General features: G+C 66.7%; 108 protein-coding genes (1 of these 108 running past the window's edge). 81 read left to right on the top strand and 27 right to left on the bottom strand.

The genetic code is table 11. The features are described 5' to 3' along the window. Positions 1-302 carry the start of a DNA repair protein RecN gene (gene recN / locus G582_RS0101490; protein ID WP_028838324.1) on the bottom strand. The gene continues 1,357 nt to the left of window position 1, outside the view, so only the first 302 of its 1,659 coding nucleotides appear in the window; the start codon lies at positions 300-302; its stop codon lies beyond the left edge, outside the window. 76 nt (positions 303-378) lie between these two features. Here recN and hrcA point away from each other — a divergent pair, with 76 nt between their 5' ends. The 12 genes from hrcA (at position 379) to recJ (ending at position 17,254) form a co-directional block, all read left to right on the top strand. Beyond that, positions 379-1,428, top strand: coding sequence for a heat-inducible transcriptional repressor HrcA (hrcA, locus tag G582_RS0101485; protein ID WP_028838323.1), 1,050 nt, complete (start codon positions 379-381; stop codon positions 1,426-1,428). A gap of 81 nt (positions 1,429-1,509) precedes the next feature. After that, positions 1,510-2,013, top strand: coding sequence for a nucleotide exchange factor GrpE (gene grpE, locus G582_RS0101480; RefSeq protein ID WP_028838322.1), 504 nt, complete (start codon positions 1,510-1,512; stop codon positions 2,011-2,013). Between the two features lie 111 nt (positions 2,014-2,124). Then, on the top strand, positions 2,125-4,044 hold the full coding sequence (dnaK, locus tag G582_RS0101475; protein ID WP_028838321.1) for a molecular chaperone DnaK: 1,920 nt from the start codon (positions 2,125-2,127) through the stop codon (positions 4,042-4,044). A gap of 71 nt (positions 4,045-4,115) precedes the next feature. Further along, on the top strand, positions 4,116-5,258 hold the full coding sequence (gene dnaJ / locus G582_RS0101470) for a molecular chaperone DnaJ (RefSeq protein WP_028838320.1): 1,143 nt from the start codon (positions 4,116-4,118) through the stop codon (positions 5,256-5,258). Positions 5,259-5,388: 130 nt separating this feature from the next. Next, a complete protein-coding gene (locus tag G582_RS0101465) occupies positions 5,389-6,510 on the top strand; it encodes a prephenate dehydrogenase (RefSeq protein WP_028838319.1) in 1,122 nt (373 codons plus the stop codon). Positions 6,511-6,606: 96 nt separating this feature from the next. Then, complete coding sequence (locus tag G582_RS17030; RefSeq protein ID WP_083960889.1) at positions 6,607-8,805, top strand: DUF1631 family protein; 2,199 nt, start codon at positions 6,607-6,609, stop codon at positions 8,803-8,805. 68 nt (positions 8,806-8,873) lie between these two features. Continuing rightward, positions 8,874-9,587 carry a 4-hydroxy-tetrahydrodipicolinate reductase gene (locus G582_RS0101455; RefSeq protein WP_028838317.1) on the top strand — a complete coding sequence of 238 codons (714 nt, stop codon included), beginning with the start codon at positions 8,874-8,876 and terminating at the stop codon, positions 9,585-9,587. A 183-nt stretch (positions 9,588-9,770) separates the two neighbouring features. Next, a complete protein-coding gene (gene carA / locus G582_RS0101450; RefSeq protein ID WP_156880184.1) occupies positions 9,771-10,916 on the top strand; it encodes a glutamine-hydrolyzing carbamoyl-phosphate synthase small subunit in 1,146 nt (381 codons plus the stop codon). After that, complete coding sequence (gene carB, locus G582_RS0101445) at positions 10,909-14,157, top strand: carbamoyl-phosphate synthase large subunit (RefSeq protein ID WP_028838315.1); 3,249 nt, start codon at positions 10,909-10,911, stop codon at positions 14,155-14,157. Before carA ends, carB begins: the two co-directional genes overlap by 8 nt. 11 nt (positions 14,158-14,168) lie before the next feature. Next, entirely contained in the window at positions 14,169-14,633 is a 465-nt protein-coding gene (greA, locus tag G582_RS0101440) for a transcription elongation factor GreA (protein WP_028838314.1), read from the top strand. 3 nt (positions 14,634-14,636) lie between these two features. After that, positions 14,637-15,560, top strand: coding sequence for a hypothetical protein (locus G582_RS0101435; protein ID WP_028838313.1), 924 nt, complete (start codon positions 14,637-14,639; stop codon positions 15,558-15,560). Next, on the top strand, positions 15,557-17,254 hold the full coding sequence (recJ, locus tag G582_RS0101430; RefSeq protein WP_028838312.1) for a single-stranded-DNA-specific exonuclease RecJ: 1,698 nt from the start codon (positions 15,557-15,559) through the stop codon (positions 17,252-17,254). The genes G582_RS0101435 and recJ overlap by 4 nt, the downstream gene beginning before the upstream one ends. Here the strand turns inward: recJ and G582_RS0101425 are convergent. Then, positions 17,199-18,398 carry an acyltransferase family protein gene (locus tag G582_RS0101425; protein ID WP_028838311.1) on the bottom strand — a complete coding sequence of 400 codons (1,200 nt, stop codon included), beginning with the start codon at positions 18,396-18,398 and terminating at the stop codon, positions 17,199-17,201. The genes recJ and G582_RS0101425 overlap by 56 nt on opposite strands. A 152-nt stretch (positions 18,399-18,550) precedes the next feature. Here G582_RS0101425 and G582_RS0101420 point away from each other — a divergent pair, with 152 nt between their 5' ends. Then, a complete protein-coding gene (locus tag G582_RS0101420; RefSeq protein ID WP_028838310.1) occupies positions 18,551-19,429 on the top strand; it encodes a LytTR family DNA-binding domain-containing protein in 879 nt (292 codons plus the stop codon). Positions 19,430-19,620: 191 nt separating this feature from the next. Next, positions 19,621-20,749 (top strand): peptide chain release factor 2 gene (gene prfB / locus G582_RS0101415; RefSeq protein WP_156880182.1). Its coding sequence is split into 2 segments (ribosomal slippage): positions 19,621-19,695 and positions 19,697-20,749, totalling 1,128 coding nucleotides; the frame shifts between segments, so codons are not numbered across the junction. 7 nt (positions 20,750-20,756) lie between these two features. Here the strand turns inward: prfB and G582_RS0101410 are convergent. Further along, positions 20,757-21,839: a GGDEF domain-containing protein gene (locus G582_RS0101410; protein ID WP_028838308.1), complete on the bottom strand. Its 1,083-nt coding sequence runs from the start codon at positions 21,837-21,839 to the stop codon at positions 20,757-20,759. A 116-nt stretch (positions 21,840-21,955) separates the two neighbouring features. Between G582_RS0101410 and lysS the strand changes: the two genes are divergently transcribed. Together lysS and G582_RS14995 are read left to right on the top strand one after the other, a co-directional pair. Beyond that, complete coding sequence (gene lysS, locus G582_RS0101405) at positions 21,956-23,470, top strand: lysine--tRNA ligase (protein WP_028838307.1); 1,515 nt, start codon at positions 21,956-21,958, stop codon at positions 23,468-23,470. Positions 23,471-23,594: 124 nt separating this feature from the next. Beyond that, complete coding sequence (locus tag G582_RS14995) at positions 23,595-24,710, top strand: MraY family glycosyltransferase (RefSeq protein WP_051246423.1); 1,116 nt, start codon at positions 23,595-23,597, stop codon at positions 24,708-24,710. Positions 24,711-24,733: 23 nt separating this feature from the next. Here the strand turns inward: G582_RS14995 and G582_RS0101395 are convergent, their stop codons facing one another. Then, positions 24,734-25,981 carry a TIGR03862 family flavoprotein gene (locus G582_RS0101395; protein WP_028838306.1) on the bottom strand — a complete coding sequence of 416 codons (1,248 nt, stop codon included), beginning with the start codon at positions 25,979-25,981 and terminating at the stop codon, positions 24,734-24,736. Positions 25,982-26,050: 69 nt separating this feature from the next. Here G582_RS0101395 and G582_RS0101390 point away from each other — a divergent pair, with 69 nt between their 5' ends. Both G582_RS0101390 and G582_RS17765 read left to right on the top strand, forming a co-directional pair. Then, positions 26,051-26,803: a sulfurtransferase gene (locus G582_RS0101390; RefSeq protein WP_028838305.1), complete on the top strand. Its 753-nt coding sequence runs from the start codon at positions 26,051-26,053 to the stop codon at positions 26,801-26,803. Next, entirely contained in the window at positions 26,800-26,958 is a 159-nt protein-coding gene (locus G582_RS17765) for a DUF4175 domain-containing protein (protein WP_138348588.1), read from the top strand. Before G582_RS0101390 ends, G582_RS17765 begins: the two co-directional genes overlap by 4 nt. Positions 26,959-26,980: 22 nt before the next feature. Here G582_RS17765 and G582_RS0101380 read toward each other — a convergent pair whose 3' ends face one another. The 3 genes from G582_RS0101380 to G582_RS14985 all read right to left on the bottom strand — a co-directional run bounded on the left by G582_RS0101380 (position 26,981) and on the right by G582_RS14985 (position 30,844). Next, entirely contained in the window at positions 26,981-28,177 is a 1,197-nt protein-coding gene (locus G582_RS0101380) for a BaiN/RdsA family NAD(P)/FAD-dependent oxidoreductase (RefSeq protein WP_028838304.1), read from the bottom strand. Further along, complete coding sequence (locus G582_RS14990) at positions 28,168-28,923, bottom strand: type 1 glutamine amidotransferase (RefSeq protein ID WP_051246419.1); 756 nt, start codon at positions 28,921-28,923, stop codon at positions 28,168-28,170. The genes G582_RS0101380 and G582_RS14990 overlap by 10 nt, the downstream gene beginning before the upstream one ends. Positions 28,924-29,032: 109 nt before the next feature. Next, a complete protein-coding gene (locus G582_RS14985; protein ID WP_038052377.1) occupies positions 29,033-30,844 on the bottom strand; it encodes a DEAD/DEAH box helicase in 1,812 nt (603 codons plus the stop codon). A 334-nt stretch (positions 30,845-31,178) separates the two neighbouring features. Here G582_RS14985 and G582_RS0101365 point away from each other — a divergent pair, with 334 nt between their 5' ends. Genes G582_RS0101365 through nuoN form a run of 14 tightly spaced genes read left to right on the top strand, consistent with a single transcriptional unit; the run spans position 31,179 to position 45,984 of the window. Next, on the top strand, positions 31,179-31,535 hold the full coding sequence (locus tag G582_RS0101365; RefSeq protein ID WP_028838303.1) for an NADH-quinone oxidoreductase subunit A: 357 nt from the start codon (positions 31,179-31,181) through the stop codon (positions 31,533-31,535). Further along, complete coding sequence (locus tag G582_RS14980) at positions 31,532-32,122, top strand: NuoB/complex I 20 kDa subunit family protein (RefSeq protein ID WP_051246416.1); 591 nt, start codon at positions 31,532-31,534, stop codon at positions 32,120-32,122. The genes G582_RS0101365 and G582_RS14980 overlap by 4 nt, the downstream gene beginning before the upstream one ends. After that, complete coding sequence (locus G582_RS0101355; RefSeq protein WP_028838302.1) at positions 32,119-32,874, top strand: NADH-quinone oxidoreductase subunit C; 756 nt, start codon at positions 32,119-32,121, stop codon at positions 32,872-32,874. Before G582_RS14980 ends, G582_RS0101355 begins: the two co-directional genes overlap by 4 nt. Beyond that, positions 32,871-34,181, top strand: coding sequence for an NADH-quinone oxidoreductase subunit D (locus G582_RS0101350; protein WP_028838301.1), 1,311 nt, complete (start codon positions 32,871-32,873; stop codon positions 34,179-34,181). The genes G582_RS0101355 and G582_RS0101350 overlap by 4 nt, the downstream gene beginning before the upstream one ends. Next, positions 34,178-34,705 carry an NADH-quinone oxidoreductase subunit NuoE gene (gene nuoE / locus G582_RS0101345; RefSeq protein WP_028838300.1) on the top strand — a complete coding sequence of 176 codons (528 nt, stop codon included), beginning with the start codon at positions 34,178-34,180 and terminating at the stop codon, positions 34,703-34,705. Before G582_RS0101350 ends, nuoE begins: the two co-directional genes overlap by 4 nt. After that, a complete protein-coding gene (nuoF, locus tag G582_RS0101340) occupies positions 34,705-36,072 on the top strand; it encodes an NADH-quinone oxidoreductase subunit NuoF (RefSeq protein ID WP_028838299.1) in 1,368 nt (455 codons plus the stop codon). Before nuoE ends, nuoF begins: the two co-directional genes overlap by 1 nt. Then, positions 36,069-38,318, top strand: a complete 2,250-nt coding sequence (nuoG, locus tag G582_RS0101335) for an NADH-quinone oxidoreductase subunit NuoG (RefSeq protein WP_028838298.1) — start codon at positions 36,069-36,071, stop codon at positions 38,316-38,318. The genes nuoF and nuoG overlap by 4 nt, the downstream gene beginning before the upstream one ends. Continuing rightward, the gene (gene nuoH / locus G582_RS0101330; RefSeq protein ID WP_038052374.1) at positions 38,315-39,433 is read left to right on the top strand and encodes an NADH-quinone oxidoreductase subunit NuoH; all 1,119 of its coding nucleotides are present in this window, start codon (positions 38,315-38,317) and stop codon (positions 39,431-39,433) included. The genes nuoG and nuoH overlap by 4 nt, the downstream gene beginning before the upstream one ends. Beyond that, on the top strand, positions 39,430-39,921 hold the full coding sequence (gene nuoI, locus G582_RS0101325; RefSeq protein ID WP_028838296.1) for an NADH-quinone oxidoreductase subunit NuoI: 492 nt from the start codon (positions 39,430-39,432) through the stop codon (positions 39,919-39,921). The genes nuoH and nuoI overlap by 4 nt, the downstream gene beginning before the upstream one ends. Next, positions 39,905-40,576 carry an NADH-quinone oxidoreductase subunit J gene (locus tag G582_RS0101320; protein WP_083960888.1) on the top strand — a complete coding sequence of 224 codons (672 nt, stop codon included), beginning with the start codon at positions 39,905-39,907 and terminating at the stop codon, positions 40,574-40,576. Before nuoI ends, G582_RS0101320 begins: the two co-directional genes overlap by 17 nt. Before the next feature lie 8 nt (positions 40,577-40,584). Beyond that, positions 40,585-40,896 (top strand): NADH-quinone oxidoreductase subunit NuoK, encoded by a 312-nt coding sequence (nuoK, locus tag G582_RS0101315; RefSeq protein WP_028838294.1) that lies wholly within the window; start codon positions 40,585-40,587, stop codon positions 40,894-40,896. A 4-nt stretch (positions 40,897-40,900) separates the two neighbouring features. After that, positions 40,901-42,973, top strand: coding sequence for an NADH-quinone oxidoreductase subunit L (nuoL, locus tag G582_RS0101310; RefSeq protein ID WP_038052368.1), 2,073 nt, complete (start codon positions 40,901-40,903; stop codon positions 42,971-42,973). A 31-nt stretch (positions 42,974-43,004) separates the two neighbouring features. Continuing rightward, entirely contained in the window at positions 43,005-44,516 is a 1,512-nt protein-coding gene (locus G582_RS0101305; RefSeq protein ID WP_028838292.1) for an NADH-quinone oxidoreductase subunit M, read from the top strand. 4 nt (positions 44,517-44,520) lie between these two features. Next, positions 44,521-45,984, top strand: a complete 1,464-nt coding sequence (gene nuoN, locus G582_RS0101300; protein ID WP_028838291.1) for an NADH-quinone oxidoreductase subunit NuoN — start codon at positions 44,521-44,523, stop codon at positions 45,982-45,984. Between the two features lie 120 nt (positions 45,985-46,104). Here the strand turns inward: nuoN and G582_RS0101295 are convergent, their stop codons facing one another. From G582_RS0101295 to G582_RS0101285, 3 genes are all read right to left on the bottom strand, one after another. Further along, positions 46,105-46,368: a DUF6522 family protein gene (locus tag G582_RS0101295; RefSeq protein ID WP_051246413.1), complete on the bottom strand. Its 264-nt coding sequence runs from the start codon at positions 46,366-46,368 to the stop codon at positions 46,105-46,107. 130 nt (positions 46,369-46,498) lie between these two features. Next, a complete protein-coding gene (locus G582_RS0101290; RefSeq protein WP_028838289.1) occupies positions 46,499-46,930 on the bottom strand; it encodes a c-type cytochrome in 432 nt (143 codons plus the stop codon). Between the two features lie 8 nt (positions 46,931-46,938). Beyond that, complete coding sequence (locus G582_RS0101285) at positions 46,939-47,355, bottom strand: c-type cytochrome (RefSeq protein WP_028838288.1); 417 nt, start codon at positions 47,353-47,355, stop codon at positions 46,939-46,941. Between the two features lie 241 nt (positions 47,356-47,596). Here G582_RS0101285 and G582_RS0101280 point away from each other — a divergent pair, with 241 nt between their 5' ends. The 4 genes from G582_RS0101280 to G582_RS0101265 all read left to right on the top strand — a co-directional run bounded on the left by G582_RS0101280 (position 47,597) and on the right by G582_RS0101265 (position 58,123). Beyond that, the gene (locus G582_RS0101280) at positions 47,597-48,742 is read left to right on the top strand and encodes an efflux RND transporter periplasmic adaptor subunit (protein WP_083960887.1); all 1,146 of its coding nucleotides are present in this window, start codon (positions 47,597-47,599) and stop codon (positions 48,740-48,742) included. Further along, positions 48,739-52,236 carry an efflux RND transporter permease subunit gene (locus tag G582_RS0101275; protein WP_028838286.1) on the top strand — a complete coding sequence of 1,166 codons (3,498 nt, stop codon included), beginning with the start codon at positions 48,739-48,741 and terminating at the stop codon, positions 52,234-52,236. The genes G582_RS0101280 and G582_RS0101275 overlap by 4 nt, the downstream gene beginning before the upstream one ends. Positions 52,237-52,240: 4 nt before the next feature. Continuing rightward, a complete protein-coding gene (locus G582_RS0101270; protein WP_028838285.1) occupies positions 52,241-55,312 on the top strand; it encodes an efflux RND transporter permease subunit in 3,072 nt (1,023 codons plus the stop codon). 105 nt (positions 55,313-55,417) lie between these two features. Next, complete coding sequence (locus G582_RS0101265) at positions 55,418-58,123, top strand: bifunctional acetate--CoA ligase family protein/GNAT family N-acetyltransferase (RefSeq protein ID WP_028838284.1); 2,706 nt, start codon at positions 55,418-55,420, stop codon at positions 58,121-58,123. 6 nt (positions 58,124-58,129) lie between these two features. Here G582_RS0101265 and G582_RS0101260 read toward each other — a convergent pair whose 3' ends face one another. The 5 genes from G582_RS0101260 to ykgO all read right to left on the bottom strand — a co-directional run bounded on the left by G582_RS0101260 (position 58,130) and on the right by ykgO (position 61,890). Further along, on the bottom strand, positions 58,130-59,344 hold the full coding sequence (locus G582_RS0101260) for a TraB/GumN family protein (RefSeq protein WP_028838283.1): 1,215 nt from the start codon (positions 59,342-59,344) through the stop codon (positions 58,130-58,132). Continuing rightward, complete coding sequence (locus tag G582_RS0101255; RefSeq protein ID WP_028838282.1) at positions 59,337-60,224, bottom strand: carbon-nitrogen hydrolase; 888 nt, start codon at positions 60,222-60,224, stop codon at positions 59,337-59,339. The genes G582_RS0101260 and G582_RS0101255 overlap by 8 nt, the downstream gene beginning before the upstream one ends. Next, positions 60,224-61,270, bottom strand: a complete 1,047-nt coding sequence (locus G582_RS0101250; protein WP_028838281.1) for an agmatine deiminase family protein — start codon at positions 61,268-61,270, stop codon at positions 60,224-60,226. Before G582_RS0101250 ends, G582_RS0101255 begins: the two co-directional genes overlap by 1 nt. A gap of 50 nt (positions 61,271-61,320) precedes the next feature. Beyond that, positions 61,321-61,650 (bottom strand): hypothetical protein, encoded by a 330-nt coding sequence (locus tag G582_RS0101245; protein WP_028838280.1) that lies wholly within the window; start codon positions 61,648-61,650, stop codon positions 61,321-61,323. Positions 61,651-61,764: 114 nt separating this feature from the next. Next, entirely contained in the window at positions 61,765-61,890 is a 126-nt protein-coding gene (gene ykgO, locus G582_RS0101240; protein WP_010342887.1) for a type B 50S ribosomal protein L36, read from the bottom strand. A gap of 136 nt (positions 61,891-62,026) precedes the next feature. On the opposite strand from ykgO, the gene cmk reads away from it, so the two are divergent. The 8 genes from cmk (at position 62,027) to galU (ending at position 70,288) form a co-directional block, all read left to right on the top strand. Further along, complete coding sequence (cmk, locus tag G582_RS0101235) at positions 62,027-62,707, top strand: (d)CMP kinase (RefSeq protein WP_028838279.1); 681 nt, start codon at positions 62,027-62,029, stop codon at positions 62,705-62,707. A gap of 166 nt (positions 62,708-62,873) precedes the next feature. Further along, positions 62,874-64,574 carry a 30S ribosomal protein S1 gene (gene rpsA, locus G582_RS0101230; protein WP_038052365.1) on the top strand — a complete coding sequence of 567 codons (1,701 nt, stop codon included), beginning with the start codon at positions 62,874-62,876 and terminating at the stop codon, positions 64,572-64,574. Positions 64,575-64,651: 77 nt separating this feature from the next. Then, the gene (locus tag G582_RS0101225; RefSeq protein ID WP_028838277.1) at positions 64,652-64,954 is read left to right on the top strand and encodes an integration host factor subunit beta; all 303 of its coding nucleotides are present in this window, start codon (positions 64,652-64,654) and stop codon (positions 64,952-64,954) included. 74 nt (positions 64,955-65,028) lie between these two features. Next, on the top strand, positions 65,029-65,292 hold the full coding sequence (locus G582_RS14975) for a lipopolysaccharide assembly protein LapA domain-containing protein (protein ID WP_051246408.1): 264 nt from the start codon (positions 65,029-65,031) through the stop codon (positions 65,290-65,292). A gap of 2 nt (positions 65,293-65,294) precedes the next feature. Continuing rightward, positions 65,295-66,473 carry a lipopolysaccharide assembly protein LapB gene (lapB, locus tag G582_RS0101215; protein WP_028838276.1) on the top strand — a complete coding sequence of 393 codons (1,179 nt, stop codon included), beginning with the start codon at positions 65,295-65,297 and terminating at the stop codon, positions 66,471-66,473. Continuing rightward, positions 66,460-67,446, top strand: a complete 987-nt coding sequence (locus tag G582_RS0101210; RefSeq protein WP_051246405.1) for an MraY family glycosyltransferase — start codon at positions 66,460-66,462, stop codon at positions 67,444-67,446. The genes lapB and G582_RS0101210 overlap by 14 nt, the downstream gene beginning before the upstream one ends. Continuing rightward, positions 67,446-69,353 carry a polysaccharide biosynthesis protein gene (locus tag G582_RS0101205; RefSeq protein ID WP_028838274.1) on the top strand — a complete coding sequence of 636 codons (1,908 nt, stop codon included), beginning with the start codon at positions 67,446-67,448 and terminating at the stop codon, positions 69,351-69,353. Before G582_RS0101210 ends, G582_RS0101205 begins: the two co-directional genes overlap by 1 nt. A 23-nt stretch (positions 69,354-69,376) precedes the next feature. After that, positions 69,377-70,288, top strand: coding sequence for a UTP--glucose-1-phosphate uridylyltransferase GalU (gene galU / locus G582_RS0101200; protein WP_028838273.1), 912 nt, complete (start codon positions 69,377-69,379; stop codon positions 70,286-70,288). Between the two features lie 72 nt (positions 70,289-70,360). Here galU and G582_RS0101195 read toward each other — a convergent pair whose 3' ends face one another. From G582_RS0101195 to G582_RS0101185, 3 genes are all read right to left on the bottom strand, one after another. Beyond that, positions 70,361-71,569, bottom strand: a complete 1,209-nt coding sequence (locus tag G582_RS0101195) for an acetyl-CoA C-acyltransferase (protein WP_028838272.1) — start codon at positions 71,567-71,569, stop codon at positions 70,361-70,363. Positions 71,570-71,645: 76 nt separating this feature from the next. After that, the gene (locus tag G582_RS0101190) at positions 71,646-74,018 is read right to left on the bottom strand and encodes a 3-hydroxyacyl-CoA dehydrogenase/enoyl-CoA hydratase family protein (RefSeq protein WP_028838271.1); all 2,373 of its coding nucleotides are present in this window, start codon (positions 74,016-74,018) and stop codon (positions 71,646-71,648) included. A 21-nt stretch (positions 74,019-74,039) separates the two neighbouring features. Then, complete coding sequence (locus G582_RS0101185) at positions 74,040-74,666, bottom strand: TetR/AcrR family transcriptional regulator (RefSeq protein WP_028838270.1); 627 nt, start codon at positions 74,664-74,666, stop codon at positions 74,040-74,042. 216 nt (positions 74,667-74,882) lie between these two features. On the opposite strand from G582_RS0101185, the gene ndk reads away from it, so the two are divergent. The 17 genes from ndk (at position 74,883) to G582_RS0101110 (ending at position 91,056) form a co-directional block, all read left to right on the top strand. Beyond that, a complete protein-coding gene (gene ndk, locus G582_RS0101180; RefSeq protein WP_028838269.1) occupies positions 74,883-75,308 on the top strand; it encodes a nucleoside-diphosphate kinase in 426 nt (141 codons plus the stop codon). Between the two features lie 9 nt (positions 75,309-75,317). Continuing rightward, entirely contained in the window at positions 75,318-76,580 is a 1,263-nt protein-coding gene (rlmN, locus tag G582_RS0101175) for a dual-specificity RNA methyltransferase RlmN (protein ID WP_083960886.1), read from the top strand. Beyond that, positions 76,570-77,379: a tetratricopeptide repeat protein gene (locus G582_RS0101170; protein ID WP_028838267.1), complete on the top strand. Its 810-nt coding sequence runs from the start codon at positions 76,570-76,572 to the stop codon at positions 77,377-77,379. Before rlmN ends, G582_RS0101170 begins: the two co-directional genes overlap by 11 nt. Further along, a complete protein-coding gene (locus tag G582_RS0101165) occupies positions 77,376-78,203 on the top strand; it encodes a helix-turn-helix domain-containing protein (protein WP_028838266.1) in 828 nt (275 codons plus the stop codon). The genes G582_RS0101170 and G582_RS0101165 overlap by 4 nt, the downstream gene beginning before the upstream one ends. A 72-nt stretch (positions 78,204-78,275) precedes the next feature. Continuing rightward, positions 78,276-78,920 (top strand): YfgM family protein, encoded by a 645-nt coding sequence (locus G582_RS0101160; RefSeq protein WP_028838265.1) that lies wholly within the window; start codon positions 78,276-78,278, stop codon positions 78,918-78,920. Then, the gene (gene bamB, locus G582_RS0101155) at positions 78,920-80,098 is read left to right on the top strand and encodes an outer membrane protein assembly factor BamB (RefSeq protein WP_028838264.1); all 1,179 of its coding nucleotides are present in this window, start codon (positions 78,920-78,922) and stop codon (positions 80,096-80,098) included. Before G582_RS0101160 ends, bamB begins: the two co-directional genes overlap by 1 nt. Positions 80,099-80,234: 136 nt before the next feature. After that, entirely contained in the window at positions 80,235-81,635 is a 1,401-nt protein-coding gene (gene der / locus G582_RS0101150; protein ID WP_028838263.1) for a ribosome biogenesis GTPase Der, read from the top strand. Further along, the gene (mobA, locus tag G582_RS0101145; protein ID WP_038052361.1) at positions 81,635-82,207 is read left to right on the top strand and encodes a molybdenum cofactor guanylyltransferase; all 573 of its coding nucleotides are present in this window, start codon (positions 81,635-81,637) and stop codon (positions 82,205-82,207) included. The genes der and mobA overlap by 1 nt, the downstream gene beginning before the upstream one ends. 46 nt (positions 82,208-82,253) lie before the next feature. After that, positions 82,254-83,387 carry a molybdopterin-synthase adenylyltransferase MoeB gene (moeB, locus tag G582_RS0101140; protein WP_028838262.1) on the top strand — a complete coding sequence of 378 codons (1,134 nt, stop codon included), beginning with the start codon at positions 82,254-82,256 and terminating at the stop codon, positions 83,385-83,387. Continuing rightward, positions 83,384-84,430, top strand: a complete 1,047-nt coding sequence (locus tag G582_RS14970; RefSeq protein ID WP_051246402.1) for a DUF2272 domain-containing protein — start codon at positions 83,384-83,386, stop codon at positions 84,428-84,430. Before moeB ends, G582_RS14970 begins: the two co-directional genes overlap by 4 nt. Positions 84,431-84,486: 56 nt before the next feature. Further along, a complete protein-coding gene (gene folD, locus G582_RS0101130) occupies positions 84,487-85,353 on the top strand; it encodes a bifunctional methylenetetrahydrofolate dehydrogenase/methenyltetrahydrofolate cyclohydrolase FolD (RefSeq protein WP_051246398.1) in 867 nt (288 codons plus the stop codon). A 178-nt stretch (positions 85,354-85,531) separates the two neighbouring features. Continuing rightward, entirely contained in the window at positions 85,532-86,992 is a 1,461-nt protein-coding gene (gene guaB, locus G582_RS0101125) for an IMP dehydrogenase (protein ID WP_028838260.1), read from the top strand. 66 nt (positions 86,993-87,058) lie between these two features. Then, positions 87,059-88,633: a glutamine-hydrolyzing GMP synthase gene (gene guaA, locus G582_RS0101120; RefSeq protein ID WP_028838259.1), complete on the top strand. Its 1,575-nt coding sequence runs from the start codon at positions 87,059-87,061 to the stop codon at positions 88,631-88,633. Between the two features lie 87 nt (positions 88,634-88,720). After that, positions 88,721-88,891: a hypothetical protein gene (locus G582_RS18135; protein ID WP_168989682.1), complete on the top strand. Its 171-nt coding sequence runs from the start codon at positions 88,721-88,723 to the stop codon at positions 88,889-88,891. A 43-nt stretch (positions 88,892-88,934) separates the two neighbouring features. Continuing rightward, positions 88,935-90,191, top strand: coding sequence for a tyrosine-type recombinase/integrase (locus G582_RS0101115; RefSeq protein ID WP_028838258.1), 1,257 nt, complete (start codon positions 88,935-88,937; stop codon positions 90,189-90,191). A 60-nt stretch (positions 90,192-90,251) separates the two neighbouring features. After that, positions 90,252-90,527 carry a hypothetical protein gene (locus tag G582_RS17395; protein WP_083881241.1) on the top strand — a complete coding sequence of 92 codons (276 nt, stop codon included), beginning with the start codon at positions 90,252-90,254 and terminating at the stop codon, positions 90,525-90,527. A gap of 4 nt (positions 90,528-90,531) precedes the next feature. Then, entirely contained in the window at positions 90,532-91,056 is a 525-nt protein-coding gene (locus G582_RS0101110; protein WP_028838257.1) for a helix-turn-helix transcriptional regulator, read from the top strand. A gap of 14 nt (positions 91,057-91,070) precedes the next feature. Here G582_RS0101110 and G582_RS0101105 read toward each other — a convergent pair whose 3' ends face one another. Beyond that, complete coding sequence (locus G582_RS0101105) at positions 91,071-91,454, bottom strand: helix-turn-helix transcriptional regulator (protein WP_028838256.1); 384 nt, start codon at positions 91,452-91,454, stop codon at positions 91,071-91,073. A gap of 268 nt (positions 91,455-91,722) precedes the next feature. Here G582_RS0101105 and G582_RS0101100 point away from each other — a divergent pair, with 268 nt between their 5' ends. Genes G582_RS0101100 through G582_RS17380 form a run of 4 tightly spaced genes read left to right on the top strand, consistent with a single transcriptional unit; the run spans position 91,723 to position 94,627 of the window. Then, entirely contained in the window at positions 91,723-92,190 is a 468-nt protein-coding gene (locus G582_RS0101100) for a TIR domain-containing protein (protein WP_028838255.1), read from the top strand. After that, complete coding sequence (locus G582_RS17390) at positions 92,190-92,816, top strand: Nmad2 family putative nucleotide modification protein (RefSeq protein WP_083960885.1); 627 nt, start codon at positions 92,190-92,192, stop codon at positions 92,814-92,816. Before G582_RS0101100 ends, G582_RS17390 begins: the two co-directional genes overlap by 1 nt. A gap of 3 nt (positions 92,817-92,819) precedes the next feature. After that, positions 92,820-93,956, top strand: coding sequence for a nucleoside triphosphate pyrophosphohydrolase family protein (locus tag G582_RS17385; RefSeq protein ID WP_028838254.1), 1,137 nt, complete (start codon positions 92,820-92,822; stop codon positions 93,954-93,956). Further along, positions 93,953-94,627 (top strand): uracil-DNA glycosylase, encoded by a 675-nt coding sequence (locus tag G582_RS17380; protein WP_083960884.1) that lies wholly within the window; start codon positions 93,953-93,955, stop codon positions 94,625-94,627. Before G582_RS17385 ends, G582_RS17380 begins: the two co-directional genes overlap by 4 nt. Positions 94,628-94,630: 3 nt before the next feature. Here G582_RS17380 and G582_RS17375 read toward each other — a convergent pair whose 3' ends face one another. Genes G582_RS17375 through G582_RS17370 form a run of 3 tightly spaced genes read right to left on the bottom strand, consistent with a single transcriptional unit; the run spans position 94,631 to position 96,895 of the window. Further along, positions 94,631-95,116, bottom strand: a complete 486-nt coding sequence (locus G582_RS17375) for a TIR domain-containing protein (protein WP_083960883.1) — start codon at positions 95,114-95,116, stop codon at positions 94,631-94,633. 46 nt (positions 95,117-95,162) lie between these two features. Continuing rightward, positions 95,163-95,750, bottom strand: coding sequence for a Thoeris type III anti-phage system protein ThcA (locus tag G582_RS0101085; RefSeq protein WP_028838252.1), 588 nt, complete (start codon positions 95,748-95,750; stop codon positions 95,163-95,165). Positions 95,751-95,752: 2 nt separating this feature from the next. Continuing rightward, complete coding sequence (locus G582_RS17370) at positions 95,753-96,895, bottom strand: Thoeris type III anti-phage system protein ThcB4 (protein WP_083960882.1); 1,143 nt, start codon at positions 96,893-96,895, stop codon at positions 95,753-95,755. A 396-nt stretch (positions 96,896-97,291) separates the two neighbouring features. Between G582_RS17370 and radC the strand changes: the two genes are divergently transcribed. The 6 genes from radC to G582_RS0101050 all read left to right on the top strand — a co-directional run bounded on the left by radC (position 97,292) and on the right by G582_RS0101050 (position 102,734). Next, complete coding sequence (gene radC / locus G582_RS0101075; protein ID WP_028838250.1) at positions 97,292-97,798, top strand: RadC family protein; 507 nt, start codon at positions 97,292-97,294, stop codon at positions 97,796-97,798. 281 nt (positions 97,799-98,079) lie between these two features. After that, positions 98,080-98,430: a DUF2958 domain-containing protein gene (locus tag G582_RS0101070; protein WP_028838249.1), complete on the top strand. Its 351-nt coding sequence runs from the start codon at positions 98,080-98,082 to the stop codon at positions 98,428-98,430. 65 nt (positions 98,431-98,495) lie between these two features. Continuing rightward, positions 98,496-98,774 (top strand): hypothetical protein, encoded by a 279-nt coding sequence (locus G582_RS0101065; RefSeq protein ID WP_028838248.1) that lies wholly within the window; start codon positions 98,496-98,498, stop codon positions 98,772-98,774. Between the two features lie 724 nt (positions 98,775-99,498). After that, positions 99,499-100,326, top strand: a complete 828-nt coding sequence (locus G582_RS0101060; RefSeq protein WP_028838247.1) for a DUF932 domain-containing protein — start codon at positions 99,499-99,501, stop codon at positions 100,324-100,326. A 64-nt stretch (positions 100,327-100,390) separates the two neighbouring features. Next, positions 100,391-102,466 (top strand): ParB/RepB/Spo0J family partition protein, encoded by a 2,076-nt coding sequence (locus G582_RS0101055; protein ID WP_028838246.1) that lies wholly within the window; start codon positions 100,391-100,393, stop codon positions 102,464-102,466. Positions 102,467-102,554: 88 nt separating this feature from the next. Further along, entirely contained in the window at positions 102,555-102,734 is a 180-nt protein-coding gene (locus G582_RS0101050; RefSeq protein ID WP_004355972.1) for a hypothetical protein, read from the top strand. A gap of 174 nt (positions 102,735-102,908) precedes the next feature. Here G582_RS0101050 and G582_RS0101045 read toward each other — a convergent pair whose 3' ends face one another. After that, complete coding sequence (locus G582_RS0101045; RefSeq protein WP_248642632.1) at positions 102,909-103,397, bottom strand: hypothetical protein; 489 nt, start codon at positions 103,395-103,397, stop codon at positions 102,909-102,911. 1,069 nt (positions 103,398-104,466) lie between these two features. On the opposite strand from G582_RS0101045, the gene G582_RS0101040 reads away from it, so the two are divergent. Further along, positions 104,467-104,781, top strand: a complete 315-nt coding sequence (locus tag G582_RS0101040) for a DUF736 domain-containing protein (protein ID WP_028838245.1) — start codon at positions 104,467-104,469, stop codon at positions 104,779-104,781. Between the two features lie 105 nt (positions 104,782-104,886). Here G582_RS0101040 and G582_RS0101035 read toward each other — a convergent pair whose 3' ends face one another. Genes G582_RS0101035 through G582_RS0101025 form a run of 3 tightly spaced genes read right to left on the bottom strand, consistent with a single transcriptional unit; the run spans position 104,887 to position 106,619 of the window. Further along, positions 104,887-105,723, bottom strand: a complete 837-nt coding sequence (locus tag G582_RS0101035; protein WP_004355978.1) for a macro domain-containing protein — start codon at positions 105,721-105,723, stop codon at positions 104,887-104,889. A 33-nt stretch (positions 105,724-105,756) separates the two neighbouring features. Continuing rightward, positions 105,757-106,320: a TIR domain-containing protein gene (locus tag G582_RS0101030; RefSeq protein ID WP_004355979.1), complete on the bottom strand. Its 564-nt coding sequence runs from the start codon at positions 106,318-106,320 to the stop codon at positions 105,757-105,759. A gap of 8 nt (positions 106,321-106,328) precedes the next feature. Next, a complete protein-coding gene (locus G582_RS0101025) occupies positions 106,329-106,619 on the bottom strand; it encodes a helix-turn-helix domain-containing protein (RefSeq protein WP_004355982.1) in 291 nt (96 codons plus the stop codon). A 243-nt stretch (positions 106,620-106,862) separates the two neighbouring features. On the opposite strand from G582_RS0101025, the gene G582_RS0101020 reads away from it, so the two are divergent. The 9 genes from G582_RS0101020 (at position 106,863) to G582_RS14965 (ending at position 113,354) form a co-directional block, all read left to right on the top strand. Then, positions 106,863-107,213 (top strand): DUF2958 domain-containing protein, encoded by a 351-nt coding sequence (locus G582_RS0101020; RefSeq protein WP_004355984.1) that lies wholly within the window; start codon positions 106,863-106,865, stop codon positions 107,211-107,213. A gap of 324 nt (positions 107,214-107,537) precedes the next feature. Then, the gene (locus tag G582_RS0101015) at positions 107,538-108,311 is read left to right on the top strand and encodes a DUF2285 domain-containing protein (RefSeq protein ID WP_004355986.1); all 774 of its coding nucleotides are present in this window, start codon (positions 107,538-107,540) and stop codon (positions 108,309-108,311) included. A gap of 83 nt (positions 108,312-108,394) precedes the next feature. After that, the gene (locus G582_RS0101010) at positions 108,395-108,688 is read left to right on the top strand and encodes a helix-turn-helix domain-containing protein (RefSeq protein ID WP_028838244.1); all 294 of its coding nucleotides are present in this window, start codon (positions 108,395-108,397) and stop codon (positions 108,686-108,688) included. Positions 108,689-108,714: 26 nt separating this feature from the next. After that, the gene (locus G582_RS0101005) at positions 108,715-109,572 is read left to right on the top strand and encodes a replication initiator protein A (protein ID WP_004355988.1); all 858 of its coding nucleotides are present in this window, start codon (positions 108,715-108,717) and stop codon (positions 109,570-109,572) included. Between the two features lie 253 nt (positions 109,573-109,825). Further along, positions 109,826-110,464 (top strand): ParA family partition ATPase, encoded by a 639-nt coding sequence (parA, locus tag G582_RS0101000; RefSeq protein ID WP_028838243.1) that lies wholly within the window; start codon positions 109,826-109,828, stop codon positions 110,462-110,464. Next, entirely contained in the window at positions 110,461-110,733 is a 273-nt protein-coding gene (locus G582_RS0100995) for a hypothetical protein (protein WP_004355990.1), read from the top strand. Before parA ends, G582_RS0100995 begins: the two co-directional genes overlap by 4 nt. After that, the gene (locus G582_RS0100990) at positions 110,730-111,275 is read left to right on the top strand and encodes a DUF2840 domain-containing protein (protein WP_004355991.1); all 546 of its coding nucleotides are present in this window, start codon (positions 110,730-110,732) and stop codon (positions 111,273-111,275) included. The genes G582_RS0100995 and G582_RS0100990 overlap by 4 nt, the downstream gene beginning before the upstream one ends. Then, positions 111,272-111,871, top strand: coding sequence for a S26 family signal peptidase (locus G582_RS0100985; protein WP_004355992.1), 600 nt, complete (start codon positions 111,272-111,274; stop codon positions 111,869-111,871). Before G582_RS0100990 ends, G582_RS0100985 begins: the two co-directional genes overlap by 4 nt. 436 nt (positions 111,872-112,307) lie before the next feature. After that, positions 112,308-113,354, top strand: coding sequence for a DUF3363 domain-containing protein (locus tag G582_RS14965; RefSeq protein ID WP_425476528.1), 1,047 nt, complete (start codon positions 112,308-112,310; stop codon positions 113,352-113,354). Positions 113,355-113,367: 13 nt separating this feature from the next. Here the strand turns inward: G582_RS14965 and G582_RS0100975 are convergent. Beyond that, positions 113,368-113,636: ATP-binding protein (locus G582_RS0100975; RefSeq protein ID WP_028838242.1), on the bottom strand; the 269-nt coding region annotated here is incomplete at its 5' end.

The raw sequence follows: 113,636 nt of genomic DNA, 5'->3' as shown, positions 1-113,636 counted from the left end.
CCGTCGGCGCGCAGTGTGCGGCGCAGCTGGCAGGCGCCGTCGTCGTCCAGTTCGGCGTCTTGAAGCCAGGCGAGGGCGGCGGCGCAGTCGTCCAGCGCGAACTCGGCCGACAGCTCGGCGCGCTGCGCGCCGTGGCGAACCGCACCGGCATCGCCGCGGGCGCCGGACAGGAAGCCCAGCGCATCCACCAGCAGCGACTTGCCGGTGCCGGTTTCACCGGACACGACGGTCAGGCCCGTGCCGAAGTCCAGCTCGGCATGGGCCACGACGGCGAAATCACGGATCGAAAGACGGGTCAGCATGGCTGCGCATTGTGCCTGCGCACGTCGACGGCCGGTAGCGGTTGCATGTGCGCCGGCCTGCGCTTACAACCTGTGCATGGAACGCCGCCGGCCCGACATCGCCCTTGACCCGCGCGCGCGCCAGCTGCTGCGCACGCTGGTATCCCGGCATATCCGCGATGGCGAGCCGGTTGGTTCGCAGACGCTGGCGAAGCATTCGGGGTTGGACGTCAGCCCGGCCACCATCCGCAACATCCTGGCCTCGCTGGAAGATGCCGGCCTGCTGGCGGCGCCGCACAGTTCGGCCGGGCGGGTCCCCACGGCCCAGGGCTATCGCCTGTTCGTGGATGCGCTGCTGCAGGTCAAGCCGCTGGCGGCGGCGGACATCGACCGCCTGCGCAACGGGCTGCCCGCCGGCGCCGGCACGCAGGCACTGCTGGGCAGCACCTCCGAGCTGCTGGCGGCGATGACCCACTTCGCCGGCATGGTCAGCGTGCCCAGCCGCGAGAGCTTCGCCTTTCGCCAGATCGATTTCGTGATGCTGGACCCGCAGCGGGTGCTGGCGATCCTGGTGTTCGCCGATGGCGAGGTGCAGAACCGGGTGGTGCAGGTGCGCCGGGCGTTCTCGCCGTCGGAACTGGAGCAGGCGGCGAACTACCTGAACGCCCATTTTGCCGGGCAGTCGCTGACCGTGATCCGCGCCGCGCTGTTGCGCGATTTGCGCGATGCGCGCAGCGAGATGGAGCGGCTGCTGGCCAGTTCGCTGGCGCTGGCCGGGCAGGCGTTCGCGCCGGCGCGCGAGGACGACATGCTGGTGGCCGGGCAGACCCGCCTGCTGGGACTGCAGGAACTGGGTGACCTGGACCGGCTGCGGGCGCTGTTCGAGGCCTTCGCCGAAAAGCGCGAGCTGCTGCAGCTGCTGGAACGCACCGCGAAAGCGCCGGGCATGCGTGTGTTCATCGGCGAGGAAACCGGGCTGGCGCCGCTGGAAGGCATGTCTCTGGTGAGTGCGCCCTATGGCCGCGACGGCCAGGTGCTGGGGGTGCTGGGCGTCATCGGTCCCAGCCGGATGGCCTACGAGCGCGTCATCCCGGTGGTGGAGGCCACCGCGGCGGCGTTGGGGGCGGCGCTGGACCCCGCCCCCTGAACGCCGTGTCTTGAATCGCGGGGGCCGCGGCCCCATAGCCGGAGTCGGAAGCGGCATCCCGTCGCAGATCGATTCGTGGACATGAGCAACGACCCGACGCAGGAAGTGAACGAAGGCGCCGACGAGATGGCGCAACACGACGAGCTGGAGGCGCTGCGCGCCGAAGTGGAGCAACTTCGGGCGCAATCGCTGCTGGAACGCGCCGACCTGGAGAACCAGCGCAAGCGGCTGGCCCGGGACATCGACAGCGCCCGCAAGTTCGCCAACGAGCGCCTGCTGTCAGACCTGCTGCCGGTGTTCGACAGCCTGGACGCGGGCCTGGCTGCAGCCGGCGCGGACGCCGGCGCGCTGCGCCAGGGCCTGGAGCTGACTTACAAGCAGCTCCTCAAGGTCGCGGGCGAGAACGGCATGGAAGTGCTGGACCCCGATGGGCAGGCCTTCAACCCCGAACACCACCAGGCGATCAGCCAGGGCGAATCCGCGGGCGTGGCCCCGGGCCACGTCATCACCGTGTTCCAGAAGGGTTACCTGCTCAACGGGCGGCTGCTGCGCCCGGCGCTGGTGATCGTGGCCAAGCACGACTGAAACGGCGTGGGTTCGCCCCGCTGCGCGGCTCTTGAAGGCCGGCGCGGCATCCCCAGATAGCAATCATCGGCGCACGCCGCCACCAGACATCGGATTCAAGAGGAAATCGTCATGGGCAAGATCATCGGCATCGACCTGGGCACCACCAATTCCTGCGTCGCCATCATGGAAGGCGGCAAGGCCCGCGTCATCGAAAACAGCGAGGGCGATCGCACCACCCCCTCCATCGTCGCCTGGACCAAGGACGGCGAAGTGCTGGTGGGCGCCTCGGCCAAGCGCCAGGCCGTCACCAACCCGAAGAACACCTTCTACGCGGTGAAGCGCCTGATCGGCCGCAAGTTCACCGACGCCGAGGTGCAGAAGGACATCGGCCTGGTGTCGTACTCGATCATCCAGCACGACAACGGCGATGCCTGGGTGTCGCTGGTGGACGGCAAGAAGCTGGCCCCGCAGGAAGTCTCCGCCAAGGTGCTGGAGAAGATGAAGAAGACCGCCGAAGCCTTCCTGGGCGAAACGGTCACCGAGGCGGTCATCACCGTGCCGGCCTACTTCAACGACAGCCAGCGCCAGGCCACCAAGGACGCCGGCCGCATCGCCGGCCTCGACGTCAAGCGCATCATCAACGAGCCGACCGCGGCCGCGCTGGCCTACGGCCTCGACAAGGGCGACGCCAAGGACCGCAAGATCGCCGTGTACGACCTCGGCGGCGGCACCTTCGACGTGTCGATCATCGAGATCGCCAACGTCGACGGCGAGAAGCAGTTCGAGGTGCTGGCCACCAACGGCGACACCTTCCTGGGCGGCGAGGACTTCGACAACCGCGTGATCGACTATCTGGTGGAAGAGTTCCAGAAGTCCGACGGCGTCGACCTCCGCAAGGACCCGTTGGCCCTGCAGCGCCTCAAGGACGCCGCCGAGCGCGCCAAGATCGAGCTGTCGTCCAACCAGCAGACCGACGTCAACCTGCCGTACGTGACCGCCGATGCGTCGGGCCCGAAGCACCTGAACATCAAGCTGACCCGGGCCAAGCTCGAAGCGCTGGTCGATGACCTGGTCAAGCGCACCATCGAGCCTTGCCGCGTGGCACTGAACGACGCCGGCCTGCGCGCCTCCGACATCACCGAGGTGATCCTGGTCGGCGGCCAGACCCGCATGCCGAAGGTGCAGGCGGCGGTGGCCGAGTTCTTCGGCAAGGAGCCGCGCAAGGACGTCAACCCGGACGAAGCGGTGGCCATCGGCGCGGCGGTGCAGGGCGGCGTGCTGGCCGGCGACGTCAAGGACGTGCTGCTGCTCGATGTCACTCCGCTGTCGCTGGGCATCGAAACCCTGGGCGGCGTGTTCACCAAGATCATCGAGAAGAACACCACCATCCCGACCAAGGCTTCGCAGGTGTTCAGCACCGCCGAGGACAACCAGTCGGCCGTGACCGTGCACGTGCTGCAGGGCGAGCGCGAGCAGGCCCGCTACAACAAGTCGCTGGCCAAGTTCGACCTCACCGGCATCGACGCGGCGCCGCGCGGCATGCCGCAGGTGGAAGTGAGCTTCGACATCGACGCCAACGGCATCGTCCACGTCACCGCCAAGGACAAGAAGACCGGCAAGGAACAGAAGGTCGAGATCAAGGCCGGTTCGGGCCTGTCGGACGACGAGATCCAGCGGATGGTGCAGGACGCCGAAGCCAACCGCGACGAGGACAGGAAGTTCCACGAGCTGGTCACCGCGCGCAACCAGGCCGACGCCCTGATCCATGCTACCCGCAGCACCATCAAGGACAATGGCGACAAGCTGCCGGGCGATGCGATCGGCCGCGCCGAGGGTGCCATCGCCGAGCTGGAAACGGCGATGAAGGGCGACGACAAGGGCCAGATCGAAGCCAAGGCCAAGGCGCTGGAGGAAGCCAGCCAGGCGCTGTTCGCAGCCGCAGCGGCGGCCGGCCAGCCACAGGGCGACGCCGGTGATGCCGGCAAGCCGGCCGACGACGTGGTGGACGCCGAGTTCACCGAGGTCAAGGACGACGACAAGAAGGCCTGATCGCCAGGCAGGCAATGCGACGGGCAGGCCGGTGGTCTGCCCGTCGCCGTGAAGGGAACAGGTTCAGCCCGATGAGCAAGCGCGATTACTACGAAGTCCTGGGCGTGGCCCGCAACGCCAGCGAGGAGGACCTGAAGAAGGCCTACCGCCGCTGCGCGATGAAGCACCACCCGGACCGCAACCCCGGCGACAAGGATGCCGAGGCCGCCTTCAAGGAGTGCAAGGAAGCCTACGAAGTGCTGAGCGACGGCGGCAAGCGCCGCATGTACGACCAGCACGGCCATGCCGCGTTCGAACACGGCATGGGCGGCGGCAACGCCGGCCCCGGTTTCGGCGGCTTCGGTGGCGCCGATATGGGCGACATCTTCGGCGACATCTTCGGCAACATCTTCGGGGGCGGCGCGCGCCAGCAGGGTCCGCGCCGCGGCGCCGACGTCGGCTACGTGATGGAGCTCGACCTGGAGGAGGCGGTGGCCGGGGTCGAGAAGACCATCCACATCCCCTCCATGGCCAACTGCGAGCCGTGCAAGGGCAGCGGCTCGGAAGACGGCAAGGTCGAAACCTGCGGCACCTGTCAAGGCCGCGGCCAGGTCCGCATGCAGCGCGGCCCGTTCATGATGCAGGCGCCGTGCCCGCACTGCGACGGCGCCGGCAAGACCATCGCCAATCCCTGCAAGCACTGCAACGGCAATGGCCGGATCGAACAGGAAAAAAACCTGTCGGTGAAGATCCCGGCCGGCGTCGACAGTGGCGACCGCATCCGCCTGGCCGGCGAGGGCGAAGCCGGCCCCGCGGGGACGCCGCCGGGCGACCTGTACGTGGAAGTGCGGGTGCGCCCGCACGAGATCTTCGAACGCGACGGCGACGACCTGCACTGCGAAGTGCCCATCCGCATCTCGCAGGCGGCGCTGGGCGATACCGTGCGCGTGCCCACGCTGGGTGGCGAACTGGAGCTGCGCATTCCCGCCGAAACCCAGAGTGGCAAGGTGTTCCGCCTGCGCGACCGCGGGGTGAAATCCGTCCGCAGCCGCCAGCCGGGCGACCTGTATTGCCGGGTCGCGGTGGAAACGCCGGTCAACCTCACGCCCGAGCAGCGCCAACTGCTGGAGCAGTTCGAAGCTACCTTCGTGGGCGATGGCGCGCGCCGTCATTCGCCGAAGTCGAGCACCTTCCTCGACAGCGTCAAGGGATTCTGGGACCGCATGGTGTCCTGAGCCCGGCGCAGGCCGGACCGCGACACGGGATTCGCCGCAGCCCGGCTGCGGTGATGGTGTCGCCGGCAACCAACGCCCTGCGCCGGCAGGCGCTTGCGTAGAATCCGGGCTCCCTCGCGGAGCCCGTTCCTTGTCCGAACCCACGCAGCGTCCACGCATCGGCATCGTCGGCAGCGCAGGCGCCTACGGGCGTTGGCTGCGCGCGTTCTTCGAAACCCGGATGGGCCTGGAAGTGATCGGCAACGATCCCGCCGATCCGGCCGCCACTGGTGAAGATGCCCTGCTGGAACAGGCCGACGTGCTGCTGTTCTCGGCGCCGATCCGGCGCACGCCGGAACTTATCGAACGTTACGCGCGGTTGTCCGCCGGCCGCGAGGCGGGCCGGCTGTGGTTGGACGTCACCTCGGTCAAGGCCGCGCCGGTCGCGGCGATGCTGCGCTCGCAGGCCGAGGTGGCCGGGCTGCACCCGATGACCGCGCCGCCCAAATCGCCGACCCTCAAGGGCCGGGTGCTGGTCGTCTGCGAAGCGCGGCTGTCTTCGTGGCGGCCGTGGCTGGAATCGCTGCTGGCGGCGCTGGAAGCCGAGTGCGTGCGCGCCACGCCCGAGCGCCACGACCGCGCGATGGCGCTGGTGCAGGCGATGGTGCATGCCTCGCACCTGGCCCAGGCCGGCGTGCTGCGCGAACAGGCCGGCCTGGTCGGCCCGCTGGCCGCACTGATGCCGCTACGCTCGGCTTCGTTCGAAATGGACGCCGCCGTTGCCGCGCGCATCCTGTCGCTGAACCCGGCGATCTACGAGGACATCCAGTTCGGCAATCCGCACGCCCCGGAGGCGCTGCGCGCGCTGGCGGCGCAGCTGGCGCGGATGGCGACGCTGGTCGGGCAGGGTGACGATGTCGCCCGCACCGGGTTTCGCGCCGAGTTTCTGGATGCCAACCGCGACGCCTGGGGCGAGCAGGCGCTGGCGCTGGGCAACTACACCTACGAACGCATCGGCTACCTGCTGGCCGACCTGTCCGACACGCACACCCTCGGCGTCCACCTGCCCGAGGACCGGCCCGGTTCGCTGCGCGGCCTGCTGCACGTGTTCGAACGGCACGGGGTCAACATCGCCTCGCTGCATTCCTCGCGCACCCAAGCCGGCGAGCTGCACTTCCGGCTCGGCTTCAGCGCCGGCACCCCGGCCGGGCAGCTGGCGGATGCGGTGGCCGAGCTGGCGCAGACCGGGATCGGCCGGGTCCTGCCGGACTGAACGTCGAAACGCTGCATGGTTCCATGACGACCGTCACTCATCACGTTCCTGAATCGGCGTAATGTTGCGGTTGGGTCACTCCCGGCAGGGCAAGCCATGACGTTCCGTTCCCCCGCGGAATCCCCAACTCCGACGCTTTCGCGTGCCAACGGCCCGTTGCTCGACGCGCTGCAGAAGCACGTGCTCGACCGCGCCGTGCCGGCGCTCGACCGCGCCTTGGCCGATCTCGACGACTACCTGTTCGACCGCAGCCAGTCGGGCGAGGAGTCTCTGGGCCTGATGGCGCTGCGCGACATGCGCCGCGCGCGCAGCGACCTGTCCCAGGGTTTCCGGGGTGTTGTCCACGACCGCTTCCGCGCCCTGCACGGCAACCATGTCGCCGCGGGCGAAGGCGAGGACGGCGGCAGCCTCAGCCTCGTCGCCGAAGAAGACCTGGAAGAGCAGCTGGCGATCGAGCAGCTTTCGGCGTCGGTGCTGCGCACCCACGCATCGGCTTTCGATGCCGTGCGCAAGCGTTTCCTCGTCGTGGTCGGGTTGACCGAGCTGCGGCCGCAGGAGAATCCGCTGGATCCGGTGTTCCTGGCCGGCGCGCTGGGCAAGGCCATGGGCCAGCTGGACATCAGCGCCGAGCTGCGGATCGTGGTGTTCAAGTTCTTCGAGCGCGAGCTGACCGGCGCCCTCGGCGAGATCTACGACCGCTGCAATACCGTGATGGCAACCGCGGGCATCCTGCCCGAACTGCACGTCAATCGCGCCCCCACGCGCCTGCAGAAGCCGGTTTCGCCGGGTCACGCCGACCCGCGTGACAGCGAGGTCGCGCAGCGGCAAGGCGCACCCGATGAGGGCGCCGCGGCGCAGATCAGCCCCGCCGACCAGGCTGCCTTTGCCAACATGCTCGGCATGCTGCAGGGCTGGCGCTCGGCGACCGGACTGGCCGCCCCCGGTGGACAGCAGGGCATGGGGCCGGCGCTGCCCACCAACGATCTGCTGTCGATCCTGTCGCTGATGCAACATGACGGCAGTGCACACTTCACTCCCGCCGGCGAGGCCGAACAATCCCTGGCCGGTCAGCTGCGCCAGCAGATGACGCAGAGCGCGCGCAAGCTGGGCGTGCGCGGCGACAACATCAATCTGGACGGGCTGGACGGCGATGCCGTCGATCTGGTCGCGCTGCTGTTCGACGTGCTGCTGGACGGCCCGCAGTACGATACCCAGATCCGCCAGAAGATCGGCCGCATGCTGGTGCCGTACGTGAAGGTGGCGGTGAAGGACCGGCGGATGTTCATGTTCAAGGAGCATCCCGCACGCAAGCTGCTGAACACCGTGGCCGAGGCCTGCGAAGGCAATCGCGGCGAGGCCCCGCAGGAGCGCGAGCTGCTGACCCGCGTCGACCACACCATCGACCGGCTGGTGGCTGAATTCAACGAAGATGTGGCGATTTTCGAAACGCTGGAGCAGGAGTTGCGCGGGTACATGGCGCAGCACCGCAAGCGCTTCGAACTGGCCGAAAAGCGCACTGCCGAAGCGCAGCGCGGGCGCGAACGCCTGGAGCACGCGCGCAAGGTGGTGGCTGAAGACCTGGACCGGCTGCGTGGCGAACGGCTGCTGCCGCCGGTCATCGGCGAGTTCCTGGCCCGCCACGCCAACCATCACCTCACCCAGGTGGCGTTGCGTGATGGTCGCGGCGCGCCCCGCTACGAGGATGGGTTGCACGCGGTGGGGCAGCTGCTGATCGCGTTCGATCACGCGGCGGCCGGCGTTGCATCTGATTCGGCGGCGTTGCAGCCGGACGATGGCCTGCGCGCCATCCTTGCCAGTGCCGGCTGCACCGGCGAAGCCGCCCAGGCGGCCGTGGCTGCGCTGCGCGATTCGCTGTCGCGGCTGCTGGCCGGGCAGGCGGCGCTGGAAGACGACGCGCGCATGCCGCTGCAGGTGGCGGTGGCCGAGGCGGCGTCCGAACAGGAGCCGCAGCTGGAAGTCGTGGTCGGCAGCGCCGGCCTGGATTATGACGCAGCCATGCTCGAGCGCATCCGCAGCCTGCAGATCGGCGACTGGATCCAGCTCGCCGCTGCCGACGGTCATTTCGCTCCGGCCAAGGTGTCGTGGATCAGCCCGATCTCGGCGCGGCTGCTGCTGGTGAACCGCCGCGGCATCCGCGTGCTGGTCGCATCGGTGGAAGAACTGGCGGTCATGGCCAAGCTCGACCGGGTGATCGTGCGCGATGGCGAAACCGCCTTCGAGGATGCCATGCACCAGGTCGTCGGCCGCCTGCAGAGCGTTTCCGGCCGGGCCTGATCGGCACGCGGCGGCGCCACGATTGCTTCCGGCTTGCCGCTGGCATCCGCGCCGGCTAGCCTGCGCGGATGACGACGACGCCGGTTCGACTGTTGATCCACGGGGCCACGGGCAGGATGGGGCAGGCGCTGTTGCGCCTGTGCCGCGAGCGGGATTCCGGCTGCGAGGTCGTGGCGGCGGTCGCGCGCCGGGTCGATGCGCGGGTGATCGACGGCGTACCGCAATTCGCCGCGGCGGAGCTGGCCGGCGTGCCGGCGTTCGATGTCGCGATCGATTTCAGCCTGCCGGAAGGCTTCGACGGGATCCTCTCGCTGTGCGTTGCCCGCGGCGCGGCGCTGGTGTCCGGCACCACCGGCCTGTCCAACGCGCAGAAGGCGCAGCTGGATGCCGCGTCGGCCACCATTCCGCTGGCGTGGGCCAGCAATTTCAGCCTCGGCGTGGCGGTGCTGCACGAACTGGTGGCGCGCGCCGCCACGCTGCTGCCGGGCTGGGACTGCGACATCGTCGAGGCCCACCACACCCGCAAGCTGGACGCCCCTTCGGGCACCGCGCTGACGCTGGGTGCGGCGTCGCAGGCGGGTGGCGCCCAGCCGCATTACGCCTCGATCCGCGCCGGCGACATCGTCGGCGAACACCTGGTGCAATTCGCTGCCGCCGGTGAGCGCATCGAGCTGGTGCATCGGGCCAGCAACCGCGACATTTTTGCCCGCGGTGCGCTGCATGTCGCGACGCGCCTGCGTGGGCGCACCCCGGGAAGCTATCGGGTGGCGGAACTGCTGTAGCAGGCGGCCTGCGCCGGTGCTGCGCGCACCGCGATTTCCTGCATCGGGGCTGACGCGGCCGGCACGGCGATGCTGGCGTCCGTCGGGCTGCATCGGTACAATTCTCGCTCGCCTAACCCCCTCAGCTCCGAACCGGCAGCCCCGCTTCGGCGCTTTCTTGCAACCTGACGCAAGGCGATGCACTTGAATAATCCCGCCATTCTCGCGCTTGAAGACGGAACAGTCTTCGAGGGCATTTCCGTGGGCGCCCCCGGCCTGTCCGTGGGCGAAGCCGTGTTCAACACCGCGATGACCGGCTACCAGGAGATCCTCACCGATCCTTCGTACGCGCGGCAGCTGGTCATGCTGACGTATCCGCATATCGGCAACACCGGCTGCACCGACCAGGACGACGAGGCCGCCCAGGCCTGGGCGGCCGGGTTGATCGTGCGCGACGTGCCGCGCCGGCCCAGCAACTGGCGCAGCCAGGTGGCGCTGCCGGAATGGCTGCAGGCCCGCGGCATCCGCGCGATCGCCGGCATCGACACCCGCAGGCTGACCCGCATCCTGCGCGAGCGCGGTGCGCAGAACGCGGCGCTGCTGGCGGCGGCCAGCCACGACGAGGCGCTGGACGTCGAACATGCCATCGAGGCGGCGCGCAAGTTCCCCGGCCTGAAGGACATGGACCTGGCCAAGGTGGTCAGCACGGCCGAACCCTATCGCTGGAGCGAAGGCCAGCTGGACCTCGACAGCAATACGTTCGTGAGCGCCGAGCCGAAGTTCAAGGTCGTCGCCTACGACTTCGGCGCCAAGCGCAACATCCTGCGCATGCTGGCCGAGCGCGGCTGCGACGTGCACATGGTGCCGGCGCAGACGCCTGCATCCGAGGTGCTGGCGATGCAGCCGGACGGGGTGTTCCTGTCCAACGGCCCCGGCGATCCCGCGCCCTGCGACTACGCGATCGCCGCGATCCGCGAATTCCTCAAGGCGAAGATCCCGCTGTACGGCATCTGCCTCGGCCACCAGCTGCTGGGCCTGGCGGTCGGCGCTCGCACCATGAAGATGCCGCACGGCCACCACGGCGCCAACCACCCGGTGCAGGACCTCGACAGCGGCCGGGTGCTGATCACTTCGCAGAACCACGGCTTCTGCATCGACGAGGCCAGCCTGCCGGCGAACGCGCGGGTCACCCACCGCTCACTGTTCGACGGCACCAACCAGGGCATCGAGTTGACTGATGCACCAGCCTTCAGTTTCCAGGGACACCCGGAAGCCAGCCCCGGCCCGCAGGACGTGTCGCCGCTGTTCGATCGTTTCGTTGCGTCGATGGAGAAGCACAGCAATGCCTAAGCGCACCGACCTCAAGACCATCCTCATCATCGGCGCCGGTCCGATCGTCATCGGCCAGGCCTGCGAGTTCGACTACTCCGGTGCGCAGGCGTGCAAGGCGCTGCGCGAGGAGGGCTACCGGGTGGTGCTGGTGAACAGCAACCCGGCCACGATCATGACCGACCCGGACATGGCCGATGCGGTCTACATCGAGCCGATCAACTGGCAGACGGTCGAGAAGATCATCGCCAAGGAAAAGCCCGACGCGATCCTGCCCACCATGGGCGGGCAGACCGCGCTGAACTGCGCGCTGGACCTGGCCGACAACGGCGTGCTGGAGAAGTACGACGTCGAGCTGATCGGCGCCAAGCGCGACGCCATCCGCATGGCCGAGGACCGCGAGCTGTTCAAGCAGGCGATGACCGAGATCGGGCTGGACAGCCCGCGCTCGGAAGTGGCCAAGACCTACGAACAGGCGGTGGAGATCCAGGCCAGCGTCGGTTTTCCCACCATCATCAGGCCTTCGTTCACGCTGGGCGGGACCGGCGGCGGCATCGCCTACAACCGCGAAGAGTTCGAGGACATCGTCAAGCGCGGCCTCGAGCTGTCGCCGACCAGCGAAGTGTTGGTGGAAGAATCGGTGCTGGGCTGGAAGGAATTCGAGATGGAGGTGGTCCGCGACACCGCGGACAACTGCATCATCGTGTGCAGCATCGAGAACTTCGATGCGATGGGCGTGCATACCGGCGACAGCATCACCGTCGCGCCGGCGCAGACCCTGACCGACAAGGAGTACCAGCGCCTGCGCGATGCCTCCATCGCGGTGCTGCGCAAGATCGGCGTCGATACCGGCGGCAGCAACGTGCAGTTCGGCATCAATGCGAAGGACGGCCGCGTGGTCGTCATCGAGATGAACCCGCGCGTGTCGCGTTCGTCGGCGCTGGCGTCGAAGGCGACCGGTTTCCCGATCGCCAAGGTCGCGGCCAAGCTGGCGGTCGGTTACACCCTGGACGAGCTGAAGAACGAAATTACCGGCGGGCTTACGCCGGCCAGCTTCGAGCCGTCGATCGACTACGTGGTCACCAAGATCCCGCGCTTCGCGTTCGAGAAGTTCCCGGCTGCCGACGCGCGCCTGACCACCCAGATGAAGTCGGTGGGCGAGGTGATGGCGATCGGCCGCAGCTTCCAGGAGTCGCTGCAGAAGGCGCTGCGCGGGCTGGAGACCGGCAAGATCGGGCTCGACCCGACCGGCCTGGACCTGGCCAGCGAAGACGGCCTGCTGGCGCTGCGCCGCGAGATGAAGGAGCCCGGCCCCGAGCGCATCTTCCACATCGCCGATGCCTTCCGCGCCGGCATGAGCGTGGAGGACGTGCACGCGCTGTCGTTCGTCGATCCGTGGTTCCTCGACCAGATCGAGGAGCTGATCGACGCCGAGATGGACGTGATCCATCGCGGCCTCGATGGCCTGGATGCCAAGCGCCTGCGGGCGCTCAAGCGCATGGGCTTTTCCGATGCCCGCGTCGCCCAGTTGGCCGGCACCAACGAAACCGCGGTGCGCGCGCTGCGCAAGGCGTTCGGCGTGCGCCCGGTGTACAAGCGCGTGGACAGCTGCGCCGGCGAATTCGCCACCGGCACCGCCTACCTGTACTCGACCTACGAGGACGAGTGCGAGGCCGCGCCCAGCGACCGCAAGAAGATCATGGTGCTGGGCGGCGGCCCCAACCGCATCGGCCAGGGCATCGAGTTCGACTATTGCTGCGTGCACGCGGCGCTCGCCCTGCGCGAGGACGGGTACGAGACCATCATGGTCAACTGCAACCCGGAAACCGTTTCCACCGACTACGACACCTCCGACCGCCTGTACTTCGAGCCGCTGACGCTGGAAGACGTGCTGGAGATCGTGGAGCTGGAGAAGCCCTGGGGCGTGATCGTGCAGTACGGCGGGCAGACCCCGCTGAAACTGGCGAAGGCGCTGGAGGCCAACGGCGTGCCGATCATCGGCACCTCGCCGGACTCCATCGACCTGGCCGAGGACCGCGAGCGCTTCCAGAAGCTGGTCGAGGACCTCGGCCTGAAGCAGCCGCCGAACCGCACCGTGCGCAGCGCCGAGGAGGCGCTGGTGCAGGCGCGGGAGATCGGCTACCCGCTGGTGGTTCGCCCCAGCTATGTGCTGGGTGGCCGCGCCATGGAAGTGGTGCATGCCGATGCCGACCTCGCCCGTTACATGCGCGAGGCGGTGAAGGTCAGCCACGATTCGCCGGTGCTGCTGGATCGTTTTCTCGACAACGCGGTGGAAGTGGACATCGACGTGATCGCCGACCGCGACGGCAACGTGCTGGTGGGCGGCGTGATGGAGCACATCGAGGAGGCCGGCGTGCATTCCGGCGACTCGTCCTGCTCGCTGCCGCCGTACTCGCTGTCGGCGCGCACGCAGGAGCGCCTGCGCGAGCAGGTGGTGGCGCTGGCCAAGGCGCTGCACGTGATCGGGCTGATGAACACCCAATTCGCGGTGCAGGTCGGCGTGGCAGAAGGTGACGAAGCCGACACCATCTTCCTGCTGGAAGTGAATCCGCGCGCCAGCCGCACCGTGCCGTTCGTGTCCAAGGCGATCGGCCGCCCGCTGGCCAAGATCTCCGCGCGCTGCATGGCCGGGATGACGCTGGCCGAGCAGGGCGCGACCGAAGAGATCGTGCCGTCGTACTACTCGGTCAAGGAAGCGGTGTTCCCGTTCGCCAAGTTTCAGAACGTCGATCCGATCCTCGGCCCGGAAATGCGCTCCACCGGCGAGGTGATGGGCGTGGGCCGCAGCTTCGAGGCGGCGTTCGCGCGCGCCGAGGAAGCAGCCAACATCCGTGCGCCGCAGCCGGGCAAGGCCTTCATCTCGGTGCGCGACCCGGACAAGGCGCGCGTGCTGGACGTGGCCCGCATCATGCTGGAACGCGGCTTCAATCTGGTCGCCACCAGCGGCACCGCCGACCACCTGAACGCGCACGGCGTCGCATGCGAGCGCGTCAACAAGGTGGCGGAAGGCCGTCCGCACATCGTTGACCTGATCAAGAACGGCGAGATCAGCTACATCGTCAACACCACCGAAGGGCGGCAGGCCATCGCCGACTCATTCTCGATCCGCCGCGAGGCGCTGCAGGCGCGCGTCACCTATTCCACCACGGTGGCCGGTGCGCGGGCGCTGCTGCACTCGCTGGACCACCGCGGCAAGGGCGACGTGCTCTCGCTGCAGGAACTGCACAAGGAGCTGGCATGAGCCGTGCACCCATCACCGCCAAGGGCGCGCAGCGCCTGCGCGCGGAACTGGAAGAACTGAAGTCGGTCAAGCGTCCTGCCGTGATCGAGGCGATCGCCGAGGCGCGCGCCCACGGCGATCTCAAGGAGAACGCCGAATACCACGCCGCGCGCGAGCAGCAGGGCTTCATCGAAGGCCGCATCAAGCACCTGGAAGCGGAGCTGTCGCACGCCCAGGTCATCGACGTGTCCCAGCTCGCCGCCGGCGACAAGGTGGTGTTCGGCGCCACCGTGGTGCTGGTGGATTGCGATACCGACGAGGAGAAGACCTACCAGATCGTCGGCGACCTCGAGGCCGACATCAAGCAGGGCCTGATCGCGATTTCCTCGCCGGTGGCGCGCGCCATGATCGGCAAGAACGAAGGGGACGCCATCACCATCGAGGCGCCGGGCGGTACCCGCGAGTACGAGATCATTTCGGTCGCGTACAAGGGCTGAACCGTGGCGCGGCTGACGCTGCTGTTGCCGGCGGCATCGCGGTTTGCCGGCGTCGCCCTGCCGCCCGCATTGGCGCAGGCGCTGGGGCGCGCCGACCGCGCACGTGCCGTTCCCGGCGAGCCGGAGTTGCTGGCCCGCCATTTCGACCTGCGGCCGCGCGGCTGGCCGGCGGCGGCGCTGACACGGCTGCTGGACGCGGGCGAAAACGAAGCGCGCGGCGCGACCTGGCTGCGCGCCGATCCCGCGCATATCCGCCCCGACATCAACGGTGCACGCCTGCTCGGGGTGGGCGCGAACCTGGGCATGGACCAAGCCGACGTGGACGCGTTGCTGCCCGTGCTGCGGCCGCTGTTCGATGATGCCGGTTTCGTGCTGGACGCCCCACATCCGGCCCGCTGGTACCTGCGCCTGCCGGCCGTCACGCCGCTGCCGGCGTTCGCCCCGCCCGAGCAGGCGCTGGGCGATGACGTTTTCGAACACGCGCAGCGCGATGACGCGGCGCGGCGCTGGCGCGTGCTGGAAAGCGAACTGCAGATCACCTTGCACAACCATCCGCACAACGCGGCACGGCTGGCCTCGGGCCGGGTGCCGGTGAACGCGCTGTGGTTCTGGGGCGGCGGGGACTTGCCCGACGCGGTATCGGCCGACGCAGCCACCGTGTATTCCGACGATCCCGCGGTGCTGGGCGCGGCCCGATTGGGCAAGCTGCAGGGCATGCCGCTGCCCGCATTCGATCAGGTGCAAGGTGCTGCGCTGGTCGACCTGCGCGGTCAGCGCGATCCGCGCGCGCTGCTTGAGCACTGGCTGGTGCCAGCGGCTGCGCGCGGCGAAGCGATTTTCGATTTTGCCGATGGCCTGTCGTTCGCGCTGCACCGCGGTCAACGCTGGCGCTTGTGGCGCAGGCCGATGACGGCGATTTCCGGGTGAGCGCGGTGCGTCGCATCGTCCGCTGGCCACCCGCCGAGCCGGTGGGTGACTGGCCCGAGCATTGGCCTGACCTGCTGCGTCGCGTGCATGCCGCGCGCGGCAGCGATGCGCGCGCGGCGATGCCGCGGCTGGCCGACCTGCTGCCACCCTCGGAGCTGCTGGGCATCGACGCGGCGGTGCAGCTGCTGCGCGCGGCGATCGACGCGGATGCGCACATCCTTGTTGTCGGCGATTTCGACTGCGACGGCGCCACCGCCTGTGCGGTGGGCGTGCGCGGCCTGCGCCTGCTGGGCGCGCGCCGGGTTTCCCACGCGGTGCCCAACCGCATCGTCCACGGTTACGGGCTGACCCCCGGACTGGTGGAGGAACTGGCGGCGCTGCAGCCCGATCTGGTGGTCACGGTGGACCACGGCATCGCCTGCCATGCCGGCATCCAGGCGGCGAAGGCACTCGGCTGGCAGGTGCTGGTCACCGACCACCACCTGCCGGGACCGGCGCTGCCACCGGCCGATGCCATCGTCAACCCCAACCAGCCCGGCTGCGGCTTCGCCAGCAAGGCGTTGGCCGGGGTGGGGGTGATGTTCTACGTGCTGCTGGCGCTGCGCGCCGCGATGGCATCGAAGGCCGACCTCTCCGTTCTGCTGGATCTGGTCGCGGTGGGCACGGTGGCCGACATGGTGCCGCTGGACGCCAACAACCGCGCGCTGGTCGGGGCCGGGCTGCGGCGACTGCGGGCCGGGCAGGGCAGCGCCGGGCTGCGCGCGTTGATTGAAGTCGCGGGCCGGCGCGATGCCACCCTGTCCACCGCCGATGTGGGATTCGCCATCGGCCCGCGCATCAACGCCGCGGGTCGGCTGGAAGACATGGGCATCGGCATCGAATGCCTGCTCACCGACGATGCGATGCAGGCGCGCGAGCTGGCCGCCATCCTGCACGGCATCAACGACGAGCGCCGCGCGCTGCAGGCCGACATGCAGGACGTGGCGGAGACAAAGCTGGACGGCATCGATGCCAGCCACGCGGCCTGCATGTTCGACCCCGACTGGCATCCCGGCGTGGTCGGGCTGGTGGCGTCCAAGCTGAAGGAGCGCCTGCACCGGCCCGCCATCGCCTTCGCGCCGGCCGAGCCGGACGGCGACATTCTGCGCGGATCGGCGCGTTCGATCCCCGGCTTCCACGTCCGCGACGCGCTGGCGCTGGTGGACGCGCGCCATCCCGGCCTGATTCCGCGCTTCGGTGGCCACGCGATGGCGGCGGGCCTGACCCTGCCGCGCGAGGCTTTCCCGATGTTCCGCGATGCCTTCGTGCAGGTCGCGCGCGAGTGGCTGGACCCCGCGCTGCTGACCGAGGAGCTGCGCAGCGACGGTGAACTGCGCGCGGAAGAGTTGCGGGCTGACGTCGCGCTGGCGCTGCGCGACGGCGGCCATTGGGGGCAGGGCTATCCGGAGCCGTTGTTCGACGGCGAGTTCGAGGTGCTGGGTTTCCGCGTGCTGAAGGAGCGCCACCTCAAGCTGGAACTCGCCCTCGGCGGGCGCCGCTGCAACGCCATCCACTTCAACGGCTGGAATGGCGAGGAGCCGGGCCGGCGCATCCATGTCGCCTATCGCCTCGCGCCGGACGATTACCGCGGCGGTGATGCTATCCAGCTTGTGGTGGTGCATCGGCAAGCGGCAGTCGCTTCGGCTCCGGCTTGAGGCCGAACACCGGCCGCAATACCGGTATCCGCCGGATCAGCTCGTAACCTCCGAGGCACGCGGCGAAAGTCAGCAGCACCAGCAGCGGGCCCTCCAGCAGCGGCGGCAGAACCAGCTGTTTGGCGCTGCGCGCCAGTGCGACGATGACGGTCTGGTGCAGGATGTAGACCGGGAATACCGCCGGGGCGAGGTAACGCAGGGCAGGGCTGTCGACATCGCGCAGGCGGTAGGCGTAGCCGAACAGGGCGGCGATCGCGCACCACTGGTTGATGCCCCAGACCAGCCGCACCAGCACGCGCACGGCGTCGGGCGGCGGTACTTCGTCGCTGTAGCCGGAGAAGTACCAGACGCCGGTGATCACGGCGTAGCCGGCGAGGGCGATGCCCAGCGCGACCTTGCGATGGCGCTGCAGCGCTTCCCAGAAGCCGGGCGAGAACGCCAGCAGGTAACCCAGCAGGAACATGGGCAGGTATTGGGCGTGGTTGTACCAGTCGTCCACCAGGTCGTGGGTGGACTCGAAGCGCCCCGCCAAAGCCAGCCGCGCCAGCGCCAGCCACGCCATCGGCCACAACAGCGCGCCCGGGCCCGACAGTCGCCGCCCGAGCCAGCCACCGACCGATTGCATCGCCGCCGGCGCCAGTTTCAACAGCAGCCACAGGACGACGGTATAGGCCCACAGGTAAGCGAGGAACCACAGGTGGTTCCAGGTCGGCGCGTCCACGCAGTCGCCGGGTGCCGCGCAGTAGAAGTCGCCGCCCCGCAGGTAGGTGCCCATGAACGCGGCGTACCCGGCGTGGAAGCCGCCCGGCACCTTTTCTACCAGTTCGTAATAGACCTGCGGCGGCACCACGACGTACATGCCGAACACCAGCGGCAGCAGCAGCCGCCACGAGCGCGGGCCGAGGAAGCGCCCATCGCCCCGACTCGCCTTGCCCAGCAGGAAGGCGGTGGCCACGCCCGAGACCACGAACAGCAGCGACATCCGCCACGGACTGGTCAGCAGCATCAGCGGTTCCAGCGTGGCGCTGGCGTGCGGGCTTTTGACGTGCCAGTCCCAGCTCACGTAGTACATGCCCACGTGGTAGAGCACCAGCAGGCCGAAGGCGAGGACACGAACCCGGTCGATATCGAGGCGGCGCTGCATGGGAATGGCCGTTGCGAAGGAGCCGCCAGCGTTCCGTCCTCCGGTCGGGCTTGCCACCCCTGGGTGACCGTGCGACGCGGGTTTGGGACGGGCCGCGGAACCAGGGGACGAAGCGGGAACGGAGCGCCCGGCCCCGCCCCTACAATGCGCGGATGCAACCGGCTGACCCGACTCTCTATCAGCGTTACCAGCCGTGGCGCCGCGGCGTTGAGGTCGGGTTCTGGGTCGTTCAGTACCTGGTTTCGGCATTGGCCAACAGCATCACCGTGAACATGGACGTGCGCCGGCTGCATCTGGGGTTCAGCGCCTGGCAGCCGGCGGTCTGGGAGACCAGCTCGGCGCTGGTCGCGCTGGCGCTGGTGCCGGCGGTGGTCTGGTTTACCCGCCGGTTCCCGCTGCGGCTCGAAGACTGGCGGCGGGTGCTGGCGCTGCACCTGCTGGGCAGCCTGGCCTGGTCGGCCCTGCACGTGGCCGGAATGGTGGTACTGCGCAAAGCGGCCTACGCCAGCATCGGGGACAGCTACGACTTCACGCCCTGGTGGTGGGAATTCGGCTACGAATACCTGAAGGACGTCCGCTCCTACGCCGGCGTGGTCCTGACCATCGAGGGCTACCGCCTGCTGCTGCGCCGCCTGCAGGGCGAGGCCACGCTGTTGGCATTGCCGGACGAAGGCCCGCCGGTGGAACCGGTGGATCGGCCCGAGCGCTTCCTGGTGCGCAAGCTGGGCCGTGAATTCCTGTTGGCGGCCAACGACATCGAATGGCTGCAGGCCTCCGGCAACTACGTGAATCTGCGCGTTCGTGGACACGACTACCCGCTGCGCAGCACCCTGGCCGGCATCGAGGCACGGCTGGACCCGGCGCGCTTCGCGCGGGTCCACCGCAGCTACATGGTCAACCTCGACCGCATCGTCTCCATCGAACCGCTGGAGACCGGCGATGCCCGCGTGCACATGCAGGACGGGGCGAAGCTGCCGTGCAGCCGCACCTATCGCGGCGACCTGCGGCAGCGCGCAGGGCTGGACGGCTGAGCCTCAGGGGACATTCTCCATCGCCGTGGTCGCCAACCTTGAAGCGTTGCGCGTCGTTCATTGCGACCTCCACGTGGGCTCGCACCCATTCCGGCTCCGCGTCCGCAAGGTTGCCGTGAGAACTGCATTCCGCCATGACGGTCATCGCGCGCTGCTAAAATGCGCGATTCATCCGAACACGCGGTTTTCCCATGATCGAGCTCAATCCCATCCGAGCCCGCATCGCCGACCTGACCGGTCGGCTCGATGCGCTCCGGGGGTATCTTTGACTACGACACCAAGCGCGAACGCCTGGAAGAAGTAGAACGCGAACTGGAACATCCGGGTGTCTGGAACGATCCCGCCCGCGCGCAGGCGCTGGGGCGCGAGCGTTCGCTGCTGGACAAGACCGTCAACGGCATCCGCAACCTGACCGACGGCCTGGTCGGTGCCGGTGAGCTGCTGGAGCTGGCCGAGATGGAAGACGACGAGGACACCGCGCAGGCGGTGGTGGCCGACGTCGACCAGTACGAGAAGGGCGTGGAAGCGATCGAGTTCCAGCGCATGTTCTCGGGCCAGATGGACAGCTGCAACGCCTTCGTCGACATCCAGGCCGGCGCCGGCGGTACCGAGGCGCAGGACTGGGCGGAAATCCTGCTGCGCATGTACCTGCGCTGGGCCGAATCGCGCGGCTGGAAGGCCGAGCTGATGGAAGTGTCCGGCGGCGAAGTGGCCGGCATCAAGTCCGCTACCTTCCGGGTGGAGGGCGACTATGCCTATGGCTGGCTGAAGACCGAGATCGGCGTGCACCGCCTGGTGCGCAAGTCGCCGTTCGATTCCGACAACCGCCGCCACACCAGCTTCACCAGCGTGTTCGTGTCGCCGGAAGTGGATGACGACATCGACATCGAGATCAACCCGGCTGACCTGCGCACCGATGTCTATCGCTCCAGCGGCGCCGGCGGCCAGCACGTCAACAAGACCGAGTCGGCGGTGCGCATCACCCACGTTCCCACCAACACGGTGGTGGCCTGCCAGACCGAGCGCAGCCAGCATGCCAACCGCGACCGCGCGATGAAGATGCTGGCGGCCAAGCTCTACGAGTTGGAGGTGCAGAAGCGCAACGCCGAGAAGGACGCGCTGGAAGCCACCAAGTCCGACGTCGGCTGGGGCAGCCAGATCCGCAACTACGTGCTGGACCAGAGCCGGATCAAGGACCTGCGCACCGGCATCGAGCGCAGCGATACCCAGAAGGTGCTGGACGGCGATCTGGACGAATTCGTGGAAGCCAGCCTGAAGTCGGGCCTCGAAGCCGGCGCCAAGCGCAACGACGCGGCCTGATCCCGTCTCACCCCTGTGCGCGCAGCGCCTTGAGGCTGCGCGCGCGGGCAGCTGCCGACGAGGTGGAGACGATCCGCGGCACGCTGGACATCACGGTGACGATGCCATCGGCCGCTTCCGGCTGTTCCAGCACCGCTTCGGCGGTGGCGTTGTCGGGTAGCTGCGCCCCCCAGTAGCCCACCCAGGCGTCGCGATGTCGCTTGGCCGCGTACAGGGCGCGATCGGCCATGCGCAATGCGTAGTCCCAGCAGCTGGCCGGCGACGGTTCGTCGCCGCTGTCGAAGAACGGGATCGGCGCCAGCCCCAGCGACACCGTAATCAGCCGCGCGGCGTGGCTGGTTTCCAGCGTGTAAGCCATTGCCCGGCGCAACCGCGCGGCGACCTGTTCGGCCTGTTCGCGGGTCAGGCTGGTGCAGGCGACCAGGAATTCTTCGCCGCCCCAGCGCGCCACCAGGTCGGTGGGCCGGCAGGCCGCCCTCAGCTTTGCCGCCAGTGCGACCAGTACCTCGTCGCCGACGTGGTGGCCGTGGCTGTCGTTGATCTGCTTGAAATGGTCGACATCGATCAGGAACAGCACGTGGCGGGTGCCGTCCGGGCCGCGCTGGGCCGCCAGCGCATCGAGCTTGCGTGTGGCCGCGCGGCGGTTGCCGAGCCCAGTCAATACGTCGACTTCACTGAGCCGGCGCAGCTGCTGATGGCGCTTGCGCAGCAGCAGCCCGAAGCTGGTCGCCGCCGCCAGCAACAGGATCAGTACCGCGATCACCGCTGCCGACAGCAGCCTTGCCTTTTCGTTTTCCAGCGCCTGGATGCGGCTTTCGTTGCGCATCCGCTCCAGCTCGCGCTGGGACGACAGCGCCTGGCTGTGCGCCTGCAGCTCCGCCAGCGCGGTGGTCTGCCGCGAAAGGCTGCCCTGCAGGCTCATGCATTGGGTCAGTTGCAGGTTGCTTTCCGCGCCCTGCGGCGGGGCGGGGGTGCCGGTGGCCGCGGTCAGCGGCAGTGATGCCAGCAAGAGGAGAAGAGCGGCAAGGATGCGCATGGCGTCGGAATAATGGCGTTGGGTCTGCTCATGCAGGAAATGTGCCGTGGCCACGGCAATGCCGCTGCGCCGCGGGTTGCGGCGGTCGCTCTGGTATTCTTTCCGGCCTGCATCAACCCCCCATTCCCCTGTGGCACGCCGCTGCCGTCAGCGCGCGTGACGGATTCCCGATGAACGACCCCACCGCCTCCCAGCCCGTCGACGAAAACCACCTGATTGCCGAGCGCCGCGCCAAGCTTGCCGCGCTGCGCGGGCAGGGCGGCGCGTTCCCCAACGACTTCCGCCGCGCCGACTTCGCCGGCGACCTGCAGGGCGAATACGCCGATGCCGAGCAGTGGACCGGCGAAGCGCTGGAAGCCAGCTGCCGCAGCGTCACCATCGCTGGCCGCATCCTCGCCAAGCGGGTCATGGGCAAGGCCGCGTTCGCCACCGTGCAGGACATGAGTGGCAGGATCCAGCTGTTCCTGCAGGCCAACGTGCTGGGCGAGTCGTACGAAGCCTTCAAGGGCTGGGACATCGGCGACATCGTGGCGGCCGAGGGCAGCCTGATGCGAACCAAGACCGGCGAGCTGTCGGTCAAGGCAGCCTCGCTGCGCCTGCTGGTGAAGTCGCTGCGGCCGCTGCCGGACAAGTTCCACGGCCTGAGCGATGTCGAGCAGCGTTACCGCCAGCGCTATGTCGACCTGATCGTCACCCCGGAGGCGCGCGAAGTCTTCATCGCCCGCTCGCGCATCGTCCGCGCCATCCGTCACTGGCTGGACGCGCGCCGTTTCCTGGAAGTGGAAACGCCGATGATGCAGTACATCGCCGGCGGCGCCACCGCGCGCCCGTTCGTGACCCACCACAACGCGCTGGACCTGCAGCTGTTCCTGCGCGTCGCGCCGGAGCTGTACCTCAAGCGGCTGGTCGTTGGCGGCCTGGAGCGCGTCTACGAGATCAACCGCAACTTCCGCAACGAGGGCGTATCCACCCGCCACAATCCCGAGTTCACCATGCTCGAACTGTACGAGGCCTACGCCACGTACACCGAGGTGATGGACCTGACCGAAGCGATGATGCGCGACGTGGCGCTGGAGGCGATGGGCACCACCGTGTTCGAGTGGGACGGCCAGACGATCGACCTCGCACCCGCCTTCCGCCGCTGGAAGCTGGAAGAGGCGGTGCGCGAGCTGAATCCGGAGATCTCCGTCGCCGACTGCCGCGACCGCGCCGCGCTGGCCGCCCATTGCGCGCGCCTGAAGATTCCGGTCAAACCCGGCTACGGCTGGGGCAAGCTGCTGCTGGAGATCTTCGAGAAGACCGTCGAAACCGGCCTGATCCAGCCAACCTTCATCACCCATTACCCGGTGGAAGTCAGCCCGCTGGCGCGCGAATCCGACAGCGAGCCCGGCATCACCGACCGCTTCGAGCTGTTCGTGGGCGGCAAGGAGCTGGCCAACGGCTTCTCGGAGCTGAATGACCCGGAAGACCAGGCCGCGCGCTTCCGCGCGCAGGTCGAGGCGAAGGACGCAGGCGACGACGAGGCCATGCATTTCGATGCCGATTACATCCGCGCGCTGGAGGTGGGCCTGGCCCCCACCGGCGGGCTGGGCGTAGGCATCGACCGCTTCGTGATGCTGCTGACTGGCTCCAGCTCGATCCGTGACGTGCTGCTGTTCCCGTATATGCGGCCGGAGCATGTGTAGACACCAGCCTCGGTCGGGTGGGGGAGGCGGCACTCCGGGCCCAACGCATGTCGCCTGTCCCGTGAATGGCTGAACAACCTGTCAGGACGTAGACTCGGGTTTCTGGTCCGGCCGGAGCAACAGGATGTTGCACAAGTTCCTTGGGTTCGATCCGTTGGCCACGCTGCTGGCGTTCGCCGTCACCGCAGGCGTGCTTTGGTTGATACAGCCTGCAGCCTGCAGGCTAGGGCTGCTGGATTGCCCCGGAGGGCGCAAGGACCACCAGTCCCCCACGCCAGTCACCGGCGGCCTGGCGATCTTCGTCGGCAGCGCGATGGTGCTGCTGTGGTTCCAGTCCAGCAGCCACGCCGTGCATTCGCTGCTGGCGGCCTCGTTCCTGCTGGTGGTGATGGGCCTCTACGACGACCTGCGCGACATGCGCTGGTATACGCGCGTGCTGGGCCAGGCGATCGCGGCGCTGCTGATCATCTACTGGGGCGGGGTACGGGTGGAGCAGATCGGCCCGGTGTTCGGCCTGGGCGAGATGTCGCTGGGCTGGTTGTCGGTGCCGTTCACGGTATTCGCCACCATCGGCATCATCAACGCGGTCAACATGATCGACGGCGCCGACGGGCTGGCCGGCCTGCTGGGGCTGGCGGCGCTGGCCATGCTGGCGTTTGCCGCGATGTATGCCGGCAACGCAGTGCTGGCGGGGCGGCTGTCGGTTCTGTGCGGCGCGCTTGCGGGTTTCCTGATCTGGAACATGCGCCTGCCGTGGCGGCCGCGCGCAAAAGTGTTCCTCGGTAATGCCGGCAGCGCCCTGCTGGGCCTGCTGATCGCCTGGGTCAGTTTCCGCCTCACCCAGAACCCGGGGCATCCGGTGAATCCGGTGCTGGCGCTGTGGCTGTTGCCGGTGCCGGTGATGGACTGCCTGGTGCTGATCCTGCGCCGCGTGCAGGAAGGGCGTTCGCCGTTCTCGGCCGGTCGCGACCATATCCACCACATCATGCAGGATGCCGGCTTCGGGCCGACCCGCGCGGCGCTGCATCTGACCTGGTTCAGCCTGCTGTGCGGACTGGCTGCCGGGCAGGCGATGCGCATGGACGTGCCCAATCCGCTGCTGCTGCTGGCTTTCGGCGGCTTGTGCGTCGGCTGGTACCTGCTGAGCCGTAACCGCGAACGCGCGGTGGCGTTTTTCCGCAGGTTCCGTCGTGCCGCGCCGACGGCCGCGGTGCCGACGGCCCTGCCGGACGTCGACTGAGTCGTTCGCGCCCAGGTTCCGGCTCAGCCCGCCCGGCGCGCCAGCCACGCCGCGGCGCCGCGGCCGGCCACCAGCCCGCTGGCGAAGCAGGCGGTCAGCAGATAGCCACCGGTCGGCGCTTCCCAGTCCAGCATTTCCCCCGCGCAGAAGAGGCCGGGCCGCTCGCGCAGCATCAGCGAGTCGTCCAGCGACTCCAGTCTTATCCCGCCGGCCGTGGAGATCGTTTCCGCCAGCGGCCGCGGCCGCAGCAAGACCAGCGGAAGGCGTTTGATTGTTGCGGCGACGGTGGCCATGTCCTGCAACGTGGTCTTGTCCAACACTTCGAACACCAGCGCGCATTTGGCCGCATCCAGCCCCGCCTGCCGACGCAGGTGGTCGCCCAGGCTGCGGCCCTTGCGCGGCTTCGACAGGTCGGCGTGCAGGCGCTCGGGGTCGCGGCCGGGCGCAAGATCCAGCTGCAGTAGCGCGCTGCCGTCGCGGGCGATGGTGGTGCGCAGGTCGGCGGCGATGGCATAGATCAGGCTGCCTTCGATGCCGGTGGCGGTGAGCACGCATTCGCCCTGCAGCGCGTGCGCGGTGCCGGCGGCGTCCTGCCAATGCGCGACCGCCGGCTTCAGCGGCGCGCCGGCGAACTTGCCCGCCAGCAGCGCGCTCCAGCCGATGTCGAACCCACAGTTGGCGGGCGCCAGCGGCGCGATATCGATGCCGCGCGTGGCCAGCAACTCCACCCAACCGCCGTCCGACCCCAACTGCGGCCAGCTGCCGCCGCCCAGCGCCAGCACCACCGCGTCTGCGGCGAACGTGACCGCGCCGGCCGGCGTGTCGAAGCGCAACGCAGCGGACGCGTCCCAGCCCTGCCAGCGATGCTGCACGTGCATCTGCACGCCGGTTTCCTTCAGCCGCCGCACCCACGCTCGCAGCAGCGGCGCGGCCTTGCGATCCAGCGGGAATACCCGCCCGGAGCTGCCGACATAGGTCTCCACGCCCAGCCCGCGCGCCCATTGGCGCAGTGCGTCGGCGTCGAAAACATCCAGCCAGCGGCCCACCGCATCGGCACGTTCGCGATAGCGCACATCGAAACCCGGGCGGGCTTCGCCGTGGGTCAGGTTCAATCCGCCCTTGCCGGCGATCAGGAACTTGCGGCCCACCGACCCTTTGGCTTCGAACAGGTGGACCTCGGCGCCGCCGGCGCGCGCGGCTTCGGCGGCCATCAGGCCGGCGGGGCCGCCGCCGATCACGGCAACGCGGCGGGGATGCGGGATCTCGGACATCCGCACATGATTCCACGGCCGCCGCCGGTGGGCGACTAGAATGGATGGTTTGCGCCCACCGGACTTCGCATGATCCTCAACATCGCCGCCTATCTGTTCGTGGCCATCGACGATGCCGATGCGCTGGCCGCGCGCCTGCACGCGCAGGCCGAGGCAGCGACGCTGCGCGGCACCATGCTGGTGACGCCGGAAGGCCTGAACCTGTTCCTGGCCGGCGCCGAAGCGTCGCTGCGAGGTTTCCTGGCCTGGCTGCGCACGGACCCGCGCTTCGCCGCGCTGCATGCCAAGGAAAGCTGGAGCGAGGTGGTGCCGTTTGCGCGGCTGAAGGTGAAGCGCAAGGCGGAAATCATCACCTTCCGGCGCGAGGCGGTCTCGCCGCTGCAGGCCGGCGAGCGCGCGCCGACGGTGGCGCCGGCCACGCTGGCACGCTGGATCGCACAGGGCGGCCGCGATGATGCCGGTCGCCGGCTGGTGCTGCTGGATACGCGCAACCGCGAGGAAGTCGCCCACGGCACTTTCGACGGTGCGCTGACCCTGCCGATCGACCGCTTCACCGACCTGCCGACGGCGCTGGCCCCGCATCGCGAGGCGCTGCGCGATGCCGCCGTGGTCAGCTTCTGCACCGGCGGGATCCGCTGCGAAAAAGCCGCGCTGTGGCTGCGCGCCGACGGCATGGACAACGTGCTGCAGCTGGACGACGGCATCCTTGGTTATTTCGAGCAGGTGGGCGGCATGGGCTATGCGGGCGGCTGCTTCGTGTTCGACGATCGGGTGGCGCTGGACCCGCAGCTGCGGCCAATGGCGGCGGGAGCGGCCGCATGAACTGGATCGCGATCGTGCTGGTGGTGGTGGGCGTGTGGCTGGCGCTGAAGCTTGCCGGCGCGCTGGTCAAGCTGTTGCTGTGGCTGGCAGCGGTGGTGGGGCTGTGGTGGCTGGTCCACCCTTATCTGGGGCTGCCGCTGGTGCCCTTCATCTGACTCGGCGTAGCAGCGTCGCGCTTCAGGGCCCGCCCAGCGCCTGTCCCGCGGCGTGGCCGGACGCCCAGGCCCACTGGAAGTTGTAGCCGCCCAGCCAGCCGGTGACATCCGCAACTTCGCCGACAAAATACAGCCCCGGCACCGTCTTCGACATCATCGTGGCGGAAGACAGGCCGTCAGTGTCGACGCCGCCCATGGTCACCTCGGCGGTGCGGTAGCCTTCGCTGCCACTGGCCACCAGCGGCCAGTCGCGCAGCAGTGCGGCGAGGCCGTCCAGCTCGCGCGGGTTGTACTGGCGCAGCGGTTTGCTGCTGAACCAGTGCTCGCACAGCCGCTGGGCGAAGCGCTTGGGCAGCACCTCCGCCAACAGCGTCTTCAGCTCCGCGTCGCGCCGCGACTGCTGCCAGTCGCGCAGCAGCGCATCGATGTCGGTACCCGGCAGCAAATCCAGGCGCAGTTCGTCGCCGGGTTGCCAGTAGTTGGAGATCTGCAGGATCGCCGGGCCGCTGATGCCGCGGTGGGTGACCAGCATGAAGTTGCGGAAGCTGGCGCCATTGCAGCGGGCTTCCACCGGCAGCGCCACCCCGGCCAGGTCATGCAAACGCTCGGCGTGCTTGCCGCTCAGGGTCAGCGGCACCAGCCCGGCGCGGGTCGGCAGCACTGCGTGTCCGAACTGCTTGGCCAATGTGTAGCCGAAGCCGGTTGCGCCCATGCTGGGGATCGACAGGCCGCCGCTGGCCACCACCAGCGAAGCTGCCTCGAAGCGGCCCTGCGCGGCATGCAGGCGGAAGCGGCCGGCATCGCTGTGTTCCACCCGTTCGATGGCGCAATGGGTGCGGATCTCGACCCCGGCATCGGCGCATTCGGCCAGCAGCATCGCCACGATCTGCTTCGAGGACTCGTCGCAGAACAGCTGGCCCAGCTCCTTTTCGTGGTAGGCGATGCGGTGCCGTTCCACCAGTTCGATGAAATGCCAGGGCGTGTAGCGGGCCAGCGCCGATTTGCAGAAATGCGGATTGGCGGAGAGGTAATTGGCGGGCGTGGTACCGGTATTGGTGAAATTGCAGCGGCCGCCACCGGACATCAGGATTTTCTTGCCGACCTTGTTGGCATGGTCGATGACGAGCACGCGCAGCCCGCGCCGGCCGGCCGCAAGCGCGCACATCAGGCCGGCGGCGCCGGCACCGATGACGATGGCGTCGTGGCTGCTCACACCCATTCGCGCGAGGGCAGGGTGTGGCGGCGCTGCGGGCGGCCGACAAGGTCGAGGAAGTTGTTGAATACCGCGTCGGCCTGCGCCTGCATGGCGGCGATATGCAGCCGGGTCTGGGTGCGGATGGCCTCGGCGCCGTGGCCCAAGCTGGCGCCCTCCAGCTCATCGCGGTAGGCCGGGTTTTTCAGCCAGCGCTCGATCAGGCGCTCGTCCATTTCCAGATGGAACTGGAAGCCGTAGGCGTTTTCGCCGTAACGGAACGCCTGTTGCTCGCAATCGTCACTGCGCGCCAGATGCACGGCGTCCTGCGGCATGTCGAAACGGCAGCCGTGCCACTGGAACACCGGTGTGGTGGCGGCCAGCGGCGCCAGCACCGGGTCGGCATTGCCGGCATCGGTCTTGTGCAGTGGATACCAGCCGATCTCCGGCACCCGGTTGCGCGGCACCGGCGCACCCAACACGTGCGCCAGCAACTGCGCGCCGAGGCAGATGCCCAACACCGGCTTGCCTTGTTTCAGCATCGCCTCGATCGCACGCGCCTCGTTGCGCAGGTGCGCGCGTTGCGGCTGCTCGTCCACGTTCATTGGGCCGCCCAGCACCACCAGGCCGCGGTAGCGGTCGACATTGAGGTGGGCATCCGGATGGCGTTCGAAATTCCTGAAGCGGATGCGGTGGCCGCGGCGGCGGATCAACGGGTCGAGCGTGCCCAGGGGCTCGGCGGCAACGTGCTGGAAGACAAGAAGGCGGGGCATGGGAAAACTATGCCAAGAGTGGCGGCGAGGGGCCAATCGCCGGTTGCCATGCGGACATGCAGCGGGTTTCCCTCTCCCCACCTGCAATGGGGAGAGGGAAAGGCATTACTCAGCGCGGCCCGCGCGGTTTGAAGCCGCCCGGCTTGTGTCCGCCGGGCTTGAATCCGCCGGTTTTGCGCGGACCACCCGGACGATCGCCATCGCGCGGCGGGCCGAAGCTGCGCTTGCGCTTGGGGGCGTCGATATCGGCATCGCTGGCCGGCTTCATCCGCAGCGGCTTGCTAGCCACGCGCACCTGTTGCAGGTGCTCCAGCAGCTCCGACGGCATGCCGTCGGGCAGGTCGACCAGGGTGTAGTCGTCGCGGATGTCGATGCGGCCGATGTAGCGGGATTCCAGGTCGGCCTCGTTGGCGATCGCACCGACGATGTGGCCCGGCTGCGCGCCGTGCTGGTAGCCCACCTCGATGCGGTAGGTGCGCATGCCCACGTCGGCCGGCAGCGGCTCGCGCGGGGTGCGTTCGCGCGGCTCGCGCGCCGGACGCTCGGTCCGCTGCGGGCGGCCATCGCCCGCAGTGAAGGGTTTCTCCGGCACCGCCGGCTTGGGCAGCAGCAGCGGCGTCTTGCCCTGCACCAGCTTGGCCAGCGCCGCGGCGATTTCCACCGCCGGCACGTTCTTTTCCTGCTCGTAGCGCTCGACCAGGTCGCGGAACAGCGACAGGTCGTCGCTCTGCAGCGCGCCGTCGATCTTGTCCAGGAACTTGGCCACGCGACGCTCGTTCACCGCGTCCACGCTGGGCAGGTTCATCTGTTCGATCTTCTGCCGGGTAGCGCGCTCGATCGCCCCCAGCATGCCGCGCTCGCGCGGCGCCACGAACAGGATCGCCTCGCCGCTGCGGCCGGCGCGGCCGGTGCGGCCGATGCGGTGGACGTAGCTCTCGGTGTCGTAGGGGATGTCGTAGTTCAGCACGTGGCTGATGCGCTCCACGTCCAGCCCGCGCGCGGCCACGTCGGTGGCCACCAGCACGTCGATCTGGCCTTCCTTCAGGCGCGCGATGGTGCGCTCGCGGGTCTTCTGCTCCACGTCGCCATTGATCGCCGCCGCGCGGAAGCCGCGCGCCGCCAGCTTTTCGGCCAGCTCGTCGGTGCCCAGCTTGGTGCGGGCGAAGATGATCATGGCGTCGAACGGCTCGGCCTCCATGATCCGGGTCAGCGCGTCCAGCTTGTTGACGCCGCTGACCATCCAGTAGCGCTGGCGGATGCTGGCGGCGGTGGTGGTCAGCGCCTTGATGGCGATTTCCACCGGGTCCTTCAGGTAGGTCTGGGCGATGCGCTTGATCTGCGCCGGCATGGTGGCCGAGAACAGCGCCACCTGGCGGCTGGCCGGCGTCTTCTTGAGGATGGCTTCGACATCGTCGATGAAGCCCATCCGCAGCATTTCATCGGCCTCGTCCAGCACCAGCATCCGCAGTTCGGACAGATCCAGCGTGCCGCGATCCAGATGATCGATGACGCGGCCCGGGGTGCCGACGACGACATGCACGCCGCGCTTGAGCGCGTGCAGCTGCGGTCCGTAGCCCTGGCCACCGTAGATCGGCAGGATCTGGAAGCCGGGGATGTGCTTGGCGTAGGTCTGGAACGCCTCGGCGACCTGAATGGCCAACTCGCGGGTCGGGGCCAGCACCAGCACCTGCGGCTTGCCGGCCGCGACGTCCAGCCGCGACAACGCCGGCAGGGCGAACGCGGCGGTCTTGCCGGTGCCGGTCTGGGCCTGGCCCAGCACGTCGCGGCCTTGCAGCAGGGGCGGGATGGTCGCGGCCTGGATCGGCGAGGGTGACTCGTAGCCGACATCGCGCAAAGCGGCCAGCAGGGTCTCGGGCAGGCCGAGGTCGGTGAACAACGGGGTCGCGTTATCGGCGCTCATGGTGCCTTGGGGCGGGATCGCCGAAGGGAAAGGGGGCACGCATTGTACGCGTCACATGGTGAGTTCGGGCTCCAATCCGCGCGATCGCCGGGCCTGCGCCGCAAATGCGCGGATGGGTCGTGCCGAATTCGATCCGGGTCATTTGTCCTGATCGGGATGCGAACGATTCTTGGCAAGTGCCGCGGCCGTGCATCCGAATGCAAAATCGTTGGCATTTCGCGTGTATTTCCGCAGTGAAGGTCTGGCCGCGGTCATGCCCCGGCGGGTAGAATGCGCGGCTGTTGGTGAGCTGCCGTCGTGGCTGCAAACCCATGAACAACGAGAAGAGGCAAGCGTGCTGTCCCAATACCTGCCCATCCTGCTGTTTTTGATCGTTGCCACCGGGATCGGCATCGCCCTGATCATCGTCGGCAACGTCCTCGGCCCCAAGCGGCCGTCGAGCGAAAAGCTCTCGCCCTACGAGTGCGGCTTTGGCGCCTTCGAGAACGCGCGCATGCCGTTCGACGTGCGCTACTACCTGGTCGCGATCCTGTTCATCGTGTTCGACCTGGAAATCGCCTTCGTCTTCCCCTGGGCCGTGGTGTTCCGCGAGCTGGGGGTGTTCGGCCTGATCGAGATGGGCGTGTTCCTCACGCTGCTGGTGATCGGCTTCGTGTACGTGTGGAAGCGCGGCGCGCTGGAGTGGGAATGAGCAATATCGTCCGATCAGTACTGGAAGCCGCCAGCAATCCGCTGCCGGAAGGGCGGCTGGATGACATCCTGCGTCCGGAAGGCGACAACCCGCTGCTGCAGAACGGCTACGTCACCACCAGCCTGGACGCGCTGTGGAACTGGGCGCGCACCGGCTCGATGTGGCCGGTGACCTTCGGCCTGGCATGCTGCGCGGTCGAGATGATGCAGGCCGGCGCGGCGCGCCTGGACATGGACCGCTACGGCGTGGTGTTCCGCCCGTCGCCGCGCCAGTCCGACGTGATGATCGTCGCCGGCACCCTGGTCAACAAGATGGCCCCGGCGCTGCGCAAGGTCTACGACCAGATGCCCGACCCGAAATGGGTGATCTCGATGGGCAGCTGCGCCAACGGCGGCGGCTACTACCATTACTCCTATTCGGTGGTCCGCGGCTGCGACCGCGTGGTGCCGGTCGACGTGTACGTGCCGGGTTGCCCGCCGACCGCCGAGGCGCTGGTGTACGGCATCCTGCAGCTGCAGAAGAAAATCCGCCGGATGGAACAGAACCCGTACTCGCGGACGCCCAAGCCCGAGGGCGCGCGCGCATGAGCATGCAACTGTCCGAACAGCTGGCCGTGCGTTTCGGTGCGACCGCCGTGCAGGTTGCGCTGCCGCGTGGCGAGGTCACCCTCGAGGTGGCTGCGGCCGACTACCACGCCGCCTGCAAGGCGTTGCGCGACGAGTTCGGCTTCGAGACGTTCATCGATCTTTGCGGCATCGACTACCTCGGCTACGGCAGCGACGAGTGGGACACCGTGGGCGTGTCCTCGGAAGGCTTCAGCCGCGGCGTGGAAGGGCAGGGCCCGGGTCGTTTCAACTGGGGCGAGACGCCCAGCCACGAAGCCGGCACCACCGCGGCCGCCGATGAGCGCGGCGAGCGCCGCTTCGGCGTGGTGCTGCACCTGCTCTCGATCGCCCGCAACCTGCGCGTGCGCGTGCGCGTCTTCGCGCCGGACGACGGTGTGCCAGTGGTCGCCTCGGTGACCGGCCTGTGGCCAGGCGCCAACTGGTTCGAGCGCGAGGCGTTCGACCTGTTCGGCGTGGTGTTCGACGGCCATCCCGACCTGCGCAGGATCCTGACCGACTACGGTTTCGTGGGACATCCGTTCCGCAAGGACTTCCCGCTGATCGGCAACGTTGAAGTGCGCTACGACGAGGAGAAGAAGCGCGTGGTGTATGAGCCCGTCACCAGCGTGGAGCCGCGCGTGGGTGTGGCCCGCGTGATCCGCGACGACGCCCGCTTCGCGACCGCCGAGGCCGAGCGCGACAACCGCATCCTGCAGCGTGAGGCCCGCCGATGAGCGCCGTCCTGCATCCCGGCAGCGACACTTTCGCCAGCAACCCGGCGGAGGCGGCGCAGGAAATCCGCAACTACACGCTGAACTTCGGCCCCCAGCATCCGGCCGCGCACGGTGTACTGCGCCTGATCCTGGAGATGGATGGCGAAATCGTGCGTCGTTGCGACCCGCACGTCGGCCTGCTGCATCGCGGCACCGAGAAGCTGGCCGAGTCCAAGCCGTTCAACCAGTCGATCCCGTACATGGATCGGCTGGATTACGTGTCGATGATGTGCAACGAACACGCCTACGTGCGCGCCATCGAGAACCTGATGGGGATCGAGGCGCCGGAACGCGCGCAGTGGATCCGCACGATGTTCGACGAGATCACCCGCATCCTCAACCACCTGATGTGGCTGGGGTCGAACGGGCTCGACCTCGGCGCGATGGCGGTGTTCCTGTACGCCTTCCGCGAGCGCGAGGAGCTGATGGACTGCTACGAGGCGGTCTCCGGCGCACGCATGCACGCGGCGTACTACCGTCCCGGCGGCGTCTACCGCGACCTGCCGGACAGGATGCCGAAGTACAAGGAGTCGCCGTGGCGCAAGGGCGCGAAGCTCAAGCGCTTCAACGAGTGGCGTGAAGGCTCGCTGCTGGACTTCCTCGAGCAGTTCACCCGCGACTTCCCGGCGCGGATGGACGAATACGAAACGCTGCTCACCGACAACCGCATCTGGAAGCAGCGCACCGTCGACATCGGCGTGGTCAGCCCGGAACAGGCTAAGGCCTGGGGCATGAGCGGCGCGATGCTACGCGGCTCCGGCATCGAGTGGGACCTGCGCAAGAAGCAGCCCTACGCCAAGTACGCGGAAGTGGATTTCGACATCCCGGTGGGCGTGAACGGAGACTGCTACGACCGCTACCTGGTGCGGATGGCCGAAATGCGCCAGTCCAACCGGATCATCGCCCAGTGCGTTGCCTGGCTGCGGGCCAACCCCGGCCCGGTGATGCTGGACAACTACAAGGTGGCGCCGCCGTCGCGCACGGACATGAAGCAGAGCATGGAAGCGCTGATCCACCACTTCAAGCTGTTCACCGAAGGCTATTGCGTGCCGGCCGGCGAAACTTACGCCGCGGTCGAAGCGCCCAAGGGCGAGTTCGGCTGCTATCTGGTCAGCGACGGCGCCAACAAGCCGTTCCGCGTACACCTGCGAGCGCCGGGCTTTGCCCATCTCTCGTCGATGGACGAAATCACGAAGGGGCACATGCTGTCCGACGTGGTGGCGATGATCGGCACCTATGACATCGTGTTTGGTGAGGTTGACCGATGAAAGCGACGGGCAATTTCGAAGCCTGCCGCAACGTCGATCCGATGGTGGCACTGTCGGACGCGACGCGCGCGCATATCGACCACTGGTTGACCAAGTTCCCGCCGGAGCGCAAGCGCTCCGCCGTGCTGCAGGGCCTGTTCGGCGCGCAGGAACAGAACGGCGGCTGGCTGACCGACGAGCTGATCGCCGCGGTGGCGAAGTACCTGGACCTGCCGCCGGTGTGGGCCTACGAGGTCGCCACCTTCTATTCGATGTTCGAGACCAAGCCGGTCGCGCGCAACAACGTGGCGTTCTGCACCAACATCAGCTGCTGGCTCAACGGCGCCGAGGCGCTGGTTGCGCATGCCGAGCAGAAGCTGGGCTGCAAGCTGGGCGAATCCTCCGCCGACGGCCGCGTCTACCTCAAGCGCGAGGAAGAGTGCGTGGCCGCCTGCTGCGGCGCGCCGGTGGTGGTCATCAACGGGCATTACCACGAGAAGCTCGACCTCGCGCAGGTGGACGAGCTGCTGGACGGGCTGAAGTGATGGGCGGACATTCGCACTATTCGGAAGGTTACGGCCCGGTCGGCCCGGCGCCGAAGGAACACCAGGCCGTCTACACCACGCTGCATTTCGACAAGCCGTGGTCGTACGAAAACTACCTCAAGACCGGTGGCTACCAGGCGCTGCGCAAGGTGCTGACCGAGAAGATCCCGCCGGCCGACATCATCGAGATGGTCAAGGCGTCCGGCCTGCGTGGCCGCGGTGGCGCGGGCTTCCCGACCGGGCTGAAGTGGAGCTTCATGCCCAAGCACGATGGCGAGAAGTACATCCTGTGCAACTCGGACGAATCCGAGCCAGGCACCTGCAAGGACCGCGACATCCTGCGCTACAACCCGCATTCGGTGCTGGAAGGCCTGGCCATCGCCTGCTACGCGACCAATACCAAGGTCGCCTACAACTACATGCGCGGCGAGTTCCACCACGAGCCCTTCGAGCACATCGAAGAGGCGCTGGCGGAAGCCTACAAGCACGGCTGGCTGGGCAAGGACATCCTCGGCAGCGGCATCGATATCGACATCCACAACGCGCTGGGCGCGGGCGCCTACATCTGCGGCGAAGAAACCGCGCTGATGGAGTCGCTGGAAGGCAAGAAGGGCCAGCCGCGCTACAAGCCGCCGTTCCCGGCCAACTTCGGCCTCTACGGCAAGCCGACCACCATCAACAACACCGAGACCTACGCCTCGGTGCCGGCGATCGTGCGCAACGGCCCCGAATGGTTCATGGCGCTGGGCAAGCCCAACAACGGCGGCTGCAAGATCTTCTCGGTCTCCGGCCACGTGGCCAATCCGGGCAACCACGAAATCCGCCTGGGCACCCCGTTCGCCGAGCTGCTGGAGATGTGCGGCGGCATCCGCAACGGCCACCGCATCAAGGCGGTGATCCCGGGCGGTTCGTCGATGCCGGTGCTGCCGGGCGAGACGATGATGCAGCTGACCATGGACTACGACGCGATCCAGAAGGCCGGCTCCGGCCTGGGTTCTGGCGCGGTGGTGGTGATGGACGAGACCACCTGCATGGTCCGTGCCTGCCAGCGCATCAGCCAGTTCTACAAGGCCGAGAGCTGCGGCCAGTGCACCCCGTGCCGCGAAGGCACCGGCTGGATGCACCGGATGCTGACCCGCATCGCCAACCTCGACGCCACGATGGACGACCTGCACATGTTGCGCGCCGCCGCCGGGCAGATCGAGGGCCACACCATCTGCGCCTTCGGCGAGGCTGCGGCGTGGCCGGTGCAGGGCTTCCTGCGTCATTTCTGGCACGAATTCGAATACGCCATCGTGAACAAGCGCTTCTACGTCGACGACGAACGCGCAGGCACGCTGGTCAAGGCCGAGAAGGTGGTTGCGTGAGCGCACAACCCGTCAATCCGAACCTGCCGCCGGACCACGTCACCGTCTTCATCGACGGCGTCGAGATGGCCGCGCCCAAGGGCTCGATGATCATCCAGGCCGCCGACAAGGCCGGCGTCCCGATCCCGCGTTTCTGCTACCACGAGAAGCTGCCGATCGCCGCCAACTGCCGCATGTGCCTGGTGGATACCGAAGTCGGCGGCCGCGCCGCGCCGAAGCCGTCGCCGGCCTGCGCCACGCCGGTGATGGACGGCATGAAGGTCTTCACGCGCAACGACAAGGCGCTGAAGGCGCAGCGCAACGTGATGGAGTTCCTGCTGATCAACCACCCGCTGGACTGCCCGGTCTGCGACCAGGGCGGCGAATGCGAGTTGCAGGATCTGTCGCTGGGCTACGGCCGCTCGGTCAATCGCTTCGTCGAGCGCAAGCGTGCGGTGGCGGACGAAGACCTGGGCCCACTGGTCGCCAGCGAGATGACCCGCTGCATCCACTGCACGCGCTGCATCCGGGTGACCGCGGAAATCGCCGGCACCTACGAGCTAGGCGGCATGTACCGCGGCGAGAACCTGCAGATCGGCACCTACGACGGCAAGCCGCTGACCACCGAGCTGTCCGGCAACGTCATCGACGTCTGCCCGGTGGGCGCGCTGACCAACAAGGTGTTCCGCTTCAAGGCGCGCCCGTGGGAGCTGACCGCGCGGCCGTCGCTGGGCTACCACGACGCGCTCGGCAGCAACCTGTTCCACCACGTCCGCCGCGGCGACCTGCTGCGCAGCGTGCCGCGCGACAACGAGGCGGTGAACGAGTGCTGGCTGTCCGACCGCGACCGCTACGCGCATGAAGGCCTGTCCGCCGCCGACCGCGCCGGCGTGCCGCTGATCCGGGTCGGTGAAGGGGATAGTCGCGAAGGCTTCCGCGAAGCCAGCTGGGAAGAAGCGCTGGCGCTGGCCTCGCAGATACTGCGCGACAACGCCGGCGACGCGCTTGGCGTGCTCGCCCATCCGGCCACCTCGAACGAGGAGGGCGCGCTGCTGGCGCGCCTGGCATCGGGGCTGGGCAGCGGCAACATCGACCACCGCATCGGTCAGCTCGACTTGTCCGACGGCACCGCCGCGGAAGCGTTCGGCATGCCGGTGGCGGAGATCGAATCGGCCGACGCCATCGTCATCGTCGGCTCCAACGTCCGCCATGAAGTGCCGCTGCTGCACCAGCGCATCCGCAAGGCCTTCAAGAAGGGCGCGAAGATCCATGTGGTCAACCCGGTGGATTTCGATTTCACCTTCAGCATCGCGTCCAAGGCCATCGTGCCGCCGTCGCAGCTGGCCGCGGCGCTGGCCGGCGTGGATGTCGGCGATGCCGGCAACATCGCGGTGATCGTGGGCGGCGTGGCCGAGAACGGCCCGCATGCCGCCGCCATCCGCAAGGCCGCCGCCGACTTCGCCGCGGCCAAGAACGCCAGGCTGTGCCGCATCCCGCAGGGCGCGAATGCGCTGGGGCTGTCCCGCCTCGGCGTGCTGCCGGCCGCGCGCGACGCGCAGGCCATGCTGCGCGAGCCGCGCAAGGCCTATGTGATCTACGGCATCGAGCCGGGCCTGGACTTCGCCGACCAGCAGCTGGCGCTGAAGGCCCTGGGTGGCGCGCAGGTGGTGGCGTTCAGCCAGTTCGCCTGCCAGTCCACCCGCGCCGTCGCCGACGTGATCCTGCCGATCGGCGCGCTGCCGGAAATCGACGCCACCCTGACCAACCTCGATGGCATTCAGCAGCAAGCGGTCGCCGCCGGCAAGCTGCCCGGGCTGGCGCATTCCGGCTGGCGCGTGCTGCGTGCGCTGGGTGGCGATCTGGCGTTGCCGGGCTTCGAGTTCACCGATCTGGCCGGCCTGCGTGCCGGGCTGGCGCCGAAGGCGGTGCAGGTGGCCAAGGGCGCGCCCGCGTCGAGGGTCGGCAATGGCCTGGAAGTGGCGGCCTCGGCCGCGATCTACCGCGTCGACGCGGTGATCCGCCGCTGCGACGCACTGCAGGCGCATCCGCTCACCGGCGGCCCGCGTGCCGCGCTGAACCCGGCCGATGCCTCCGCGTTGGGGTTGGCCGAAGGTGTCATGGCCAAGTGCGCCACCGCCGCCGGCACGGCAACGCTCCAGGTGGCGATCGATCCGCGCGTCGCGCCCGGCAGCGTGTGGGTGGAATCCGGTTACGGCGCCACCGCGCCGCTGCTGGCCGCCGCCAAGCTGGAGGTCGCGCGCGCATGAACATCGCCAGCAATCCCCTGATGCAACACGCCATCGATCCCCTGCGCGAGCTGCTGCTGTCCTTCGGCACCGTCGGCATGCTGGTGTGGATCGTGCTGAAGATCCTCGTCATCCTGATGCCGGTGATCATCGCGGTCGCCTTCTACGTGGTGTGGGAGCGCAAGCTGATTGGCTGGATGCACGTCCGCCACGGGCCCATGTACGTGGGCTGGGGCGTGCTGCAGGCGTTCGCCGACGTGTTCAAGCTGCTGTTCAAGGAAGTCGTGCAGCCCACCGTGGCGCATCCGGTGCTGTACCGGCTGGCGCCGCTGCTGGCATTGGTGCCGGCCTGCGCGGCGTGGGCGATCGTGCCGTTCGATGCGCAGATGGTGCTGTCCAACGCCAATGTCGGCCTGCTGTACCTGCTGGCGATGACTTCGCTGGGCATCTACGGCGTGATCATCGCCGGCTGGGCCTCGAACTCGAAGTACGCCTTCCTCGGCGCCATGCGCGCCTCCGCGCAGATGATCAGCTACGAGATCGCGATGGGCTTCTCGCTTGTCGGCGTGCTGATCGCGGCCGGCAGCCTGAATCTGTCCGACATCGTGATGGCGCAGGCCGGCAAGGGCTTCCTGGGCTGGTTCTGGATCCCGCTGGCGCCGCTGTTCGTGGTGTATTTCGTCTCCGGCGTGGCCGAAACCAACCGCTCGCCGTTCGACGTGGTGGAAGGCGAATCGGAAATCGTCGCCGGCCACATGGTGGAGTATTCCGGCTCGCAGTTCGCGCTGTTCTTCCTGGCCGAATACGCGAACATGATCCTGATCAGCTTCCTGACCTCGCTCTTCTTCCTTGGCGGCTGGCTGAGCCCGATCGGCGGCTGGCTCGACCTCGGCAACGTGCATTGGCTGGTCAACTGGATCTGGCAGGGCGGCTGGCCGTGGCTGATGCTCAAGGTGTTCTTCTTCGCCAGCTGCTTCATCTGGTTCCGCGCCACGTTCCCGCGCTACCGCTATGACCAGATCATGCGGCTGGGTTGGAAGGTGTTCATCCCGATCACCATCGCCTGGATCTTCGTGGCCGCGCTGCTGGTGTACTTCGGCGTGATCGGCGACGGCATGATGGGAGCGGCGGCATGAGCAAGGTGGTTTCCTATTTCAAGAGCCTGCTGCTGCTGGAACTGGTCAGCGGCATGTGGCTGACCCTGAAATACCTGTTCCGTCCCAAGTACACGCTGATGTACCCGATGGAAAAGACCCCGCAGTCGCCGCGCTTCCGTGGCGTGCATGCGCTGCGTCGCTACGCCAACGGTGAGGAACGTTGCATCGCCTGCAAGCTGTGCGAGGCGGTGTGTCCGGCGCTGGCGATCACCATCGAGGCCGGCCCGCGCGAGGACGATGGCACCCGCCGTACCACCCGCTACGAGATCGACCTGTTCAAGTGCATTTTCTGCGGTTTCTGCGAGGAGTCCTGCCCCACCGACTCCATCGTCGAGACGCATGTGCACGAGTACCACTTCGACCAGCGCGGCCAGAACATCCTGACCAAGCCGAAGCTGCTGGCCATCGGCGACCGCCTGGAGGCGGAGATCGCCGAGCGCCGCGGCGCCGATGCCCCGTACCGTTGAGGCCGACCCGAGCATGGACTTCGATCTGCAAACCCTTGCCTTCCTCGGTTTCGCGGCTGTCGCCGCGGCCGCAGCGCTGGCTGCGATCACCGCGCGCAACCCGGTCCACGCCGTGCTGTGGCTGGTGCTGACCTTCTTCTCGGTGGCCTGCACCTGGATCATCGGCGGGGCCGAGTTCCTCGGCATCGCGCTGGTGCTGGTGTACGTCGGCGCCGTGATGGTGCTGTTCCTGTTCGTGGTGATGATGCTGGACATGGACAAGGCACCGGCCCGGCAGGGCTATGTCCGCTACCTGCCGGTCGGGCTGGTGGTGGCGGTGGTGATGCTGGTGCAGATGCTGGCCCTGATCGGTGTGCGCAGCGCCGCCGAGGCGCCGCTGGCGGACAACGCCGCGGTGGCCGTGGACGTGCCCAACACCACCTGGCTGGCGCGCGCGCTGTTCACCGAGTTCATGCTGCCGTTCGAAGTGGCGGCGGTGATCCTGACCGTGGCGGTCGTGGCGGCGGTGATGCTGACCCTGCGCAGGCGCCCCGGCGCCCGCCACCAGAACCCGTCCGAGCAGGTGCGCGTGCGCGTCGCCGACCGGGTGCGGATGGTGAAGATGCAGGCGGAAGTGCCGGCCGCGCATGCCAAGCCGGAGGAGGGCGCGCAATGAGCAACCTGATGTCCGCCCTGACCCTGGGCCACTACCTGACGCTGGGCGCGGTGATCTTCTGCATCAGCGTCGCCGGCATCTTCCTGAACCGCAAGAACGTGATCATGCTGCTGATCTCGCTGGAGCTGATGCTGCTCTCGGTGAACATCAACTTCGTCGCCTTCTCGCGTTCGCTGGGCGATGCCGCCGGGCAGGTGTTCGTGTTCTTCATCCTCACCGTTGCCGCCGCCGAGGCCGCGATCGGCCTGGCGATCCTGGTGACCCTGTTCCGCAACCGCCGCAGCATCGACGTGGCGGACATCGATACGTTGAAGGGCTGACCTGATGGATTCGGCAATCCTCATCTCCAAGACCCAGCTGGTGCTGGTCGTGCTGCTGCCGCTGGTCGGCAGTCTGCTGGCTGGCCTGTTCGGCCGCCGGATCGGCCGCGCCGGCGCGCATACCGCCACCATCCTCGGCGTGGCGGCCAGCTGCGCGTTGTCGGTGCATGTGCTGTGGCAGCTGGTGCAGGGCGCGGCCACCTTCAACGAGAACCTCTACACCTGGATGCAGGTGGGCGACATCTCCGTCAACGTCGGCTTCATGGTCGACAAGCTGACCGCGATGATGATGGTGGTGGTCACCTTCGTCTCGCTGCTGGTGCACATCTACACCATCGGCTACATGGCCGAGGACGACGGCTACCAGCGCTTCTTCAGCTACATCTCGCTGTTCACCTTCAGCATGCTGATGCTGGTGATGAGCAACAACTTCATGCAGCTGTTCTTCGGCTGGGAAGCGGTGGGCCTGGTGTCCTACCTGCTGATCGGCTTCTGGTACAAGAAGCCGACCGCGATCTTCGCCAACCTCAAGGCGTTCCTGGTCAACCGCGTCGGCGACTTCGGCTTCCTGCTGGGCATAGCCGGCGTGCTGTACTGGATCGGCTCGCTCGACTACGCGCAGGCGTTCGCCAACGCCGACGCGATCCGCGGCATGAGCGTGGAAATCCTGCCGGGCCAGGCCTGGTCGATCGCGACGGTCATCTGCATCTGTCTGTTCATCGGCGCGATGGGCAAGTCGGCGCAGGTGCCGTTGCACGTATGGCTGCCGGACTCGATGGAAGGCCCGACCCCCATCTCGGCGCTGATCCACGCCGCGACGATGGTGACCGCCGGTATCTTCATGGTGGCGCGCATGTCGCCGCTGTTCGAGCTGTCGCAGACCGCGCTCAACTTCGTCCTGTTCATCGGTGCGACCACCGCGTTCTGGACCGGCCTGATCGGCATGGTGCAGAACGACATCAAGCGGGTGGTGGCGTATTCCACGCTGTCGCAGCTCGGCTACATGACGGTGGCGCTGGGCGTGTCCGCGTACTCGGCGGCGGTCTACCACCTGATGACCCACGCCTTCTTCAAGGCGCTGCTGTTCCTGGGCGCTGGCTCGGTCATCATCGGCATGCACCACGAGCAGGACATGCGCAAGATGGGCGGCCTGCGCAAGTACATGCCGATCACCCACATCACCATGTGGCTGGGCACGCTGGCGCTGGTCGGCACGCCGTTCTTCAGCGGTTTCTACTCGAAGGACAGCATCATCGAGGCCGCCGCGCATCACGCCCACGAGAACGGCGGTTGGATCGCGCAGTACGCCAACTGGGCGGTGTTGCTGGGTGCGTTCGTGACCAGCTTCTACAGCTTCCGCCTGCTGTACCTGACCTTCTTCGGCAAGGAGCGCTTCAAGGATGCCCACGCGCATGGCCATGACGCGCACCACGACGCCCATCACGATGATGGTCACGGCCACCACGGTGCGCACGTGCCGCACGAGTCGCCGTGGGTGGTGACCCTGCCGCTGGTGCTGCTGGCGATTCCGTCGGTGCTGATCGGCTTCCTCACCGTCGGACCGATGCTGTTCGGCACCGACGTGCTGGGCCATGCCAAGCAGGTGCCGTTCTTCGAAGGCGCCATCCAGGTGCTGGCCGAAAACGACGTCATGGCGGCGCTGGCCGAGGAGTTCCACGGCCCGGTGGCGTTCGCGCTGCACGGTTTCATGGCGCCGGCGTTCTGGCTGGCGCTGGCGGGCTTCGCGCTGGCCACGCTGCTGTACCTGGTCAAGCCGGAGCTGCGCACGGGCATCGTGCGCGCGCTGGCCGTGCCGATCCGCCTGCTGGAGCGCAAGTACTACATGGACGACCTGTGGATCGGCGGCCTCGCCGGCGGCAGCCTCAAGCTGGGTAGGTTCTCCAGCCTGTTCGACAACAGGGTGATCGATGGCGCCGTGAACGGCAGCGTCAGCCTGATCGGCACGGTGGCGGCGTCGCTGCGCAAGGTGCAGACCGGCTACCTCTACCACTATGCGTTCGCAATGATCCTGGGCCTGGTCGCGCTGCTGGCGATGGCCCGGTACTACTGGCAGTAAGCCGGCAACCGACGAGATGGAAACCGCAAGCGTGACCCACTGGCCCCTGCTTAGTCTTCTGATCTGGCTGCCGATCCTCGGCGGCGTGTTCTCCCTGCTGGCCGGCAACAAGCGGCCGGAGCTGGCGCGCTGGGTCGCGCTCGGCTTCGCGCTGCTGACGCTTGCCCTGTGCGTGCCGCTGTTCACCGGCTTCGACATGACCACCGCGTCGATGCAGTTCGTAGAACAGCGCGCATGGATCCCCGCCTACGACATCCAGTACCACCTCGGCGTGGACGGCCTGTCGGTGCCGCTGATCGGCCTGACCGCGCTGGTCGGCGTGCTGGTGCTGGTGGGCGCGTGGGGCTCGGTGAGCAAGCGGGTGTCGCAGTACTTCGCCAGCCTGATGATTCTGGAAGGCGTGATGATCGGCGCGTTCTGCGCGCTGGACTCGATGCTGTTCTACGTGTTCTTCGAGGCCATGCTGATCCCGATGTTCATCGTGATCGGCGTGTGGGGCGGGCCGCGCCGGATCTATGCCGCGCTGAAGTTCTTCCTATACACCTTCCTCGGCTCGGTGTTCATGCTGATCGGGCTGGTGTACCTGTACCTGAAGGGCGGCAGCTGGCAGATCGCCGACATGGCGGCGCTGCCGCTGACCATGACCGAGCAGACCTGGCTGTTCTTCGCCTTCTTCGGCGCGTTCGCGATCAAGGTGCCGATGTTCCCGGTCCATACCTGGCTGCCGGACGCGCACGTCGAGGCGCCCACCGGCGGCTCGGTGGTGCTGGCGGCGATCATGCTGAAGATCGGCGGCTACGGCTTCCTGCGCTTCACCCTGCCGATCGTCCCCGATGCCGGCCACGAGTTCGCCTGGCTGATGATCACGTTCAGCCTCATCGCGATCGTCTACGTGGGCCTGGTGGCGCTGGTGCAGCAGGACATGAAGAAGTTGATCGCCTATTCGTCGGTCGCGCACATGGGTTTCGTGACCCTCGGCATCTTCATCGCGTTCTCGCTGGTGCGCGACCAGGGGCTGGCCGACACCGCCCGCTTCGGCCTGCAGGGCGCAATGGTGCAGATGATCTCCCACGGCTTCATCTCCGCCGCGTTCTTCTCCTGCGTCGGCGTGCTGTACGACCGCATGCACACCCGCATGATCAAGGACTACGGCGGCGTGGCGAAGGTGATGCCGTGGTTCGCGCTGTTCTGGGTGCTGTTCGCGATGGCCAATGCCGGCCTGCCGGGCACCAGTGGCTTCGTCGGCGAGTTCGTGGTGATCCTGGCGACGTTCCAGCACAACCCGTTGATCGGTCTGGCGGCCGCGCTGACCCTGATCATCGGCGCCGGCTATTCGCTGTGGCTGACCAAGCGGATCATCTGGGGCGACGTGGGCAACGCGCACGTGGCCGAACTGAAGGACATCAACGCGCGCGAATGGATCGTGCTGGGCGTGTTTGCCGCCTTCACGCTGGCGCTGGGCATCAACCCCAAGCCGCTGACCGACCTGATGGAACCGTCCATCGCGCAACTGGCGGCCCAGCTCGCCGCTACGAAACTGTAAGGACATGACGACGATGCAGGCCACTCTCGCCATGCCGGCAGCCACCGAACTGCTGCCGTTGATTCCCGAACTGGTGCTGGTGGGCGCCGCGTTCGCGCTTCTGATGCTGGACCTGTTCCTGAAGGACAGCCAGCGCGTGGTCACCCACGTGCTCTCCATCGCCACCCTGGTGCTGGTGGGCGGGCTGATCGCAGCTGGCGTGGGCGTCGGCGACGACACCACGGTGCTCAACGGCATGTTCGTGCGGGACACCATGGCCGACGTGCTGAAGGTCACCACCTGCGTGGTGTCGGCGATCGCGCTGCTGTTCGTCTGGCCCTACCTGCGCGAGCGCGGGCTGTACAAGGGCGAAGTGTCGGTGCTGATGCTGTTCGCGGTGCTGGGCATGATGCTGCTGACCTCAGCCGGCAGCCTCATCATGGTCTATCTGGGCCTGGAGCTGCTGGCGCTGAGCTCCTATGCGCTGGTCGCCATCGACCGCGACAACAAGCTGGCTTCGGAAGCGGCGATGAAGTATTTCGTGCTGGGTGCGCTGGCCTCCGGTCTGCTGCTGTACGGCATGTCGCTGGTCTATGGCGCCACCGGCAGCCTGGATCTTGCGGCGATCCGCGAAGCCGCCCCGGGCGTGGCGCAGCCGATGCTGCTGCTGACCGGCGTGGTGTTCATGGTCGCCGGCATCTCCTTCAAGTTCGGCGCTGCGCCATTCCACATGTGGCTGCCCGACGTCTACCACGGTGCGCCGACCCCGATCACCCTGTTCATCGGTTCCGCGCCGAAGCTGGCCGCGTTCGCCATGGTGGTGCGCCTGCTGGGCTTCGGCGCCGCGCCGCTGGCCGGGCACTGGCAGCCGATGCTGGCGGTGCTGGCCGCGCTGTCGCTGGTGGTGGGCAACGTCATCGCGCTGATGCAGACCAACCTCAAGCGCATGCTGGCGTATTCGACCATCTCGCACGTCGGCTTCCTGTTCCTCGGCCTGGCCGGCGGCGGCGCGGAAGGCTACGCGGCGGCGATGTTCTATGCGATCAGCTATGCGCTGATGGCCACCGCAGCGTTCGGCGCGATCGTGCTGCTGGCGCGTCGCGGCTTCGAGGCCGACAACATCGACGACTTCAAGGGCCTTAACGCGCGCGATCCGTGGAGCGCCGGCATGGTGCTGTGCGTGATGGCGTCGCTGGCCGGCATCCCGCCGTTCCTGGGCTTCTGGGCCAAGCTGGCGGTGCTGCGCGCCGCGATCAATGGCGGCATGCTGTGGCTGGCCATCGTCGGCGTGGTGTTCGCGGTGATCGGCGCGTTCTATTACCTGCGCGTGATCAAGGTCATGTACTTCGACGAGCCGGTGGGCGAGCCGGTGCTGCCGCGTGACGACCGCGCGCTGCGGCTGGTATTCGGCGTCAATGCGCTGGGCCTGCTGGTCCTGGGCGTGTTCTGGAACCCGCTGATGGCGTGGTGCCAGGCGGCTTTCGCCTGAGACCAGCGGCCGCCGGCGTCGCGCCGCGATGGCGCGCGGGCAAAACGCAAAAGCCCGCCATCTGGCGGGCTTTTCGTTTGCGGGAATCACGCTTCCGCAGCACCCGCCGCCCGGCTGCGATCAGCGCGAGCGCTGCTCCACGTCGCCAACGAAGCGCCCCTGCCGGTCCACCACCACGCGCGCGCGTTTGGGGCCGTGGTAGAAGGTGGCGCGATACAGGCCGGCGTCCTCGCCGGTGCCGCGCTCGCACAGCCGGTCGATCTTGCGCTGCTCCAGCAGGCGCAGGAAGGCTTCCTGTTCCAGGCCCAGCGCAGCGGCGATCGGCGCCGCGTCGATCTCGATTTCGAGCGTGGGATTGAGGTCGAGCGGGATGGACTTGCCCATGGCGTGCTGCCGTTCGGTAACCGGCTTATTCCGCCGTCTGCGCGTACTCGGTGCCATGACCCCGGTCAACCGATCGGCAAACGAAAGGGGCCTTGCGGCCCCTTCCGGAATGCGCGGATGCAGCAGGCGCTCAGTTGACGTTCTGCAGGTCCCGCAGGCTGCCCGGCACGCTGGCGTAGTAGGCAGCAAGGTCGGCGATCTGCTGGTCGCTCAGGTTCTTGGCCTGGGCGGCCATCACGTCGGCGGTGGAACCTGCGCGGGTGCCGCTGCGGTAGCCCTGCAGCGACTGCGCAAGATAGTCGGCGTACTGGCCGCCCAGCTTCGGGTACATGCCGTCGATCGGGGCGTTGCCGTCGGCGCCGTGGCAGGACGCGCAGGGGGCAATGCCTTCGCCGCCCTTGGCGGCAAACTCGCGGCCGGCATCGATGTTGCCGTCGGGCAGGCCGGCGGAGCTGGACTTGGCTTCACCCGCTGCGGCGTGGCCGCCTTCGGACTTGCCGCCGCAGGCCGACAGGGCCAGCGCGCAGGCGAGGGTGAGCAGGGTCATGGAGGTCTTGGTCATGGCGCGGCTCACTTCAGGCTGGACAGGTAGGCGGCGATGTCGGCGATGTCCTGCTGGGAGAAGCTCTCCGCCTGCGCCTGCATCGTCGGGTGTTTGCGCTTGCCGGTGCCGTATTCGGTCAGGGCGTTGCGCAGGTAGGTTTCCGACTGGCCGCCGATCTTGGGCACGTGGTAGCTGGGATAGGCGTTCTTGTAGCCGGTGAGGCCATGGCAGCCGCGGCAGGTGTAGGTCAGGCCCTTGCCGCGGGTGGCGTCGCCGGTGGCGGGCGCGGTGGGCGCAGCCGGGGCGGGGGCGGCTGCAGCGGGTGCAGCTTCGGCGGTGGGCGCGGCAGCATCAGCGGCGGCTGGTGCGGGCGGATCCTGCGCAGTGACGGCAAAGGCCGTCAGGAGCAGAGCAAGGCTTGCGGCAATCGGCAGCGGTCGCATCATCTGGCTGTTCCGGACTGTGGATCGGTAAAAGGAGGCGGGCGCCGGTGTTGGGCGCCCGTTCATTCGAGTATAGCGGCGAATGCCACGGACTTCACATGCGACTCATCCGCATCGCCGCAGCGAATGGTTCGGCACGGTCGAAAACCATGCCATTGGCATGCATGACCTTCGGCGGATGGCACAAGTTGCGGGGTCGGTGACATACTTGACTACAACACTACCCCTCAGCCATTCCCCCATGCGCCCATCGATCCCGGTTCCCGCTTTCCATTCCAGCCGCCTGCTTCCGTTTGCCAGGCTCAGTCTGCTGGCCGTTGCCCTGGCGCTTGCCGCCTGCAAGGGGGGCGGCGCCGAGGGCGGCAAGGGGCCAGACGGCAAGGATCAGGCCAGCAAGGGGCCGGAAGCCACCCCGGTGGAAGTGATCAAAGCCTCCACCCGCTCGATTTCCGCCAATTATGCCGGCACCGCGCCGCTGGAAGCACGCGCGGAGGCGCAGGTGGTGGCGAAGACCTCGGGCATCGCGCTGCAGGTCTATGCCGACATCGGCCAGCAGGTGAGGGTCGGCCAGGCGCTGGTGCGGATCGACCGTGACCGCGCCAACCTGCAGGTCGCCCAGGCCGATGCGGAAGTGCGCAAGCTGGAGGCCAACTACCGGCGCTCCGCGCAGTTGCTGGATCAGAAGATGGTTAGCGTGAACGACGTGGACCAGCTGCGTTACAACCTGGAAAACGCGCGCGCGCAGCTGCGGATGGCGAAGCTGGAACTGTCCTACGGCACGGTGAGCGCGCCGATCTCCGGCGTGGTGGCGTCGCGCAGCATCAAGCAGGGCAACCTGGTGCAGATCAACACGCCGATCTTCACCATCGTCGACGTCTCCAGGCTCGAAGCCACGCTCAACGTGCCGGAGCGCGAGATCGCAACCCTGAAGGCCGGCCAGGCGGTGCAGCTCACCGTGGACGCGCTGCCGGGCAAGACTTTTGATGGCCGCATCGATCGGGTTTCGCCGGTGGTGGATGCCGGCAGCGGCACCTTCCGGGTGATCTGTGCGTTCGACGGCGGCGGCCTGCTGCAGCCGGGCATGTTCGCGCGCATCCGCATCAACTACGACCAGCGCGCCGACGCACTGGTGATACCGCGCACCGCGCTGCTGGAAGACGGCGGTGCGCCTGCCGTGTTCACGGTCAAGGGCGGCAAGGCCGTGCGTTCGGAACTCAAGCTGGGTTACGTGGATGGCGAATGGGTGGAGGTGCGCGGCGGCCTGCGCGCGGGCGATCCGGTGGTGGTGGCCGGCAAGTCGGCCTTGCGCGAAGGGAGCGCGGTGCAGGTGATCGGCGGCAAGGCCGCGCCTGCAGTCCCGGCGCCCGCAAAGGCGACCGCCAAGTGAGTTCGCCTTCGAGCCCCCGGCCGGAACCCGCGCAGGATCCGCACCACGCGCTCGCGGCCGGCTTCAGCCTGGTGGAGTTCGCCACCCGCAGGCGCGTCACCATCGCGATGATGACGCTGACCCTGGTGCTGTTCGGGCTGATTGCGCTGGGCAGCCTCAAGGTCAACCTGTTGCCTGACCTCAGCTATCCCACCTTGACCGTGCGCACCGACTACGAGGGCGCGGCGCCGGCGGAAATCGAGACCCTGATCTCGCAGCCCGCCGAAGAGGCGCTGGGCGTGGTCAAGGGCCTGCGCAAGTTGAAATCGGTGTCGCGTACCGGCCAATCCGACGTGGTGATGGAATTCGCCTGGGGCACCAACATGGACCAGGCCAGCCTGGACGTGCGCGACAAGATGGAGGCGCTGCAGTTCCCGCAGGACGCCAAGCCGCCGGTACTGCTGCGCTTCAATCCTTCCACCCAGCCGATCATGCGGCTGGCGCTGTCGCCGAAGCGGCAGGGTGCCGGCAGCGTCGAGGACATCCGCCAGCTGATGGAACTGCGCCGCTTCGCCGACGACGACCTCAAGCGCAAGCTCGAGCCGGTCGAGGGCGTGGCCGCGGTGAAGGTGGGCGGCGGCCTGGAGGACGAAGTGCAGGTGGACATCGACCAGCGCAAGCTGGCGCAGTTCGGCCTGACGTTGGACAACGTGATCAACCGGTTGGCGCAGGAGAACGTGAACGTTTCCGGCGGGCGGCTGGAGGAAGGCTCGCAGCGCTACCTCGTGCGCACCGTCAACCAGTTCGCCACCGTCGAAGAAATGGCGAACATGCTGCTGACCACGCGCAGCGCCGCGGCCGGCAATGCCGGCAACGAACAGGCGATGCGCCTGGCCGCCGCCAGCGGCGATGCGCGGGTGATGGCCGCGCTGTCGCAGGGTGGCAACACCCAGACGGGGACCTCGCCGCTGCGGCTGAAGGACGTGGCCACGGTGCGCCAGGGCTACAAGGAGCGCGAGGCGATCATCCGGCTCAACGGGCGCGAGGCGGTCGAGCTGGCGATCTACAAGGAAGGCGATGCCAATACCGTGTCCACCGCCGATGCGCTGGAAACCAGGCTCAAGGCCATCCGCGAGAAGCTGCCCGCCGACATCGAACTGACCAACATCGAGGACCAATCGATCTTCATCCGCAACGCGATTCGCGACGTCAAGGTGGACGGCGTGATCGGCGGCCTGCTGTCGGTGCTGATCATCTTCCTGTTCCTGCGCGATGGCTGGAGCACCTTCGTCATCAGCCTGTCGCTGCCGGTGTCGATCATCGCCACCTTCTTCTTCATGAGCCAGCTTGGCCTGTCGCTCAACGTGATGTCGCTGGGTGGCCTGGCGCTGGCCACCGGCCTGGTGGTGGATGACTCCATCGTGGTGCTGGAATCGATCGCCAAGGCGCGCGAGCGCGGGCTCGGCATCCTAGAGGCGGCGATCACCGGCACCCGCGAGGTCAGCATGGCGGTGGTGGCATCCACCCTGACCACGATCGCGGTGTTCCTGCCGCTGGTGTTCGTGCAGGGCATCGCCGGCCAGCTGTTCCGCGACCAGGCGCTGACCGTGGCGATCGCCATCGGCGTCTCGCTGGTCGTGGCGATGACCCTGATCCCGATGCTGAGTGCCTTGAAGGGCCGCCCGCCGCTGGGCTTCCCGGAAGAAGCGGCGAGCGCGCACTGGCAGCCGCAGAAGCGCTGGCAGAAGCCGGCGGCGTATGCCGGACGAGGCGTCGGCGCGCTGTTCCGCTACGGCTTCTTCAGCGTGGCATGGCTGGTGGTGCGCGCGTGGCGCGGGCTGGCCGCGGTGGTCGGCCCGATGATGCGCAAGCTGAGCGATCTGGCGATGGCGCCCTACGGCCGCGCGGAGCGCGCCTACATGCAGGTGCTGCCGAAAGCCCTGCAGCGGCCAACCCCGGTGCTGCTGGTGGCCGCGCTGGCGTTCGCGCTGACGATGGCGGCGGTGCCGCTGCTGGGCACCGACCTGATCCCGCAGTTCGCGCAGGACCGCTTCGACATGACCGCCAAACTGCCGCCGGGAACGCCGCTGGCCAAGACCGACGCGCTGGTCCGCGACGTGCAGGCGCTGCATGCGAAGGATGCCGGCGTGCGCGTGCTGTACGGCGTGTCGGGCACCGGCACCCGGCTGGATGCCAGCCCCACCGAAAGCGGCGAGAACATCGGCAAGCTGTCGGTGGTGATGGAAAGCAACGACGCCGAAGGCCCGCTGACCGAGGCGCTGCGCAAGACCATGCAGGACTACCCCGGCGTGCAGGTGGATTTCAGCCGCCCCGAGCTGTTCAGCCTGTCGCCGCCGCTGGAGATCGAGGTGGAGGGCGCGGACCTGGAAACCATCCGCAAGGCCGGCAACCGGCTGGCCGGGATGCTGCGCGCCAACCGGCACTACGCCGACGTCAAGTCGACGGTGGAGCAGGGCTTCCCGGAAATCCAGATCCGCTTCGACCAGGACCGCGCCGCCGCGCTCGGCCTGACCACGCGGCAGATCGCCGACGTGGTGGTGAACAAGGTCAAGGGCAACGTGGCGACCCGCTACAGCTTCCGCGACCGCAAGATCGACGTGCTCGTGCGTGCGCAGGAATCCGACCGCAGCTCGGTGGAGGACCTGCGCCGGTTGATCGTCAACCCGGGCAGCGGCACGCCGGTGGAGCTTGCGTCCGTCGCCGACGTGGTGGCCACCACCGGCCCCAGCGAGATCCACCGCGCCGACCAGCGCCGCGTCGCCATCGTCTCCGCGAACCTGCGCGACATCGACCTTGGCGGTGCAATCCGCGAGGTGAACGACATGGTAGCGTCGAGCCCGCTGGGCACCGATATCGACATGCGCATCGGCGGGCAGGGCCAGGAACTGGATGAGTCGATCCGCTCACTGCTGTTCGCGTTCGGGCTGGCGATCTTCCTGGTCTACCTGGTGATGGCCTCGCAGTTCGAATCGCTGTTGCATCCGTTCGTCATCCTGTTCACCATCCCGCTGGCGCTGGTGGGCGCGGTGGCGGCGCTGCTGATGACCGGTTCGCCGGCCTCGGTGGTGGTGTTCATCGGCCTGATCCTGCTGGTGGGGCTGGTGGTGAAGAACGCGATCATCCTGATCGACAAGGTCAACCAGCTGCGCGAGGAGGGCGTGGCCAAACGCACCGCGCTGGTGGAGGGTGCACGCTCGCGCCTGCGTCCGATCATGATGACCACGCTGTGCGCGGTGTTCGGATTCCTGCCGCTGGCGCTGGCCTTCGGCGATGGTGCGGAAGTGCGCAGCCCGATGGCGATCACGGTGATCGGCGGCCTGCTGGTGTCGACCCTGCTGACGCTGCTGGTGATCCCGGTGGTCTATGACCTGCTGGACCGCAAACCGGACGAGTTCTACGCGGAACGCGGCCGGCGCGTGCGCGCCGTGGCGGAGCAGGCGGCCGAGCTGATCTCGCACGAACACGACCCGCTGAACGGCGGCGCGAAGGCCTGATCGGATGAACATCACCGAGCTCTCCATCCGTCGCCCCATCACCACGATCATGCTGTTCGTGTCGATGGTGGCGATCGGCCTGATCGCTTCCTTCCGCCTGCCGCTGGAGGCCGAGCCGGAAGCCACCATCCCGTTCTTCTTCGTGTCGCTGCCGTACCCCGGCTCCACCCCGGAGGAGGTGGAGCGCAACCTGGTGCGCCCGGTCGAGGAGGCGCTGGCAACGATGCCGGGCATCGAGACGATGAATTCGCGCGCCAACGCCGACGGCGGCTCGATCCAGGTGCGCTTCAGCGACTGGAGCCGAGACATCGCCATCGCCGCCTCCGAGGCGCGCGAGCGCATCGACGCGATCCGCGACCAGCTGCCGGACGATTTCCGCCGCTACTTCGTGCAGCGCTGGAGCACCTCCGACCGCGAGGCGCTGAGCCTGCGCCTGACCAGCAGCATCGACCTGACCGCCCGCGCCGACCTGATCGAACGCAGCATCAAGCAGCGGCTCGAGCGCCTGCCCGGCGTGGCCCGGGTGGAAGTGGAAGGCGTGGCCAAGCAGGAAGTGCTGGTGGCGCTGGACAAGGACCGCCTGACCGCGCACGGCGTGGTGCTGAACGAGCTGGTGCAGAAGCTGCAGGCGGCCAACTTCGCGGTATCCGCCGGCGAGATCACCGAGGCCGGGCGGCGCCTGCGCGTGCAGCCGCTGGGCGAGCTGCAGCAACTGCAGCAGCTGCGCGACCTGCGCATCGACAAGAAGGGCACCCGCCTGTCCGACATCGCCGACGTCGACCTGCAGCCGCAGCGCATGAACTACGTGCGGCAGATGGACGGCAAGCCGAGCGTGGGCGTGGACATCTACAAGGAACGCGCGGCGAACCTGGTCGATCTGTCGCGGATGGTGCGCAAGGAGATCACGCTGTTGGAGCAGGACCCGGCGATGCGCGGGGTGAAGATCGAGGTCACCGACGACCAGGGCCAAGCCGTGACCAGCTCGCTGCTGGCGCTGGCGGAGGCCGGCGGCATCGGCCTGCTGCTGTCGGTGGTGGTGCTGTATGCCTTCCTGCGCCACTGGCCATCCACCCTGATGGTGTCCACGGCGATCCCGATCTGTTTCACGATGACCCTGGGCTTCATGTATTTCGCCGGGATCACCCTCAACATCATCTCGATGATGGGCCTGCTGCTGGCGGTGGGCATGCTGGTGGACAACGCCGTCGTGGTGGTCGAGAGCATCTACCAGGAGCGCGAGAAGTACCCCGGCAAACCGTGGCTGGCGTCGATCATCGGCACCCGCCACGTGGCCATCGCACTGTCGGCCGGCACGCTTTGCCACTGCGTGGTGTTCTTGCCGATGCTGTTCGGCGAGAAGAACATCATCACCATCTACCTGAGCCAGTTGGCGGTGACCATTTCGGTGTCGCTGCTGGCCTCGTGGCTGGTGGCGATCAGCCTGATCCCGATGCTGTCGGCGCGGATGAAGACCCCGCCGGCGCTGAAGTCGCCGTTCATCACCGGGATGCAGGCGCGCTATGCCCGCCTGCTGCGCTGGACCCTGCTGCATCGCGGCTGGAGCGTGGCCGGGATCCTGGCGATCTCGCTGGTCAGCGTGTATCCGATGATGAACACCACCGGTAGCGGCGACGACAGCGATCCCACCGAGATCAACATCTTCTACCAGTGGAAGGGCTCCTATTCCAAGGAGGAGATGGGCAAGGAAGTCGCGCGGGTCGAGCAGTTCGTCAATGCGCACCGCAAGGACTTCAAGATCGACCGCGTTTACAGCCGCTACAGCGAACAGGGCTGGGCGCAGACCCGCCTGTTCCTGACCATCGACGACGCCGAACAGAACAAGAAGATTTCCGAGGAAGTGCGCAAGGGGTTGCCCAAGTCCGCGCGCGCCAAGCTCGGCATCGGCTGGCCCGGTGGCATGGGCAGCGGCGACGGGCAGGGCATCACCTTCAGCCTGATCGGCGATTCCACCCAGACCCTGAAGGAGCTTGCCGACGACATCGTGCCGATCCTGGCGCGCAATCCGAAGCTGCGCGACGTGCGCGTGGACACCGGCGATGCCAACACCGAACTGAAGGTGCAGGTGAACCGCGAGCGCGCGGCGGCCTATGGCTTCAGCGCGCAGCAGGTGGCGCAGTTCGTCGGCATGGCGCTGCGTGGCTCGTCGCTGCGTGATTTCCATCGCGAGGACGTCGAGATTCCGGTCAACGTGCGTTTCGCCGGCTCGGACAGCTACAGCCTGGAGGACCTGTCCACCTTCCTGGTGCGCGCGCCGAACGGCACCGAGGTGCCGCTGCTGGCGATGGTGGACGTGGACACCACGCCCGCCGCCACCCAGATCCAGCGCCAGAGTCGGCAGACCATGCTGCAAGTGCAGGTCGGGCTGGCGCAGGGCGCTTCCATGCAGGACGCCCGCAAGTCGATCGAGGACACCCTGAAGAACGTGCAGTTCCCGCCGGGCTACAGCTATACCTTCGACGGCGCCGGCTTCAACATCAATTTCGACGGCATGGACCAGATGATCCGCGCGATCGGCATCGCGCTGGTGCTGATGCTGGTGATCATGGCGGCGGTGTTCGAATCGCTGCTGTTCCCGCTGGCGATCATGAGTTGCGTGCTGTTCTCGATCTTCGGCGTGTACTGGCTGTTCTGGCTCACCGGCACCGAGATGAACATCATGGCGGTGATCGGCATCCTGGTGCTGATGGGCGTGGTGGTGAACAACGGCATCGTGATGATCGAGCACATCAACAACCTCCGCCGCCGCGGCCTGCCGCGCATCGACGCGCTGGTGGAAGGCAGCCGCGAGCGGCTGCGCCCGATCATGATGACGATGGGTACCGCGATCCTGGCGATGATCCCGATCGCGCTGTCGACCAAGACCGCCGACGGCATGCCGCCGTACTACCCGATGGCGCGCGCGATCGCCGGCGGGCTGGCGTTCTCCACCGTGGTCAGCCTGCTGTTCCTGCCGACCATCTATGCGCTGCTGGATGACCTGCGCACCGGCAGCTCGCGGCTGCTGGAGCGGGCGCGGATGAGCCGCGCGCAGCGGCGGGCGCCGGCGGCGGGCTGAGTGCCGCCGAGGGGCATCGCCCCCTCGCGGCCGTTGCGGCAACCGGAGCGTGGACGCCGGACGCGTTATCGTGTGTCGCAACGCGACGCGGGAGACGGTTCCGGGATGAGTACCTACGCACTGGACGCGGTGTTCCGGCCGCGCTCGCTGGCGCTGGTTGGCGCCAGTCCGCGCGAACGCTCGGTCGGTCGCGCCATCCTGCGCAACCTGCGCGAAGGTGGCTTCGCCGGGCCGCTGGGCGTGGTCAATCCGCGCTATCCGCAGATCGACGGAATACGGGCGGTGGCCCGACTGGCCGATCTGGGGTTCGCGCCCGAGCTGGTGGTGGTGTCCTCGCCGGCGGCCACGGTGCCGCGGGTGATCGCCGATGCCGCCGCGGTTGGCGCGCGTGCGGCGGTCATCGTCACCGCTGGGTTGGGGCGTGGCCCCGGCTCGCTGCTGGAACAGACCGAGGCCGTGGCGCGCGCACACGGCCTGCGCATCGTCGGGCCCAACTGCCTTGGCGTGATGGCACCGCATGCCCGACTCAACGCCAGCTTCGCCGCCGGTGCGCCGCTGGCTGGCGATCTGGCGCTGGTGTCGCAGTCCGGCGCGATCGCCTCGGGGCTGGTGGAATGGGGCAAGGCGCGCGGGGTCGGGTTCTCGGCGGTGGTGTCGCTGGGCGATGCGCTGGACGTGGACGGCGGCGACCTGCTCGACTGGTTCGCGCAGGATCCGAAGACCCGCGCGATCCTGCTCTACATCGAATCCATCCAGGACGCGCGCAAGTTCATGTCGGCCGCCCGCGCCGCCGCGCGCGCCAAGCCGGTGGTGGTTGTGAAATCCGGCCGGCATGCGCAGGGCGCGCGCGCCGCCGCCACCCATACCGGCGCGCTGGCGGGTTCCGATGGCGTCTACGACGCCGCGTTCCGGCGTGCCGGGCTGCTGCGGGTGATGGCGCTGGACGAGCTGTTCGCCGCGGCGGAAACGCTGGGACACCTGCGCAGCGCGCCGGGCCGGCGGCTGGCTATCCTCACCAACGGCGGCGGTATCGGCGTGCTGGCGGTGGACCGCCTGATGGACATGGGCGGCACCCTGGCGACCATCGACGATCCCACCCGCGAGCGGCTGGAGGCGCTGCTGCCGCCGACCTGGTCGCGGGCCAACCCCATCGACGTGATCGGCGATGCCGACGCCGCGCGCTACGCCGCTTCGCTGGAGGCGCTGCTGGCCAGTCCGGAAAACGACGCGGTGCTGGCCATGCACGTGCCCACCGCGCTGTCGTCATCGTATGACACGGCCGCGGCGGTGGCGGGGGTACTGGCAGGTCGGCCACGGACCTCCAATGGCAAGCCGGTGCTGGGCGTGTGGGTCGGCGCCGGTCAGGACGCCATCGCGCGACTGGATGCGGCGGGGGTGCCGACCTATTCCAGCGAAGCCGACGCGGTGCGCGGTTACATGTACCTGGTACGCCACCGCGAGGCGCAACGCGCATTGATGGAAACGCCGCCCAGCCTGCCGGAGGATTTCGAAGTGGACACCGCCGCCGCGCGCGCGGTGGTGGACGGTGCGCTGGCCGCGGGCCGGCGCTGGCTGGATCCGCTGGAGGTCGCCGCGCTGCTGCGCGCATACGCCATTCCGGCCACTCCGGTCGCGCTGGCCACGGATCCCGCGCATGCCGAGCAGGTGGCCGCGCCGCTGTTGGCCGCCGGCACGCCGGTCGCGCTGAAGATCCTCTCGCCCGACATCGTCCACAAGTCCGATGTCGACGGCGTGCGCCTGAACCTGACCAGCGGTGCCGCCGTGCGCGAAGCCGCCGAGGTGATCCTGGCGCGCACGCGCGCACTGCGGCCGGAAGCGCGCATCGACGGCATGACCGTGCAACCGATGGTTCTGAAGCCGAAGGCGCGCGAGCTGATCGTCGGCCTGGCGGATGATCCGACCTTCGGCCCGGTGGTGGTGTTCGGCCGCGGCGGCACCGCGGTGGAGGTCATCGACGACAAGGCGCTGGCGCTGCCGCCGCTGGACCTGCGGCTGGCCCATGAGCTGATCGCGCGCACCCGCGTCTCGCGCATCCTCAAGGCCTACCGCGACGTGCCCGCCGCCGACGAGCGGGCAGTGGCGCTGGTGCTGGTGAAGCTGGCGCAGCTGGCCGCCGATATCCCGCAGGTGCGCGAACTGGACATCAACCCGCTGCTGGCCGACCGCGACGGCGTGGTGGCGGTGGACGCGCGCGTGGCCATTGCGCCCGCCGACGACAGCCCGATCCGCGGGCCCTGGCATTCGCGGATGGTGATCCGCCCGTATCCGTCCGAATGGGAGCGCGAGGTCGACCTCGCCCACGACGAGCGCATGTTCGTGCGCCCGGTGCGGCCCGAGGATGAAGCGCTGTTCCGCGACTTCTTCGGCCGCATCAGCGACGAGGACCTGCGGCTGCGGTTCTTCTCCACCGTGCGCCACTTCAGCCACGAATTCATCGCCCGCCTGACCCAGCTCGACTACGCGCGGGCGATCGCGCTGGTGGCGCTGGGCACCGATACCGGCCAGCTGTTGGGCGTGGTCCACCTGCTGGCCGACGCCAACTTCGAGAACGGCGAGTACAGCATCCTGGTGCGCTCGGACCTGAAGGGCTACGGCATCGGCTGGCAGCTGATGCGGATGATGGTCGAATACGCGCGCAGCGTCGGCCTGAAGACGGTGGAAGGCCAGGTGCTGCGCGAGAACGCGACGATGCTGCGGATGTGCCGCCAGCTGGGCTTCCGGGTCAACGTGGACCCGGACGACATGATGCTGATGGACGTGGCGCTGGACGTGGCCAGCGCGCAGGTCTGAAGCCGGCTAGTGGATCAGCCGGCCGAGGATGCTGGCGCCGGAAATCCACACGCCGATCGCGCTGCCGATGTTGCTCAGCAGGAACACCAGCACCACCCGGCACACCCGGTTGCGGTACCAGCCCGCCAGCGTCTGCGCGTCATCGCGCAGGGCCAGGAAATCGGGGTATGCCGGCTTGCGCAGGTGCACTTCCACCAGCGCGCTGAACATGCCCGGCGGCAGGCCGGGGCGGAACGGCTTCAGCGGCGCAGCGATGGCGGCGGCCAGGATGCTCAGCACGTGCCCGCGCGCCAGCAGTGCGCCCAGCGCCGCCAGCCCGCCGGTCCAGGCCACCCACTGCAGCAGCAGGTCGCGGCCGAGGTCGCGGCCGCCGTGGAAATAACCCCAGGCGATGCCGCCGCAGATCAGCACCATCAGGGTGAGGGTGATCCACGGGATGTTGCGCTTCTGCCGGACCTGCACCAGCTCCGCGGTCAGCGCCTGCGGAGCGCGCTGCTCTTCGGCGAGGTACTTCGCCATGCCCTTGAGGTGGCCGGCGCCGACCACGGCGAGGACGTGCTTGGCACCGTCGGCGCGCTCGCGCAGCTTCGCCGCCATGTAGCGGTCGCGCTCATCGATCAGGCTCGCGTACAGCGTCGGCGTCTCGCGGGCGAACTCGCCGAAGCTGGACTCCAGCATGTCGCCTTCCTTCAGCCGCTCGATGTCGGCCTCGGAGACGTCTTCGCGGTCGAACAGGCCGGCGGCCACGCTGCCGATCAGCTTGGCGCGGTCCCACCAGCTCAGCCCCTGCATGATGCGACGGAAGGTGATGCCCACGTCGCGGTCGATCAGCTGCATCGACAGCCCGCGCGCCACCGCCTCGGTGGCGGCAGCCTTCAGCTCCGCGCCCGGCTCGATGCCCAGCTGCTCTGCCAGCCGGCGCTGGTAGGCGGCCAGCGCCAGGTTGGCCGCGAACGGCGCCACCTTCTTCTCGCGGATCACCTTGACCAGGTCCAGCTGCGCCAGCGCGTCCGGGTTGGTCAGCGCCTTGTGGCGCTGCTCGTCCAGCTCCACTGCCACCGCGTCGAAGCGGCCGCTGTCGATGGCGGCGTTGACCGCGTCGATGCTGGCCCTGGAGACGTGGGCGGTGCCCAGCAGGGTGTAGCGGACACCGTCGCGCTCCAGCTCGACGACGGGCTGGCCGGCGTAGCTGGTGCTGTCCTGCGCGGCAGCCTCAGTCACGGTAGCGCTTCGTCAGGTCGCCGTAGGCGTCGATGCGGCGGTCGCGCAGGAACGGCCAGATCCGGCGCACGCGCTCGCTGCGCTGCATGTCCACCTCTGCAAGCAGGAGGGTTGGCTCGGTACCGGCTTCGGCGATGAACTCGCCCTGCGGCCCCAGCACGTGGCTGTTGCCCCAGAAATCGATGCCGGATGCGCCCAGCGGCGAAACTTCATGGCCAACGCGGTTGCACGACAGCACCGGCAGGCCGTTGGCCACGGCGTGGCCGCGGTGCGACAGCACCCAGGCATCGCGCTGGCGTATCTTCTCGTCCTGCACATCGTCCGGGTCCCAGCCGATCGCGGTCGGATACAGCAGCAGCTCCGCGCCGGCAAGCGCCATCAGTCGCGCGCCTTCCGGATACCACTGGTCCCAGCACACCAGCACGCCGAGGCGGCCGACGCTGGTATCGATGGGATTGAAGCCGAGGTCGCCCGGGGTGAAGTAGAACTTCTCGTAGAACCCCGGATCGTCCGGGATGTGCATCTTGCGGTACTTGCCGGCAATCGAGCCGTCGGCATCAAAGACCACCGCGGTGTTGTGGTACAGCCCGGTGGCGCGCTTCTCGAACAGCGAGCTGACCAGCACAACGCCGAGCTGCTTCGCCAGCGCCGCCAGACGCGCGGTCGAAGGACCGGGGATCGGTTCGGCCAGGTCGAATTCGCAGACGGATTCGTGTTGGCAGAAGTACGCACCGTTGTGCAGTTCCTGCAGCAGGACGAGTTTCGCCCCCGATTTTGCAGCCTCGGCCACGCGGGTTTCGATCACCGCGAGGTTGGCCTCGGCGTCGCCATGGTTGCGCTCCTGCACCAGCGCGACGGGAAGCTTGTTGTACCTGGACATCAGACCAGACCCTCCGGCAATTGCATGGTGATGCAGTGCAGGCTGCCGTTCTGCCAGATCAGCGGGCGGCAGGGCACCTGCACGATTTCGCGGCCGGGGAACGCCTGCGCCAGCACCGCGGCCGCGGCATTGTCGGCCGCATCGCCGTAAGCCGGCATCAACACCGCGCCGTTGACGATCAGGAAGTTGGCATAGCTGGCGGCAAGGCGGCGCGGCTGGCCGTCTTCGCCGGAGTCGAGGACCGGCCGGGCCCACGGCAGCGGGAACAGGCGATACGGCCTGCCGTCGCGGGTGCGCAGCGCGGCAATCTCGTCGGCCATCGCCTTGAGGTCGGCGTAGTGCGAATCCGCCTGGTCATCACAGGCCTGGAACACGATCGCATCGCCGGGCGCGAAGCGGGCCAGGGTGTCGATATGGGCGTCGGTGTCATCGCCCTCCAGCGCGCCGTGGTCCAACCACAGCACGCGGTCCTGGTGCAGCCACGCCGACAGGATTGCGGTCAATTCCTCGCGACTGGCATCGGGGTGGCGTTCGTGCAGGCAGTGCCAGGTGGTGAGCAGGGTGCCGTGGCCGTCGGTTTCAATGCCGCCGCCTTCCAGTGCGAAATCGACGCGCTCGCGCGGCGTATCGCCGAACACGCCCTGCGCGGCCAGCGTTTCCACCAGCAGGTCATCGCGGCCGGCTTCGAACTTGCCGCCCCAGGCGGTGAAGCGGAAATCGAGCAGGCGGAAGCCGTCGCCCTCGCGCAGCGAAATCGGCCCGGAATCGCGCAGCCAGGTGTCGTCGTAGGCGACGGTCACGAACCGCACCCGCGCCATGTCCACCCGGTTGGAGCGCAGGCGGATGTCGGCATAGGTTTCGACGTCGTCGTCGGCCACGCAGATCAGCACCGGCTGGAAGCGGGTGATTGCCTGCACCAGCGCGATGTAGGTGTCCTCGACGTCGCCAAGGCGGTCGGCCCAGTCGGTGCCGGCATGCGGCCACGCGATCAGGATCGCCGACTGGGGTTCCCACTCGGCGGGGAAGCGCACGGAAATTTCGGTCATCGTTCTGCAGGAAAGTCCCGCGCCGCGGCGCAGGATGGGGAGGGATGGCGTCAGCGGGCGGCGGGCTTGGGGCCGATCTCGTCCGCGCCGGCCTTGTTGGCCACCGCGTCGATCACCCGGCCTTTCTCGAAATAGACGGTGAAGGCGGGATAGACCCAGCGGTCGATGACCGGCCAAGCCTGCTTCTGGCCGCCGCGCCGATCCAGCCGTTCGGCCGGTGCGCCGAAACGGGCCTCTACCTGCGCCATGCGCAGGCCGCGCGTGGGCAGGTTGCCGGTTTCTTCCTGCACGCGCTGGATCAGCAGCGTATCGCCGGCACAGGCGATACCCGAGACAGTGGCGAGCAGGGCAAGGACGAGGGTGCGGGACGTGCGGCGCATGGCGAAGCTCCCGAGGGGTTGGAGGCCGGATTCTATGCCGATACGCAAAAGGCCGCCTTGCGGCGGCCTTCACGGATCGGGCCGCGCGCAGGGCGCGGCGCCTTCACGCCGGTCTCAGCGCTGGCGCGCCTTGAAACGCGGGTTGGACTTGCAGATCACGAAGACCTTGCCACGACGGCGAACCACCTTGCAGTCGCGGTGACGGGCCTTCGCCGACTTCAGGGAGGACAGGACCTTCATGATGAAACCTCGGCAAATGGAATGGGATGAAACGAAGCCGCGCATTCTAACGGGTATTCGGCTGCCTTTTCAACAGGTTGGCATGTTTCCTTCGCGCGGCCTGCGCCGCATGCGGGTTGGTTCCATAATGCCGGCCATGAATTCCTCCGTTCCGGTTCTCACCATCGACGGTCCTTCCGGCTCCGGCAAGGGCACCATCAGCCGCCTCGTCGCCACCCGGCTGGGCTGGCACTACCTGGATTCCGGGGCGCTGTACCGCGCCGTCGGGATCGCCGCGGGCTGGTCCGACCTTGACCTGTCCGATGCCTCGGCGCTGGTGCGCTGCACCTTCGATACCGAGGTCGGTTTCCGCGACGACGGCGACGGCGAGCCGCGGGTCATCGTCAACGGCGTCGACGCCACCCTGGAGTTGCGCACCGAAACCGCCGGCGCGGCGGCCTCGGCCATCGCCGCCATCCCCGAGGTCCGCTCGGCGCTGAAGGAGCGCCAACGCGCCTTCCGCAAGCCGCCGGGGCTGGTGGCCGACGGTCGCGACATGGGGACGGTGATCTTTCCCGATGCCGCTCACAAGGTGTTTTTGACCGCCAGCGCCGAGGAGCGCGCGGAAAGGCGCTATAAGCAGTTGAAAGACAAAGGGGTTTCGGTCACAATCGACGGTCTGCTGCGCGAGATCCTCGCCCGCGATGCCCGCGATGCCAGTCGCGCGGTGGCGCCGCTGCGTCCGGCAACCGATGCCGTCCTCATCGACACCACCGGCCTGCCCATCGACGTGGTGGTCGCCCGGGTATTGGACGTCGTCTCCCGATCGATCGGCTGACGGCCCCGGATCCAGCGCTGCAGAGACAGTCCCGCGGGCACGTCCGTGCCTGCGGTTTTCCTTCATCCATCACACATGGCAAAGCGCCTCCTGCGCGAACGCCAACCAACCCAAGGTGGGCCGCCCCGTTGCTGTGGGCCGCCTGTGTATCCACCCGAGATTTTTCATGAATTCCGTAGCTACCGAATCCTTCGCCGAACTGTTTGAAGCCAGCCAGACCAATTGGGCCAAGATCAAGCCCGGCGCCATCGTCAAGGGCATCGTGGTCGACGTCCGCAACGACGTCGTGGTCATCAACGCCGGCCTGAAGTCCGAGGGCATCGTTCCGATCGAACAGTTCCGCAACGACGCCGGTGAAATCGACGTCGGCATCGGCGACGAGGTCAAGGTCGCCCTTGATTCGCTCGAGAATGGTTTTGGCGAAACCGTGCTGTCGCGCGAGAAGGCCAAGCGCGCAATGGTGTGGGACGAGCTGGAAGAGGCGCTGGAAGCCAACGCCACCATCGTCGGCCGCATCAGCGGCAAGGTGAAGGGCGGTTTCACCGTCGACATCAAGGACGTCCGTGCGTTCCTGCCGGGCTCGCTGGTCGACGTGCGCCCGGTCCGCGACCCGGTCTACCTGGAAGGCAAGGAGCTGGAATTCAAGCTCATCAAGCTCGATCGCAAGCGCAACAACGTGGTCGTCTCCCGCCGTGCGGTGGTCGAGACCGAGCATTCGGAAGAGCGCGAGCAGCTGATGGAGAAGCTGGTCGAGGGCGCCGTGCTGAAGGGCGTGGTCAAGAACCTGACCGACTACGGCGCGTTCGTCGACCTCGGCGGCATCGATGGCCTGCTGCACATCACCGACATGGCGTGGAAGCGCGTGCGCCATCCGTCCGAAGTGGTGGAAGTGGGCGCCGAGCTCGACGTCCGCGTGCTCAAGTACGACCGCGAGCGCAACCGCGTGTCGCTGGGCCTGAAGCAGCTGGGCGAGGATCCGTGGGACAACATCGCCCGCCGCTACCCGTCCAATTGCCGCGTGTTCGGCAAGGTCTCCAACGTCACCGATTACGGCGCGTTCGTGGAGATCGAGCCGGGCGTGGAAGGCCTGGTGCACGTGTCCGAAATGGACTGGACCAACAAGAACGTCAACCCGGCCAAGGTGGTGCAGGTCGGTGACGAACTCGAGGTCATGGTGCTGGACGTGGACGAAGAGCGTCGCCGCATCTCGCTGGGCATCAAGCAGGTCACCAGCAACCCGTGGGAAACCTTCGCCGCCATCCACAAGAAGGGTGACAAGGTCGAAGGCCAGATCAAGTCGATCACCGATTTCGGCATCTTCATCGGCCTGGACGGCGGCATCGATGGCCTGATCCACCTGTCCGACATCAGCTGGAACTCCACCGGCGAAGACATCGCCCGCAACTACAAGAAGGGCGACACGCTCGAGGCGGTGGTGCTGGCGGTCGATCCGGAGCGCGAGCGCATCAGCCTCGGCGTCAAGCAGATGGAACAGGATCCGCTGGGTCAGTTCATGGCTGCCAACCCGAAGGGCACCAAGGTCAAGGGCACCGTCAAGGAAGTCGACGCCAAGGGTGCGGTCATCGACCTGGGCGAAGGCGTGGAAGGCTACGTGTCCGTGCGCGACATCAGCCACGAACGCACCGAAGATGCCAGCCAGGTGCTGAAGGTCGGTCAGGAAGTCGAAGCCAAGTTCGTGGGCATGGACCGCAAGGGCCGCAGCCTGCAGCTGTCGATCAAGGACAAGGACGCAGCCGAAACCGCCGAGGCGCTGGCCGAGTACAACAAGGCCCACTCCGATGCGGCCAGCGGCACCACCAAGCTGGGCGCGCTGCTGCGCGAGCAGCTGAACAGCAAGGCCGACTGATCCATCCGGCCGATTGACCTGCGGCGGCCCGGCTTCGGTCGGGCCGCCGTTTTCTCGGCGTCCGAACACCTTCGCAAATGACCAAGTCCGAACTCATCGAACTGCTTGCACGGCGCCAGCCGCACCTGAAGGCCGACGACGTCGACATGGCGGTGAAGACGCTGCTTCAGATGATGGGTGGGGCGCTGGCCGCCGGCGAGCGGATCGAGATCCGCGGGTTCGGCAGTTTTTCGCTGCACTACCGGCCGCCACGCACCGGCCGCAACCCGAAGACCGGCGATGCCGTTGCGCTGCCGGGCAAGCACGTGCCGCATTTCAAGCCGGGCAAGGAGCTGCGCGAGCGGGTCACCGGCGTGCTGCCGCTGCCGACCCAGGACTGACGCTGCGCCAGGGCGGCGGATCGACGGCCCAAGTCCGTTAAGCTTGCGGGACTGCCGCAACCGGATACCAGACCGTGGCGTCTTTCATTCGAATTGTTGCCGCCATCGCCTGCCTGCTGGCCGGCGGAGTCGTTGGCGCGCTGAATCCCCAGCCGATCGCGTTGGATCTCGGGTTCGCCACGCTGCACGCCAGCCTTGGGCTGGGCGTCCTCGTGGCACTGCTGCTGGGCGTGCTGGTGGGCGGCATGTTGTTGGCGATAGGCGTGGTAGCGCCATTGCGCCAGCGGTTGCGCCGCGCGGAAGTCGCGTGCGCATTGGCCAAGCAATCAGGGAGCTGAACGTGGATTTCCTAGACCAATGGATGTGGTTCGTCATCTTCGTGCCGCTGGCCGCACTGCTGGGCTGGGTGGTCGGCCGCCGCGGCGGCGAGCAGCACAGCGGCAACCAGGTCAGCAAGCTCTCCACCACCTATTTCCGCGGCCTGAACTACCTGCTCAACGAGCAGCCGGACAAGGCGATCGAGCTGTTCCTGCACGTCGCCGAACTGGACAAGGACACCTTCGAAACGCAGGTTGCGCTGGGCCATCTGTTCCGCCGGCGCGGCGAGGTCGATCGTGCGATCCGCCTGCACCAGGCGTTGGCGCAACGCAGTGACCTGAGCGACACCCACAAGATCCAGGCGCTGTCGGCGCTGGGCGAGGACTACATGCGCGCCGGGCTGCTGGATCGCGCCGAAACCGTGTTCAACGACCTGGCCCAGCTTGACCAGCGCGCCCCGCAGGCGCTGCGCCACCTGATCGGCATCTACCAGTCGGAGCGCGACTGGGAAAAGGCGATCGGCAACGCCACCCGTTTCGAGGAAGTCTCGGGCGAGCCGATGGGCAAGCTGATCGGGCAGTTCGAGTGCGAATTGGCCGATCGTCACCGCGCCAACGGCGAGATCGAGGCGGCGCGCGCGGCGCTGGTGCGCGCCTATGCGGCCGATCCCACCTCCGTGCGTGCCGGCATCGCCGAAGGCCGCATCGAGGCCGAGGCAGGCAACCCGCAGGGCGCCATCCGTGCGCTGGAGCGGGCGGCGCGACACGACCCGGAATACCTCCCGGTGATCCTGCCGATGCTGCTGGAAAACTACACCAGGGCCGGCGAACGTTCGGGCGCGCGCGCCTTCCTGAGCGAGATGTGCGAGCACTACCGCGGCATCGCCCCGGTGCTGGCGCTGACCCGGATGGTGGAGACGGAGGAGGGGGTCAGCGCCGCCCGCCGCTTCCTTGCCGAACAGCTCAAGGATCGCCCGTCGGTGCGCGGCGAAGCGGCACTGATCGACCTCAGCCTCGCCGACCAGGTCGACGCCGAGGCGACACTGCACGACCTCAAGCTGGTCACCGACCAGCTGCTGGTGCGCAACCCCAGCTACCGCTGCAACCGCTGCGGCTTCGGCGCGCGCAGCCACCACTGGCAATGCCCCAGCTGCAAGGAGTGGGGCACGGTGAAGCCGCTGCTGAACTATGCGGTGGTCTGAACCGGCGCTGCTCCTGGCGGCGGCTTTCGCGATTTCCTGCTTCGCCACCGCCTGGGCGCGCGCGCATGCGCGCAGCCGCGGCCTGATGGATTTGCCTGGTGAACGCCGCAGTCATGATCTGCCCACCCCGCGCGGCGGCGGCATCGGTATCGCGCTTGCGGGGCTCTGCGCCTGCGGGTGGCTGGCCTGGGTCGGCAGCGGCGCATGGATCTGGGTTGCTGTTGGCCTTGCGCTGGTGGCAGGCGCCGGCTGGTGGGACGACCATCGCCCGCTGCCGGCGTGGCCGCGCCTGCTGGCGCACCTCGTGGCGGGCGCAAGCCTCTCAGCCGGCATGTTGCAACTGGGGACACCGGCGGCCGCGGCGATGGCCGCGCTGCTGCTGGTGCCGGTGTTGGTGAACGTGTGGAACTTCATCGACGGGATCGACGGACTTGCCACGAGCCAGGCGCTGTTGGCCGCACTGGCATTCGCCTGGGTGCTGGATGGGCCGGGGCGGGTGTTGGCGCTTGTTGTGGCCGCCGCCTGCTGCGGCTTCCTGCCGTTCAACCTGCCAAAGGCGCGGATCTTCCTTGGCGACGTTGGCAGCGGCGCGCTGGGTTATCTGCTGGCGGCGCTGGTCGTCCTCGGGTTTTCTGGTCTTTCTGCCGAATGGTGGCCGATCTTGCTGCTGCCGCTCGCAAGCTGCCTGGTTGACGCCGGGATGACCCTCGCCGGGCGCATGTTTCGTGGCGAGGCGTGGTGGCAGCCGCATGTGCAGCACCTCTACCAGCGGTTGGCGCGAAGCCACGGGCATCCGCGGGTCACGCTCGGTTATGCAGGATGGACGGCGCTGTCAATCGGGATCATGCTAGGCCTTTACCGGGCGCCGGAGGGTTGGGCCCGGGTCGGCACGGCGATCTTCTTCGGTCTGTCGATAGTTGCATGGCGCGGCCTGCATCGCAGGCTTGGAAACGCAAGCGAAGGAACCGTTTGATGAGTGGATGGAAGGATCGCCTCAGGCACCGCCTGCCGCGCCTGGCGGTGGTTGGACACGATCTTGCGATGGTGTGGATCTGCTGGCAGGGCCTGCACTACCTGCGCTACGCGCTGCAGCCGACGCCGCTGGACCTCGCGCCGTTTTCCAATACCGTGATCATCGTGCTGGTCGCACAGGGGCTGGTGTCCTGGCGGGTCGGTCTGTACCGCGGGCTGTGGCGTTTCGCCAGCGTTCCTGACCTGCTCAACATCTTCAAGGCAAGCGTATTGGGCCTGCTTGCGGTGGTCGTCGGGCTGTTCTTCTACAGCAGGCTGGACCTGGTGTCGCGCGCGGCGCTGCTGTTGTATCCGTTCGTGCTGACGGTGCTGCTGGGCGCGCCGCGGCTGATCTTCCGGGCATGGAAGGACCACAGTTTGCAGCAGGCGGTTGACGGTGCGGAACGGGTGCTGGTCCTTGGTGCGGGCCAGGCCGGCGAAGCGCTGGTGCGCGACCTGCGCCGGCTCGGACGCTATGACCCGATCGGTTTCCTCGACGATGCGGCGTCGCTGCGCGGAACCCGGCTGCAGGGCCTGCCGGTGCTGGGCAGGATTCCGGAAGTGGTGCGGATCGCCAAGGAAACCGGCGCCCAGCTGCTGGTGATCGCGATGCCGTCGGTCGACGCCACGGTGATGCGCAGGGTGATCGCGCTGTGCGAGGAGAGCCACGTGCCGTTCCGCACCGTGCCGCGCCTGGCGGACATGCTGGAAGGACGCTCGCTGCCCGGGCAGCTGAAGGAAGTGGCGATCGAGGACCTGCTCGGCCGGCAGCCGCGCAGTCCGGACTGGAAGGCGATCCGCGGTTGGTTGGGTGGACGTTCGGTGCTGGTGACCGGCGCCGGCGGTTCGATCGGATCCGAACTGTGCCGCCAGTGTGCGCGCCACGGCGCCAAGCGCATCGCGCTGGTCGAGATCGACGAGCTGGCGCTGCTGACCATCGCTGCCGAGCTGCGCCGCGATTTCCCCGGCATCGAATGCATGCCGGTGCTCGGCGACTGCGGCGACCAAGCAGTCATCGCCCATGCGTTGAAACTGGTGGAACCCGAAGCCGTGTTCCATGCCGCCGCCTACAAGCAGGTGCCGTTGCTGCAGGGCCAGCTGCGCGAGGCGGTGCGCAACAACGCGCTGGCAACGCACGTGGTGGCCAAGGCCAGCCGCGAGGCGAACGTCGGCACCTTCGTGCTGGTGTCCACGGACAAGGCGGTGGATCCGGTGAACGTGCTGGGCGCCACCAAGCGGCTGGCCGAAATGGCCTGCCAATCGCTGGTGGATGCGCGCTCCACCCGCATGGTGACGGTGCGCTTCGGCAACGTGCTGGATTCGGCCGGCAGCGTGGTGCCGCTGTTCCGCGAGCAGATCCGTCGCGGCGGCCCGGTGACCGTGACCGATCCGGACGTGACCCGCTATTTCATGACCATTCCCGAAGCCTGCCTGCTGATCCTGCAGGCAGCGTCGATCGGCGCGCAGCAGGCGATCTACACGCTGGACATGGGCGAGCCGGTACCGATCCGGGTGCTGGCCGAGCAGATGATCCGCCTGGCTGGCAAGCAGCCGGGCAAGGACGTGGCGATCGAGTACATCGGCCTGCGCCCCGGCGAGCGCCTGCACGAGACGCTGTTCCACGCCGACGAGCGCTACAGCAGCACCATCTATCCCGACATCCTGCAGGCCGAGCCGCGCGCGGTGATGCAGGAGCGGATGGCGCTTGCGCTGGAAGGCTTGTGGGCAGGCGTGCGCGCCTACGATCTCGATGCCTTGGCGCATGCGCTGCGCGAAGCGGTGCCGGAGTTCAGTCCGGTCGAGGAAGAGATCGGTGCCCGCCAAGCCACCGTGGTGGTGTTTCCCGGCCGCCGCGCGAGGTCGCGATGACACGCGCGCGGTAGAATCGCCGGATGCCGAATCCGAATGCAGTGCGCCGCATCCGCAAGGCGGTGTTCCCCGTTGCAGGTCTGGGAACCCGCTTTCTTCCCGCCACCAAGACTGTTCCCAAGGAGATGCTGCCGATCGTCGATCGGCCGCTGATCCAGTACGCCGTCGACGAGGCCATCGCCGCCGGTTGCGACACCCTGATCTTCGTCACCAACCGCTACAAGCACGCGGTGGCCGACTATTTCGACAAGGCCTACGAGCTCGAACAGAAGCTGGAAAAGGCCGGCAAGCAGGAGCAACTGGCGCTGATCCGCAACGTGTTGCCGGAAGGCGTGCGCGCGGTGTTCGTCACCCAGGCCGAAGCCTTGGGTCTTGGGCATGCGGTGCTGTGCGCGCGGCCGGTGGTCGGTGATGAGCCCTTCGCGGTACTGCTGCCGGACGACTTGATCTGGAGCCAGGGCGATGGCGCGCTCAAGCAGATGGCCGACCACGCCGAGGCCAGCGGTGGCAGTGCGGTGGCGGTGCAGGACGTGCCGCGCGAGCAGACCGGCAGCTACGGCATCGTGGCCACCGATGCCTTCGATGGCCAGAGCGGCCGGATCCGCCAGATCGTGGAGAAGCCGAGTCCGGAGCAGGCCCCCAGCAACCTTGCCGTGGTCGGACGCTACATCCTCACCCCGGCCATCTTCGATCTGCTGGAAACCACCCAGAAGGGTACCGGCGGCGAAATCCAGCTGACCGATGCCATCGCTGCGCTGCTGGAAGCAGAGCGCGTCGATGCCTTCCGCTTCCGCGGCACCCGCTTCGACTGCGGCACCCATATCGGACTGATCGAGGCAACCATCCGCTATGCGCTGGACAACGAGAAACTCAGCGATGCGGCACGAGAACTGATGCAGAACGCGCTGGGTGAAATGGGCGTGGTCGAAACCTGACCCGCGCCGCTGCCAGCATTGGTCCCATGCGAAAACGGCGCCCTACGGCGCCGTTTCGTTTTCCCGCTGCGCTCAGAGCGCCTCGAAAATCCCCGCCGCGCCCATGCCGGTGCCGATGCACATGGTCACCATGCCGTACTTCTGCTGACGGCGACGCAAGCCATGGACGATGGTCGCGGTGCGTACCGCGCCGGTCGCGCCCAGCGGGTGGCCCAGCGCAATCGCGCCGCCCAGCGGGTTGACCTTGGCCGGGTCCAGCCCGCAGTCGTTGATCACCGCCAGCGACTGTGCGGCGAAGGCTTCGTTGAGCTCGATCCAGTCCAGCTGGTCCTGGCTCAGCCCGGCCTGCTTGAGCGCCTTCGGGATCGCTGCGATCGGGCCGATGCCCATCACTTCCGGGCGCACGCCGGCCACGCTGAAGCTGACGAAACGCGCCAGCGGGGTCAGCCCGTAGTCCTTGATCGCCTGCGCCGATGCCAGCAGCACCGCGCCGGCGCCATCGCTCATCTGCGAGGAGTTGCCGGCGGTGACGCTGCCGCCGAACTGGCCGTTGCGGAACACCGGGCGCAGCTTCGCCAGGCCTTCCAGCGAGGTGTCCGGGCGCGGGCCCTCATCGTGCTCCGCGAGTTTGTTGCGGGTGAGGATGCGGCTGCCATCGGCCAGGTCCGGCTGGTGGCTGACGATCTCGTACGGACTGATTTCGTCCTTGAACTCGCCGGTCGCCTGGGCCGCCAGCGCCTTCTGGTGCGAGGCCAGCGCGAAGGCGTCCTGCGCTTCGCGCGAGATCTTCCACTCCTCGGCTACCTTCTCGGCGGTGATGCCCATGCCATAGGCGATGTTGACGTGGTCGTTGTCGAACACCGACGGCGCCATCGCCACCTTGTGGCCCATCATCGGCACCATGCTCATCGACTCGGTGCCGCCGGCCAGCATCAGGTCGGCGTGGCCCAGCCGGATCTGGTCGGCCGCCAGCGCCACCGCCTGCAGGCCGGAAGAGCAGAAGCGGTTGATGGTCTGCGCGGCGATGGTATTGGGCAGGCCAGCCAGCAGCACGCCGATGCGCGCCACGTTCATGCCTTGCTCGCCCTCGGGCATGGCGCAGCCGATGATGGCGTCGTCGATGCGGTTGACGTCGATGCCCGGCGCCTGCGCCACTACGCTGCGCAGTACGTGCGCCAGCATGTCGTCGGGGCGGGTGTTGCGGAACATGCCCTTGGGCGCCTTGCCGACCGGGGTGCGGGTGGCGGCGACGATGTAGGCGTCCTGGATCTGCTTGCTCATTCGAATGACTCCGAAAATTTGGTTTTCCTTCTTCCCGGCTTCGCGGGGGAGAAGGTGCCGAAGGCGGGCGAGAGGCTCAATTCCGCAGCGGCTTGCCGGTCTTCAGCATGTGGCCGATGCGGGCCTGGGTCTTCTCCTGCTGGGCCAGCTCGACGAAGTGCTGGCGCTCCAGCTTGAGCAGCCATTCCTCGTCCACCAGCGCGCCGCGATCGACCTTGCCGCCGCACAGCACGGTGGCGATGCGTTCGGCGATCTCGTAGTCGTAGGGGCTGACGAAGTGGCCCTCCAGCATGTTGACCAGCAGCATCTTGAAGGTGGCGATGCCGACGTCGCCGGCCACCTGGATGCGCCGCGCCGGCAGCGGCGGGCGGTAGCCGCCCTCGGCCAATCCGCGCGCCTCGGCCTTGGCGATGTGCAGCAGCTCGAAGGCGTTGAAGGCAACCTTGTCGCCGGCGCGCAGCAGGCCCAGCTCCTTGGCGTTGACGGCGGAATTCGACACCTTGGCCATCGCCACGGTCTCGAACACTTTTTTCAGCTCGGCGAACACGTCGCCGCCGGGGCCAGCGGCATCGGAGGCACGCACCGCGAATTCCTTCAGCCCGCCGCCGGCCGGCAGCAGGCCCACACCGGCTTCGACCAGGCCGATATAGCTTTCCAGGTGCGCCACGGTCCGGGCGCTGTGCATCTGGAACTCGCAGCCGCCGCCCAGCGCAAGCCCGCGCACGGCGGCCACCACCGGCACCAGCGAATACTTGATGCGCTGGCTGGTGCGCTGGAAGTTCTCCACCATCGCTTCGAACTCGGCCAGCTTGCCGGCCTGCAGCGCGCCCAGCGCGCCGGCGAGATCCGCACCGGCGGAGAACGGCTCCTTCGGCTGCCAGATCACCAGGCCCGCGAACTCGCGCTCGGCGCGCGACACGGCTTCCTGCAGGCCGTCCAGCACCGCGTCGGAGACGGTGTGCATCTTGGTCTTGAAGCTGACCACGGCGACGTCGTCGCCGTCGTGCCACATCCGCAGGCCGTCGTTCTCGAACACGGTGGTGCCGGGCGCGAACTTCTCGCCAAGCAGCGGATCGGGGAAGCGCTGGCGCTGGTAGACGGGCAGGGCGGAGCGCGGCTGCATTGCGCCCTGTGACGGGCTGTAGCTGCCTTCCGCGGCGTGCACGCCGCTGCGGCCATCGACCACCCAAGCCGGCAGCGCGGCGGCGCCCATGGTCTTGCCTGCGGCGATGTCATCAACGATCCACGCCGCCACCTGCTGCCAGTCGGCTGACTGCCACGTCTCGAACGGCCCCTGCGCCCAGCCATAGCCCCAGCGGATCGCAAGGTCAACGTCGCGCGCGGTATCGGCGATGTCAGCCAGGTGGTAGGCGCTGTAATGGAACAGATCGCGGAAGCAGGCCCACAGGAACTGCGCCTGCGGATGCTCGCTGGCGCGCAGCCTGGCGAACTTCTCCACCGGACTCTTCAACTTGAGGATCTCCACCACCTCCGGCGCAGCCGCGCGGTCGGTGGGGCGGTAATCCTGCTTGTCCAGGTCAAGGACGACGATGTCCTTGCCGACCTTGCGGAAGATGCCGGCGCCGGTCTTCTGGCCCAGCGCGCCCTTGCCGATCAGCGCCTGCAGCCAGGCCGGCGACTGGAAATAGCGATGCCACGGATCGTCCGGCAGGGTGTCGGCCATGGTCTTGATGACGTGGGCCATGGTGTCCAGGCCCACCACGTCGGACGTGCGATAGGTGGCGGACTTCGGCCGGCCCAGCAGCGGGCCGGTGAGAGCGTCCACTTCATCGAAGCCGAGCTTGAACGCGGCGGTGTGGTGGATCACCGACAGGATCGAGAACACGCCGATGCGGTTGCCGATGAAGTTCGGGGTGTCCTTGGCATACACCACGCCCTTGCCGAGCTGGGTGACCAGGAAGGTTTCCAGGCCTTCCAGCACGGCGGCATCGGTGGTGGTGGCCGGGATCAGCTCGGCCAGGTGCATGTAGCGCGGCGGATTGAAGAAGTGCACGCCGCAGAAGCGGTGGCGCATTTCCTCCGGCAGCACCGAGGCCAGCGCATTGATGCCCAGTCCGGAGGTGTTGGAGGCCAGCACGGCGTGCGCCGGCACGAACGGCGCGATCTTGCGGTACAGGTCCTGCTTCCAGTCCATCCGCTCGGCAATGGCCTCGATGATCAGGTCGCAGTCCTTCAGCTGCTCCAGCCCGCCGTCGTAATTGGCCGGCGTGATGGCCTCCGCCAGCGTTTTGCCGGCCAGCGGGGCCGGGCTCAGCTTGCCGAGGTTGGCGATGGCTTTCAGCGCCACGCCATCGGGGTGGCCATCCTTCGCGGCCAGATCGAACAGCACGGTATCGATGCCGGCATTGGTCAGGTGGGCGGCGATTTGCGCCCCCATCACGCCAGCGCCCAGCACCGCGGCGCGGCGTACAAGCAATTTGTGAGACATGGTTCCTATCTCCTTGAAAATTCAGGTGGCATCGGCGTGGAAGCCGGCCGACGCGAAACGGATCAGCGCCTTGGCGGCACGCTGGCGATGGGTGGATTCGGAAACGCCGGCCGGGCGCTTGATCAGGCCGAAATCGGCCATCGCGTAGGTCAGCGCGCCGGACAGGAAGTCCAGGCGCCAGTACAGGTCTTCCTTGCCCAGCGCGGGCACGCAGGGGGCGATGGCCTTGGCGAACTCGCGCAGGACGTGGCCGTACTGGTCGGACAGGAACTTGCGCAGGCTGTCGTTGCTTTCGGCGTAGGCCCGGGCGATCACCCGGATGAAGGCGCCGCCGCCGTGGCGGTCCTGGGCCATCGCCAGCGCCGGCTCGACGAACGCGGCCAGGATTGGATCGAGTTGGCCTGGCGTGGCGTTCACCGCCTTGGCCAAGGCTTCGAGGCGCTGCGCGCTCATCACGTCCATGCGCCGGCGGAACACCTCGTTGACCAGGTTGTCCTTGCTGCCGAAGTGATAGTTGACCGCGGCGATGTTGACGTCGGCACGGCTGGTGACCTGGCGCAGCGAAGTCGAGGCGAAGCCCTGCTGGGCGAACAATTCCTCCGCCGCATACAGGATCCGGTCCTTGGTCGAGAAGTGCTGGAGACCCATGCAGATACCTCGAGTCAAACGCTTGTTTGAGCGTACGCCATACGCTGGCGTACGTCAATTGCCGTTCATCGCCGTGATACACGCCTGCAAGTGCGAAAGGGATCGCCGATCAGTTAGAATCGTCCGCAGCCATATCGGCCAAACCCGCGTCAGTACGCGGGTTTTCTGTTATCCTCGGGCGATCCGGCATGGACGCCCGCACATCCGGAGAATCCCATGGCGCTGGAGCGCACCCTTTCGATCATCAAGCCCGATGCCGTTGCCAAGAACGTCATCGGCGAAATCTATTCCCGCTTCGAGAAGGCCGGCCTGAAGGTCGTTGCCGCCAAGATGAAGCACCTGTCCAAGGCCGAGGCCGAGGGCTTCTACGCCGTGCATCGCGAGCGTCCATTCTTCAATGCGCTGGTCGAGTTCATGATCTCCGGCCCGGTGATGGTGCAGGCGCTGGAAGGCGAGGGCGCGGTGCTGAAGAACCGCGAGCTGATGGGCGCAACCAATCCGAAGGAAGCCGCCGCCGGCACCATCCGCGCCGACTTCGCCGACAGCATCGATGCCAACGCGGTGCACGGTTCGGACTCGCTGGAGAACGCGGCGATCGAGATCGCCTACTTCTTCCCGGCGACCGACGTCTACACGCGCTGAGCGAACGCCATGACTGAAGCGCGCAACCCCGCCATCGAGATCGCCCTGCTGGGCGACGATGGGGCCGCGCCTGCCTCCGCGCCGGTGGACACTGGCGCGGAGGGCCGCACCAACAGGGCAGCGGCTGTCGCCGATGCCGGCAAAACCAACATCTTCGATTTCGATCGCCCCCGCTTGGAGCGCTTCTTCGAGGAAGACCTGGGCGAGAAGAAATTCCGCGCCCATCAGGTGATGAAGTGGATCCATCACCGCTATGCCACCGATTTCGCGGACATGACCGACCTCGGCAAGGCGCTGCGCGCCAAGCTCGAACAGCGCGCGGTGGTGCGCGCGCCGCAGGTCGTGTTCGACAAGGCCTCCACCGACGGCACCCACAAGTGGCTGCTCGGCATGGACGCGAAGAACGCCATCGAAACCGTCTACATCCCCGACAAGGGGCGCGGCACCCTGTGCGTGTCCTCGCAGGTGGGTTGCGCGCTCAACTGCGGCTTCTGCTCCACCGCCACCCAGGGCTTCAACCGCAACCTGTCCACCGCCGAGATCATCGGTCAGGTCTGGGTGGCGGCGCGCCACCTCGGCAACGTGCCGCACCAGCAGCGCCGGCTCACCAACGTGGTGATGATGGGCATGGGCGAGCCGCTGGCGAACTTCGACAACGTCGTGCGCGCGATGAGCATCATGCGCGATGACCTCGGTTATGGCCTGGCCAACAAGCGCGTCACCTTGTCGACCGCGGGCATGGTGCCGCAGATCGACCGGCTGGCGCTGGAGTCCGACGTGTCTCTGGCGGTGTCCCTGCATGCGCCGTTCGATGAACTGCGCACGCAGCTGATGCCGATCAACAAGAAGTACCCGCTGGCCGAGCTGCTGGACGCCTGCGTGCGCTACGCGCTGCGCAAGAAGGGCGAATCCGTCACCTTCGAGTACACCCTGATGAAGGATGTCAACGACCAGCCCGAGCATGCGCGCGCGCTGATCGGCCTGCTGCGTGATTTCGACCGACGGGTGCAGATGAAGGGTGCGGCCAAGATCAACCTGATTCCGTTCAACCCGTTCCCGGGCACCGGCTTCCAGCGCCCCAGCGACGAGGCGATCCGCGCGTTCCAGAAGCTGCTCAACAATGCCGGCATGATCGCGCCGGTGCGGCGCACCCGCGGCGACGACATCGACGCCGCCTGCGGCCAGCTCAAGGGCCAGGTGATGGATCGCACCCGCCGTTCGGCCGAACACCGCAAGCGGCTGCAAGCAGCGGGAGCAGGCGATGCGGCGTGAGTTCGTCGTCCTGGCTGTGATCGGCGGCTTGCTGCTGACCGGTTGCAGCCAGCTTGAACGCCTGACGCTCATCCGTCCCAGCGCCCAGCACCGCGGTTACACCCAAATCGCGCCGCGCTATGACGTCAGCGGCAAGCATGGCCAAGACAGCGGCGATGCGTCCATGTTGCTGGCATCAGCATCACTGTTCTATCAGCGCGGTAAGCTGGCTGACGCGGAGGCGATGGCCCGCAAGGCGCAAAAGCTGCAACCGGCCTCCGGCGACGCCGGCACGCTGTTGGGGTTGATCGCTGATGCGCGCGGGGAGGCGGCGACCGCCGGCAAGCATTTCCAGGCCGCGGCGGCCTCGGCCCCGGGCAATGGCGTGTATGCCAACAATTACGGCAGCTGGCTTTGCGCCAACGCGCGTGCGGCCGAATCGCTGGAGTGGTTCGACCGCGCGCTGGCGGATCCGGCCTATCCCACGCCGGTGCGGGCTCTGGCCAATGCCGGCGAATGCGCGCGCAAGGCGGGGCAGCCGGCGCGCGCCGAAGCCAGCTGGCGGGCCGCGCTGGCGCTGGATGCGGTCGATGTGCAGGCGCTGGCGGGCATGGCCGCGCTCGAGCTTTCGCAGGGAAAATACCTGGAGGCGCGGGCGTTCGCCGAACGCTGGCTCGCAGTTGCGCCTAACGATGCCTCGGCGTTGCGTATTGCGATGCAGGTCGAAGAAAAAACAGGCGACAACGTGGCCGCTTCGAGTTATCGTTCACGTTTGCAGGCGATTTCTCCGGGTTCTACCACGGCACCGCGCGCGCAATGACCTCGAGCCAACAATCAGACCAGGCCCACGAGGCCCTCGCCGGCTGCGGCGAGCGCCTGCGCATTGCGCGCGAAGCCGCTGGCCTGAGCATCGATGACGTTGCCGCGCGCCTGCGCATGCCCCATCGGGTGGTGCGCTCGCTGGAGAACGAGGACTGGTCCCGGCTCGGCGCCCCGGTGTTCGTGCGCGGCCAGGTACGCAGCTATTCGCGCCTGCTCGGCCTCACCACCGCGCCGATGATGGACGCGCTGATGGTGGGGCAGGTGGAGCCGACCAAATTGGTCAGCCGCACCCACATCCCGAAAGCACAGTGGTGGGCCGAGCAAATCGGTCGGCGCCTGGTCTATATCGTGTTGACGCTTTCGCTGGCGATCCCGGTCTGGGTCGCCACCCGCCAGCATCTGGCTGGTACTGCCGAGGGCGTGGCCGCGCTGGATGCACCCGCCGATCCGGCCGCACCGGCCGAGCCAGAAGCCGACCGCACCCCGCGCACGGTGGTGGCATCGATGACCCCGGTCGCCGCCAATGCGCAGCCGGCTGCCGTAAAAGCGCTCGCCGCGGACGCGGAAATCGTGGTGCGGACCAGCGCCAAGACCTGGCTGGAAGTGGTCGCCAACGACGGCAGCACGCTGGCCAAGGAACTCCTGCCGGCCGGCGCCGAACGCCGCTATGCCGCGTCCCAGGTGCGGCGCATGACCATCGGCAACGCTTCGGCGGTGGCGCTGGAAAGCCGCGGCCGTCCGGTCGATGCGCTGGCGAACGCCCGCGCGAACGTCGCCCGCTTTGAGGTATCCTCCGACGGTTCGCTTGTCGCGTCGAACTGAACGCTTCGCCGCGCAGGCTTCCCGGAAACAGAAGAACATAACGTCCCGTCAGGATGACGGGCGAGAGGCAGCATGGCGATTGACGAACTGCTCAACGAGCACGAACAGAGCGAAAAAGTACGCAGCTGGCTGCGCAGCAATGCGCTTGGACTGATCGGTGGCGTCGGGCTTGGCCTGGCGGTGATCGCCGGCTGGCAGTGGTGGCAGGACCAGCAGCTGCAAAGCGGCATGCAGGCCAGTGCGACCTACGCACAGGCCAGCGAGGCACTCGAAGCCGGCAAGATCCCGGCGGACAAGGGCAAGAGCGTGGTCGCCGGCCTGCAGAAGGACAACCCGACGCTGGCCACGCTGGCGGCGCTGCAGCTGGCCAAGGCGCAGGTCGATGCCGGCAAGCGCGATGACGCCATCGCGACGCTGCGCGGATTGGACAAGGTCGATGCCGACCTGCGTCCGGTGGTGCGGCAGCGGCTTGCGCGGCTGCTGATCGATGCCGGCAAGGCCAAGGACGCGCTGGCGCTGCTGGACGACGAGCGTAATGCGGCGATGCTGGATGTGCGCGGCGACGCCCAGTTCTCGCTGGGCGACAAGGCCAAGGCGCAGGAGGCCTATCGCAAGGCGCTGGCGCTGGTCGACGTGGCCGATCCGCAGCACCGGCTGATTGCAATGAAACTGATCGAGGCGGGCGGCACTCCGCCGCATGCAGGGAGCAACGGTTGATGGACAAGCGAGGTTTCCTGCGCGTAATGGTTGCCGCCACGCTGGCGACGGCGATGCTGTCGGGCTGCAGTTCGGTCAAGAACCTGTTCGGCGGACGCAACAAGGACAAGACCGGCGAGCCGGCCAAGCTGGTCGATTTCACTGCCAGTGCCAAGGTCAACAAACTGTGGTCGGTGTCGGCCGGCAAGGGCGAGGATCGGCTGGGCATCGGCCAGCAGCCGGCGGTGCTCGACGGCAACGTCTACGCCGCGGCGGTGGATGGCGGCGTCAGCGCCTACGCGCTTTCCTCGGGCGCCCAGCTCTGGCACCACGAATCGAAGGGAGCGCGCCTGAGCGGCGGCCCCGGCGCCGGCGACGGGCTGGTGGTGGTTGGCGGCCTGGAAGGTGAGGTCGTGGCGCTGAATGCCGCCGATGGCCAGGAGAAGTGGACGGCCAAGGTCGGCAACGAAGTCCTGTCCGCGCCGGCGATCGCTGGCGGCATGGTGTTCGTGCATTCCAACGACGGCCGGGTCACCGCCTTCGACGCCGGAACCGGCGCACGCCGCTGGTTCCATAGCGTCGAATCACCGGCGCTGACCGTGCGCGGCACCGCCGGCATCACCCTTGGCCCGGGCATCCTGTTCGTCGGTGGCGACAATGGCACCCTGACCGCCCTGAACATGAACGACGGCAACGTGCTGTGGTCGACGCCGGTCGCCGAGGCTGACGGCCGGACCGAGCTCGAGCGCATGGCCGACGTGGATGCGGCGCCGGTGCTTGAAGGCACCACGCTTTTCGCCAGCAGCTACAAGGGCCGTACCGTCGCCATCGATGGTCCCAGCGGGCAGGTGATGTGGACCAGCGACCACGGTGGCGCGCGCGGCGCAGCTGTCAGTAACTCGGCGGTGGTCGTGACCGACAAGGGCGGCATGGTGGTCGGCCTGGACAAGAACAGCGGCGGCGCCCTGTGGCAGCAGTCTGGGTTGGCCAACCGCAATGTGTCCGCACCGGCGGTGCAGGGCGATTATGCGGTGGTCGGCGACCTCGACGGCGTGCTGCACTGGCTGCGGCTCAATGATGGTGCGTTCGCAGCGCGCAGCAAGATGGGCGACGCGATTGTCGGCAGGCCGGTGGTCGCCGATGGCATCCTGGTGGTGCAAAGCAGGGACGGCAAGCTGGCTGCGTTCGCGCTGCAGTGAGTCACCCCGGCCAGCCGGTTCCGGCTGGCACATAAGAGCGGCCCCGGCTACCCTGCCGGGGCCGCTGTTGTTTCGCCCGGACCCCGCCGGGCCTATCGAATGATGCGACGGACATCCGCCGCCAAAGGTCTGATCCATGCTTCCCCTCGTAGCCCTGGTCGGGCGCCCCAATGTCGGAAAGTCCACGCTGTTCAATGCGTTGACGCGCACCCGCGACGCGCTGGTGCACGACGAGCCGGGCGTGACCCGCGACCGCAACTACGGCGTGTGCCGGCTGCTTGAAGGGCGGCCATTCGTGCTGGTCGACACCGGCGGCATCGCCGGGCAGGACGAAGGGCTGGCGGGCGCCACCGCCAAGCAGTCGCGCGCCGCCGCCGAAGAGGCCGACCTGATCCTGTTCGTGGTCGATGGCCGCGAAGGCGCCTCGTCGCTGGACGACGACATCCTGCGCTGGTTGCGCAAGCTGTCCAAGCCGACCCTGCTGATCGTCAACAAGACCGATGGCATCGACCAGCGCACGGCGCAGGCCGAATTTTCGCGCTACGGCTTTGCCGACGTGCTGCCGGTATCCAGCGCGCACCGCACCGGCATCGACCTGCTGCTGGCAAGGACGGCGGCGCTGCTGCCGGAAGTCGGCAGCACGGAGACGCTGGACGACGACCCGACCCGCGTCCGCATCGCCTTCGTCGGCCGCCCGAACGTGGGCAAGTCCACGCTGGTGAACCGCATCCTCGGCGAGGAGCGGATGATCGCCTCGGAAGTGCCCGGCACCACCCGCGACTCGATCGCGGTGGACCTGGAGCGCGAGGGCCGCAAGTACCGCCTGATCGACACCGCCGGGTTGCGCCGGCGCGCGCGGGTGGAAGAGGCGGTGGAGAAGTTCTCCGCCTTCAAGACCCTGCAGGCGATCGAGCAGTGCCAGGTGGCGGTGTTGATGCTGGATGCCAGCGAAGGCGTTACCGACCAGGACGCCACCGTGCTGGGTGCGGTGCTGGATGCCGGGCGCGCGCTGGTCATCGTGCTCAACAAATGGGACGGCCGCACCGACTACGAGCGCCAGCAGGCCGAGGCGCTGGTGGCGCGCAAGCTGGGCTTCGTCGACTGGGCCGAGCGCGTGCGCATTTCCGCGCTGCACGGCTCCGGCCTGCGCGAACTGTTCAAGGCCATCCACCGCGCGCACGCGTCGGCGACGCATGTCTTCAGCACCGCCGACGTGACCCGTGCGATCGAGGCGGCCTACACCGCCAACCCGCCGCCGGTGGTGCGCGGGCATGTCGCCAAGCTGCGCTTCGCCCATCCGGGTGGCGACACGCCGCCCACCTTCGTCGTGCATGGCACCCGCCTGAAGACGCTCAGCTCCACCTACCAGCGCTATCTGGAGAACTTCTTCCGCAAGCGCTTCAAGCTGGTGGGAACGCCGATCCGCTTCGTGTTCCGGGAGAACAGCAATCCCTACGAAGGCAAGAAGAACGTGCTGACCGAGCGCCAGATCGAGAAGAAGCGGCGCTTGATGCGACACGTCAAGCGCGGCGGCTGATGCTGGCGACGGAGCTAAGCCTGGGCATCCTGGCAGGTGGCCGCGCAAGCCGGTTGGGCGGGCGCGACAAGGCCTGGATCGAACGCGACGGCCTGCCACAGGTGCTGCGCATCGCGCGCAGGTTCGGCGGTGAATGCGGGGCCGTGCTGGTGAGCGCCAACCGCGATCTGCCGCGCTATGCCCGACACGGACTGGAAGCGGTGCCGGACCGCCGGCCCGATGTTGGCCCGCTGGCCGGGCTGGAGGCGCTGGCTGCAGCTTGCACCACGCCGTGGCTGTTCACCCTGCCGGTGGACATCGTGGATACCGATGCCGATCTGCTGCGACTGCTGGCGAACGCGGGCGGGCAGGGCGCGGTGGCGGCCGACGACGATGGGTTGCAGCCGCTGGTGGCGCTGTATCGCGTGGATGCGCTGCGCGCTGCGCTGGCTTCCGCACTGGCGGGAGGCGAGCATTCGGTGCGGGCGATGCAGGCGGCGCTGGCGTTGCCTGTGGTCGCCTGCGAGGGCCGGCGCTTCGGCAATCTCAATACCCCCGACGATCTCGTTGCGGCCGGCTGCGCGCCGGAGTGAATGCGGCGCGACGACGGGCCGCGTGGTCCCGGGCGATAATCCACGCATGAGCGTTCGCAGTCTTTCCCCCGCCGCCGCCTACGCCCGCCAGCAGGCAGGTGCGCTGCTGATTGACGTGCGCGCCGCCCACGAGCAGGCGCTGGGCATGGCCGAGGGCGCGCTGGGCATCGTCCGCGAAGATCTGCTGAAGGATCCGGCCGCACACCTGCCGGACCATGACGCCGAAATCCTGCTGCTGTGCCAGGCCGGAGTGCGTTCGCTGGCCTGCGTGCAGGCGCTGCAGGCGCTGGGCTATCGCAACCTCGCCTCGGTGGAAGGCGGCACGCGCGCATGGGAGGCCGCCGGCCTGCCGATGCGCAAGCCCGACATCGACGCCGATTTCAGCGAACGCTATTCGCGCCACCTGCGCCTGCCGGAAGTCGGGGTGGACGGGCAGAAAAAGCTGGAAGCCGCGCGCGTGCTGCTGGTGGGCGCGGGCGGGCTGGGCGCACCGGCGGCGTTTTATCTGGCCGCAGCCGGCATCGGCCACCTGCGCATCGTCGACGACGACGTGGTGGACCGCAGCAACCTGCAGCGGCAGATCCTGCACGCCGACGCCCGCATCGGCATGCCGAAAGTGGAGTCTGCCGCGGTCGCGCTGTCCGCACTCAACCCGCGCACGCGCATCGAGCCGGTGCGCGAACGGGTGGGCGCCGGCAACGTCGAGCGCCTGCTCGAAGGCATGGAGGTGGTGCTGGATGGAGGCGACAACTTCCCGGTGCGCTACCTGCTCAACGACGCTTGCGTGCATCTTGGCAAGCCGCTGGTGCATGGCGCGGTGCACCGCTTCGACGGCCAGGCCAGCGTGTTCGATGCCGGCCGCCGGCGTGGGCAGGCGCCGTGCTACCGCTGCCTGTTCCCGGAACCGCCGCCGGCCGAGGCCGCGCCGAACTGCGCCGAAGCCGGCGTGCTGGGCGTGCTGCCGGGCGTGATCGGCCTGCTGCAGGCCACCGAGGCGATCAAGCTGGTGCTGGGCATCGGCGAATCCCTGGCCGGCCGGCTGCTGCAGTTCGATGCGCTGGCGATGCGCTTCCGAGAATTCCGCGTGGAAGCAGACCCGCAGTGTCCGGTCTGCGCACCGGATCGCGCTTTCAACGGCTATCCCGACTATATGGCGCTGTGCGCTGGAGCTGACCGATGACCGACTTCGCATGGATGCGTCGCCTGCTGGCCTCTTGCTTGTTGTTGGCCGCCGGACAGGTGCTTGCCGCCGACCAGTGCCCGACGCTGTCGCAGCGCCAGTCCGACCCGCAGGTGGCCACCCGTATCGCCGCCATCGCTTGCGACGAACACCTGCGCTGGAACCGGCCGTTCATTGACGCCGACGGAAGGCTGGCCAGCCTCAATGCCTACGAGGCTGAAGCCAACGGGCTGAAGGATGGTGGCTCGCCGTGGCGGCGGGTGGCGTTCTACTGGCAGGCCAGCGGCCTGTTGTCGCCGATGGGGTTCAAGCCTGGGGCCAGCGATTGCGGTTACGCCGCGCTCAACCTTGCGTACCCGGGCCTGGGCTGCCGCGGCTTCGTCATCGACAACCCGTGGTCCGCCGCCTTCATCAGCTGGGTGATGCAGCGTGCCGGCGTGCCGGGGTTCCGCAGCTCGGCCAGCCATTTCGATTACGTGCGCGCGGCGCGCAAGGATGACGCCGGCAGTCCGTACCGCTTTCTGGAACCGATGTCGGCGAAGCTGGAAGCCGGCGACATGCTCTGCTACGTGCGCACCGGCCGCGTGTATGGCCACGATGGTCTGCTGAAGGCGATCGACGGCAGCACCACCAGCCTGCCGATGCATTGCGACCTGATCGTCGCGACCGTCGACGGCAAGGCCTATGCGGTGGGCGGCAACGTGCAGCAGGCGGTGACCATGCGCATCTTCAACCTCAATGCGCAGGGCCAGCTGTGGGGTTTGCCGCGCCGCTCGGATGGCGATGTGGAATGCTCGCCGGAGACGCTGCTCGCCTGCAGCTTCAACCGACAGGACTGGGCGGCGGTGCTCAAGCTCAAGCCTCAGGTGGAGCTGGCGAAGATCGGCCCGGTGGAGCCGCCCAGCTTCCTGCCCAGCGCACCGGTGGCGCCGACCTGCTGCGTGAACTGCGTGGTGGGCTCGGGCGTGCCGCGCTGCCCCGCCGCTGGCCAGGTAGTGCCGCAGGTGGCACAGCCGGACGCGCCGCTGCAGGGTTCGGAATAGGCCGGGCGGGCGCGCTGCGCGATAATGCGCATCCGCCCGTTACCCAGCCCCGCCGAATGACCGCAAGAATCCTTGATGGAAAACGCATCGCCGACGCGCTCCTCGACAGCCTGAAGGCGCAGGTGGACGCGCGCCTGGCCGCCGGCAAGTCGCGGCCCGGCCTTGCGGTGGTGCTGGTGGGCAGCGATCCGGCGTCATCGGTGTACGTGCGCAACAAGAAGCGCGCCGCCGAAAAAGTGGGCATCCAGGCCTTCGACTACGACTTGCCCGCGGGCACCGGCGAAGCCGAGCTGGTGGCGCTGATCGACCGGCTCAACGCCGACCCGCGGGTGCACGGCATCCTGATCCAGCTGCCGCTGCCGGGCATCCGCGACGCCAGCGCGCTGATCGAACGCATCCACCCCGACAAGGACGTGGACGGCTTCCACCCGCAGAACGTCGGCCATCTGGCGCTGCGCCAGTTCGGCCTGCGCCCGTGCACGCCGCGCGGCATCACCACCCTCCTGGCTTGGACCGACCGGCCGGTGCGCGGACAGAGCGCGACCATCGTCGGCGTGTCCAACCACGTCGGCCGTCCGATGGGGCAGGAGCTGCTGATCGCCGGCTGCACGGTGACCAGCTGCCACAAGTTCACCCCGATGGACGTGCTCAAGCGCCATGTCGGCGACGCCGACATCCTGGTGGTGGCCGCCGGCAAGCCCGGCTTGATCCCCGGCGAGTGGGTGAAAGAAGGCGCGGTGGTCATCGACGTCGGCATCAACCGTCTGGACGATGGCCGGCTGGTTGGCGACGTAGGCTATGAAGAGGCGGCCAAGCGCGCCAGCTGGATCACGCCCGTGCCGGGCGGGGTAGGGCCGATGACGGTCGCCACGCTGATGCAGAACACGCTCGAGGCCGCGGAGCTGGCGGACGCGAAGGGCTGAAGGTTCTTCCTGCATGCGCGCTCCTGGTGCGGAGGATCGGCCACGGGGCGGCCTATCGGGGAGCGGCTTGCGAGGCCGGCCGTGGCCGATCCAGCGAGAGGCGCCGGCCCGGTTTTCGGGAGTGAAAACGAAAAAAGGGTTACAATGACGCGCTTCCCCACTTCTCATGGGTCTGCCGATGCTCCGCATCCTGGCTGAAGCACTGACGTACGACGACGTTTCCCTCGTCCCCGCGCATTCCGTCGTCCTGCCCAAGGACGTTTCGCTGGAAACGCGCCTCACCCGCGACCTCCGCATCCGTCTGCCGATCGCTTCGGCGGCAATGGACACCGTGAGTGAAGCGCGCCTTGCCGTCGCAATGGCGCAGCTGGGTGGCATTTCCATCATCCACAAGAACATGACCGCGCAGGCGCAGGCCTCGCAGGTGGCGTGGGTGAAGAATTTCGAAGCCGGGGTGATCCGCGACCCGTTCACCGTGGGGCCCGACACCAGCATTGGCGAGGTGCTCAAGCTCACCCGCGCGCGCAACATTTCCGGAGTTCCGGTGGTCGACGAGTCCGGCCACCTGGTCGGCATCGTCACCGGCCGCGACATGCGCTTCGAGAAGAAGCTGGACGATCCGATCCGCCACATCATGACCAAGAAGGAAAAGCTGGTCACGGTGAAGGAAGGCGCCAGCGACGACGAGGTGATGGGTCTGCTGCACAAGCACCGCATCGAGAAGGTGCTGGTGGTCAACGACGACTTCGAGCTGCGCGGCCTCATCACCGTCAAGGACATCCAGAAGAAGTCCGACAACCCCAACGCCGCCTACGACGCCAGCGAGCGGCTGCTGGTCGGCGCCGCGGTCGGCGTGGGCGGCGACACCGAGCAGCGCGTGGAAGCGCTGGTGGCGGCTGGCGTGGACGTGGTGGTGGTGGACACCGCGCATGGCCATTCGCAAGGCGTGATCGAACGCGTGGCCTGGGTCAAGAAGCGCTTCCCGCAGGTGCAGGTGGTGGGCGGCAACATCGTCACCGGCGATGCCGCGCTGGCGCTGATGGACGCGGGCGCGGATGCGGTCAAGGTGGGCGTCGGCCCCGGATCGATCTGCACCACCCGCATCGTGGCCGGCGTCGGCGTGCCGCAGATCACCGCCATCGACATCGTGGCCAGCGCGCTGCAGGACCGCATCCCGCTGATAGCAGACGGCGGCATCCGCTACTCCGGCGACATCGGCAAGGCGTTGGCCGCGGGTGCGTCCAGCGTGATGATCGGCGGCCTGTTCGCCGGTACCGAGGAGTCGCCGGGCGAGATCGAGCTGTTCCAGGGGCGCAGCTACAAGAGCTACCGCGGCATGGGCAGTCTGGGCGCGATGGAGAAGGGCTCGAAGGACCGTTACTTCCAGGACGCGTCCGACGCCGACAAGCTGGTGCCGGAGGGCATCGAGGGCCGCGTCCCCGTGCGCGGCCCGCTGTCCGGGGTGGTGCACCAGCTGATGGGCGGCCTGCGCGCGACCATGGGCTACGTGGGCTGCGCGACCGTCGAGCAGATGCGCAGCCAGCCGCAATTCGTCAAGGTGACCGGCGCGGGCCAGCGCGAGAGCCACGTCCACGACGTGCAGATCACCAAGGAACCGCCGAACTACCGGGCCGGGTGATCCATCCACGCAAAGGGAGCCGCAAGACTCCCTTTGTTGTATCCAATGCCGAAAAACTGCCAGCACATGACCAACATCCACACCGACAAGATCCTGATTCTCGACTTCGGCGCGCAGTACACCCAGCTGATCGCCCGCCGCATCCGCGAGTTCGGGGTGTACTGCGAGATCTGGGCGTGGGACCACGATCCGGTCGAGATCGCGGCCTTCGGCGCCAAGGGCATCATCCTGTCGGGTGGCCCGGAGTCGACCACCGAAGCCGGCTGCCCCGCGGCGCCACCGCAGGTGTTCGATGCAGGGGTGCCGATCCTCGGTATCTGCTACGGCATGCAGACGCTGGCGGTGCAGCTGGGCGGCGCCACCGAGGCCGGCAACCAGCGCGAATTCGGCCATGCCGCGCTGGAGATCATCGCCAACGACGCGCTGCTGGCCCCGGTGGCCACCAGTGCCGAGCTGCGCAACGTGTGGATGAGCCACGGCGACCACGTCGCCCGTGCGCCGGAAGGCTTCGTGGTGACGGCGCAGACCGATCGCCTCGGCATCGCCGCCTTCGCCAATGACGCGAAGAAGATCTACGGCGTGCAGTTCCACCCGGAAGTGACCCACACCGCCGCCGGCGAGGCGCTGCTGCGCCGCTTCGCGGTGGACATCTGCGGCTGCCAGACCCTGTGGACGGCGGCCAACATCATCGACGACCAGATCGCCCGCGTGCGCGAGCAGGTCGGTTCCGACGAAGTGATCCTCGGCCTGTCCGGCGGCGTCGATTCCTCGGTGGTGGCGGCGCTGCTGCACCGGGCCATCGGCGACCAGCTGACCTGCGTGTTCGTGGACACCGGGCTGCTGCGCTGGCAGGAGGGCGACCAGGTCATGGCGATGTTCGCCAACGAGGCCGACAAGGGCGGCATGGGCATCAAGGTGATCCGCGTCAACGCCGCCGACCGCTATTTCAAGGCGCTGGCTGGCGTCAGCGATCCGGAGGCCAAGCGCAAGATCATCGGCGGCCTGTTCATCGAAATCTTCGATGAAGAATCCAACAAGCTCAAGAACGCCAAGTGGCTGGCGCAGGGCACCATCTACCCGGACGTGATCGAGTCGGCCGGCAGCAAGACCGGCAAAGCCCACGTCATCAAGAGCCACCACAACGTCGGCGGCCTGCCCGAGCACATGAAGCTGGGGCTGGTGGAGCCGCTGCGAGAGCTGTTCAAGGACGAAGTGCGCCGGCTTGGCGTGGAACTTGGGCTGCCGCGCGAGATGGTCTATCGCCATCCGTTCCCGGGCCCGGGACTGGGCGTGCGCATCCTTGGCGAAGTGAAGCCGGAGTACGCCGACCTGCTGGCGCAAGCCGATGCGATCTTCATCGACGAACTGCGCAAGGCCGGCCTGTACGACAAGACCAGCCAGGCGTTCGCGGTGTTCCTGCCGGTGAAGTCGGTGGGCGTGGTCGGCGACGCGCGCGCCTACGAATGGGTGATCGCGCTGCGCGCGGTCGAGACCATCGATTTCATGACCGCGCACTGGGCGCACCTGCCGTACGACTTTCTCGGCACCGTCTCCAACCGCATCATCAACGAACTGCGCGGCGTCTCGCGCGTGGTCTACGACATCTCCGGCAAGCCGCCGGCGACGATCGAATGGGAGTGAAATCAGGTCTTTCGGGGACTATCGTGACCTATCGAAAAACTGGCGTAACGTGTTGATTTAGAAAGAAATACGTCACGACAGCTATCGGTGGCTATCGCCGACCAGCAAAACGGATTGGCGGTAGAGGTGACGGTAGAAACCGGAGGCCGGATTAAGACCCTCCCGTTTACTATCCAGACCAAACCGGTCTTTGACGGTAAATCACTCCTCAGGAAAGCTTGTTTCATGCGGCTTTCCGAGCATCAGCAGGTCTCCTGACCCCTGACGGTAAAAGCCGTCATGAACAGGAGGAAAAACCTCGATGCTTACCGACACCGCACTACGCAATCTCAAGCCTAAGTCCAAGATTTACAAGGCTTCCGACCGCGACGGCATGTACGTAACGGTATCAACCACCGGTACCGTCACCTTCCGCTACGATTACCGTCTCAACGGCCGGCGCGAGACGCTGACCATTGGACGGTATGGGCCGTCCGGCATTTCGCTCGCGATGGCCCGCGAAAAGCTGCTGGACGCCAAGAAGGCCGTCGCCCAGGGCAAGTCCCCGGCGCATGAGAAGCAGCGCGAGAAGCGCCGCCTGACCGCCGCCAAGAACTTCGGCGACATGACCGCCCAGTGGATGGCCGGTGCCCGGATGGCCGACACCACGCGAGCGATGCGCAAGAGCATCGTCGATCGGGACATCCTGCCGGCCTTCCAGAACCGCCTGCTCAACGAAATCACCGCCGACGACTTGCGCGCCTTGTGCGGCAAGGTGAAAGGGCGGGGCGCCCCGGCCACCGCGGTGCACATTCGCGACATCGTGAAGCAGGTCTATGCCTTCGCCATCCTGCATGGGGAGAAGGTGGACAACCCGGCGGCCAACGTGGGCGCTGCGTCGATTGCGACCTTCGTGCCCAAGGACCGTGCCTTGTCGCCCTTGGAGATCCGTCTGATGTCGCGGCAGATGGAGTCGGTGGCCACCTATCCGACCATCCGGCTGGCGTTGCGAATGATCCTGCTGACGCTGGTACGCAAGAGCGAGCTGATCGAGGCCACCTGGGACGAGGTCGATTTCGAGAACGCGACCTGGACCATCCCGAAGCAGCGGATGAAGGGGCGCAACCCACATGTGGTCTACCTGTCGCGCCAGGCGCTGGACATTCTGGTGGCACTGCACACTTGCGCGGCCGGCTCGAAGTTTGTGCTGCCATCGCGCTACGACTCAGACCATTGCATGTCTCACGCGACTCTCAATCGGGTCACGCAGATCGTGGCGCAGCGGGCCAAGGCCGCAGGCCTGCCGCTGGAGCCGTTCACCGTCCACGATCTGCGCCGCACAGGTTCGACGTTGCTCAACGAGATCGGGTTCAACCGAGACTGGATCGAGAAGTGCCTTGCGCACGAAGAAGGGCGTTCCTCGCGCTCGATCTACAACAAGGCCGAGTACGCCGAGCAGCGGCGCCACATGCTGCAGGAGTGGGCCAACATGGTCGATGCCTGGATCGACGGGCAGACCTATGTGCCGAAGCTGATGCCGGACAACGTGATCGTGCCGGTGTTGAGCGCAATGGCCTGAAGCAGGACCAAGGTTGTCACTTGACAACCTTGGTAAGTATTCTCATACTGGAGACTGTTGATGGCCCGGTCCTCTCATCCGAAGAAAGAAGTCGAGGAAGCACTCAGGCACGCCGAAGGGCAGGGCTGGCGTGTGGAAGTCGGTGGCAGCCACGCCTGGGGGCGGATTTATTGTCCGTACAACGATGCGGAGTGTCGCTGCGGCGAGTTCTGTATCACCAGCGTGTGGAGTACGCCGAAGAACCCTGGCAACCATGCGCGTGCCTTGCGGCGAGTCGTGGACAACTGCACGACGCACCGCAAGCAGCAGGAGGCAGCCGACGATGCCGAGGAGTAGCACGATGGAATACACCTTCACCCTGAAATACCAACTCACCGACGATGACCGTGACCCGGATGCACTGGTCGAGCGTCTGGGCGAGGCCGGGTGCGACGATGCCCTGGTCGGCATCGGGCAGCCGGGGCGGCTCGCGCTGGAGTTCACCCGAGAGGCGGACAGTGCGGACGCGGCTGTGCGCAGCGCGTTGGCCGACGTGCGGAGCGCGGTGCCAGCGGCCAGGCTGATCGAAGTCGCACCGGATCTGGTTGGGCTGACCGACGTGGCCGACATCGTGGGCGTGTCGCGGCAGAACATGCGCAAGCTGATGCTGGCCCATCCGGGCAGCTTCCCAGCGCCGGTGCATGAGGGCAGCGCGTCGATCTGGCACTTGGCGGATGTGCTGGCCTGGCTGCAGGCAAAGGGTAGCTACTCGCTGGCCATGGACGTTCTGGAGGTGGCGTGCGTTGCCTTGCAGGTCAACGTGGTCAAGGAGGGGCGGCGGTTATCGCGCTCAGCTTCCGACGAGCTGGAAGCTCTCGTTGAATGAGGCCGTCGCCAGCCTCATTCCCGACCGGAACCCGCCCGAACAGGGCGGGTTTTTCGCAGGTGGACATCCGGCTTGGCGGCGCTGATGCGAGGGGCTTGCTTGCGCTCCTCGATCCAGGCCTCCACCTCGGCCAGGTCCCACACCACGCAGCGCGGCGTCAGATTGAAACGCCGAGGGAACTCGCCGCGACGCTCCATTTCGTAGATCGTCGTTTCGGCCAAGGGGACGATCTGACGCAACTCATGACGGCGGATGGTGCGCCGAAATGGAAGTGGACTGCGCTTGGGGAACTGTGGCAGCGCCTCGTAGGCCTCCGTCCCAGGCAAAGGGAGAGACTGGCCGGGGACGGCCTCGAGCACATTGGATAGGTGCGATAGGGTTTTCACCTCGAACTCCATGAATACGCTGCATGGCGATATGGTGAATTTCAGTACCTATCGGCACAACCTGTTGTGGCGTAGGAGGGCATAGGAGGTCTACGGCTTCGTGCGCACTCGGTTAAGCGTCATGTCCCAACCAGCGCGCTTCGCCTCGCCCAAAGCGATGGATTTTGACTCTCGGCCCGTCCGGCAGCAGTTCGACCTCAAGCTGGCCAGGAGCCCCTACCACGCCGGCGGTAAACCCGGTTACGATCCATCAAAACATGCGAAACCATGGAGGTGACAGGTGGCAGACAAAAGGAACGTATTCATCAGCCATGTCCATAAGGACGATCATGGGCTCCAGAAGCTCAAGGATTTGTTGGCGCCGAAGGGGGTGGAAGTCCGGGATTCCTCCATCCACACAGGAAAGTTCAACAATGCCACTGATGAGCACTACATCAAGACGCAGATCCTTGCGCCTGCCATCAATTGGGCTGGGGTGTTCATTTGCTATGTCTCACCCCAAACCAAGAACAGCGATTGGGTGAACTGGGAAATCGAATACGCGGCCAAACAGGGCAAGCGCATTGTTGGTGTTTGGGAGCATGGCGAAAAGGAATGCGACCTGCCGGATGCGCTGAAAGAACATGCGGACGCACTGGTTGGGTGGAACGGTGATTCAATCATCGACGCGATCAACGGAAAGGATTCGTGGGAAAAGCCTGACGGCGGTGCCTGCGACCCGGTTCCACTCAAGCGGCATCCCTGCTGATGGCACGTATTCACTCCTATGTCGTGCGGTACGACAGTGGTTTTGCGCCCAACCCCTTTTACAGCTACTGCACGCTCGCGACTTGCAAACCCAGCATCCGAAGAAGCGCCAACATTGGTGATTGGGTGGTTGGCAGCGGAAGCAATGATCAAAGTGTTCGACGCGGTGGGCACCTGGTCTATGCGATGCGGGTCACCGAGGCAATGACATTTGACGAGTACGGCCGAGACCCGCGTTTTGAATCCAAGAAGCCGTACCGCAATGGCAGTCGGAAGCAAAGTTGCGGGGACAACATTTATTTCAGAGTTGCGGCTGGGGCTGCTTGGCAACAGCGCGATTCGTTCCACTCCCGCCCTGATGGCTCTCTGAACCCTGATCACGTTGCTCGTGATACGGGCGTCAACAGGGTTTTAATCAGCAACGATTTCGTATATTTTGGGGGGGAGGGGCCTGAGTTTCCCAATGAGTTGCATGATCAGCAGGGACGTCCTCTATGTAAAACTGGAATAGGTCTCACCACCTTTGACGATGCGCAATTGGTCGCGAATCTTGAGCATTGGATACGCAGCTTGGCCGTGAGCGGCTACCAAGGCGCCCCCTTTGAATGGCTGACGCTTCGCAGGTGACCGATGAAAAAGGAAGGCTCCCTCTTGCTTTCGGATTACGCTGCAGAAATTGCAGCCACGGACGTGCTCAATCCGAGCGACTTCAATCCGGTTCTCCAAGGACTGTACGGAGAAGTTGGCGGAATAATGGCCACGGTTAAAAAACATGTTCGTGACAAATCGGCATACCCTGGCTTTAAGAAAGCTGCGGAAGAAGAATTTGGCGACACCCTTTGGTACCTGGCTGCAATCTGCAGGCGCTTGAATGTTCCTCTCGATGAGATCTTCGGGGAAGCGGCCAATCACGGAAATTTCAAGAATGTTGGTGCTGCAAGTGATATCGCCGAAGGTGCAATGGCCTATATCGCAGTGCCTATTGCTGCGCCTGCATCGTTAGACACTACTCTTGTACGTTTGGGGCAGTCAGCCGCAGCGCTATTGGGAAGTACCCCTGCGCGCACTGAATTGGTCGCGTTCGCACGGGCTTACTTGGATGCAATCCATGCGGCCGAGCTAGCATTTTCGGAAGTGGCTCGCTCCAACCTTCGTAAAGCTCGCGGTGCGTTCTTGGAGCCACAAGCAGATGATCTGCTTGACCTTGATTTCGATAGTAAATTTGGAATCGAGGAACAGTTGCCCAGAGAATTCAGAATCCGCGTCAACCAACGAGGTAGTGGCAAAAGCTATCTCCAATGGAATGGAGTGTTCATTGGAGACCCTTTGACTGACAACATTGCCGACCGCGATGGCTACCGGTTCCATGACGTTTTCCATTTTGCTAACGCGGCGATCCTTCACTGGTCGCCCGTGATGCGGGCATTGATCAGGCACAAGCGGAAGAGCAATCCGAAATTCGATGAAGAGCAGGACAGTGGCCGAGCCATCGTCGTTGAGGAAGGAGTTGCTGCCTGGATTTTTTCAAGAGCCAAAGAACTGAATTTCTTCGAGAATCAGGAGAAAGTCTCACTCGGAATTCTCAAAACCATCGGCGAGTTTGTGAGCGGTTATGAAGTAGAGAAATGCCCGCTGAAGCTCTGGGAAAAAGCTATCCTGGAAGGGTATGCTGTTTTCCGACAGCTCAAGGCAAATCAAGGCGGCTGGATCATTGGAAACCGAGAACAACGCACCATCAAATACATGTCACTTGAGTCCGAAAAATGAAGATCCATCCATTCGTTGAGGCAGTTGCTTCGCTGCAATTCGAAGACTGCTTCAATCCGTATTCGGATCGATGTGAAGTCCATGATCGGCGCGATGCGCCACGGCGCCGCGCTGCAGCACTCTCCGCCATGCTGCGTCGTGCAACCGAGGAGTCTGTAGATGCCATCTGGATCGGAAGGGATCTCGGATATCGCGGAGGGCGCCGTACTGGTTTAGCCCTGACTGATGACGTGCACATGGGCCAGCACGCTAAGCGCTGGAATCTCGATCTGGTCGCAGAGCGGCCCACGATAGGAAGCGCTGTAGCCGAGCGAACTGCGGCGGTCATATGGGGCATGCTGGAACACATTGATGCTCGCATCTTCCTTTGGAACGTCTTTCCCCTTCATCCGCATGAATCCGGAGATCCGTTTACTAACCGCCAGCACAACGCGCAAGAAAGGCGAGCAGGCGAAGAACTGCTCCAGCAACTCATTGTCCTGCTGAAGCCTTCTCGCATCGTCGCCATCGGCAACGATGCCGCCGCTGCAGCTCATCGCATCACAGATGCTGTGCCGGTGATTTGCGTGAGGCACCCCAGCTACGGTGGACAGACACAATTCCAGTCGCAAATCTCGGAACTCTATGGGTACCCCATGAGTACCGGATCGTTGTTTGACGAAGTGCTCTGACTTCTAGCGCGCGGCGATCGCTGCTTCGATCCAGTTCGACAAGTTGTCGCTGATAGAGGTGTAGACCGCGCTACTGCTGGTCCCTGGCGGATCGTAGACGCGGGCGACGGTGGATAGTTTTCTACCGTCATTCAAGGTAAATGAATCGAATGGATTTTCCCCCGCCACCGATGGTTGCTGGTTGTGGTCCAGCAGTTTGTGGATACGTATCCCCAAGAGCCCCTTTCCGCTGTTCCATGATTGCTCGATCTCATATCGAATCCAGGGGCGATTTGCCGTTTCCGTGCCAATCAAAACAATGGTGCAAGTCCGCCCTTGCAATTGGTCGTCGATCCAGCGCTTGATCGCGGCGTCTCCGCCTCGCTTCACCTCTTCCCATTTGTTATCGGTCGCTGACGGGTTGCCCTCTACAACGCCAATATTGCGTATCTTGGAGGCGCGCCAACTGTCGCGCTGATAGTGAAAGCTGTAGAAGACTTTCCGTGGCATGAACAATCCTCGGTTGATGTTCTAGAGGCCAGCGCCGAGAAATGAATTAACTTGGTTTGCCAGCCAAGGGCACCGCCAGGTGCGTATGGAAGAGCTGAGCGAAGTCCACATCAACGAGCGCTTCACCGGTGAAATAGCCATGGTCCTTGGCTAGATTCAACGCCGCTCCGCCCGGCGAGGACACCGGGAGCACCTTGGCTGCAGGATGGAATCGCCTGAAAAGCTCATGCTCGGTTTCTACCCCATCCATTCCACCAATAAACACAGCAGCGCTTAGGTCCGCACGCGAGAGCATCTTTTCACGCATGACAAGCAAGCTCGCCGCCTTGTCATTGGGGACAGCGTCAGTGAAAACTACATTCTGGAAATGCTTGTTCTCTTCAGGGAACACATCTGCAAAGAACGTGCTCTGATACAAGACGACAGACTGCGAGTAATCGACGCCCAAGTCTTCACATATGCTCCAAATCATCGGGGTAATCGCAGGATGCCCACCCCAGACGATCTTGTGCTGGCGAATGACTGCTATGACCAGTTCTCTCACCGCACATTGGATGAGAAATGGATTGGCAGTTTCGTGGTAGGTGCCACGTCCAACAAGTGGCACGCTGGCCGAGAGGAATATTGCGCTCATGGCTACGCCGCCCAGTCAGCGAATTGCCAACCCGCCTCGCTGGCTTTAACCCACCTGGCGGAGTGAATGTGCTGACCCAGCCAGTCCAGATGGCCCAGCCACCTAGGATGCAGGCCTACGTGATCGTAGACAACGGCAACGGATTGTTCCGGTGAATTCGTAGACGCATCGTGCAATGTAGTTGACGTGGGAACTCCGACTGTTGGATAAACAACTACATTCCGCCCATCCGGCAGTTGGACATAAACAGCTCTGTTGGCGCCCACTCCGACAACTTGGCCGCCGATTGTTTGAATAGCGTTGCGCAGATTGCTCACGAGATTGACAGAGCGAACCGCATGGCTCTGGCTGCGAACTTCCTCCAACTGAAGACAGATGCGATCCACCGCGCCGTCTGCGATGCGTCCGGTCGCCGGATCGACTTCTTCGGGTAGCAGTTCCGCCCGACTGGCCGTCGCCGTACGCGCAGAAGGCGTTGTATCCGGCCACCCCACCCGCAAGACGCTGATGCCTTTGGCCAGAGCGCGGCCGAATTCCGCACTCGTCCAACGGCTTTCAAAGTATCCTGGGGTGTCGAGCATCAGCAGGACATCCGAGTCACAAAGCCGATGCCATAGCATGGTCTGAAAATCTTCAGCAGGTGGAATGCCATGTGTATCGAGAAACACATCGAATAGCCGAGCAGACAGCGCATCGAACAACTGCAAGGCAGCTTCCCTAGCCTCGCCCCGCCGATAGCTTACGAACACCCGGCGCTGTCGAGGAAGGAGCCCTGCACATTCCAGCAAAGCAGTTGCGACACGTTGCGCCCCGCCAGCGGTGTATGCCAAGCAGTTGAGCGGTTGCAGCAAGGCGGGGATTTCTGCGCCGACTCGATTGATGTCAGAGGCGACTGGGAGCAGCGGGATGCCTCGCGCCAGGAGCCTTGCCACATTCGCAAGGGGAGGCTCATGACCTCCGAAAAATGCCGCCGCAGACGATCGCTGTTGGTCTGGATTGAATTCATCGGGACAAACCTCCCATCCAATCTCATGCCCCAACCGCAAATTGAACATGCCGACAGCCTTTCCGACAACTTCCTCAAGTTCGGAAATTTGAGCTGCCGTTGGGGTGCCGAGCAGGGCAAGTTGATATAGCGCTGGCATGCCTTTCCTCGCAATTGCGGTGTTCTGACTATCAGACCGGGCGAGACCCAATTCGGGAATCTGTTGGCTCTAAAGATACCCGATTTCAGGGCGTCCCCGAACGGGACGCGCTGTCGTACTTCGCATCGAGCCGCTCTTGGCATCTCGCCCCTACGGGCGTCCATCGCTGACGCCTCCGGCCTGGTCAGGCCTGCGCGCTCCGCTTGCCCAGTCAGTCAGCGTGGGCGGGGAGGGCGGTCTTGCTGTTCCCTTCACCGTATCACGGCGTTCTCGCCGTCAAGGGCTGCGCGCCTTTGGCGCTTGCGGCCGTAGCCGTCTTCGACCCTGTGACGGCTTGCGCTGCGCCGTGTTGCGGCCGGTTCCAGGCAATTCCGCCTGAGCAACCGGAGCACGATCATGTCGCAACTTTCTCTGTCTCTCGATTCTTCGCTGCTGGTGCGTGACGCGCAGGGCCGTTACCTGCAGGCGTCGGCGGACCAGATTCTGGCGGCGGCACGCCAGGTCATCGATCTGAAGAACCCACGCGGAACGCTGTTCACTTCGCCGGCGCTGGTCAAGGACTACCTGCGCACCAAGCTGGCCAGCTTCGGGCACGAAGTCTTCGCGGCGCTGTTCCTCGACAGCCAGCATCGGCTGATCGAGTATGTGGAACTGTTCCGCGGCACCATCGACCAGGCATCGGTGTATCCGCGCGAGGTGGTGAAGGAGGCCCTGCGGCTCAACGCGGCAGCGGTGGTCTTTTCGCACAATCATCCGAGCGGGAGTCCCGAGCCGAGCCAGGCCGACAGGGTACTGACCCAGCGCCTCAAGGAGGCCCTGGCGCTGGTGGACGTGCGCACGCTGGATCACATCGTCGTGGGTGGCGCAGTCACTACGTCATTCGCCGAATGTGGCCTGCTCTGACCACGGGGGCTTCGGCCCCCTTTTTTTGCTCCGCCCAGCGGTGCAACTCCGGCCCTCGCGGGCCTGCGCGTGCTGCGCACTTGCCGAAGGCAGGTCTGCGTGGGTGGTGGGGTGGGGCGGTCTTGCTGTTCCCTTCATCGTGCCACGGCGTTCTCGCCGTCAAGGGCTGCGCGTGCAAGCACGCTGGCGGCCTCCGGCCGTCTTCGACCCCTGACCGCTTGCGCTGCGCCGTGACCCGGAGGTGACGGGCAATTCCGCCCGGCAATCTTCAGGAGTTCACCATGAACAACGCACTCATCACCGATGAGCAGCGCGTGATGCTGCTGGCCAATGGCCGCGAATCCTTGCAAAACCCGGACTTCGATCCGGAGCCCGTAGTCAAGCTTTTCACGCCGGACGCCGGCGCGACCTGGCTGCTGACCGAGATTGATCCCGACGACCACGATCACGCCTTCGGCTTATGCGACCTGGGCTTGGGGATGCAGGAACTTGGCTGGGTCAGCCTGGGCGAGTTGGCGACTGTGCGCGGTGGGCTGGGCCTGCCGATTGAGCGTGACCTGTCGTTCGGCGCCGAGAAGCGCTTGAGCGCCTATGCGCGCGATGCGCGCCTGGCTGGGCGGGTCGTCGTTTGACCCGGCCCTTGGAGCGCCGCAAGGCGCTCCTTGCACTTTCTCAACCGTTACAGGAAATCAATGCCATGAGCAGCCATCACGACTACATCATTGAAATCACAGCGCAGCACGATGAACTCAAGCCATTCGCGCCGGAGAACGGCCAGCCTTTGCGCTTCAAGATCGGCGACGCGGTGATTTACACGAACGATGCCGGCTTGCAGTTCCGGCGCCGCGTTACCGGGTTCTACCGACCTGCCGAACCTTCGGGGCTGTACGCGCGCGGCGCGCGCTATCTGCTGAACTCGTGCTCGCCGTGGATGCCGGTTTCGGAATCCACCCTGCGTCCTGACGACTCGGCCTGAAGCCTTCGCGCCCCTGACGGGGCGCTCCGCGCTTCGCTTGCCTCCAGGGGAAAGCCCTGCGGCCTATCCCCGCCGCGCAGGCTTGGCGCCCCTCAAAGACCGCCGAACCGGATGCGCCGGATCGGCCATATACCAATCGCAGTTCCAGCAGCAGAGGCCGCTCCTCGATGCTTTGCGCATGAGGGCCGTCCTGGGCGTGGTGTTCGTTGAGGATTGCAGTCTGGGCGTCCCCGGCCAAGAAACATGGCCGGTCGCGCTGTCGTGCTGCGCATCGAGCCACCTGCGGCGTCTCGCCCCATGTCGGGCTTCCATCGTTCCCTCGCTCCGCTCGGCTGACGTCTCCGGCCCGGCTTCCAGATCCGGGCCTGCGCGCTTCGCTTGCCATGCGGTCGGCGCACAGGATGGCCGTTGCCTGTTCAGCCGTCTCCCCTGACTCCATCACCTTGCTCGCGACTGTAGCCCGCGGCCATGTGCCGTCAAGGCGCGCAGGGCCGTGTCCTCGGCTGCGCCTGCGGGCCGCACCCACCCTGCGCTTGTTTCCTTGACGGCCCCCGTCCGCGCGCTCCTGACCGTCGCGGGCGATGAACTCAGGAAAGACGGTGGCAACGAGGCCAACCGGGTTCTTCGTGCCGACCGCACCGAACAGCCGAAAGGCTGGGCTCCGAATCTTGGAATCCGGTGTGCGGTGTGAACAGCAACCCCCTTTTTTGTCAGGAGAAAGATCATGCAACTCGCATCCCGTTTCGCTTCCCGCTCCCCGTCGCTGCGCAGCGACTCCCCGCTGTCCGATGACCAAATCCGCCGCGTGGCCCCGTCCATCTTCGCGGACGCCCCACATGAGAGCCGTTCCGAGCGGTACAGCTACATCCCCACCGCCGCCGTGCTGACCGAACTGCGCAAAGAAGGCTTCCAGCCTTTCATGGTGACGCAGACCCGCGTGCGCGATGAAGGCAAGCGCGAGCACACGAAACACATGCTGCGCCTGCGCCACGCCAGCCAGATCAACGGCGCGGAAGCCAATGAAATCGTCCTCCTGAATTCCCATGACGGGACGAGCAGCTATCAGATGCTGGCCGGGATGTTCCGTTTCGTTTGCAGCAATGGCCTTGTCTGCGGCGACACCGTGGCCGATGTGCGCGTGCCCCACAAAGGCGACGTGGCCGGACACGTCATCGAAGGCGCTTATCAAGTGTTGGGCGGCTTCGAGCAGGTGAAGGCATCGCGCGACCTGATGCGCGGCATCACGCTGGACGATGGCGAATCCGAAGTGTTCGCCCGCGCCGCGCTGTCCCTCAAGTACGACGACCCGGACAAGCCTGCGCCCATCACCGAATCGCAAATCCTGATGCCGCGCCGGTTCGACGACCGTCGCCCCGACCTGTGGAGCGTGTTCAACCGCACGCAGGAAAACTTGACCAAGGGCGGATTGCATGGCCGCGCCGCGAATGGCCGCAGGCAGAGCACGCGCCCGGTGCAGGGCATTGACCAAAACATCCGTCTGAACCGCGCCCTGTGGCTGCTGGCCGATGGCATGCGCGCCCTCAAAGCCTGATCCGTCCCCCGCCGGAGGGGCGGTTTCCCCTCCATTCCTTGTTTCATTCGATTGGAGATACACCATGAACGCCATTACCCAAACCGAAGCCCGCGCCATCAACACCGCCGCCGCTATTCCGCTGGAAGCCGCCGACCCGAGCAAGAACCTGATTCTGGTTCCCCTGTCGCGGCTGGTGCTGCGCCCCACGGGGCGCAACGTGCGCAAGACCCCGCGCATGTCCATCCCCGAACTGACCGCGTCCATTCAGCGCGTGGGCTTGCTGCAAAACCTGATCGTAATCGCCGCCGCCGATGGCGAGCATTACGAAGTCGTGGCAGGTGGCCGTCGCTTCGCAGCCCTCAAGCTACTGGCAAAGAAGCACCGCATCGCCAAAGATTGGGAGGTGCCTTGCCTGCTGGTAGCCGATGGCACCGCCCGTACCGCCAGCCTCACCGAGAACGTGCAGCGCGAAGCCATGCACGCGGCAGACCAGTTCGAGGCGTTCGCCGCGCTGGTGGCCGAAGGTCGGCCCATCGAGGACATTGCGGCGGATTTCAGCGTGACGCCGCTGGTGGTGCAGCGCCGCTTGAAGCTGGCGAACGTCTCGCCGCGCCTGATGGCCGACTATCGCGCCGATGCCGTCACACTCGATCAATTGATGGCCCTTGCCATCACCGACGACCACGCCGCGCAGGAAAGCGCGTTCTACGATGCGCCGACTTGGCAGCGGCACCCGTCCAACTTGCGCGAACGCCTCACCGAGCGCGAGATTGACGCGAACCGGCACCCGCTGGTGCGATTCGTGGGACTGGATACCTACGAAGCCGCAGGCGGTGGCGTGCGCCGTGACCTGTTCGCGGAAGGTGACGCGGGCGTGTATCTGATCGATTCCGCGCTGCTGGACAAGCTGGCACAAGACCGGCTGGCGGGCATTGCCGCCGAGGTGAAGGCCGAGGGCTGGGCCTGGGTGGATGCCACGCCGGGCGTGACCCATGCCGACCTGCACGTCTTCCAGCGCGCACCGAGGGAACGGCGCGAGCCGTCCAAGCGCGAGGCGCAGCGCATCGAGCGGCTGCAGGAGAAGATGCGGGCCATCGGTGAAGCCGTGGATGCGGCGATGGATGCCGACGACGAGGATAAGGCCGACGCCTTGCAGGAGGAAGGCGAAGCCCTGGGCGAGCAGTTGCAGGCGCTGGAAGATAGTTTGCAAGGCTACGGCTCGAACGTGAAGGCTGCAGCCGGTGCCATCGTCACCATCGACCGTAATGGCGAGGCCGTCATTCATCGCGGCCTGATGCGCGAGGCTGAGGCCAAGGCATTGCGCACGCTGGAACGGCTGCGGCAAGGTTCCGGCGGCGAGGATGCCGATAACGATGACGAAGGCGAGGACGGAGACGACGACAGTCAGCCCAAGACCGCAGCCATGTCCGACCGGCTGGCGCAACGGTTGAGCGCCCATCGCACCGCCGCGCTGCAAATCGAAGTGGCCCGGCATCCGCAAGCGGCGCTGGCTGCCGTGGTGCATGGCATGGTGCAGACTGTCTTGCAGGGGAGCCATTACGGCCACAATCTGCCGCTGGGCGTGCGCCTCACGGTGCAAGACCGACTGGAAGGCATGGCCCCGGACTGGCCGCAATCGCTTGCCGCCGTGGCGCTGCGCGAACTGCAACAGGTGGCCGGTGAAGGCTTGCCGGAGGACAGCGCCGAACTGTTCGCCGTGCTGCTGGCGAAGCCGCAAGACGAGCTGGTACGCCTGCTGGCGGTATGCGTTGCCGCAACGGTGGACGTGGTGACGCCCCGCGCCACGACGCACCAACGCGGCGAGGAACTGGCGCAGGCCGTGGGCCTCGATATGGCCGCATGGTGGAAGCCAACCGCAGAAGGCTACTTCAAGCACGTTTCCAAGGCCGTGATTCTGGATGCCGTGGGCGAGTACGCGCCCGAGCAGGTCAACCGGCTGGCGAAGCTCAAGAAGGCCGACATTGCCAGCGAAGCCGAACGGCTGGCGGATGGCACGGGGTGGATGCCCGCCATCTTCAAGGTCGCAGGTCCGCAGCAGGCAACGCAGCAAGGCGCGCAGGAAGAAGGCCCGGAGCAGGACGCCCCGGAGGATGCAGAAGCAATGGCGGATGAACCCGCCGAGGCGCTGGCCGCTTGACCCGCGCCGAAGGGAAGCGCCCCGGCCCCGACCGAGGCGCTTCGCTAGAAGGAGAACCGCCACCCACACCACCACCAGCCGCCCGCGCATGGCGGCGATCTACGCCCCCGGCACGGTACGCGCCCGCCGCTGGCACGGCGAAGGCGACGTGTGCGGCTATCGTCCGCCCTCGGGCTGGACGGCATACGCCGACCTCACCGACATTCACCCCGTCACGGGCTGCGCCTTGGCGCGGGCCGTGTGGTGGATCATCGAGACGAAGGAATAGCCGCGATCAGCACCGCGCCCAGGCCGCTCCGTCCTGGGCGCGGTGGGCGCAAAAATCCGGGCGCGGCAGTGGCCGCGCCCGGTGTTCAAGGCCAACAGCCGAACGAGAACGCCGCTGCCTACGCTTATGCGCAGGCGGCGTTGGCGTATCACTTGAGATGCCTCGTTGCGTCCATCACACCTTGATCGGGCCAAACATCCCTGTGTAGATCAGCGTCTCCCAGACCTTTTTGATGCCTTGTCCAGTTTCCTGGCTTACGAACAGCGATGACCGGGCACCGTGAGGCGCACCCAGGAAATACGAGCGCATCGACTCCCAGGTCTCGGCGACTTGCGACCACGTCCAGCAGGGGACTTCCTTCTCCAGAAGCAGGGGGACAGCGACAGACAGCGGAATCATGTGGTCTGGGAAAAGTTCTTCCCAATGACACTTGACCAGAATGGGCGTCGTCTGCGGGTTGTAGAACTGCACATCCAGCTTTTCCGCCGTGATGTAGGCCGCGTGGTGGCGGGGAAGTGCCAGAACGGAATCTAAAACCTCTTGGCCATCACCATACGGGCAGGTGATGAATCCGTTGACGAAGAACCTCGTGTGATCCAGCCCCTTGTAGCCGCAACGATCGCTGGGGACGGTGACGGGATGGCGGCTATCGTGATTGCGCACCAGCGGATGCCACGAAGGGTATCGGTCAACGACTGGCCCCAGCCCGTCAGCTATGTCCTCTAGCGCCCTCCTGCTTCGCGCCCGCTGGGCCTCATCGGCGTCCCGGGGACGGGGGACAAGGTACTTCTCCACTTCCTCGTACCCGGCGCGTGCTGCTTCATCTGCTCGGAAGGTCATGATTCACCTCAGTTGGCTATGTTGTGCATGATGGTCGATATTTTTGCATGAAAATGATGTTTTGTGCGCCAAATATATTTGTTGCGCATATGGCAGAATGATGCTGCGACGCTCCTGGGCGTGTCGGTGCCTTGCACCGCCGGGCTTTGCGGGCTGCGCCCCGTGCCGTCTTTGTCGTCACGGCCATTCGGCTCCAATCCCTCACGCCTTCGCGCCTGCGGCGCTGCGCGCTCTACTTGCCTCCAGGGGAAAGCCCTGCGGGCTATCCCCGCCGCGCACAGCTTGGCGCCCCTCGATGCGGCCGAACCGGCTGCGCTGGATCGGCCCGACCAGCGCCCCGCGGCGAGGGGACGGGGTGCTGGTGAACACGCTGGCGCTTTCTCCGGCAGGTTGTGCGGATGCGTACCGTCCTCGACGCTGGCGGTTCCTGCCCATCACGTCACGAAGGACGGTTCACGGACAACCCGCCCGGCATCGCTATGGAGCTTCCACGCCACGCCTCAAAACCGGCGCCGCAAGGTGCGGCAGGGGCGTTCTCGCTTGTCGTTGGGGGAATGACCTGGCCCGCGTCAATGTGCGAGCCGGAGAAGCATTCGTGCGGGGATGTCGAGCCGGCCCTATCTCCTTTCGGAGCGGTTCGGCCCAAAGCATCCTTGTCTCGTTGTGAATCCTGGCGGTGGCGCGGCTGCGCCTCGGGCTTCGTGGCTGCAACCGTCCGGCGAAAACAATTTCCCCTCTGCTGCGCAGATTCCTCGCGGGACAAATTCTTTTCGCCTCCCGGCCCTCCACAGCGTTGCGGCCGCAAGCGGTGCAGCCCGCCCGTCCCCCGCCGGCCGGATCACAACAAGGACGCGATGGGCGCGAACCTTGTTCAACCGAAAGGAGATCCATCATGGCCAACATCGGCACCTTCGCCACCGACAAAGACGGCTTCACCGGCACGCTTCGCACCCTGACGCTCAACGTCAAGGTCAAGCTGGTGCCCAACGACAAGGGGGACAACGAGAAGGCCCCGGACTTCCGCCTGCAGGCCGCCGGCCACGACATCGGCGCGGCGTGGAAGAAGACCAGCGAGGCCGGGCGGGAGTACATCTCCGTGACCCTCGACGATCCTTCGTTCCCGGCCACGGTCTATGCCCGCCTGATCGAAGGCGAGGGCGGCACGCACGATCTGATCTGGTCGCGCAGCAAGCCCCAGGCGGCGTGACCGCCGCAGCGTCCCGCCCACGCGGCGGGGCGCTGTGCTGCTGATGCAGTACCTGCCCAGACAGCACCCATGAGCAGCAGGTTCGCCCCGAACTCCTATTGGAGATTACACGCCGTTCCTGGCGGATTTAATATCGAGAAGATTGATCTGGTCAATCTTGTCTTCGTGAATCACGATGGTCAGCTTCGCGGGGTACTTGAATCGCATTTCGCTGATTCTGAACGTCCACAGCATTATCTTCAGGAGATCCTCGTCGGAGATGTTTTTGTGTCCCTTGATCCGCGTTATTCCCGAACCGAAGATCGTGGTAGATACGCTTTGCTGGGCGTAGATGTTGTTTACCTTGTCCCAGAAATTGATGAGAAACTCAAGGTACTCCGGCATTGTCAGCAGCGCCTTGTTGTTCTCGTCGAACTTGGAGAACGCGGTCAGGAGGTAGTCTTTGTATAGGCAGATTGTGCCAATCTGATACCTTTTCTTCTTCCCCTGTTTCCTGGCCTCGTTTTCATCCAGGACTTCGCTGTTATCAAAAGCGTATTCCTCGATGTGACGGTCTAGCTCGGAGAGCGGGACGCCGAGATGCTTCTGGATGAAAACGCCGTTGAGGGAAGTCTCCCCAATTATCTTGTTGTCCACCTGCGTATCGAAATATTCATTGAAGGCGATTGCCTTCAATCCAGGCTGCTGGAAAATATCGCCAGTCTTGATCGCGACATCGCTGCCCTCGACATTGATGTCGATACTGTTTAGGTTGTTCGACCAGAGCCATATCGCCAAGTAGGTGAGTGCCAGTATTGCCAAGAAAGCCAATCCAGCCTTCAGCTTCCACTCGGCAGGGACGTCAACAAAAATAACCACGAATGACAGCGTACCGCTGACGACAGCGGTGACCTCAAGGAATTTCTTGATGACCCGCTTGTCAAAAAAGTTGACCTTCACCATGACGTGGGCCGTTTGCTCCGACGTGCCAAATGATTATGGGTTGTACCTATAGATATCTGGGGTCTTCTTACTCCCAACCATGAATCCACCATCCTGCAAGGCACTCTTAATGAGCGCCTTGTCCATCGGAACATGAAGCGTAGGAACTTTGCTCATCGAATCCCGGAGCACCGGAAGATTTTCCCACAGGTTCTTGACAGCCTGCTTCAATGATCCACCGATAAGCAGGCTTTCCTTGGTGGAATATTCAGGGTAGACGACGATGACGGGTAGCCCCTGGTCGTTGATCCCGTAGTCGATTTCTTCTCGGAGGGCACGGGAGTTGGTCGTGATCGAACTCAATATGAGGATGATGTTCTTCGAGTTCCGAAGGCGTTCCCTAAGTCTCGGTTTCAGGGTGTATTCCCAATCGCTGCCATCACGGACACTGTATGTTTTATCGTGCGAATCGACGAAGGGGAACGTCGCATCAGCGCCTTTCCACATCCGCAGGACATTATAATACTGAAAATCTTTTGTCGCATTGGCGCCCAGCGAGCTGGGATTGAATGGCTCTGCAACATAAAAGGCGGTGTAGTTTCCATTTCTATATGCCATTGCGCTTCTCAATCTCCATCTGAATTCAATACCGCCTCAAGTTCACGGCGCACCTGCGCCAACAACTCCTCGGCCTTGCTCGTGCTGTCCCCGGCATAGGCCAGCGTCAGCAGCGTGAGCGGATGCACTTCCATGACCTTGCACAGCTCGGCCAGCTTGTTCAAGGTCGGGCTTTTAAGGTCGCGCTCAAGGGTGCTCATGTAGGTGCGGCTCGACACGTCCGAAAACGCTTCTTGGCTCAAGCCCCGCGCTTTTCTGACCGTCTTCAACGCCTTCGCCAATGAGTACCGAGCCGCCACCTATGGTTTCCCTTCGAAAACCAAGATGACAGCTTATTGCGCTCTATAGAGCTACAATCTATAGTGTTCATCTTATGTTATTTTCCGGTTTCGTGACTTTACGGAAATCCGCATCGGCGGGTTCCAGCAAAGCCACGCAAGCGCATCCGTGCTTGAGCACGAAGGCGCAAATCCGGTTTCGCGGTTCTGCGCTTCGGCGTGAAACCGCATCCGTGCATCATTGGACTTGTGGGATTTCCGACCATGCCCCAGCCACTTGCCACCGACTCGGAGCGTGCGCAACTGCTCGCCAACGGCAAGGCCCGCGCCGCTGGCGAAACCATCGACCCGGTGCCTGTGGTTCGACTGTTCACGCCGGACGCGCATATAACCTGGCTATTGGCCGCGCTCGATCCCGCCGATGGCGACACCGCCTGGGGTCTCATCGACCTGGGGATCGGGATGCCGGCGCAAGGCACCGTCAAGCTGTCCGAGCTGGCCTGTATCGTCGGGCCGCGCAAGCAGCCGGTGATGCGCGATCTCTATTTCCAGCCCACGCGCACGCTGGCGGAATACACCCGACTGGCCGAGCATGACGGAGCTATCCCGGACTGAATACGGCCGGCGGGACGCCGCCTACTGTGACTTTTTCAGTCTGACGTCATGCCGGGACGGTCTCAATCGGCATTGTTGCGGCATACCCCAGTCAGTCTGATCCAAATAGTCATGATCTCCTGCGCCTGCTGCGCCAGGCTGGCCTGTACGGCGTCCCACGATCGGGGCGCTGCCGCCGCAGCATTGAGACGGAAACCGCAGCGCTTCGGAGTCGATCGGTCTTGCCAACGCCTATCCAACTTTTTCACCCATGACGTTCGGACGATGGCGATGTAGCACGTAGTCCTGACGCGGCGGCGATTCCTGTTCACAGGAGGAGGCGTCATGGTCGATCCTCATCACGTCGCGCATTGGTATCCGACTGCGGCCTACCTGTACGTCTTGTGGCTGGACGCGCTCGCGCTGGCTTGGGAGTACCTGCGCCGTCATCCCGATTACCGCCTTGACTGGCTGCGCCACCATCGCCGACCGGAAAGCACACAGCAAGCGGCGCATCGCTGGGGCCTGCGCCTGCTGGAAAATCCGGCGCTGGACGCGCGTGACGCGCATCCAGCCTGGTTGCCCGGCCATGCCGCTGTGGTGCAGCTCTATCCCGATGCCGATCCGCCACTCGATGCCACGGTTTTCGCGTTCTGGCGCATTCCCGGCCACAAGCAACTGCTCCACGACGGCAAAGGGCTGGCGCTGATCGCTCGCAGCCCAGGCCATTGCTTGCGCTTCGCGCTGGCGCCCGGCCTGGAAGACGGCATGGCCGTCGCCTATGCCCATCGCGGCGGTGCTGTTGCGCCTGCGCGCAGTCATTCGCTGGGCACGGCCCTATTCATCGTCAATTCCCGGCCAACGCCCGCCGCATTGCTGGAGCTGCACACCTTGCAGGCGCTCGACGCAACCCTTGCGGGCGCGTCCTTGCGCGAGGTTGGCGAAGGCTTATTCGGTGCGGATGCTGTGGCCGATTGGTACGCCGACGGAGGCCTGCGCTCCAAGGTGCGCCGCCTGGTGCGGCGCGGCGATGCGTTGATGCGCAACGGCTATCGCTGCCTAGCACAGCTTCCGCCGCTTGAGAAGGGCCGTTTCGAAGGCAACGCAAAACGACCCTGAGCAGAAGGGCCGCGTCTTCTGAGACTGCCTCCATCCGGTTGCGCTGTGTGGCCGGGCGTTTTCAACCGATGGAGGTTCACACCATGCGTCCCGCTCCCTTGCGGCCCTCTGCAACAGTTTCGGCCACTGCCTCGACCGCTGCCCCGCAGCCCCAACGCTATCTCACCAACGACGAAGCCGCCGAGTACCTGCGCCTATCGCCGCGCACGCTGGAAAAGCAGCGCGTGATCGGCGGCGGCCCGCGCTTTCGCAAGTTCGGCCGGCGCGTCATGTACGCCGTGGCCGACCTCGACACCTGGGCCGCCGACCGCAGTTTCGAGACGACCTCCGATCCCGAATACGCCGAGCACCACTCGGCCGACAGCCGTGCGCGCTGATCGACGGCGCGCGGCAGGCCATCGCCATGTCCAGCACCGCGCTGCCCATGCGGCAGCGGCCGACGCAAGAGCGCGAACAGCTCGACCTGTTCCGCGCCTTGCCCGGCGACATGGCGCCGCGCGACAGCCAAGACCTGATGGCCTATCCGTTCTTCTCGCTCGGCAAATCCAAGCGGGTCAAGCCCATCGACTTCCGCGCGGGCAACGTCACGATCCGCGTGGAAGGCACGCAGGAGCACGGCATCGCCACAATCTGGGATGCGGACGTGCTGATCTGGGCTGCCTCGCAGATCGTGGAGGCGAAGGACGCGGGCCTGCGGCCGTCGCGGCTGATGCGCGCCACGCCCTACGAGATCCTGCGCTTCATCGGGCGCGGCAAGTCGCTGCGCGACTACCAGCGCCTCAAGGCCGCGCTCGACCGGCTGCAATCGACCACGGTGGCCACGTCGATCCGCGAGACGACCGGGCGGCGCCTGCATCGTTTCTCGTGGATCAACGAATGGAAGGAGCTGGCCGATGCCAGCGGCACGCCGCTGGGCATCGAACTGATTCTGCCGGACTGGTTCTATGCGGGCGTGCTCGACGCCGCGCTGGTGTTGACCATCGACCCGGCGTATTTCCGGCTCTCGGGCGGCATCGAGCGATGGCTGTACCGCCTGGTGCGCAAGCACGGCGGCAAACAGGCTTACGGCTGGCAGTTCGACTTTCGCTACCTGCACCAGAAATCGGGCAGTACCGCGAAGCCCTACGACTTCGCCTGCGACCTGCGCGCGCTCGTCGCGCGGCAGTCGCTGCCCGGCTACGTCCTGGGCATCGAGCGGATGCCGGACAACGGCATGGAGCTGCTGACGTTCCGGCCCGTGCCGCCGACGGCACTGGGATAACTCCGGGAAAGCCTGTGGATGGTGTCGTGCTATCAGGCGTGCGGGGTATCGTGCTATCAGGCGTGGGACTATCGTGCTATCAGGCGTGCCGATCGGTCGCAAGCCCGCGCCAGTACTGGGTTTCCTCGCCCTCTAACTTCCCTAACTTCATTTCTCTAACTTTTAGTAGGAAAACGCCGCTGCGGTGGATAACCGCCACGCGGCAACAAACGCAGCAGCCAAAGCCCGGCTTTCCAGCATGGGGGGCCAGGCCATGATCGTCGCGCTACTCAACCAGAAAGGCGGCGTCGGCAAGACGACGCTCGCCACGCACATCGCCGGCGAGCTGGCGATGCGCGGCCAGCACGTCGTCCTGTTGGACGCCGACCCGCAGGGTTCATCGCTGGACTGGACGCAGCGCAGAAGCCAGCAAGGCTTGCCACGGCTGTTCAGCGCCGTGGGCCTCGCACGCGAAACGCTGCACCAAGAGGCGCCAGAACTCGCCAGGCGGGCCGATCACGTCGTCATCGACGGGCCGCCCAGGATTGCCGCCTTGGCGCGCTCCGCGCTGCTGGCGGCCGAGCGCGTGCTGATCCCGGTGCAGCCCAGCCCCTATGACTTGTGGGCCAGCGCCGAGATGGTGGCGCTGATCCGCGAGGCGCAGGTGTTTCGGCCGCTGCTCCGCGCAGCCTTTGTTATCAATCGGCGCGTCAGTACCACCGTGATCGGGCGCGAAGCGCGTCAGACGCTCGCCGACCAGCCGCTCCCCGCGCTGCGCGCGGAAGTACATCAGCGCATCGTGTTCGCCGACAGCGTGGCCGCTGGCCGGCTTGCACGCGAGACGGCGCCGGACAGCGCCGCCGCCCGTGAAATCACCGCGCTGGTCGATGAACTGCTGCGGTGGCCGACATGACAGCGAAGCCACCCATACGCGCAAAGCGCGTCGGCATCGGCGCGCGCCCGCCCGCGAATCCGCACGCCGAGGCGTGGATTCGCCAGGGCGACGCCGATGCACTCAACAAGGGCGACCTCTACACCGCGCGTCTGACCCTCGACATCACGCCCGCCATGCGGGCGCGCATCAAGGTGTCGGCCTTCACGCAAGGCGTGACCGTGGTTGACTTGCTGCGCAGCTTGCTGGAGCGGGAGTTTCCAGAACACCGCAAGGAGAACACGCCATGACCGCATCCGCTTCATCTGCCAACGTGTCCGCCGCTGGCGCGGCCACGGCTGCGCTCGCAGCACCTTCCGGCCAACCTGCCAGCGCGCCGCTGACGCGCGTGGCGCTGGCCTACATCGAACCGCGCTTCAAACTCTACCTGCGCTTTGGCGAACCCGCGCGCACGCACCGGCTCGACCGCTGGCGGCGCAGCGCCGTGTTCCTGCCGAACGCGGTTTTGTGCCGCGTCCGCTGGCAGGCCAACGACTACGGCACCGTGCGCTGGCAGCTCATGGTGATGCAGGCTTGCACGCCGTTCGATGCGGCGCAGCGCATCCCCGGCGTGCAGCCGGGCGCGCGCCTGCTGCTGCACGCCGAGGGTGACAACCAGGTGCGCCCCGTGCTGGAGCGCATCGACGCCATCGAGGCGCTGGGCATTGCGCCTGTCGGCGCCTCGCCCGCGTACTGGCGCACGCTCGCCAACCGCCTCGCCGCGCGCCTGCCGCTGCCCGAATACACCGCCGAGCGGCACGCCGCCTGGCTGATCGGGAGGGCGCTGCCATGACCGCCGTTTCTACTGCCAGCACCGCATCGCGTGCTCGCCCGCGACCCCGCGCACGTTTGCGCACCCGCATCGTGCTGGCGGGCCTGTCCGCCTGCGGCCTCGCTGCGCTGGGTTGGGCGTCCTTCGCGCATCCGCTGCCGCGCCTGATCTACAACCCGTCCGACAGTGTGGCGGTCGGCTGGTATCGCGTCGATTCGCTGGACCACGGTGCCGGCTCGCTGCCACGTCCTTTGTCCGTGGGCAGCATCGTGCTGACCACGCTGCCGCCAGAGGCTGCCGCGCTGGCCGCGCAGCGCGGCTACCTGCCGGCGCGCGTGCCGCTGCTCAAGCGCGTGGGCGCTGTCGCTCCGCAGGAGGTGTGCATCACTGGCCGCATCGTCCGCATCGACGGCCTGCCTTCGGCCACCGTGCTGCCCGCTGACCGTTGGGGCCGGCCGCTGCCATCCTGGCAGCAATGCCGTCTCCTTAATTCCGGCGAACTGTTCCTGCTCAGCGTGACCAACCCGGCATCGTTCGACAGCCGGTATTTCGGGCCGGTCAGCGTATCCGCCGTGATCAGCGTCGCGCATCCGGTCTGGCTGGAGTCTCGCCCATGATGGCCGCCGATTCGCTGCACGTTGCCGTGCATCTCATCGTGCCATCGGGCGTGCCGATCCGGTGGCTTTCCGCATGTCGTCGCGTGTGCAGTGCGAGCGCATCCGCGCTGCACTTCGCGCTGCCTTCCCATGTGCAGGCGTCTTGCCTCGAATGCGCCCGGCCTATGGCCGTCGCCGCGTTCGCCGGCGCGCTGGCTGCTCGCGCAGTAGCGCCGCCGGGCAACCGCTGCCCGAAGCGCCAGCGAGGGGCAAAGGCGGAAGGCAAGACAAAAGGACGCGGCACCGGGCCGCGTCGAAAGCCAGTCTGCACATGGGGGTGGCGCGGCACACAGCGGCTTCGCCGCCGTGCCGCTTGTGGCGCGAGGCCCGCGCCAATGCGGGTGTGTCCGCGTGCTTTGCACGACCGGACACGCCAGAGCTTGCAGGGAGCACAGCCATGAGTGACCGCCGAGACGACGATTTCCGTATCCGCCCGAACCCTCCAAAGGCCCCGATGAACCGGGGCCAGGGCTTCGTCTCGAAGGTGCTCAAGCAGGCGGGCAAGGCCAGCGGCGGCAAATCGGCGATGCGCCGTCCTCGCACTGGCGGCAACGGACAGCACTCCGGCCAGCGGCCCGGCTCGCGCCTCGGGCGCGGCCACACGGCGGCGCGCTTCGCGGGCGCGAAGCTCACTCCCATGTCGCGGCGCGTAACCATCAAGACGCTGCTGGTCAATCAGCGCCAGGCCAGCCCGCAGTCGCTCGCCAAGCACCTTCGCTACATCGAGCGCGATGGCGTAGGCCGCGAAGGCGAGCCTGGCCAAGCCTACGGGCCACAGACCGATGCTGCCGACCTCGACGCCTTCACGGAGGGCTGCGCCGACGACCGGCACCATTTCCGCTTCATCCTCTCGCCTGAGGATGGCGCGGAGCTGGAAGACCTGCGCACCTATACGCGGCACCTCATGGGTCGCATGGAGGCCGACCTGGGCACGGGCCTCGATTGGGTAGCCGTCAACCACTGGAACACCGACAACCCGCACACGCACATCGTCGTGCGTGGGCGCGACGACACCGGCAAAGACCTCATCATCGCGGGCGACTACATCGCCGATGGCTTCCGCCATCGCGCTGCTGAGCTGGCGACCGAATGGCTGGGGCCGCGCACGGAGCTCGAAATCCAGCAGACCTTGCAGCGCGAGGTGGAACAAGAGCGGTGGACGAGCCTGGATCGCACCCTGCAACGCGAGGCCGGCGAGGACGGCCGAGTGCAGATCGAACGCTTCAACGAACCGCGGCTGCAACGCCAGCGCCTGTTGCTGATCGGCCGCCTGCAACGCTTGCAGCGCCTGGGCCTGGCCGGCGAGATGCAGCCCGGCACATGGGCTGTCCATGCCGACGCGGAAAAGACCCTGCGCGCCCTGGGTGCGTATTTCGCTGATCGTGACCGCGCGTTTCGCTTGATCGTGACCGATGTCGGTGGGGTCGTTGTGCGCGGGGTTTAGTGTAAGTCAGCGGTCACGATGGGGTGGCGGTTTTGCTCTTTTCCTGCGTCTTGCGGCGCAGCGATTCGCCCTTGAGTGCGATGCGATGGGCGCGATGGACGAGGCGGTCCAGGATGGCGTCGGCGACAGTGGGGTCGTTGAGCCAGGCGTGCCAGTGTTCGATCGGCAGCTGGCTGGTGATGATGGTCGAGCGCGTGCTGCTGCGGTCGTCGATCACTTCGAGCAGATCGTGGCGGCCAGCCTGGTCGAGCGGCGTCATGCCCCAGTCGTCCAGCAGCAGCA

Source organism: Thermomonas fusca DSM 15424 (genome assembly GCF_000423885.1).
GTDB classification, from domain to species: Bacteria; Pseudomonadota; Gammaproteobacteria; order Xanthomonadales; family Xanthomonadaceae; genus Thermomonas; species Thermomonas fusca.
Note: the sequence above shows the minus strand (reverse complement) of the source record. Positions and strands in the feature narration are given on the sequence as shown.

Bases quoted from the DNA above. Each gene is read 5' to 3' on its own strand.
- hrcA (WP_028838323.1), top strand. From the start codon at position 379: ATGGAACGCCGCCGGCCCGACATCGCCCTTGACCCGCGCGCGCGCCAG.
- grpE (WP_028838322.1), top strand. From the start codon at position 1,510: ATGAGCAACGACCCGACGCAGGAAGTGAACGAAGGCGCCGACGAGATG.
- dnaK (WP_028838321.1), top strand. From the start codon at position 2,125: ATGGGCAAGATCATCGGCATCGACCTGGGCACCACCAATTCCTGCGTC.
- dnaJ (WP_028838320.1), top strand. From the start codon at position 4,116: ATGAGCAAGCGCGATTACTACGAAGTCCTGGGCGTGGCCCGCAACGCC.
- G582_RS17030 (WP_083960889.1), top strand. From the start codon at position 6,607: ATGACGTTCCGTTCCCCCGCGGAATCCCCAACTCCGACGCTTTCGCGT.
- G582_RS0101455 (WP_028838317.1), top strand. From the start codon at position 8,874: ATGACGACGACGCCGGTTCGACTGTTGATCCACGGGGCCACGGGCAGG.
- carB (WP_028838315.1), top strand. From the start codon at position 10,909: ATGCCTAAGCGCACCGACCTCAAGACCATCCTCATCATCGGCGCCGGT.
- G582_RS0101425 (WP_028838311.1), bottom strand. From the start codon at position 18,398: ATGCAGCGCCGCCTCGATATCGACCGGGTTCGTGTCCTCGCCTTCGGC.
- G582_RS0101420 (WP_028838310.1), top strand. From the start codon at position 18,551: ATGCAACCGGCTGACCCGACTCTCTATCAGCGTTACCAGCCGTGGCGC.
- lysS (WP_028838307.1), top strand. From the start codon at position 21,956: ATGAACGACCCCACCGCCTCCCAGCCCGTCGACGAAAACCACCTGATT.
- G582_RS14995 (WP_051246423.1), top strand. From the start codon at position 23,595: ATGTTGCACAAGTTCCTTGGGTTCGATCCGTTGGCCACGCTGCTGGCG.
- G582_RS0101395 (WP_028838306.1), bottom strand. From the start codon at position 25,981: ATGTCCGAGATCCCGCATCCCCGCCGCGTTGCCGTGATCGGCGGCGGC.
- G582_RS0101390 (WP_028838305.1), top strand. From the start codon at position 26,051: ATGATCCTCAACATCGCCGCCTATCTGTTCGTGGCCATCGACGATGCC.
- G582_RS17765 (WP_138348588.1), top strand. From the start codon at position 26,800: ATGAACTGGATCGCGATCGTGCTGGTGGTGGTGGGCGTGTGGCTGGCG.
- G582_RS0101380 (WP_028838304.1), bottom strand. From the start codon at position 28,177: ATGGGTGTGAGCAGCCACGACGCCATCGTCATCGGTGCCGGCGCCGCC.
- G582_RS14990 (WP_051246419.1), bottom strand. From the start codon at position 28,923: ATGCCCCGCCTTCTTGTCTTCCAGCACGTTGCCGCCGAGCCCCTGGGC.
- G582_RS14985 (WP_038052377.1), bottom strand. From the start codon at position 30,844: ATGAGCGCCGATAACGCGACCCCGTTGTTCACCGACCTCGGCCTGCCC.
- G582_RS14980 (WP_051246416.1), top strand. From the start codon at position 31,532: ATGAGCAATATCGTCCGATCAGTACTGGAAGCCGCCAGCAATCCGCTG.
- G582_RS0101355 (WP_028838302.1), top strand. From the start codon at position 32,119: ATGAGCATGCAACTGTCCGAACAGCTGGCCGTGCGTTTCGGTGCGACC.
- G582_RS0101350 (WP_028838301.1), top strand. From the start codon at position 32,871: ATGAGCGCCGTCCTGCATCCCGGCAGCGACACTTTCGCCAGCAACCCG.
- nuoE (WP_028838300.1), top strand. From the start codon at position 34,178: ATGAAAGCGACGGGCAATTTCGAAGCCTGCCGCAACGTCGATCCGATG.
- nuoF (WP_028838299.1), top strand. From the start codon at position 34,705: ATGGGCGGACATTCGCACTATTCGGAAGGTTACGGCCCGGTCGGCCCG.
- nuoH (WP_038052374.1), top strand. From the start codon at position 38,315: ATGAACATCGCCAGCAATCCCCTGATGCAACACGCCATCGATCCCCTG.
- nuoI (WP_028838296.1), top strand. From the start codon at position 39,430: ATGAGCAAGGTGGTTTCCTATTTCAAGAGCCTGCTGCTGCTGGAACTG.
- G582_RS0101320 (WP_083960888.1), top strand. From the start codon at position 39,905: ATGCCCCGTACCGTTGAGGCCGACCCGAGCATGGACTTCGATCTGCAA.
- nuoK (WP_028838294.1), top strand. From the start codon at position 40,585: ATGTCCGCCCTGACCCTGGGCCACTACCTGACGCTGGGCGCGGTGATC.
- nuoL (WP_038052368.1), top strand. From the start codon at position 40,901: ATGGATTCGGCAATCCTCATCTCCAAGACCCAGCTGGTGCTGGTCGTG.
- nuoN (WP_028838291.1), top strand. From the start codon at position 44,521: ATGACGACGATGCAGGCCACTCTCGCCATGCCGGCAGCCACCGAACTG.
- G582_RS0101295 (WP_051246413.1), bottom strand. From the start codon at position 46,368: ATGGGCAAGTCCATCCCGCTCGACCTCAATCCCACGCTCGAAATCGAG.
- G582_RS0101290 (WP_028838289.1), bottom strand. From the start codon at position 46,930: ATGACCAAGACCTCCATGACCCTGCTCACCCTCGCCTGCGCGCTGGCC.
- G582_RS0101285 (WP_028838288.1), bottom strand. From the start codon at position 47,355: ATGCGACCGCTGCCGATTGCCGCAAGCCTTGCTCTGCTCCTGACGGCC.
- G582_RS0101280 (WP_083960887.1), top strand. From the start codon at position 47,597: ATGCGCCCATCGATCCCGGTTCCCGCTTTCCATTCCAGCCGCCTGCTT.
- G582_RS0101270 (WP_028838285.1), top strand. From the start codon at position 52,241: ATGAACATCACCGAGCTCTCCATCCGTCGCCCCATCACCACGATCATG.
- G582_RS0101265 (WP_028838284.1), top strand. From the start codon at position 55,418: ATGAGTACCTACGCACTGGACGCGGTGTTCCGGCCGCGCTCGCTGGCG.
- G582_RS0101255 (WP_028838282.1), bottom strand. From the start codon at position 60,224: ATGTCCAGGTACAACAAGCTTCCCGTCGCGCTGGTGCAGGAGCGCAAC.
- G582_RS0101250 (WP_028838281.1), bottom strand. From the start codon at position 61,270: ATGACCGAAATTTCCGTGCGCTTCCCCGCCGAGTGGGAACCCCAGTCG.
- G582_RS0101245 (WP_028838280.1), bottom strand. From the start codon at position 61,650: ATGCGCCGCACGTCCCGCACCCTCGTCCTTGCCCTGCTCGCCACTGTC.
- ykgO (WP_010342887.1), bottom strand. From the start codon at position 61,890: ATGAAGGTCCTGTCCTCCCTGAAGTCGGCGAAGGCCCGTCACCGCGAC.
- cmk (WP_028838279.1), top strand. From the start codon at position 62,027: ATGAATTCCTCCGTTCCGGTTCTCACCATCGACGGTCCTTCCGGCTCC.
- rpsA (WP_038052365.1), top strand. From the start codon at position 62,874: ATGAATTCCGTAGCTACCGAATCCTTCGCCGAACTGTTTGAAGCCAGC.
- G582_RS0101225 (WP_028838277.1), top strand. From the start codon at position 64,652: ATGACCAAGTCCGAACTCATCGAACTGCTTGCACGGCGCCAGCCGCAC.
- G582_RS0101210 (WP_051246405.1), top strand. From the start codon at position 66,460: ATGCGGTGGTCTGAACCGGCGCTGCTCCTGGCGGCGGCTTTCGCGATT.
- G582_RS0101205 (WP_028838274.1), top strand. From the start codon at position 67,446: ATGAGTGGATGGAAGGATCGCCTCAGGCACCGCCTGCCGCGCCTGGCG.
- galU (WP_028838273.1), top strand. From the start codon at position 69,377: ATGCCGAATCCGAATGCAGTGCGCCGCATCCGCAAGGCGGTGTTCCCC.
- G582_RS0101195 (WP_028838272.1), bottom strand. From the start codon at position 71,569: ATGAGCAAGCAGATCCAGGACGCCTACATCGTCGCCGCCACCCGCACC.
- G582_RS0101190 (WP_028838271.1), bottom strand. From the start codon at position 74,018: ATGTCTCACAAATTGCTTGTACGCCGCGCCGCGGTGCTGGGCGCTGGC.
- G582_RS0101185 (WP_028838270.1), bottom strand. From the start codon at position 74,666: ATGGGTCTCCAGCACTTCTCGACCAAGGACCGGATCCTGTATGCGGCG.
- ndk (WP_028838269.1), top strand. From the start codon at position 74,883: ATGGCGCTGGAGCGCACCCTTTCGATCATCAAGCCCGATGCCGTTGCC.
- rlmN (WP_083960886.1), top strand. From the start codon at position 75,318: ATGACTGAAGCGCGCAACCCCGCCATCGAGATCGCCCTGCTGGGCGAC.
- G582_RS0101170 (WP_028838267.1), top strand. From the start codon at position 76,570: ATGCGGCGTGAGTTCGTCGTCCTGGCTGTGATCGGCGGCTTGCTGCTG.
- G582_RS0101165 (WP_028838266.1), top strand. From the start codon at position 77,376: ATGACCTCGAGCCAACAATCAGACCAGGCCCACGAGGCCCTCGCCGGC.
- G582_RS0101160 (WP_028838265.1), top strand. From the start codon at position 78,276: ATGGCGATTGACGAACTGCTCAACGAGCACGAACAGAGCGAAAAAGTA.
- bamB (WP_028838264.1), top strand. From the start codon at position 78,920: ATGGACAAGCGAGGTTTCCTGCGCGTAATGGTTGCCGCCACGCTGGCG.
- der (WP_028838263.1), top strand. From the start codon at position 80,235: ATGCTTCCCCTCGTAGCCCTGGTCGGGCGCCCCAATGTCGGAAAGTCC.
- mobA (WP_038052361.1), top strand. From the start codon at position 81,635: ATGCTGGCGACGGAGCTAAGCCTGGGCATCCTGGCAGGTGGCCGCGCA.
- moeB (WP_028838262.1), top strand. From the start codon at position 82,254: ATGAGCGTTCGCAGTCTTTCCCCCGCCGCCGCCTACGCCCGCCAGCAG.
- G582_RS14970 (WP_051246402.1), top strand. From the start codon at position 83,384: ATGACCGACTTCGCATGGATGCGTCGCCTGCTGGCCTCTTGCTTGTTG.
- folD (WP_051246398.1), top strand. From the start codon at position 84,487: ATGACCGCAAGAATCCTTGATGGAAAACGCATCGCCGACGCGCTCCTC.
- guaB (WP_028838260.1), top strand. From the start codon at position 85,532: ATGCTCCGCATCCTGGCTGAAGCACTGACGTACGACGACGTTTCCCTC.
- guaA (WP_028838259.1), top strand. From the start codon at position 87,059: ATGACCAACATCCACACCGACAAGATCCTGATTCTCGACTTCGGCGCG.
- G582_RS0101115 (WP_028838258.1), top strand. From the start codon at position 88,935: ATGCTTACCGACACCGCACTACGCAATCTCAAGCCTAAGTCCAAGATT.
- G582_RS17395 (WP_083881241.1), top strand. From the start codon at position 90,252: ATGGCCCGGTCCTCTCATCCGAAGAAAGAAGTCGAGGAAGCACTCAGG.
- G582_RS0101110 (WP_028838257.1), top strand. From the start codon at position 90,532: ATGGAATACACCTTCACCCTGAAATACCAACTCACCGACGATGACCGT.
- G582_RS0101105 (WP_028838256.1), bottom strand. From the start codon at position 91,454: ATGGAGTTCGAGGTGAAAACCCTATCGCACCTATCCAATGTGCTCGAG.
- G582_RS17390 (WP_083960885.1), top strand. From the start codon at position 92,190: ATGGCACGTATTCACTCCTATGTCGTGCGGTACGACAGTGGTTTTGCG.
- G582_RS17385 (WP_028838254.1), top strand. From the start codon at position 92,820: ATGAAAAAGGAAGGCTCCCTCTTGCTTTCGGATTACGCTGCAGAAATT.
- G582_RS17380 (WP_083960884.1), top strand. From the start codon at position 93,953: ATGAAGATCCATCCATTCGTTGAGGCAGTTGCTTCGCTGCAATTCGAA.
- G582_RS17375 (WP_083960883.1), bottom strand. From the start codon at position 95,116: ATGCCACGGAAAGTCTTCTACAGCTTTCACTATCAGCGCGACAGTTGG.
- G582_RS0101085 (WP_028838252.1), bottom strand. From the start codon at position 95,750: ATGAGCGCAATATTCCTCTCGGCCAGCGTGCCACTTGTTGGACGTGGC.
- G582_RS17370 (WP_083960882.1), bottom strand. From the start codon at position 96,895: ATGCCAGCGCTATATCAACTTGCCCTGCTCGGCACCCCAACGGCAGCT.
- radC (WP_028838250.1), top strand. From the start codon at position 97,292: ATGTCGCAACTTTCTCTGTCTCTCGATTCTTCGCTGCTGGTGCGTGAC.
- G582_RS0101070 (WP_028838249.1), top strand. From the start codon at position 98,080: ATGAACAACGCACTCATCACCGATGAGCAGCGCGTGATGCTGCTGGCC.
- G582_RS0101065 (WP_028838248.1), top strand. From the start codon at position 98,496: ATGAGCAGCCATCACGACTACATCATTGAAATCACAGCGCAGCACGAT.
- G582_RS0101060 (WP_028838247.1), top strand. From the start codon at position 99,499: ATGCAACTCGCATCCCGTTTCGCTTCCCGCTCCCCGTCGCTGCGCAGC.
- G582_RS0101055 (WP_028838246.1), top strand. From the start codon at position 100,391: ATGAACGCCATTACCCAAACCGAAGCCCGCGCCATCAACACCGCCGCC.
- G582_RS0101050 (WP_004355972.1), top strand. From the start codon at position 102,555: ATGGCGGCGATCTACGCCCCCGGCACGGTACGCGCCCGCCGCTGGCAC.
- G582_RS0101040 (WP_028838245.1), top strand. From the start codon at position 104,467: ATGGCCAACATCGGCACCTTCGCCACCGACAAAGACGGCTTCACCGGC.
- G582_RS0101035 (WP_004355978.1), bottom strand. From the start codon at position 105,723: ATGGTGAAGGTCAACTTTTTTGACAAGCGGGTCATCAAGAAATTCCTT.
- G582_RS0101030 (WP_004355979.1), bottom strand. From the start codon at position 106,320: ATGGCATATAGAAATGGAAACTACACCGCCTTTTATGTTGCAGAGCCA.
- G582_RS0101020 (WP_004355984.1), top strand. From the start codon at position 106,863: ATGCCCCAGCCACTTGCCACCGACTCGGAGCGTGCGCAACTGCTCGCC.
- G582_RS0101015 (WP_004355986.1), top strand. From the start codon at position 107,538: ATGGTCGATCCTCATCACGTCGCGCATTGGTATCCGACTGCGGCCTAC.
- G582_RS0101010 (WP_028838244.1), top strand. From the start codon at position 108,395: ATGCGTCCCGCTCCCTTGCGGCCCTCTGCAACAGTTTCGGCCACTGCC.
- G582_RS0101005 (WP_004355988.1), top strand. From the start codon at position 108,715: ATGTCCAGCACCGCGCTGCCCATGCGGCAGCGGCCGACGCAAGAGCGC.
- parA (WP_028838243.1), top strand. From the start codon at position 109,826: ATGATCGTCGCGCTACTCAACCAGAAAGGCGGCGTCGGCAAGACGACG.
- G582_RS0100995 (WP_004355990.1), top strand. From the start codon at position 110,461: ATGACAGCGAAGCCACCCATACGCGCAAAGCGCGTCGGCATCGGCGCG.
- G582_RS0100990 (WP_004355991.1), top strand. From the start codon at position 110,730: ATGACCGCATCCGCTTCATCTGCCAACGTGTCCGCCGCTGGCGCGGCC.
- G582_RS0100985 (WP_004355992.1), top strand. From the start codon at position 111,272: ATGACCGCCGTTTCTACTGCCAGCACCGCATCGCGTGCTCGCCCGCGA.
- G582_RS14965 (WP_425476528.1), top strand. From the start codon at position 112,308: ATGAGTGACCGCCGAGACGACGATTTCCGTATCCGCCCGAACCCTCCA.